Genomic DNA, 97,711 nt, shown 5'->3' on the forward strand with positions numbered 1-97,711 from the left:
TTTACCGTGGACAACGAATATCATTATACTGAAAAGGTCGTTACTTGTCAACACATAAGTGATAAAAAAATAATAATTTTTTATTTGACGAAACCTCCCCCGAAAAACAGGGGAGGTTTTGTGCTATTCCTGTTTGATTGCGGTCAGCGCGCTGATCTTAACGGCGCGGTTCGCGGGGTAGAATCCGGACACCAGACCGACCATAGTGGAGAAGAGAAGAGCCCCCAGTGCCAGCCATAGAGGAATGATGGAAATTCCTACTGCAGCTCCTCCTGTGGCTGGCACTGCCGCATTGCCGTTGCCCGCCGCCTGTGAAGCATACAGCGTATTAATGAACAAGGAGATAGCGTAGCTTTGTGCAATACCAATTACTCCGCCCATAAACCCAATGGCGCCCGCTTCTATCAGAAACATGGTGCGGATGTTTCGCACGACGCAGCCAAGCACTTTCATAATACCGATCTCGCGTGTTCTTTCATAAATCGACATAATCATCGTGTTTGTAATCCCCAGAGCGGCCACAAGAAGCGAGATTGCGCCCAAACCACCCAGAATCATCTGGATGGTTCTCATCTGCTCCTCGAGCGGCTTACGGACGCTCTCCATGCTGTAAGTGGAAAACCCCATGTCCTGAATCGCCTTTTCAGCGTCCGGGACAGCTTCAACGGAAGCAACCTTCACGCTTGCACTGTCATATCCGTCTTTTTTGTTGGGGTCTTTTTTTATATTGTTGAGCTTGTTGTATTTATCACGCAGCTGCTTTGCGAACGTAACGTCCATAAAAACGCAGTGGCTGGGGGAGGGGTTCTTGCCCCAGTCCTCCACCAGCGTGGCAGCACATTGCAGCTTGATTGGTTTGGTTTTTGCGGTTGAGTCCTCTGGAAGGTTGACCACAGCCTCAAACTTATCGGTTAGAGCAGAGACGTAAGGGTCGGGCATTTTTCCATTCTTGTCGGCCTGGGGAAAAATCATATTATTGCTGGATTTTTGACCGTCAATAAAATCGTATTCCGCATCTTTTCCGAAAAGGATGGTCGTTTCGGGTGCGCTTTCCGCCGGAAGTGTTCCATTTTCCGCCTGATACCCAAATTCTTTGAGGGCACTCATCGAAACGCCGTAGATCATACCCTGATAATTATATTTTCTGCTTTTAATCGTTACAACGGAGGGGTCAAGGTAAAAAACAGGAGTAACGGCTACAACATCCTTCATCGCTTTTACTTTTTCGAGTGTTTTGTCATCAAGCGCTGGTGAATCCGGAGTTTGCGATGAATTGTTGATCGTGATGACCGTCAGGTCGCCCATGTTTTGCATCATGGTTTCCATGGACTGCTTAATCCCAATGCCGAACGACAGCATAACGACAATGGCGCAGGTTCCAATGACAACGCCCATGACTGTCAACAGGGTTCTGACCTTGCGTTTGAACAGATTGCCAAGCGCCATCAAAAGCATGTCTTTCCACTTCATGACTTTTCCTCTTTTGCCGGATGATTGGCCTCTGTGGGAAGATCATCATAATCGTCGCTTTGCTCCAGCAGCTTCAGCTTCTTTGCTTTTCTTTTTTTATGTAGAATGACCAGCACGGCAATAACCACCGCCAGACCGCCGATTCCCGCCAGAATCATCCAGACAGGCGGGGAAGAGACGCCCGCGTTTGCTGGGACGGAAGGTTCCGAATCGATGCCTTCACCCGGCTGCATGGCTGGCATTACCTCACAGGAAAAATCCTTGACCAGATTTTTGATTTCTCCGTTTGCGTCTTCGTAGCTGAAGGTTGCCGTACCGGTCATGGTTCCCTCCTCCGTCGGGTTCAGCGACGCCTGAAAGGTGTCGCCAACACCGGAGTCTACATTGCCAATATAGGTGTTTGATTCACCCGTGGTAAAGTTTCCCTCCAATTTAACGGAAAGATTGAATATTTTGCTTTTGCCTTTATTTACATAATTAATATTGAGCTGTCCGGAATCGCCCAGTGAAATCGGCCCTTGCAGATCCGCTTCATTCGCTTCAAACCGGTCGGATTGCGTCAGCGGAATGGCGATGGTTTCTGTGGCGTCAATCGCTTCCCGCTTGCCGTCAAGAACGGCTTCATAATTGAATGCGATAGAGACACCGTAGGAATTCGGAGTGGCGTCCGCCTTGGGAATCAAAGCGATCTGTTCGGCGAAAACCGAATTTGGAGCGACCTTTGGTATATAAAAGGTATTGGAGGATTTTGCGGGGGTAAACGCACCCGCGACAGATTTGTCGTCATCCCCGGCCACGGAGGAGACGGTGATTTTCAGGTTTTCGATTTGTGTATTCGTACTGGTATTTTTAAAGTTCATGGCAAGGTTGAATTCTTTTCCGCCCATCACCGCTTTTCCGCCGTAATCGTAATTTTCAATGATAATCAGCGGCTTACTTGCGTTTGTAGTTTCGTCCTTGTCCGTTTTCGTTCCGGTAACGGGAATGAAGACTTTGGAAGTGACGGACTTTTCAATTTCATCTGCCGAAAGAATCAGGCTCACCGTGTAGTTGTTGGTTGTCATTTTTGACAGGCAGGTCATAGGATAGGAAATCGTAGTGGTTGTGCCCGTGTCCAGCGTGTTAATATACTGCGTGTCTGTAACACCGTTGATACTGATCCCATCGGCGGTGGAAGTGTCCAGTACGGCCATAATGTTGTCACAGACGACGCTGCCGGTATTTTTCAGCGTAAAGGTCAGGTTGAATTTTTCGCCTTCCTTGACCGGCGTATGGTCAAGCTGATAGGACTGTACGACCAGTTTTCCATCGTCCTCCGTGTCGCTGCCGGTACCGGTGGGGTCAAAAATCGTCTTCTGTGCTACATAAGTTTCGGATTTGTCATTATTATAATAGATAGTGAATTTCAGAGTGCCGGCGCCGTCGCCAATTCGTTTCATGTACAATTCCGGAATGGTAAGGCTATAGCTGGCATCATTGCCTTCATAATCTTCATCAACATCGGGATCAATTTCATCATTTTGTTCTGTACTGTTTTTATCATATTTAAATGTTTTTTTCTTTAGTGAAATAGCGTCATTGGAGCTTTCAACAGTAATCGTGATGGAGTCTTTATTTGAATATTCTGTAGGATGATAAAAATAAAAAATAGCCTGAAAAGGACTGCCCTTTGAGACGGTCAGTTTTTCGCTGTTCACCGTTGGCGACGGTTGAGCATAGGTTGCCGCCGAAGCGGGCAGACTGCCAAAGCAAAATGCTGTTATCAGCAATACGGACAGAATGAGAGAAACACGCCTTTTTCCTGTTCTTTTCATGAACTTAATTCCTCCTCGTTTACCCTGCTGTCAGAAATGGCAAGATTGCTTACGTCACTTAGCACACTGCCGTCATGAATCGTAATGATCCTGTCGGCATACTTTGCAATTTCACGGTCATGCGTAACAATAATCAGCGTTTCATGGTACTTTCTCGCCATGGAGACCATGATTTCCATGACTTCGCGGCTGGTTTTGCTGTCCAGATTGCCTGTGGGTTCGTCCGCAAATACAATTTTCGGCCGCGAGATAAACGCGCGCGCTATTCCGACCCGCTGCTGCTGCCCGCCGCTCATCTGGGTCGGTTTGTGCAGCAGACGGTCGCCTAAATGAACGATCTTCAACATATGTACCGCTCTTTTGACGCGCTCGGTTTTGCTCATCCCCTTGAACATAAGGGGGATTGCCACATTTTCGATTGCGGTCATCGTCGGCATCAGGTTATAGGACTGAAAGACGAAGCCGATGTTTTGCTGCCGGAACAGCGCCCATTGCTTTTCGGAAAAGTTTGTGACATTCTTCCCGTCAATGATGACGCTGCCTCTGGTTGCCTTTTCCAGTCCCGCCATAATATTCAGAAGAGTCGATTTTCCGGAACCGGACGTTCCCAGCACACAGCAGATTTCCTGAGCTTCAATCGCGATATTGATTCGGCTGAGCGCGACAATTTTTTCTTTGTCCACATGGTAAACCTTGCGTACATCCTTCAAACAAATCAGGCTCATACAGATTCTCCAAACTTAAATGAATATTAAGGATAAAGTAATATTTTGGTAATTTTTATTTTAATATAATTCCCGTGTGAAAACAACAAACAAATATGTAATCATTCTAATTTATAAATATAAAAGTGGTGCTTGCATATTTTCCCGTTTATGCTAAGATAAATATATAAACGGATGCGACAGCCGCCTGATCTGATGGAGGTGTTTTATTGAACCTGTATATCAAGCAAAAAATATTTTCCTTGAGGGATAAATACAATGTCTATGACGAACTTGGAGATCCTGTTTATGCGGTGGAGGGGGAACTTTTCACTTGGGGAGCGAAAATTCATCTGTGTGATTTAATGGGGAATGAGCTATACTATATACAGCAGAAGTTATTTAAATTTTTGCCTGAGTACGAAATTTATACGGGCAATCAGTTTTGTGCCAGGATAAAAAAAGAATTTACTTTCTTTACTCCAAGATTGAATGTACAAAGCAGCTACGGTGATTTTGAGATTACCGGCAGCTTTATGGAAATGGATTTTATAATTCAACGCAACGGGCAAGTCTTCGGTGAAATTCATAAGAAATGGCTTTCCTGGGCGGACACTTACTGCCTGACGGTAACAAATCCGGAGGATGCCGCTTTTTTTACCAGCTTGGTCATCGCAATCGACAACTGCATGCACAATGAATCCAACAAATAGTGGATTGCGGTTGGAATTCCGTGTAATCGCAAAAAAAAACGCGCCCACAAACTGTGAACGCGAATCATTGAAAAAGAAAAGAGTCCGAACGCGATGTGCGTCCAGACTCTTTCTGATGGCAGGGGCAGAAGGACTTGAACCCTCGGCACGTGGTTTTGGAGACCACTGCTCTACCAACTGAGCTATACCCCTGTATGTATTTGAATGTTTTCAGACTGCGGATATTATCTTATCATTTTCTGTTTTTCATGTCAATACAAATTTCACAACTAACTGTAACTTATGCAAAGTTAGCACATTGGGCTTGACATATTCGGGTGTGTTATGTATAATTATTTTTATGTAATATGACTTACTAATACCCCTGCCTTATGGCGGATGGGAGGGAAAAGATAAATGGCTGAAATTAGAATTAAAGACAACGAGTCCTTGGACAGCGCTCTGAGAAGGTTTAAGAAGCAGTGCGCAAGAGCCGGGGTTATTGCTGAGGTTCGCAAGAGAGAAGCATATGAAAAGCCTTCTGTTAAGCGTAAGAAAAAGTCCGAAGCAGCCCGCAAACGCAAGTTTAAGTAACAGTACAAAAATGATTCGGAAAAGCGGGCTTAATTGCCCGCTTTTTTAGCCTGATTTTATTTTCTCCGAAACGGAGGGTTTGTTATTGGCATTGTTCCTGCCTACTGTTGCTGTGGACAAAGTTACAGATATTACTCCAAAACTTATCCGTTCCATGAAAGCCCGGGCGCTGATCCTCGATGTGGACAACACCCTTGCCATTCACGGTTCTCCGGAGCCTTTTGAGGGTACCGTAGAATGGACTCGCCACATGCGTGAAAACGGCATCAGCATTATCATTATGTCAAACAATTTTAAAAGACGGGTGGAACCATTTGCCGCAAAATACGGCTTGCCTTGTTTGTCCCTTTCCTTAAAGCCGATTCCCCTTGGCTATTTTCGTGCAATCCGCAAAATGGGTGTAAAGCGCAGCGAAGTTGTAGTTGTGGGAGATCAGATTTTTACCGATGTAATCGGTTCCAATTTATCATTTATGAAATCGATTCTGCTCGTTCCGACGGGCAAAGAAAAATCATTTTCCTTCAAAATACGCCGCGGTTTGGAAAAGCCGATTCGCTACATAATAAAAGCGACAGGGCGCGGAAAGAAATACTTTGACTGAGATGGTGTTTAAATGAGCAGAAAAAAGGTTCTTGTCCTTCTTGGGCCAAACCTGAACATGGTCGGCGTCCGGGAAAAAGGCGTGTACGGGGACGAAACGGCCGAAAGTATTAATCTTCAGATTATTGAGAATGCTAAAAAGCTGGATTATGACTGTGACATTTATCAGTCCAACCATGAAGGGGATTTGATTGACAAAATCCACAGTGCGCGCGGGGTCTACCAAGGTGTGATTATCAACGCGGGCGCCCTTACGCATTACAGCTATTCGCTGCGAGACGCTATCGCCTGTGTCAGGATTCCGTTTGTGGAGACCCACATGAGCAACATATACGCACGCGAAGATTTTCGCCACAAAAGCGTGATTTCTGAAGTGTGCGCAGGTCAGATTTCCGGCTTCGGAAAAAACAGCTATTTTCTCGCGCTGGCGGCGTTAAAGGATTTAATGTAAGTTCCTATAAAAATATCTTGAAAATTTTCTGGAATTATTATAAGATAATAATCGGAAAAAATTATTGGAGGATAACACGATGATATCTGCAGGCGATTTTAGAAATGGCGTTACATTTGAGATGGATGGAAACGTCGTTTCCATTATTGAGTTCCAGCATGTGAAACCGGGAAAAGGCGCGGCTTTTGTCCGCACAAAAATCAGAAATGTGATTACCGGCAGCGTAGTGGAAAGAACTTTCAATCCAAACGATAAATACCCGACCGCTTATATTGAGCGTAAGGACATGCAATATCTTTATAACGACGGAGACCTCTATTATTTTATGGATCTGGAGACTTTTGAGCAGACTCCGATTAACCACAGTGTTCTTGGGGACAACTTCAAGTTTGTTCTTGAAAATATGACCTGCAAAGTGCTTTCCTATAAGGGAAACGTTTTCGGTGTTGAGCCGCCGAACTTTGTAGAACTGGTAATAACAAAAACTGATCCGGGCTTTAAGGGCAACACTGCTACCAATGCGTTGAAGCCTGCTACAGTTGAGACCGGTGCAGAGATCAATGTTCCTCTATTTATTGAGGAAGGCGAAAGAATCAGAATTGATACCCGTACCGGCGAATATATGGAGCGTGCATAACCAACACTATGCATGTTCAATGAATGATGTTTAAAGGAGGCAGAATTATGACAAACAAAGAGAAGGTTGCTTACATTCGCGGTCTGGCGGAAGGCCTTGAGCTTGATGAGAGTAAAAAAGAAGTGAAGGTCATTAACGCAATAGTCGATTTATTGGACGACATGGCGGCATCCGTTTCGGATATGCAGGACAGCTTTGATGACATGGCTGACCAGCTGGATGCTGTTGATGAGGATCTTGGTTCTTTGGAAGAGGATTTTTACGAGGATGAAGAGGAAGACGATGAGGACGACGACGGCGATTGTTACTATGAAGTAACTTGCCCGAATTGTCATGAAACCATATGCCTGTCCGAAGATATTATTGAGGATGGACAGATGGAGTGCCCGAATTGCGGCGAAACGCTGGAATTCGATATTGATGAAGATGAATGCGGCTGCGATTGCGACTGTGGCTGTGAAGACTGCGATCACGAATAAAAATTTAACAAATACAAATGAAAAGAGTACTGCCTTAGGTGGTGCTCTTTTTTGTTTTTGTATTGACAGATTTAGGTAAAATGTTTATAATGATAAAAAGTGTATCATATGAAACAGAAAGAGAACGTTTATGAAATTTGTTAAAAAACAAAACAAATACGGTCAGCTGCTGGCGCAAAGTTTTTTGTTCAATGGAATTGAACAGGATCTGGCGCAGGATGCTTTTCAAAGCAGTGAATGCAGCTGCATGGAATATGAAGCGGGGGAGAAAATATATACCAGAAGCAACTACAGAAAAAGTTTGGGCATCGTTTTTTCCGGTGTTGTGAAAGCGATGAAACCGGAAAATGAAAACCTCGTCATGAATACCTTTTATTCCGGAGGAATATTTGGGGTTGCCTGTCTTTTCAATAATTCCCGCCGGTACGTTTCTGAAATTACTGCGGTAAAAAGGAGTCGTGTTTTATTTTTGTCGCAGCAGCTGCTTCAGGATCTTTTTGAGAAAAACACCAAAATAGCGGAAAACTATATCAGCTATCTTTCCGACAGAATCTGTTTTCTGAACAGCCGGATTGATAATTTTACGGGCGGAACCGCTGTCTGCCGTCTGGCAACGTTCCTTCTTTCCCTGTCTGCACAGCATGAATACTCTCTTGTACTGGAGCTTCCCTGTACGCTGACGCAGCTTTCCAATACGCTGAATATCGGCCGTGCCTCACTGTACCGTGCTTTTGACGACTTAAGCAGTGCAGGGGTGGTCACCCGTGAAGGAAAAAAAGTGACGATCAATCAGATTGAACGGTTGAGAACCGGTCAGTTTGATGGTGAATAATATCATAAAATGAAGAGGGACAAAAATGAAACTGACGAAAAAAATACTCGCAATGGGATTAAGCGCCTGTATGGCTCTTTCTGTTTTGGCGGGATGCTCCGATTCTGCAGTATCTTCAGGTTCCAGTAAGGCTGAGCAAGTTTCCAGTGAAGCGGTATCAAGCGCGCAGCAGAGTGCTGCCGCTGAAAAAACGACCATTAAGATTGCGGCGCTTAAAGGCCCTACAGGGCTGGGCATGTTAAAGCTGATGAGCGATAATGACGCCAAGACTGCCGCTGAAAATTACGAATTTACCATTTTAAGTTCTCCTGACGAAATTGTGTCCAAGATTTCCAAAGGGGAGGTGGATGTGGCCGCCGTTCCAACCAATCTGGCAGCGACGCTGTATAACAAAACAGACGGAAAGGTTCAAATGGCCGCGGTCAACACGCTCGGCGTGCTCTCTCTGCTGACAAAAGGAGAAAACATTTCCAGCATTAAGGACCTGAAAGGCAAAACCATTTATGCTTCCGGTCAGGGTTCCGTACCGGAATATGCATTAAACTACATTTTGAAGCAAAATGGACTTGAAGTCGGTAAGGATGTTAAGGTAGAATATAAAGCGGAGCATGCGGAGCTTGCGGCGCTGATTCTTTCGGGAAAAGCAAAGATTGCTGTTCTGCCTGAGCCGTTTGTTACTCAGGTAACGACAAAAGATAAGGACGTTAAAGTTGCGCTGAATATAACGGATGAATGGGATAAGGCTGCGCAGGGCAAAAGTGTACTGACCATGGGATGTGTGATTGTCAGCAAGAACTTTGTTGAACAACATAAGGATGCTTTTGACGCTTTCCTCAGCGAGTATAAGGATTCCACTGATTTTACCAATACAAAGGTGGAGGAAGCGGCCGCTCTTTCCGAAAAATACGATATTATGCCGGCGGCGGTCGCCAAAAAGGCGATTCCGAACTGCAATATCGTTTATATTGACGGAAATGACATGAAGGCAAAGATCCCTGATTTTTTGAATGTTCTGTTCACAGCCAATCAGAAGTCCGTTGGAGGTAAATTACCAGGTGATGACTTCTACTACACAAAATAAAACAATCTTTCAAAATAAGGGATTCAGAAAAATTCTGGCTGCCGTGTTTTGGATCGGCCTATGGCAGCTGGCCTATTTAACAGTAAAACAGGAGATACTAATCGTATCTCCTGTTCGTGTCTTGCAAAGGCTTTTTGAGCTTTCACAAAGCACGGAGTTCTGGCTGACCGCCTTTTTATCCATGCTTCGTATTTTGGAAGGCTTTCTGCTCGGAGTGATTTTCGGATGCGTTTTGGCAGTTTTGACTTCTGTATCCCGGATGATGTACGAAATATTTTATCCGGTAATCAGCATCATCAAAGCAACTCCCGTTGCTTCTTTTATCATTCTTGCGCTGGTATGGATTCCTTCCCCTCATGTGCCGTCTTTTACATCCTTCTTGATGGTAACCCCGATTGTTTGGGCAAATGTGGTCAACGGTATCAAAAAGACAGACCGCAATCTGTTGCAGATGGCTGCTGTTTATCGTTTTGGATTGGCAAGGACGGTAAAACGTATTTATTTGCCTTCTGCTATGCCATATTTTACTGCGGCCTGTACAACGGGGATGGGGCTTGCGTGGAAAGCCGGAATTGCCGCAGAAGTACTTGCGGTTACTCCGCTGTCCATTGGCAGACAAATCTACAATTCGAAGATTTATATCGAAACGGATAATTTGTTCGCGTGGACTGTGGTTGTGATCGGCATGAGTGTTGTTTTGGAATTTCTGATGGTGCGGCTGATGAAAAAAGTGGGCGAAAAATACAATGTTGTGCAGTAATGGAGCAGTGTGCGAATTGAAAATTCAGAATCTTTCTAAAACATATAACGGAAAAACAGTGCTGGATCAGTTTTCCGTCGAATTTCCTTCAGCCGGAACCGTCTGTTTATTTGGACCGTCTGGATGTGGAAAAACGACGCTTTTAAACTGCATAGCCGGTTTGGAATCTTTTGATGCTGGTGCAATAGAAGGCGCCGGTGATATGAAAATTTCATATCTTTTTCAGGAAAATCGGTTGCTGCCGTGGGTTTCTGCCCATGAGAATGTTGCCGCAGTTCTTCACGGCAGTGCCAAAAACAATGCGGAGCAGGCTGAAAAATGGCTTGCATTGGTGGGCTTGGAGGGCGCGGGGAGTAAAAGGCCCTCGGAACTGAGCGGCGGAATGCGGCGAAGGGTTGCGCTTGCCCGCTCGCTTGCTTACGGAGGCAGCCTTTATCTTATGGATGAACCCTTTCAGGGCCTTGACGCCCAGTGCAGGGATGAAATGATTGCTCTTTTTCAGAAACAGGCTGCGGACGCTTTGAAAATTATAGTCACCCATGATTTTCAGGAAGCGCAAATGATGGCGGATGTGATTTATATTTTGGATGGCCCTCCGGTGAAAATTATGGACAAAATTGAAAAAAATCCGGCATAAATCTGCATATTGTAACAATGTTATTGCATTTCTTCATAAATTGCGTCTTTCATTCATGTAAGGTTTGTGCTATACTAATGCAGTTAAATTTGTTTGGTAGGAGTAATTTATTATATGAAGAATCAAAGAGCCACTTTTGGAAAATCATTTGCTCAAATCATAATAGATATTCTCTGCGTTTTTTTCAGCTACTGGATTGCGTTTATCCTGCGATATGATGGACATATTTTTCCCCGCAGTTATGACTGGGAGTCCTTTTCCACCTGGATTCCGTGGATTACCGCTATTTTTATTATCAGCTTTACTGTTTTTCGGTTCTATACCACCATGTGGCAGTTTGCAAGCCTTGATGAGCTTTTGACTATTTTTTATGGGACGACCTTTGCCGCATTGATAGTTACGATTATCGGCTTCACTCTTTCCTGGCCCGTGTTCCATGTACGGCGTTTCCCTTGGGGCGTTTACATTATCGGGTGGGTGTTTGCCATCTTTTTTGTTGGCGCATCCAGGTTCAGTTTCCGCCTGATTCGCAGACTGAAACGCAGAAATCAGATTAACAGAGAAGACGGAGAAGAATTTCACCGCGTTATGATTATCGGCGCGGGGGAGATGGGCTCCATGGTCATTAAGGACATGAAGACCGCGCCGGAAAGCAAAGGGATTCCCGTCATTGCCATTGATGACAACAAAAGCAAAAAGGGAACCAGAATTCACGGCGTTAAGGTTGTGGGCGGCAGAGAAAGCATCCCGAAAATGGCCGTGCGCTATAATATTGACCAGATCGTGCTTGCTATTGCGTCAGCCAGTAAAAAGGACAAGCAGGATATTCTGAGCATCTGTGCGAAAACAGGATGTCAGCTCAAAACAATTCCTGCTCTTTATGAAATTATTGAAGACAGTGCCGATCCCCTGAAGGTCAGAAATGTTGACATTGTCGACCTTCTTGGCAGAGATGAAATTAAACTGAATACAGCCGAAATCAGTGGCTACCTGAAAAACAAAACCGTACTGGTAACCGGTGGAGGCGGTTCGATCGGCAGTGAGTTGTGCCGTCAGATCGCTTATTTCAATCCCAAAAAGCTGATAATTTTTGATATTTATGAAAATAATGCCTATGATTTGCAAAATGAGCTTCTGATGCGCTTTAAGCATCTGAACCTTGAGGTTCTGATTGGTTCTGTGCGCGACAAGGCGAGAATTGAACATATTTTCTCCGTTTGTAAACCGGATGTCGTTTTTCACGCGGCTGCCCACAAGCATGTGCCTCTGATGGAGATGAGCCCCGGGGAAGCAGTGAAGAACAATGTGTTTGGTACGCTGAATGTGGCGCAGGCCTGTGATAAATTCGGTGTTAACCGTATGGTGTTGATTTCAACCGACAAAGCGGTGAATCCGACGAATATTATGGGCGCCACCAAACGGATCTGCGAACTGATTATTCAGTACAGCAGCCGCCACAGCAAGACCGATTATGTTGCCGTCCGTTTTGGAAATGTTTTGGGCAGTAACGGCAGCGTTATTCCGCTCTTTAAAAAGCAGATTGCCGCCGGAGGTCCGGTTACCGTTACTCATCCGGATATTATCCGATATTTTATGACGATTCCCGAAGCGGCACGTCTGGTAATTCAGGCGGGCGGCATGGCTCGCGGCGGAGAAATCTTTGTACTGGACATGGGACAGCCGGTGAAAATTGTGGATTTGGCAAAAAACCTGATTCGTCTTTCCGGTTTGCAGCCCGATGTTGATATTAAGATTCAGTATACGGGTCTGCGCCCTGGGGAGAAGCTTTATGAAGAACTTCTGCTGGACAGTGAAGGCGGCTGTCAGAAGACTTCCCACGAACTGATCTATATCGGTACTCCGATTCCGTTTAATGAGGATACGTTTATTAATCAGATTGAGAAGCTTAGGGATGTCGCCGGTTCCAACAATGTGGAAATGATGAATGTCGTTCATGAGCTTGTTCCTACTTATTCGGGTCACGCCGAAGAGACGGATGCTCTTGCAAATTGAATATACAAGGAAAAAGCCCTCGATCAGTTTTGAAATTGATCGAGGGCTTTCTTTTTTCGCTCTTATTTTTTAGTTCCGTCTATTCTGTCGTTTTTCCAGCATTTATAGCATAAACCGATATAGCTTTCGTTGCCGCCTATAAAAACCTGCTCGCCTTCTCGGATGATTTTGCCGTTGCAGATTCTTGCATTTACTTCTGCTTTGCGTCCGCAGGTACAAACGGATTTGATCTCCGTCAGCGAATCCGCAATTTCAAACAGACGCTTGCTTCCTTCAAACATATGTGTTTGGAAATCGGTTTTTAAACCGAAGCACAGAACAGGAACAAATTCAATGGCGATCTCTTTCAGCTGGTCAATCTGAGCTCCCGTTAAAAACTGTGCTTCATCTATAATCAAAACATCAAAATGGTTTTTCTGAAACCATTGATAGAGATCCACATTTTTATCAATTAAAATCCCGGTATCTTTTAGCCCAATTCGTGATTTTACAACGGTAAGGCCGTCTCGATTGTCTACAGATGGTTTTAATAGACCTACTCGGTACCCTTTTTCTTCATAGTTGAATTTTACCATTAGCGCCTGGGCTGTTTTGCTGCTGCCCATCGCACCATATTTGAAGTATAATTTCGGCATTTTTGTTCCTCCGATTTTTTTGGCAGTCTTTGTTTAGTATAGCATTCTTTATTCGTTTATAAAATACCAAAATGCGATAATGTTCACAGATTTCTTTTAAAATTTATACGATTGCAAATTATGTCTAAATAAATAAATTATTGCTGATTCATGTAAAGCATGTTATAATTTTCCAGAATGTATCTTTTAAGGCGGTGAACCATTTGAACAGACCTAAAATTCTGTATGTACAGTTTATGATGGTAGGAATTTCTATAATGGCACTCGCCTTTATTCTTTTCACATTTCGGGTGGAAGAAATCAAGCTGAATGATGGGGAAGTAAGAAGCTTTAATTCAGGATGGCTGTTTGTTAATTATAACGGTGATAGCCACAGTATCACTTTGCCTACCCATAATGTACCGGGAGCGGAAAAAAACAAGAGCAGCTTCATCACCAATCAGCTTCCTTTTGACATTGGAAACAATATGACGCTTTCTTTTTCGACCTATCACGCTAAGGTACGCGTTTTTGTCGGAAGTGAATTAATTTATCGGTTTGGATATGATACGCAGCTGTTGTTTGGAAAATCTCCGGCTTGTACAGCGTGGCATATCATTTCATTACCGGACGGTTCGCAGGGAAAATCGATTAAGATAGAAATTTGTTCTCCTTATGACAAATATGCCTCAACGTTTAATGACATCACCATTGGAACAAAAAGTGCCAACATTACAAATCTGATTCATCGATTTTTTTACAGCACTGTCGTCGGTTCGTTGGTCCTAACTTTCGGGATTACACTGCTTTTACTGTATTTTATTGCTCGAACGCGATTAAAGAATAATCTAGCTCTGCTGTACCAGAGCCTGTTTGCTATCAGTATTTCCATCTCTGCACTGACGGAGACTTCCGTTTTACAGTTTTTGACCGGAAATGTTCTTTTACTCGGATATATTATGTATTTTACTCTTATGCTTTGTATGATTCCATATCTGCTGTTTATAAAAACTGTGTATGCAAAGCACCATAAAAAGCTGTACGATATATTATGTGTGGGTGCCGCATTGAATTTCCTAATTTGCACTTTGATGCAGGTACTGAATATTCTGGATTTTCCGGAAACAGTATTTTTGACACATCTGATTATAGCAGCGTCGCTGATTTTATCGGTTTATACTGCACTGGAAAATTTGTTAAAATTCCACGACCGCACCGTTCTGCCATTTTTGATTGGTTTAGGGACGATGTTTGTTCTGTATATGGTTGATATGATGCGGTATTATATGGGTATTTATCAGGATGGAGCGCTGTTTTGCCGCTCGGGACTTCTGATTTTTGTTGTACTTCCTTCGATTGATACGGTTTCTCAGTATTTTTCAATGATCGAGCTGGGGATGGAAGCCAGAGTACTGAAACGTCTTGCTTATCTCGATACATTAACACAAAAAAAGAATCGAAATGCTTTTGAGATCGAAATGGAAGCTTTAAACTCACAAAGAAACCGTTCTCATGTGGCGATTGTAGCATTTGATGTGAATAATTTAAAGAGTGTCAATGACAATTATGGTCACAGATGCGGAGATGTGCTGATTTTATCTGCATCGGACGTAATTCAAAAAAGTTTTGACGGGTATGGAAATTGCTATCGAGTCGGTGGGGACGAATTTGTCGTTATTATTGAAGATTATGTTGCAAATCGCACCAAAGCGTGTTTGGATGACTTTGAGGTTCATTTGCGCGAGTATAATCAAAGAAATTCCAATGGGATTGAAATCGCTTATGGGTATGCTGTGTATGAGCCCTGCGACAAAAATTTATTGGAAACGCTGAATCGTGCGGATAAGCTGATGTATCAAAAAAAAGCGGCAGATGAAAAACCTTGCGAAATACTAGAAAATATAAAAGAAAATGCAAATAGAAGCCCCCTAGGCGCGCATATAATTGTGCCAAGGGGGCATTGTCATATGAAGTTTCTGATACTGAGCGGAAAGAGGCTGTTAACAGTATTGCGCTGTTTGGTTTGCGGCATCTTGGCTGTCTTCATAGCTGTTCAGGGCGTTACGGCGATCAGGACATTTTCCAGTCAGCGCCTGATTCCCATTTATTGCGTAAAAACACCTGAAAAAAAAGTCGCAATCTCATTCGATGCGGCCTGGGGAAACGAAGAGACACAGACATTAATTGATATTCTGGGAAAATACAACGTTAAAACGACTTTTTTTGTGGTGGGCGCATGGGTGGACAAATATCCGGAGTCTGTCAAAGCGCTTGCAGCTGCCGGGCACGAGGTTTGCAATCATTCCAATACGCATCCGCATATGCCAAAACTTGTGCAGAGTGAAATGACGGCACAAATAACGGAATGTAATGATAAAATTAAAAATTTAACCGGGACCAGCCCGATTTTGTTTCGAGCCCCATACGGTGATTATAACAATGCACTCATGGAAACAGTAAAATCAGTTAATATGTATTGTATTCAGTGGGATGTGGATAGCCTTGATTGGAAAAATCTAACTCCGAACGATATGGTTACTCGTGTGACTACTACGGTGAAACCCGGTTCGATCGTTTTGTTTCATAACGGAGCGAAAAATACGCCGTCTGCGCTTCCGAAAATTATTGAAGCGCTGCAGGGACAGGGCTATCAGATTGTTCCAGTCTCTCAGTTGATTTATAAAGAAGGCTACACAATCGATCATACCGGGATGCAGGTGCCGAATTCGACTGCCAATCAATAGCTTGTATGATCCTTAATTGAAAAAAATTCTGGAAAGCACCGGGTCGTATTATTGTTTAACCCGGTGCTTTGATTATCATTTATGTTGAAATATAATTACTATTATGAAATAAGCATTGACAGAGTATGAAATTTATGTTAATTTAAGAAATAGAGTTTATACACGTTGCAGGATAATGTGTATTGGCTTATATGCTTTTTCTTCAGTGAAGTTGCTCCAATATAAACGTCATTATTGGAGCAGCTTCTTTAATTTTATTGGTAAGAATGGCAATTATTAAAAGAATTAACATAAAAACATTTAGCGCTTTCAGAAAGACCTTCACATTAATGTTTGGCAGGAAGCATTGGACGGTTTTGACTTCATGACGTTTCCCTTCATCCTTTGTAACAGTGTCATAGGTTTTTTTCCAAATCACAACAGGACGAGCATTTGTTTTCATAATAAATCTCCTTTCCTAAGGCGAAGACACGGATGTGTACGGGTTACTAAGAATGTCCAATTTCTGTCACCTCCAATCCAAATTTGCGTGATAATAAAAATGACCAACTCAGTTTAGGAGTGGTCATAACTGGCCCCCCATAAATGAGACTACTGGCTAGCTGCCGTCAATATGGAGGAATATTATTTCTTTTTGGAATTTATCCGCCATTTGACGACGTTATTCCGATTCAATGGTAATCATAGCGAAAGGCTCCTGTTTGCACTTTATTACGATTATAGAATAATACGTTTTTTTACGGAAGTCAATACATAATATGGCGGCGCATTTAGGTGATATCTATGTTATTATAAAATAATGACGGTTTATTGGAATATTACGGTAGTAAAATATCTTACTCGGTAATAAAATTATGGGGTCATCTTAATTTTTTTCTTATTGTTCAATAATTATAACTAATGCTCTTTTAAGTTCCCGCTTTTAAGCGGTTTTTTTTATTGCAAAATTTTTTCTGATAATATCTGCTCTGAAGTAATATATTTTACTGTAAGGCAGGTGACAAAAACTGTGTATATAACTGTAAAGAAAAAACAAATTGAAATCGTGATGGCAGTTTTCATTTTCCTTTTGGCAGGCATTCTTACGCTTACCCATCGTCAGCAGGAAATTGCCGTTCAGACAGCCGCTGCCAATACCAATTGGGGACTTGGCTTTGGAGAAAGCGGCAAACAGCCTACCGGAAACGCTTCTGTGGATTTTTTAAAGCAGTACAGTGCCTATTACGTTGGTGCGGCAGATAAAAAAGTCATTTATTTGACTTTTGATGCCGGATATGAAAACGGATATACACCGGCAATACTGGACGCTTTAAAAAAACACAATGTAAAAGCAACTTTTTTTGTGGTTGGAAATTATCTGAACACCAGTCCCGATCTGGTAAAACGAATGATTGCGGAAGGACATATTGTCGGCAATCATACGAACACGCATCCCGACATGTCTAAAATATCCGATATGACCTCGTTTACAAAAGAGATAACAGCAGTGGAAAACAAGTTTAAGGAAATTACTGGACAGGATATGCAGAAATACTATCGGCCTCCGCAGGGCAAATACAGTGTCAATAACTTAAGGCAGGCAAACGAGCTGGGGTACAAGACCATTTTCTGGAGTCTTGCTTATGTGGACTGGTATCAGGATAAACAGCCTACAAAGGAGCAAGCCTTTCAAAAGCTGATTCCCCGTATTCATCCGGGAGCAATCGTGTTGCTGCACAGCACTTCAAAAACCAATTCAGAAATACTCGACGAATTACTGACTAAATGGGAATCTGCCGGGTATACGTTTGGAACATTGAATGATCTTGGCAAATAAGCACCACTGGTCCTGCCCGCTTGTTTTGCAATGATAGGAATGTTAAAATTAAATATCCATAATTTGCAGCGAAGTACCGGGGGGGCTGCATTGGAGTCGGTTTAAAAAAAGGAGAATAAAAATGGCGAAGATAACGGATATCAGAAAATGTGGAAGATTAATCAGCGTCTATAATAAAACGGTCATGGACGTAAACTTTAATCAGGAGTATTTCTCCATCTGGGTTCACGCCGCAGGGCAGGAATCCGGACTGGAGACATGTCCTTTAAACGTGCAGTTGAACGGGGAGATGGCGGAGAGGCTTAGAAACTACTTAAATGAATTTTTAAAAAAATAAATTAAGAATCGTTTCAGCCACATACTTTTTGAAGCAATCGTAAATAATGTTTGTACTGATTTACGGGAGTGAGGGTAAAAATGACAAACATTATATTGTGCGGAAAATCAACTGACACCTGTATTTCGTGTGCTTTGCTTCCTACTTTGGAAAAATACGGCGGGGTACAGTATTTCAGTGCAGATCATCTGGTCAGACTGGGGCAGGATAAAATAGAGTTTCTTCTTTATGACTGCGAAAAATTGCCGCAAATTGAACTTGAAAACGGAATTATTCTGTTTAAAAACAGTTTTCATTCTTCAGAGAAAAATTTGATTCCAGAAGGGTTTTTATCCATTCTGGAAATGAAAAATTCCAGTGCGGCAGAACTTCTAAACGGTACCGGCGCAGCGGCCATCACTTGTGGCACGAGTTCAAAAGATACGCTCAGTATTGCCGGGATAGATGAAACCAGCGCTGCACTGAGTCTTCAGCGCAGCGTGATGACCGTCGGCGGAAGAATGCTGGAACCTCATGATTTTACCGTCAGATTTCCTTCAAAGCTTAGTCCAACCCGCATTTTGGCGGTATGCGCTGTTTTGTTACTCTCTGGCATTGATTCTGCAAATGGCTATGAACTTTAATTTGCAAAAATTAGCATTCATAAAAACACTCCAGTTACGCAAAATAGGAAAGCAAACGCAAAACAAATCAAAGATCTGAACGAAATGAATTTTAAATTATTGAAGGAGTGTTTTGATTATGGCAAGCAACAAAAATGTAGTTCCTGAAGCTAGAGAAGCCCTCAACAAATTTAAGATGGAAGCCGCTTCTGAAGTCGGCGTTAACTTAAAGCAAGGCTATAACGGCGATTTGACATCCAGAGAAGCTGGTTCTGTCGGTGGCCAGATGGTCAAAAGCATGATAAAAAGTTACGAGCAGAACATGAAGTAAAAAAGTCCATTGTTGGAGCGTCATGCCGTTCGGTATGACGCTCCAACTTATATAGGAAAACCCGCATAGTCAAATCTATGCGGGTTTTATTTCAATCCACTTCAAACAGTTGCCGCGTGAAGCAGTATCCCAATGTTTTGCTGGTAGATGGTGTTAAACTGGGAAATAGGAATGGGATTTTGGCCCAGACCGACTTCAATGGTATAACCAGGTCGGCGGTAATCCTGAATAAACCAGTCCTTATATCCTGCGTAAGAGGCAATTCCAATCGTTTCATCCAATCGGTATCCGCTGATTGCGGCGAATTCTTCGCCGATCATCCGGCCTTCGGGTGGGGCCATATTCTTAAAATTCCAGTAAATAACCTGACCCTGAGTGTGGTAGGCAATCACCAGTCTGAAATCATGGGATTGGGTAAAATTGACGACCGTTTTCGTTTCCGGTTCCGAAACAGGGAAGGGTCCGGAATATCTGGTGGGACCGGGACCGGTAATACCGTATTCTGCTTCCGCTGCTTTCGATTCCTGCCAGGCAGCATTGTAATTATGGTTTAGATCTACACCGCGGTTGTTGGCCTGCCAATCTTGGGAGAAATCCGTACTCCCTTTATTCCATGCAATTAGATCCAGATAATACGGATTGTCGGGCTGAAGTCCGTTGAGCACCAGATCTATTCCATCCGGATTCACCATCGGCATGATGTAGATACTGCTCTGGCTCCAGATTTCTCTGGGATTGTATCCGTTTCCCAGAGTATGCTCCAGTGTATAGGCATATAAAAAGTTCTCTGTAAATTTCATCAGCAGTGGGGAAGTGATCCACTCCAGCGAATGGTGGGCGGCATTGTAAAAAACCTGATTTGGGCCGGTGCCAAGCTTTAGAAAGTACAAATTTCTGCCGAGAACGCTCATCCCGGCAATACCGACCTCTAAAAATGGATACCTTGCTTTTAATCCTCTGATATTTCGTTCTAAAATCTCATAAGTATAGTCAATGTTGGTATTTACCACATCCATCCCGTAAGGTACGACAATTTGCTGGCCAACGCTCAGGCTGGAAGCATCAAGACCCGGGTTTGCACCCAACAGCAGGGGAAGGGAGGTGTGGTAACGGCGCGCAATACTGTAAAAGGTATCTCCCGGTTTGATTCGGTAAAGATCATATCCCAGAAGGTACTTCTCCATAATGCTGTAAGTGGACGGGCCGATCACACCATCCGGCGAAAGACCGAAAGCACGCTGAAATTGTATGACTGCCCGGCGCATCTGCTGGCCGAAGTTCCCATCGATGGGGCCTGGGTTATAACCGATTTTCTGCAGCATTGCCTGAATTTCCATAACATCCGTTCCGGACATCCCTACTTGCAATGTTCTCATTATGGTTCACCTCAAAATACTGTTTTGTCAGCTTCTCTGTTGTTCATGGTATTAATGTATTGCAGCAAGTTGGTCTTTATGCTATATTTTCCATGGACGTTTTATCGGCTTGACACTGAGCCCAAGTGGTACAGTACACAAAAAGTAAACCAGAGCTTTGAAAGGAGTCAATCTAATGTTGAAAATAGGCTGTCATCTTTCCGTGGCAAAAGGCTTTTTGGCCATGGGAAAAGATGCTCTCAAAATACAGGCAAATACATTTCAGTTTTTTACGCGTAATCCCAGAGGCAGCAAGGCAAAGGAAATCAATCCTGAGGATGCTCGGGCGCTGCGAAAGCTTATGGAGGAAAACCAGTTTGCTCCGGTTCTGGCACATGCTCCCTATACGCTGAATGCTTGTTCCGCCGAGGAGAAAACAAGAATCTTTGCGGTTGAGACCATGGCGGATGATCTTAAGAGGATGGAGTACTTCCCGAATAATTATTATAATTTTCATCCCGGCGGTCATATGGGGCAGGGAACGGCAAAGGGGATAGAATTAATTGCGGCAATGCTCAATTCTATTTTAGGCCCGGAACAGCCGACAACTGTATTGTTGGAAACGATGGCCGGGAAAGGTACAGAAGTAGGCCGTACGTTTGAGGAACTGCGGTTGATACTGGACGGTGTGGAATTAAAAGAGAAAATGGGAGTCTGCCTGGATACCTGTCATGTGTTTGACGCCGGTTATGACATAGTAGATGGTCTGGATGACGTTCTGACTCATTTTGATAAAATAATCGGGCTTCCCCGTTTAAAGGCCATCCATCTGAATGACAGTCTGAATCCCAGGGGAAGCCATAAGGATCGCCATGCCAGAATTGGAGAGGGCCAGATCGGATTGGAAGCAATTACGCGTATCATCAACCATCCGGCCTTGCGGAATCTGCCATTTTATCTGGAAACACCGAATGATCTGGACGGCTACGCAAAAGAGATCAGTCTTCTTAGAAGCGTTTATCGGCAGGACTGACGGTCTAGGATGATTTGCACCTGATGTAATTCTTCTAGTTAGTGAGATTACTTGCCCTCTTTTTTTGATACCGGGCTGGCAAACAGGCCGATATGCGGGGGTCGGAAGGTAAATACGATGAAACTGAGGGTAAGCGCTGTCAAGAAAAGCAGGCTTGCCCAGTTTGTTTTGGAGCTGGCTTCGGCTGAGGTAATCTTTCTTCCGCTGTAAGTAAAGGCAACCATAACGCCCAAAATGAATGTAAGTATATCCATCCAAAGGAAATTTCTTCCCGCGATTCCCGTGTAGGCATAGAAAAATATAACAATGAACAGAAGCCCAAGCAGAATTCCAAATGATTTTGCCGCGATAAAGTTCTTGTACTCTTTTCCTACCATGAAATATTCGATGATGCTGAATAAAAGCATGGGGAAAAAGAGCATTTTTAAATGTTCCCAGACACTTTCATTCACCGGACTGAAAATACCGACAATTTTATTATTTCCAGACCACTCATAGACAAAATGAAGAATTGTGCCAAAAATAATAACAAATATGAAGCCGATTGTTTCCCAAACAAACAAATTTTGCATAGTATCCCTCCTTTTACTAAATTCTATGATGTCAGCCCGGAAATTAGGAGAAAAAACGAATAAAACTATCATTATCTTAATCTTCGCCCCCAAAAAGAAGATTGAATGCAGGGGCGTTCTCAATACAAACAGCGAATTGAGAAGCCTCCCCTGCATTTTTGCCGCATAATGAATATTTTCTGAAAGAAAAGCCAAAAATTGCACAAGAGATTGAAGGCCGCGGGAATAGAATTCAAGGTGCCGCGGACTGCTTAAGTGAAAAGTTCTTTAAAAACTAACGGGGGAGAAAGAATGAGAACTCCAGGGAAAATACATTTCAGAAACGAAAACATTTATGCGGTATGCATGATTGTTACGCTTTTCTGCATCGGTCAATCTTTTCATAACCGAGCACTTTCGGCAAAACTTCATACGGCATCTTCGACGGTGTCTTCACAATGTTTAACGACGGCTCCGCCATCGTCCAATGCTCCATTAAAGGATGCATCCAGTATTTCATCAAGCCAACCTGTGCAAAGTTCACAGGCGCAACCGAAGAAAAAGGAGCCGGAAAAAAAGGCCGAGTCAAAACCGCAGAAAGCAACTGAACAGATTCAGACTTCCAGATATTATGACGTTCCACTTTCAACAGAAATACAGGACACCATTTTCACGGAATGTAAAATAAAAAATGTTCCGGAAGATCTGGTGATTGCCCTGATCGGTGTAGAAAGTCACTATAATCCAAAATGCATCAGCAAGACAAACGATTATGGACTCATGCAGATTAATATCTGTCACAAGGAATCGCTGGAACGGAATTTGCAGGTTACAGACCTGTTGGACAGCAAGCAAAACATCAAAGCAGGCGTTTATATGCTTTCATGGATCGTCAATAAGTACAGCAATGTCAATCAGGCGCTGATGGTTTACAACAGCGGAGAATCAGGAGCTCAGAAGCTTTGGAAACAAGGGATCTATTCTACTTCCTATTCCCGAAAGGTGATTGCACAGATGGATAAAATCAAAATAGAGACATAACACTGCTTAGCAACCCGTTGGAAGTGTTGTTATATCTGTAATGTATGATTACTTTACACATTTTGGAATAAGAGATAAAGAAGCTTTAGCCCTTCACTGCAAAGGTTTATCAGTCCAGGATTATTAGGAAGTTTAAGGCGGTGAAATCAATCCATACATTTTGTCGATTATAGTACTATTGCAAAAGATTGTGTTGAATCTGTAAAGGTATTATACTATTCATTGGTGTTTTAGGATATTTAGGAAAGAAAGGTTCCATCCCATCTGCATAACATTTGCATTGGACGTTTATTGCTGGTATAGAATAAATTTTACCGGAATACAATCAATGGGGTGATGGTATGCTGCGAAAGATTCGGAGTATTTTATGGAAGGATGTATTTTTGTTTGTCGTTGGCGGAGACATTTACATAATAATGGAAATCTGTTACAGGGGATACTCCCACTGGAGCATGTTTGCTCTGGGTGGGGTGTGCTTTTTAGGTTTGGGTTATATCAACCGCTTTTTCTCATGGGATACACCGTTGGTTCTACAAATGCTGATTGGTATGCTGTTGATTACTACGCTGGAATTAATCACAGGAATGATTGTTAATGTTTGTTTTGGGTGGGGAGTCTGGGATTACTCACAGAAACCTTTTAACCTGTTCGGACAGATTTGTCTCTCTTCCAGCGTGGGTTGGTACTTTCTTTCGGCGGTGGGGATTATCCTGGACGATTATCTGCGTTGGTGGATTTTTGGGGAAGAACAGCCTCACTACTGTCTTTTCAGAAAAAAGGCGATCGTGAGCGGATAAGTTTCGCTCCGAGTACGGTCTGCGGAAGGTAACCGGCTTTTCTGAATGAAAAGCGACATTTTTTCTTAAAAAGTTTAGCTTTTGTATTGACACATCGGAGTCTATATGATAATATAGTTGAGTCGTCACGCGAGAGTGGCGGAATTGGCAGACGCGCATGGTTCAGGTCCATGTGAAAGCAATTTCATGGGGGTTCAAGTCCCCCCCCTCGCACCAAAGAAACAGACAAATTTCTTAAAGAAGTTTGTCTGTTTCTTTTTGCTTTTTAATCTGATTTGAACCGATATTATTCCAAAGTCGTCTGAGCCTGAATTTTAGCTGACTATAAAAGAATGTTGGTGTTTTAGCTGTCATGAATGTTTCTTTATCATTTTTCGTTGACTGTATCGGCTGTCAATGGTAATATGGAAAAAGCAAGTGGAGGAGTGTGCCAGTATGAATGAATATGTTATTGTATCGGATGCGACCTGCGACCTTCCGGCGGCTTTGACTGAGCAGCTTGAAATCCAAGTGATCCCAATGGAATTTACCATGAGTGGGAAAATTTATCAGCATTTTCCTGATGCGCGTGAAATGAGTTTTCATACCTTTTATGAGAGAACGAAAAACGGAGAAATGTCCGTCACTTCCCAAATCAACAGCATAACTTATGAAAAATATTTCTGCCCGATTCTTGAACAGGGAAAGGACATTTTGTATATCGCGTTTTCTTCTAACTTAAGCGGTACCTATCAGGCATCCCGTATTTCGGCAGCTGATCTGATGGAGCGGTACTCGGGCAGAAAGATTGTCTGCATTGACTCCAAAGCTGCTTCGGTGGGGGAGGGAATGCTTGCGTATTATGCCGTTCAAAAGAAACGGGAAGGACTCAGCCTGGAAGAATTAGTTAAGTGGGTAGAACTCAACCGTGACCGTATCTGCCATTGGTTTACCGTTGACGACTTGAATCATCTGAAACGCGGAGGAAGAGTTTCCGCGGTATCTGCGGTAGTTGGAACCGCTTTGGGAATAAAGCCCGTGCTTCATGTGGACAAGGAAGGACAGCTGATTCCAGTTGCCAACGTGAGGGGACGCAAGAAGTCTTTGGAGTCATTGGTTGACCGCATGGTGCAAACCTGCGTTCATCCGGAAGACCAAACCATTTTTATCGGTCATGGCGACGACATGGCGGCGGCCGAATTCTTAAAAACCCTTGTTTTGGAAAAATTCTCCGTTAAAGAGGTTATTATCAGTGATATGGGCCCTGTAATCGGAGCCCATACCGGATGCGGTATTGCCGCGCTTTTCTTCATCGGAACGGAAAAATAAATTTGCTGCCATCAGCAAAAACAGGCTCCCGGCTGTTTGGCCGGGAGCCTGTTTTATCAGTGATGAGTCAAGTATTAATGGAATATGGACAGAGTCAGGAACAGGGTGGACATCAGAGAAGAGACCAGAGAGACAACGGTGATTTGCGTGTTGATGGATGGGCCTGCGGTATCCTTAAATGGATCACCGACTGTGTCGCCTACCACCGCCGCTTTATGTGCATCAGAACCTTTGCCGCCGTTGTTTCCGGATTCTATGTATTTTTTGGAATTATCCCAAAGTCCGCCGGCATTGCTCATGAACAACGCCAGAAGCAGGCCGCTGATGATATTGCCGCAGAGATATCCGCCAATTGCCTGAACACCGCCGACAAATCCAACCAGCACAGTGATAATAATGGTAACAAGTCCGGCCGGGATCAATTCCTTCAAAGCACCGAAGGTGGCAATTTCAATACATTTGTCATATTCAGGAACAACGCCTTCCTTGCCTTCCTTCAGACCGAGGATTTCCCTGAACTGACGGTGAATTTCAGAAACCATTCTCTGTGCGTTGCGGTCTACGCCAAGCATCAGCATAGCGGAGAACACGGCGGGGATGGAGGCGCCGATCAGCAGTCCAAAGAAAACGATAGGATTCATGATATCAAACCCGGTGATTTGTTCCAGACCGAGCACAACAGCGGAATCATTTACCTGACTGATAAATGCACCGAGCAGTGCAATGACGGTTAAGCCCGCCGCACCAATGGCAAATCCTTTGGTAACCGCTTTAACGGTATTTCCCGCGCTGTCGAGCGAATCTGTAATTTCCAGAACATCGTCGCCCAGATCACCCATTTCCGCAAGTCCGCGCGCATTATCGACAATAGGGCCGTACGCGTCGTTGGAGATAATCATACCGACAATGGAAAGCATGCCGACGGCCGCCATTGCGATACCGTACATGGCATATCCGGGACCGATTGGATCACAGAGCTTGTAAGCTGCCAGTGCGGAAATTGCAATACCGATCATGGCAGGGAGCGTACTGAGAAATCCATAGGAGATACCGGAAAGGATAGTAAAGGCCGGACCAGTTTCAGAAGCTTTGGCTACATTATGTACCGGTTTCTTTGTATCGTCTGTAAAATAGTCGCTTGCAATACCGATGATGACGCCAACCAAAAGGCCGACTGCACTCGCGCCCCAAATGCGCCATTGGAAGTTGAACATCCAGGTGGCAAGCGCCGTCAAGACACCAAACAGTGCCGTTGTCACATAGGTGCTGCTGTTCAGCGCCTTAGTCGGGTTGCCGTGTTTGCCCATTCTGGCGGTTGCCACACCGATGATCGATGCCAGCAAACCAATAGCTGCGTAACAGAAAACCGTGCTTGTGTTTACGGTTCCGCCAGCCGCTTTATCCAGAGAAGCAGCAATGACAAGCGCAGCCGCCATAGAAGCTACATTGGAGTCAAACAGATCCGCGCCCATTCCGGCGACATCACCAACGTTATCGCCAACATTGTCCGCGATAACCGCAGGATTTCTAGGGTCGTCCTCCGGAATGCCAAGCTCGACTTTGCCTACCAGATCAGCACTGATGTCGGCTGTTTTTGTAAAAATACCGCCTCCTGCTTTCGCAAACAGGGCAAGGGAACTTGCTCCGAAGCTGAAGCCCAGCAGTGCGGTCGTATTGTTTGTAATCAGCATAACCAGCGTAACGCCAAGCAGGGTGCTGCCTACAACAGCCATACCCATAACGGCGCCGCCGCGGAAACCGGACATAAAGGATGGCTTAATGCCGTTTTGCGCTGCTTCTGCTGTTTTAACATTTGCAATGGTTGCAATCCGAATACCAATTACACCGGCAATTGCGGAAAAAACGGTACCGAACAGATATGCCAGCGCCATTACAATATTGTCAAGAACATTGCCCTTCCAAATTGGGGTAGGCAAAAACACAAGAATAAGGATAGCCGCAACACCTGCGAATTTTGCCAGAACCGTATATTCTTTGGTCAAAAAAGTGTTTGCGCCATTTTTAATCAAAGTACCGACTTCAGCAATGCGCTTGTTGGAAGACGGGCGGTTCTTGACCCATTGATACAGCCAGCCTGCGAAGAGAAAAGAAATTAATGAGACAATGATGGAAACCAACAGGAAAAACGTGACGGTGAATTGCATGATACCACTCCTTGTTAATAAAATGTTCATTATTTGCCATTATATCACGTTGAAATATGTAAATATATATTAAAATAGACGGATTTAAGCAAGAAATATTATGAAATATAGTCATTCTTCAGTGCCGCCTTAATAAAGCACAGTATTTAAACAGGAATTTCAATGATTTTTTATTGCAATTTCATGGTAGTTCAAGTATTATATTGTGGTGTGTTAAAGCGCCGGGAAACAGCCCGACACGCTGTGAGAGAAAATTTAGATACAGAGGATATGTTAAAATGGCTTCATCATCATCCCAGAGGCGTTCCATCGGACTTATGGCAGCGTGTGCCGGCCTGTGGAGCATAGCAGGTATTTTCATTAAAATGCTCCCGTGGAATGCATTGGTTATTGCGGGCTTTCGCAGCCTGATTGCGGCAGTTGTGGTTTTTGTATTTATGCGGGTGACCGGCCGCCGTATTAAGCTGAATTCAGCATCATTGCTGAGCGGAGTGTTTATAGCGGCCACTTTTTTCGCCTTTGTTTCGGCCAACAAAATGACCACGGCCGCCAATGCCATTGTGCTCCAGTTTACTTCTCCCGTTTTCATTATGATTATTTCCGCACTGGTCTTTCATCAGCGTTTCCATAGAACGGATTTGATTACCGTTGTGGTAACATTGTTTGGAATTTCGCTGTTTTTCTTTGATAAGCTCGGTACGGGGAAAATGATTGGAAATGGTATTGCGATCCTCGCGGGACTGTTTATGGCCGGAATGTATGTAATCACTGGGCGTACGGATGACGATTCGCGTATGAGCGGAATCCTATTTGGCCATTTGTTTACGGCGGTTGTCGGTGTTCCGCTGATCTTTGTTTTCCCGACTCCGATTTCATCCACTGCAATCGTAAGCGTTCTGGCGCTTGGCGTTATACAGCTTGGAATTCCATACATACTATACGGGCTGGCAGTGAAGGAATGTCCTCCGCTGGCGTGCTCTTTAGTTGGGGCGATAGAACCGCTGCTGAATCCGCTCTGGGTATTTATTTTTAACGGCGAGCAACCGGGAAAATTTGCTCTTTTGGGCGGAGGCATTGTGATTGCCGCCGTAACGGGATGGTGTGTATGGCGGGATCGTTTTGTTTCCGTAAATCAGAATCCGGTCAAAGATTAAACGAGTCCGTTTTTATTTTTTCTAACCACATGAATAAATCTTGTCAGGGTCAACGGCAGAAGCTGTTGGCCCTTTTTCAATTCTGTGATATAATAGCCGAAAAGGGTGACGGTACACTGATGATTGTCCCTTTGATTCTCCTTTTTTGCACCCGCCGGAGGAGATGGACAATTGTATGATACAGCGAATGCTTGAAGACAAAGTCAATAGAAGATTTTAGGAAAGCTGGAAATAAAATGAATCAGGAAACGGAAAAATTATATTATCAAAAAACCTATTCTAGAACCTTTTCCGCAAAGGTTCTGAGCTGCGAAAAACGGGGAGATCAGTTTTGTGTTGTGCTGGACAGAACGCTGTTTTACCCGGAAGGCGGCGGACAGCCTGCGGATATTGGGGTGCTGAATACTGTCAACGTTCTGGACGTCCATGAACATGGCGGCTGTATTGTTCATACGACGGACAAGCCTCTTTCCGTAGGGTCTGCAGTAACGGGCGGAATTAACTGGCCGCACCGTTTTTCGCTGATGCAGCAGCATTCGGGAGAACATATTGTTTCGGGAATCGTAAACCGTCTTTTCGGCCTTGACAATGTCGGTTTTCACATGGGCTCCAAGGCGGTGACCGTTGATTTTAACGGAGAACTCGGCCAGAACGATATTCTTTTGGTTGAAACTTTGGCCAATGAGGCCGTTTACCGGAATGTTGCCATAGAAGTATCTTATCCGGATGAAAAGGAACTTGCTGCGCTCAGATACCGCAGTAAAAAAGAACTGACGGGCGAAGTGCGCATTGTGACTATTCCCGGCTTCGATGTCTGTGCCTGCTGCGGTACGCATGTAGCAAAAACCGGAGAAATCGGAATCATTAAGCTCATATCCGCCCAACGCTATAAAGGCGGTACTCGCGTCGGCCTTTTGTGCGGAAAAAAAGCGGTGGAAGATTACAATGAAAAAGAGGCAAGTGTTGGTTCCGTTTCGGTTCTTTTATCCGCCAAACCCGATCAAATACAAGAAGCTGTGGAACATCTGCTGGAAGAAACAAACGCTCTGAGGCAGAAGCTCATTTCTCTGAAAAATCAAATTTTCGCCTCTAAATGCGAACAGGTACCGGAAGGGTCTGTCAATATCTGTATGTTTGAGCCGGATCTCGAACCGGCGGATCTGCGCGCATTCTGTTTGCTGCTTTGTGACCGCTGCAGCGGAATTGCCGCGGTTCTTTCCGGCGATGATGCAACGGGCTATCAATACGCAATGGCAAGTGTAAAAGAGGATGTTCGTACATTCGGTAAAGAACTGAATCACGCATTTCACGGCAGGGGAGGCGGCTCCAGGGAACTTGTGCAGGGCACTGTTTCAGGATTGCGGCAGGAGATTATGCAGTTTATAGAAAATTACAATTGTGGAGGAATTTAGATGTATCGTTTTAACAATGATTACAGCGAGGGCGCCCATCCCAGAATTTTGGAGGCGCTTGCAGAGGCAAGCCGAGAACAAAATGCCGTATATGGAAACGACCGTCACAGTCAGCACGCGGCGGAACTGATCCGGCAGCGAATTGGTCGTAATGATGTTGCAGTACATTTTCTAGAGGGCGGAACACAAACCAATCTGACGGCAATTTCTGCTTTTTTGCGTCCGTATCAGGCGGCTGTCGCCGCAGAGACGGGACATATCAACGTTCATGAGACCGGGGCGATAGAGGCTACCGGGCATAAGGTACTGACCGTACATACGGAAAATGGGCTGCTGACACCGGAAATGGTTCAGAAGGTTTTGGACGAGCATACGGATGAACATATGGTCAGCCCGAAACTGGTTTATGTCTCTGATTCCACGGAAATCGGTACGATTTACACAAAGACATCCCTTACGGCACTCAGCAAATTCTGTAAAGCAAATCAGCTTTATTTGTATTTGGACGGTGCACGGCTTGGCTCTGCGCTGACTTCAGAGGAAAACGATCTGACCCTACAGGATCTGGCCGACCTTACCGACGCTTTTTATATTGGTGGCACCAAAAACGGAGTATTGTTTGGGGAAGCGCTTGTCATTTGCAACCCTGAACTAAAAGCGGATTTTCGGTTTATGCAAAAGCAGAGGGGAGCCATCACTGCCAAGGGAATGGTCCTGGGCGTTCAGTTTGAAGTGCTTTTTCAGGATAATTTGTATTTTGACTTGGCGAGCCATGCAAATAGGATGGCTGATTTGATCCGCAGTGAAATTGAAGAGGCTGGTTTCTCATTTTTGTCACCGTCTCCGACCAATCAGATTTTTCCGATTCTCCCGAATTCATTGATTGAAAAACTGAAACAAAAATACGGTTTTGAATTTTGGGCAAAAATTGATGAATCCGCTTCGGCAATCCGGCTGGTAACATCCTGGGCAACCCCGGAATCGGAAGTGGAAGCTTTTATTAAAGATTTTCATGATTTTGTCCAATAAAACTCCAGTGATTTTATATTTCTTGTCCGGGTTTCTTTCTGTTTTTTAAAGATCTATCTAGTTTATGTAATAATATTTGATAAATTTGTAACACTTTTTAAGATAATCATTTTAATTGTGTTGCAAATCAAAGGATATTGTGATATATTTAACACATAACCCGTGTCCAGTAAAATATTACAAATTAAAGAACATGATGCTTCGCAATTCTTCTGAATTGCAAAAAAATGAATGGAGGAAATTCTATGTCAAGAAAAGTTGTATTAGCAGGCGCGTGCCGTACTGCCATCGGTAAGATGGGTGGCGCACTCTCCAATGTCCCGACTCAGACACTTGGAACGATTGTCATTAAAGAAGCTTTGAAGCGTGCAAATGTAGCACCGGAGCAGGTTGACGAAGTCATTATGGGCTGTGTGTATCAGGCCGGCCTAGGACAGAACGTTGCCCGTCAGTCCGCTGTTTATGCAGGAATTCCGGTATCCGTTCCGGCATTTACCCTGAACAACCTCTGCGGTTCTGCTCTGAAAACCATTAACGTTGCTGCCGCTCTCATTGAAACCGGCGAAGCCGACATCATTGTTGCCGGCGGTATGGAAAGCATGTCCGGTGCTCCGTATCTTCTTAAGAACGCCCGTTTCGGCTATCGCATGAACAATGGTGAGCTGCTTGATTCCATGATTCATGACGGTTTGGAAGACACCTTCAACCACTACCACATGGGCATCACTGCCGAAAATGTTGCCGAACAGTACGGCATTACCCGTGAGATGCAGGACGAATTTGCAGCCTTCAGCCAGCAGAAATGCGAAAAAGCACAGGCAGAAGGCAGATTTGACGAAGAAATTGTTCCGGTTCCGATTAAAGTGAAAAAGGAAACCGTTATGTTTGCAAAAGATGAAGGTCCCCGTGCAGGCGTAACAGCAGAAGGCATTTCCAAATTGAAACCCGCATTTAAGGCAGACGGTACTGTTACCGCCGCAAATGCTTCCGGTATTAATGACGGTGCTGCTGCAATTGTTCTGATGAGCGAAGAAAAAGCAAAAGAGCTCGGCGTAAAACCGTTGGCAACCTGGGTTGCCGGTGCTTCTGCCGGCGTTGATCCTTCCGTTATGGGTCTTGGCCCGATCTACAGCACCCGCAAAGCAATGGAAAAAGCCGGTCTCACTGTTGACGATATGGATCTGATCGAAGCGAATGAAGCTTTTGCCTCTCAGACCCTTGCTGTTGCACACGACCTGAAATTTGACCAGTCAAAGGTTAATGTAAACGGCGGAGCCATCGCACTGGGCCATCCGGTAGGATGCTCCGGATGCAGAATCCTTGTTACTCTTCTTTATGAAATGAAGCGCAGAAATTCCAAACTTGGCCTTGCTACCCTCTGCGTAGGCGGCGGCATGGGCGTTTCCACAATTGTTAAAATGGGCGATGACGAGTAATTTATAAACTGCAGAAAGAAAGGTTAGTGAATTATGAGTTACGTAAAATACGAACAAAAAGATTTTGTCGGTATGATTACCATTGACCGTGAAAAAGCGCTGAACGCTTTGAACAGTGAAGTACTGACAGATCTTGAGGCTGTGTTGGACAGCGTTTCTATCGATACCACCAGATGTCTGATTATTACCGGTGCCGGACAGAAATCCTTTGTTGCCGGAGCGGATATTGCTGAAATGAGCAGCAAAACAAGAGCAGAAGCGGAAGCCTTCAGTGCAAAGGGCAACGCTGTTTTCAGAAAAATTGAATCCTTCCCGATTCCGGTGATCGCTGCGGTAAACGGTTTTGCTCTCGGCGGCGGCTGTGAGCTTTCCCTGAGCTGTGATATCCGCATTGCTGCTGAAAATGCAGTCTTTGCGCAGCCGGAAGCCGGTCTTGGGATCACTGCCGGGTTCGGCGGAACGCAGCGCCTTGCCCGTACAATCGGCATTGGCAAAGCTAAAGAAATGCTCTACACCTGTGGAAAGGTCAAGGCTGAGGAAGCATTGAAGCTGGGTCTTGTCAACGCGGTTTATCCGACGGATCAGCTGATGGATGAGTGCCTGAAGCTCGCCGGTAGAATTGCGGGCAACGCTCCAATTGCTGTTCGTGCTACCAAGAAAGCAGTCAACGACGGCATTCAGGTTGACATTGATTCCGGTATTGCCATCGAGGCTGCACAGTTCGGTACCTGCTTTGAAACAGAGGATCAGAAAAACGCCATGACGGCTTTCTGCGAAAAGCGTAAACCGGATCCGTTTGTTAACAAATAATTTTAATTTGAAATATTAATCAGGAGGAATTAACATGAAAGTTGGTATTATAGGCGCAGGCACCATGGGCTCCGGAATTGCCCAGGCGTTTGCTCAGACCGACGGATATACGGTTAAGCTTTGCGATATTAATGAAGAGTTTGCCGCCGGCGGTAAGAAGAAGATTGCCAAAGGTTTTGAGAAGCTTGTAGCAAAGGGAAAGATGGATCAGGCAAAAGCGGACGAAATCCTCGCTAAAATCACAACGGGAACAAGAGAAATTGTTGCCGACTGCGATTTGGTTGTAGAAGCCGCTCTTGAAAGAATGGACCTGAAGAAGGAACTGTTCAAGGCACTGCAGGGCATCTGCAAGCCGGACGCGATTTTTGCGACCAACACGTCCTCTCTTTCCATTACCGAAATTTCCAACGGCCTTGACAGAGCTGTCGTTGGCATGCATTTCTTCAATCCCGCTCCGGTAATGAAGCTTGTCGAAGTAATCGCCGGTATTACTACTCCGGACGAGACAGTAGAGAAGATTAAGGCGATCTCCGTTGAAATCGGCAAAACTCCTGTACAGGTCAAGGAAGCTGCCGGCTTCGTTGTTAACAGAATCCTTGTTCCTATGATTAATGAAGCAGTTGGAATCTATGCTGACGGCACCGCTTCCGCTGAAGATATTGACACGGCAATGAAGCTGGGTGCCAATCATCCGATGGGCCCCTTGGCTCTGGGCGATTTGATCGGTCTGGATGTTGTTCTTGCTGTTATGGAAGTGCTTCAGTCCGAAACAGGCGACAGCAAATACCGTCCTCACCCCTTACTCAGAAAAATGGTCCGCGGCGGATTGCTTGGCAGAAAGACCGGTAAGGGCTTTTACGACTATACAAAATAAGCAGTTGTTGCAAATATAGATTTTGGAGGAACGAGTATGGATTTCGTACTTAGCAAAGAACACCAAATGATCCGCACTCTGTACAAAGAGTTTGCGGAAAATGAAATAAAACCTCTTGCCCAGGAGCTGGACGAAGAAGAGCGCTTCCCTGTAGAGACAGTTGAAAAACTGCACAAATACGGTTTTCTGGGAATTCCTTTCCCGAAGGAATACGGCGGCCAGGGCTGCGATACTCTTGCATATGTTATGTGCATTGAAGAAGTCGCTAAGGTCTGCGGCACTACAAGCGTTGTAATTTCCGGACATACTTCTTTGGGTGCTGCGCCGATTCTGAAATACGGCACACCGGAACAGATTGAAAAGTATTTTGTTCCGCTTGCAAAAGGCGATAAATTAGGCGCGTTTGCTCTGACTGAGCCAAACGCCGGTACTGACGCTTCCATGCAGCAGACAAAAGCTGTTCTGGACGGTGACCACTATGTACTGAACGGCAGCAAAATCTTTATTACAAACGCCGGTTATGCCGATACCTATATTATTATTGCAATGACTGACAAGAGCAAGGGAACAAAGGGCATTTCTGCGTTCATCGTAGAAAAAGACTTCCCGGGCTTCAGCGTTGGCAAGAAAGAAAAGAAAATGGGTATCCGCGGTTCTTCTACCTGCGAACTCATCTTTGAAAACTGCATCGTTCCGAAGGAAAACCTGCTCGGCAAAGAGGGCAAGGGCTTTGGAATTGCTATGAACACACTCGACGGCGGCCGTATTGGTATCGCTGCTCAGGCTTTAGGCCTTGCAGAAGGTGCTTACGAAGAAACCATTAAGTATGTGAAAGAAAGAAAGCAGTTTGGCAGACCTCTGGCCAAATTCCAGAACACACAGTTCCAGCTTGCAGATATGGCAACAAAGATCAAGGCGGCACAGATGCTTGTTTATCGTGCGGCGATGGCAAAGGACACACAGAAGGTTTATTCTGAAGAAGCTGCAATGGCAAAGCTTTTTGCCGCTGAAGTTGCAATGGAAGTTACAACGAAAGCAGTTCAGCTTCATGGCGGTTATGGTTACACGAGAGAATATCCAGTTGAGCGCATGATGCGTGATGCCAAAATCACCGAGATCTACGAAGGTACCAGCGAAGTTCAGCGCATGGTTATTTCTGGTAACGAACTCAAATAACGATAAAAGCCCAAAAGGAGTGACAATTTTTGAATATTGTAGTTTGCATAAAACAAGTTCCAAACACCAATGAAGTTAAATTGGATCCGGTAACCGGTACTCTGATCCGTGAAGGCGTTCCCAGCATCATCAATCCTGATGACAAGGCCGGCCTGGAAGCGGCTCTCCGCTTAAAAGATCAGCTGGGCGCACACGTTACCGTTTTGTCCATGGGTCCGCCGCAGGCTGACGCTGCTCTGCGCGAAGCTCTTGCGATGGGCGCGGACGAAGCAATTCTGGTAACAGACAGAGCTTTCGGGGGCGCTGACACTCTGGCAACTTCCACTACGATTGCCGCAGCTCTTAAGACCCTTTCCTTTGACCTGATTATTACAGGACGTCAGGCAATCGATGGCGACACCGCACAGGTTGGCCCTCAAATTGCCGAGCATCTTGGGATTCCGAATGTCAGCTATGCAGAAGAACTCAAAGTTGACGGAGATTCCATTACTGTAAAACGTCAGTATGAAGACAGATACCATATTCTCAAGGTGAAAATGCCCTGCCTGATTACTGCTTTGAGCGAATTGAATCAACCGCGCTACATGACCCCGGGCGGAATTTTTGATGCTTACAGAAGCAAGGAAGTCAAAACTCTTACCCGCGCAGATCTTGACGTGGATGACGCACAAATCGGATTAAAAGGCTCACCAACCAGAGTTGCACAGACATTTACAAAGAGCTTGAAGGCGGCGGGTCAGCTTGTAAACCTTGACCCACAGGAGTCGGCTGAGTATATGCTCGAGAAACTCAGAGAAAAATTCATTATATAGTTGAAAGTGGTGAGCAAAATGGATATTCAAGAATATAAGGGCGTATTTATTTTCGTACAGCAGGTCGACAACAAAATAGCCGGTGTTTCTTTTGAACTTCTCGGAAAAGCCAAAGAGCTTGCAAAAGACATGGAAACAGAAGTGACCGCTGTTTTGCTTGGTTATAATGTATCCGGCCTTTGCAAAGAGCTGGCCAGCCACGGTGCTGACAAAATCATCATGGTTGATAACAAAGCTCTTGAGGTTTATTCTACAGAACCGTATGCACACAGCATGTATCATGTCATTGAGAAATATAAGCCGGCAGTAGTCCTTTACGGCGCGACCGCAATTGGCCGTGACCTTGCTCCGCGCGTATCTGCCAGAGTAAAGACCGGTCTGACTGCTGACTGCACAAAGCTGGAAGTCGCAACCGACGGTACTAAGAACCTGATGATGACTCGTCCGGCGTTCGGCGGCAACATCATGGCAACTATTCTTTGCCCTGAAAACCGTCCGCAGATGGCTACCGTTCGTCCCGGCGTTATGCAGAAGATTAAGCCGATCGAAGGTGCAGAGGTTCCGGTTGAAAAGTATGATCTTGAAATTGGCGCGGATCATCAGAACGTTGAGATCGTTGATATCATCAAAAAGGTATCCAATAAAATGGATATTCAGGATGCGAAGATCCTTGTTTCCGGCGGCCGCGGCATGGGCTGCCCCGAGAATTTTGCCCTGCTCAAGGATTTGGCAGACGCACTTGGCGGCACCGTCAGCTCCTCCAGAGCATGTGTTGATGCCGGTTGGGTGGAAAAAGATATTCAAGTTGGCCAGACAGGTAAGACGGTTCGTCCGAACCTTTACATTGCCTGCGGTATTTCCGGTGCTATTCAGCACCTTGCCGGCATGGAAGAGTCCGACGTGATTATTGCAATCAACAAGGACGAAACCGCTCCGATCTTCGAAGTAGCCGACTACGGCGTTGTCGGAGATGTTACGAAAATTCTTCCTCTGTTTACAGAAGAAGTCAAAAAGGCAATGGCTGCCCGTAACGACTAATCAGCATTTCTAAAAAGACTCCGTGTTGCGCAGCACGGAGTCTTTTTTATTTGTATATATTGTGAGGTATGTATATAATAACAGCTCCCGGTTTTTGAACGGAACCAGTAAAAAAACAGACATTGAAAAAAAGCCTCTCATCGTAGGATAATTCAACTACGATGAGAGGCCAATTTTATGAAAAGAAAGTGGTTATTTTTTTAAACCCATTTTTTCTTTTTTGAAAATTCTTACGTCCATTTCTTTTAGATCAGGGGCAATAATCGGTTTCATCGGCATATGTGCCAACACATCTTTTTCCAAATCAATGCCGGGCGCAATTTCCGTCAGCATAACACCGTCTTTGGTGAGCTTAAATACGGCGCGCTCCGTAATGTACATAACGGGAAGATTGTTTTTGACAGCCGTTTTCACACTGAAAGTAATATGTTCCACGCTCTCACGGAATTTATTGACGCTGCCTTCCTGTAAAATATGCAGTTTTCCGTCTTTTACTTCCGTCTTCAGGCCGTTTGCCGTGAAGGTGCCGCAGAAAAATACCTGTTTGGAATTTTGGGAAATATCGATGAATCCGCCGCACCCGGGCAGCTTCGCTCCGAATTTGGACACATTTACATTGCCTTCCTTATCAGATTCGGCGAAACCCAAAAAGGCCTGATCCAGTCCGCCGCCCTGATAGAAATCGAACATAGAGGGCATAGAAATGATGGAATCAGGATTTAAACTGACGCCGAAGTCAATGCTGCTTTGTGGGTTGCCGCCAAAAATACCGGATTCCACAGTTAAGGCAAATTTGTTGGTGATGCCTTCTTCCAAAGCGACGGAAGAGATATATTCCGGGATACCGATGCCAAGGTTGACAACGCTGCCGTCCTTCAGTTCCATAGCCGCGCGGCGTGCAATGATTTTCTTGTTGTTCAGTGGGGCAGGGGTGAACTCGCTCGATCCAATACGGTGTTCACCGGAGAAACCGGGGTTATACTGAGTGCCGTAATTCTGCATATGATATTTCATATCGCTGACAACCACCACAGCGTCTACCAGAACACCGGGAATTTCAACCTTTTGCGGGTCCAGGGATCCTGCCTTTACAACGCGTTCAACCTGAACAATCACAGTGCCGCCGGAATTCTTGCAGGCCTGCGCGACCGCGAGTGTTTCCGTACGAACACCTTCGCGTTCTATGGAGATGTTCCCGTTTTCATCCGCGTAAGTACCACCCAGAATGGCGAAATCAACCGGGTGTGTCTTATAAAACAGATATTCTTTCCCGTCAATTTCCATCAGGCTGACCAAGTCTTCCGCTTCGCGTGTAAGGGGATTTAGCTTGCCGCCCAAACTGCGCGGGTCAACAAAAGTACCCAGACCAACCTGAGAGATCGTTCCAGGCTTGTGTGCCGCCGTGTCGCGGAACATATGCGTGGTAACGCCCTGAGGGAAGTCATATGCCAGAATTTTGTTGTCGATGACCAGTTTGCCGAGTTTCGGCGCCATCCCCCAGTGGCCGCCGATTCCCCGGCGCACCAAGCCCTCGTGGGCTAAATGGTTCAGCCCTTTGGTTTTTCCGTCGCCCTGCGCGGCGCAAAATAGCAGGGTAAGGTTATTCGGTTTTCCGGTCTCCAGAAACCGATTTTCGATTTCCATTGCAATTTCCTCAGCAACTGAGGCGCCCATGAATCCATTGGTTGCGAAATTAATATTATTTGGCACCAGATCGGCCGCTTGCCGTGCAGTCAATATCTTTACAGCCATACTTCAATCCTCCGAAAAAATACTTTGTTAATATTATATCATTTTCATAAAAAATTACAAGTTGCTTTATGCCGAAATATGTCTTTTTGTAGTGATTATCGTAAACGAATACAATATTTTGTAATACTGAAAAAAAGATTAACCCTATAAACATAGAATGTGTTAAAATTATCTTGATAAACAGAAAGCAGGTGAAATGTTCATGATACATAGCAGCGCCAAAATCAAACTTTTATTACTGTGGAAGCTGCTGAAGGAATATTCCGATGACGAACACCCGGTTTCCGCGGTTGAACTGTGCCGACTTCTTGAACAGGAAGGAATAGAAACGGAGCGGAAATCTATTTACCGCGATATTGATGTTTTGACGCACTTCGGAGTGGATATCGTTTATACACGTTCCCCGCGGCAGGGCTTTTTTATAGCCAAACGCGACTTCGAACTTGCCGAAGTCCGTCTGCTGATGGATGCTGTGCTGACGGCCCCGTTTATAACCAATAAAAAAACAGCCGAATTAACGGACAAGCTTTGTGGGCTTATCAGTTGTCATCAGGCTGAAGCGGTTTTGAAACAAATCTATGTGGATCAGCGAGTAAAATTCGAAAATGAAGAAATCTATTACAATATTGATACGATCAATCGTGCGATAGCTCAACACAAAAAGCTCTCATTCTCTTACCATCATCGAGTAATCGTCAATCACAAAGCACAGCTGGATGACGGCAGAGAATTTATAATCAGCCCATATACGCTTTTGTGGGCCAACGACAAATATTATCTGGCAGGAAATTACGAAAAATATGATACCGTAAGTAATTACCGGCTGGACCGGATGAAAAAAATTGCCCTGACATCTCAGGAAGCCCGTCCGTTCTATGAAGTCTGTGAGTATCGGGATCATTTTGATACCGCCGATTATTTAAGAAAAACATTCAATATGTTTAATGGGGAGCATGAATTCGTGGTCCTGAGGTGTTCCAACAGTCTGCTCGAAACGATTATTGACAAATTCGGCAGTGAAATCGAATTTTCCTGCCATGACAGCAACGCTTTTACAGTAAGAGCGTCCGTATGCGTCAGTGACGGCTTGATAGAGTGGCTGATGCAATACGGGGACAGAATCATGGTATTGTCACCGCAGACACTGAGAGACGAGATGCTCATGCGAATTGAAGCGGTGCATGACGTGTACGGAACTACGAAAAAAACATGTGTTCCACAAAAATTTTGATGCCGATTCCTGTCAGGACTACTCCGCCAAACAGCTCCGCTTTTGATGTTAGCAGCTTACCGAAATTTTTCCCAATGTAAACACCTGCCAGACAAAGAAAAAATGTAACGGCGCCGATGATTCCTACGGACAAAGCCATTGCCGCACCCGTTCTGGCACCCACTGCAGACGGAAGAATGATTCCGGTTGCCAGCGCATCAATACTCGTTGCGACCGAGAGTGTCATCAGTGTTTTAAAACTGATGTCGTTTTGCTTTTGACCGGCATTTCTTTCTTCCGGCTCTTTCGCTGACTCCACCATCATTCTGATTCCCAGGTAGGAAAGAAGAATGAAAGCGACCCAGTGGTCCACGGTACTGATGAAGCTTTCGCCCGCCTTCCCAACCAGCCAGCCAAGCATGGGCATAACCGCCTGAAAGAGTCCGAAACTGAGGGCAAGTTTTAACGAAAATTTCGGGGTTACCTTTCGAACGGTTGCTCCATTCGTAATACTAACCGCAAGTGCATCCATGGCAAGGCCTAAAGCAATGCCCACCAATGAAATAAAATCCATGGTTTTCCTCCGAATCTAAAAAAGACATGAATATTATCATACCTTTTTCTTGAGATAATGTCAATCAGCAAGGATAGACAAGTTTTCAGTTTAACGCGGTATTAATTTAATATCTTAAATCAATTGAGTTTCCATATAAGGCATGATAAAATATAGGTAATAACTTCGTTGAAAAGGAAAATGTGCTATGATTGCTGTGATTGATTACGGTGCCGGAAATCTGCAGAGCGTTGTAAAGGCTTTTCATTATATAGGCTGTGATGTTCATGTCACGGCAGATAAAGAAGAACTGAAAAATGCTTCTGCCGCTGTTTTGCCCGGGGTCGGTGCGTTTGGCGACGCGATGGGCTGTCTGAAAAAAAACGATTTTGTGAACCCGGTGCTGGATTTTATAGAGAGCGGAAAGCCATTTTTCGGTATTTGTTTGGGTTTGCAGCTCCTTTTTGAAGAAAGCGAAGAGACTCCCGGAATAAGCGGTCTGGGCGTTCTCAAAGGAAAAATTCTAAAAATCCCGGCAGAGACAGGGTTGAAAATTCCTCATATCGGATGGAATTCTCTTTCCGTAAAAGAGAACACAGGACTTTTTCAAAATCTGGAACCCGATCCCTATGTGTATTTTGTCCATTCTTTCTATCTGAAAGCGGAAAATTCGGAGGTCGTTTCCTCCACCGCCGAATACGGCGTTACCATTGACGCATCCGTTCAGCACGGCAATCTTTTTGCAACCCAGTTTCACCCGGAAAAAAGCGGGAAAACCGGTTTGCAGATGCTCAAAAATTTTGTTGCGCTTATTCCTTAAATTTTGTCCGGAGGTCAGAATTATGTATGCAAAACGGATTATACCCTGTCTGGATGTAAACGGCGGCCGGGTTGTAAAGGGAACTTCCTTTCTTAATCTGCGCGATGCAGGCGACCCGGTCGAAGCTGCCGTCGAGTACGACAGACAAGGGGCGGACGAGCTTGTGCTGCTGGATATCACCGCATCGTCTGAGGCTCGGGGTATTATGCTGAATATTGTCAGCAAGGTTGCCGATCAGATCTTTATCCCGTTTACGGTTGGCGGCGGAATCAGGACAGTGGATGATTTTACTGCTTTGCTGCGAGCAGGTGCAGATAAGGTTTCCGTCAATTCTGCCGCGCTGAATCGTCCTGCCATCATCAGTGAGGCCGCGGAAAAGTTCGGGAGCCAGTGCGTTGTGTGTGCCATTGACGCAAAACGAAGGGGAGAAAGCGGCTGGACTGTTTATCAGAACGGAGGCCGCATCGATACAGGAAAAGACGCCGTGGAATGGGCTGTGGAGGCAGCACGTCTGGGCGCGGGGGAGATCCTTCTGACCAGCATGGATTGCGACGGCGTAAAAAACGGTTATGACCTTGAATTGACTGCGGCAATTTCGCAGCTTGTAAATATTCCGGTGATTGCATCCGGCGGTGCGGGAAAGCTGGAGCATTTTTACGATGCATTTACCACGGGAAAAGCGGACGCGGTTCTGGCGGCTTCACTTTTCCATTTCGGGGAAATCACGATTCCGGAACTGAAAACGTATCTGTCGCAAAAGGGAATTTCCGTCAGACAGTAAATTTGAGGCTGAATTTGATTCAGCCTCATTTTTTATGGATAGAACCTCATCTTTTGGCATAAGAATTACTAATAAATTGGAGGTGCTGGAGATGAAGTTAAAAAAATTGTCGGCATGCTTCCTTGTGGTTCTGATGATAATCTCAGTTTTACCGGTGAAAGCGGCTGCACTGTCCGACACGGAGGTGAAAGCCCCTTCAGCCGTACTGATGGAGTCACAGACCGGAAAAATACTTTATGAAAAGAATTCGCATGAAAAGCGGCCCTGTGCATCCATTACCAAGGTGATGACCTTGGTTCTTGTAATGGAAGCGCTTGATTCCGGTAAGATCAAACTCACTGATATGGTGTCTGCAAGCGAACACGCGGCATCCATGGGCGGTTCAGACATTTGGCTGAAGCCGGGGGAGACCATGACGGTGGACGACATGCTGAAAGCGACGGTAGTCGCCAGTGCGAATGACGCTGCCGTGGCTTTGGCAGAGTATGTTTCCGGCAGTGAGGATGAGTTTTTACAGCAGATGAATCAGAAGGCAAAGGCTCTGGGCATGAAGGATACCGTTTTTAAAAACTGCAACGGCCTTGATGAAGACGGACACGTTACTTCCGCGTATGACGTAGCGCTGATGTCCCGTGAACTGATTAAACATACAAAAATCTTTGATTATACGAAAATCTGGATGGAAAATATCCGCGACGGCAAAACACAGCTTGTCAATACCAATAAACTGCTGAAATCCTATAAGGGAATTACCGGGCTCAAAACCGGTACGACTGGTAAAGCGGGCAGCTGTATGACGGCAACCGCGGAGCGTGATAATGTGAAACTGATTGCGGTCGTGTTGGGCGCAGCCAATACGAAGGACCGTTTTTCAGCCGCATCCGTTTTGCTGGACAACGGCTTTGCCAACTGGTCGGTAACCTCTCCTGCTGTTCCTCTGGAAGCCGTGGCACCGGTTCCGGTCTTGAACGGGATGACCGATCAGGTTGAGACAACCGCTGAAACGGACGGCAGCATTCTGGTTCCGAAAGGAAAAGCCGGAGAGATCAAATACAGCGTCGCTTTCCAACCGGAAATTACGGCGCCCGTAACAAAAGGTCAGGTTGTGGGGAAAATTACCTGCAAACTCGGGGATGAGGTAGTAAAAGAATACAATATTTGTGCAAAAAATTCCGTTTCGCAAATAACGTTTGCGTCGGCTTTTCGCCTTTTGGCAAAATATCTGCTAAAGATGCTTTGAATAGAAATTATGAAATAATTATAAAATATAGTGCTCCTCCTTGCAAATGATGCCAATATATTGTAATATAATCATATAGAAGGTATCATTTAGGAGGAAACTAAAATGTCTGTAAGACTGGATTTAAAACATCTTTCAAGTTTCGTCGGAAAAAATGAATATACGGCAATTGCTCCGCAGATTCGTCAGGCACATGAAGCGCTGCATTCCGGTAATTGCGTTGGCAATGATTTTATTGGCTGGGTAAACCTTCCTACGGATTATGATAAAGAGGAATTTTCCCGTATCAAGGCGGCTGCAGAAAAAATCAAATCGGATACCGATGTTTTTATTGTGATTGGCATCGGCGGTTCCTATCTTGGTTCACGCGCGGCAATCGAGTTTTTAAATTCTCAAAATTATAATTCACTGAAAAAGAATACTCCGGATATTTATTTTACCGGAAACAGTATCAGTTCTACCGCACTGAGTGAAATTTTGCAACTTTGCGAAGGCAGAGACGTTTCCATCAATATGATTTCCAAATCCGGAACTACCACAGAGCCGGCAATTGCTTTCCGTGTGCTTCGCAAACTTCTGGAAGAAAAATACGGAAAGGTAGAGGCTCGCAAGAGAATTTACTGTACAACCGACAAGGCTCGCGGAACCCTAAAACAGCTTGCAACCAAAGAAGGTTACGAAACCTTTGTAATTCCGGATGACGTAGGCGGCAGGTACTCTGTTCTCACAGCCGTCGGCCTGCTGCCCATCGCAGTCAGCGGGGCCGATATTGACGCTCTGATGTCCGGCGCGGCAAAGGCACAGAAGGAACTAAACAATTCTGATTTGGATTCCAACGCGTGCTATCAGTATGTGGCAGCCCGTAATCTTTTATATCGCAAAGGAAAAGACATAGAAGTTCTTGTCAGTTACGAACCCTGTTACACCATGATGTGTGAGTGGTGGAAGCAGCTCTTCGGTGAAAGTGAAGGAAAAGATAACAAAGGCCTTTTCCCGGCATCCGTTGTTTTTTCAACTGACCTGCATTCCATGGGACAATACATTCAGGACGGCAGACGGTCCTTGTTTGAAACGGTTGTTTTGTTTGACAAAGCAAAAACAGATTTATTTATAGAAACAGATCCGGAAAATGTTGACGGTTTAAACTTTCTGCAGGGAAAGAGTATGGCCTATATCAATGAAAAAGCATTTGAGGGAACTGTTTTGGCACACGCTGACGGTGGTGTGCCCAGCGTAGTGCTCCACGCACCCGACTTTTCAGAAGAAACGCTTGGTTACCTGATCTACTTCTTCGAAAAGGCCTGTGCTATTTCCGGAAGCCTGCTTGGCGTGAATCCTTTTAACCAGCCCGGAGTGGAAAGTTACAAGAAAAACATGTTTGCGCTTCTTGGCAAACCGGGTTACGAATCGGAAAAGGGTGCTTTGGAGGCGAGATTAAAGAACTAGTAGAAGCAGGAGTTTTCTCCGCTTTTGCGGAAATAATATAAATATAGGAGGAGTTTTCATGATAACTCTTATCGTTGGCAAAAAAGGTTCAGGAAAAACAAAAAAGTTAATCGAAAATGCAAATGAGGCTGCCCAAAAATCAAACGGCAATGTTGTAGTGATTGAAAAGGGTCTGAAACTGACCTACGATTTATCTCATCAGGTCAGGCTGATCGACAGCGACGCTTATGGTATTCAGGGTGCGGATGCACTTCTCGGCTTTATCAGCGGCATTTGTGCAGGCAACTATGACTTAACGGATATTTTTGTTGATTCCACCTTAAAGATAATTGGGCATGATATGAAAGCCCTTGTACAGTTTACTGAAAAAATGAATGCTCTTTCCACACAGGCCGATACCAGGATTTCACTTCTTGTTTCTGCAAGCAAGGAAGAACTTCCGGAGGAAATCAGTTCCTTCTCCGTCCAAATCTAAGAACAAATCTTTTCTTTCATTTGCTGCCGGGGCGTTTCGTCTTCGGCAGCTTCTTTATGGAATATGAATATATTGTAATTTTCTATTGACAAATCATCTATAAATCTATATAATAAGCTAATGTAGCGCTGAGGTGTAATTATGCTTCTTGATTTAAAAAAGATATTTTCCGACAGTGACGAAAGTTGTTCCTTTGATTACCTGTTGGACTTATCATCTACCGATATCAATGGCTATCATCCCTTTGCTTCACCTGTGAAGGTTCAGGGTACCGTGAAAAGTCAGGATAGCTTTGCACAGCTTAACGCTGAGGTTTCGTTTGAATTCTCCATTCCGTGCGACCGATGCATGAAGCAGATTAACAAATGTTATCATTATTCTTTTTCGCACACTTTGGTGTTGTCTTTGGAAAACGAAGACGATGTCAGCTATGTGGAGGTTCCCAATTATCAGTTGGATTTGGACGAGCTGATCCGAGCGGATATTTTGCTAGAGCTGCCGTCCAAGTATTTGTGCAGTGATGATTGCAAAGGCCTGTGTCCTTCTTGTGGGAAAAATTTGAATGATGGAACATGCAATTGTGATTTTCATCAGATTGATCCTCGTTTGGAGGCTCTTAAAAAACTAATAGATTAGTCTGAGTTTTATAAGGAGGTGCTGAAGATGGCGGTACCAAAGAGAAAAGTATCTAGTGCAAGACAGAATAAAAGACGTTCAAATGTTTGGAAGATGAGTGCTCCTGCTCTGGTGAAATGCCCTAAATGTGGTGAGTTTAAAACTCCGCACAGAGTTTGTGGCAGTTGTGGTTACTACAACGGCAGGGAAGTAATCAAAAAAGAAGCATAAGCTTTGTTTGATTTTCCGAAAATGTAGAGAAGGAGCAATCCTTCTCTTATTTTTTTATGAATCTTATTACAGCAGAGGAGTTATCATGTCAGTAAAAATTCTTTCGGTCGATCTGGACAGCCCCGCCGAAAAAATGAAGATATTGCCCGGGGAGACGCTGATTTCCATTAACGGCAATGAGATTAACGATGTTTTGGACTATCGCTTTTACGAAACCAGCAAAAGTCTGTCCGTTTTGCTGATGGACAGTGACCGGAACCCTCGTACGGTTTCTATTCGCAAGGGGGAATATGAGTCAATTGGGCTGGAATTCGAGACATACTTAATGGATGAGCAGCATTCCTGCCGCAACAAGTGCATTTTTTGCTTTATTGACCAGCTGCCGAAGGGGATGCGCAGCACGCTTTACTTTAAAGATGATGATTCCCGGCTGTCCTTTCTATTTGGGAATTATATTACGCTGACCAATATGAGTGAGCACGATGTCGATAGAATCATAGAAATGCATATCAGCCCTGTGAATATATCTGTCCATACCACCAATCCGGAGCTTCGGGTGAAGATGATGGGCAACCGCTTTGCCGGGGAGTCTCTGCGGATTCTGTACCGGCTTGCGGAGGCGGGCATTAAAATCAACACCCAGCTTGTTGTCTGCAAGGGAATTAACGACGGGGAAGAGCTGAAACGCAGCTTGACCGATCTTGGGAGACTTTATCCGGCAGTGCAGAGCATTGCCGCCGTTCCGGTGGGCCTGACCAGGTTCAGAGAGGGATTATTTCCGCTGGAATCGTTTGACAGGAGATCTGCGGAAGCGGCGGTTCAGATTCTGGAGGAATTCGGCGAACGCTTTTTAGATCAATACGGCGCAAGAATCTGCTATGCCGCGGATGAATTTTATCTGAAAGCGGGGCGTCCCATCCCGTCCGCCGAATTCTACGGCGATTTCGATCAGCTGGAGAACGGTGTGGGACTCATGGCGAATTTGAAGCAGGAATTCGAGAGTGCACTTGAGGACTTTCAGCCGCCCCGCAAGCCCCGGCGCGTTACGTTAATTACCGGGACAAGCGTTTATAATTTTCTTAATTCTTTACTTGACGAATTAAGAATAAAATGCAATAATTTAGCATGTAATCTGATACCAATTATTAATCATTATTTTGGGGATACCATAAATGTTACGGGGCTGATAACCGGTACCGATATCATACAGCAGTTAAAGGGGAAGGATTTGGGCGACGAGCTGATTGTGCCCGCCGTGATGCTTCGCCGTGAAGGAGATATTTTTTTGGATGATACTTCTCTTGACGATTTGAGCAAAGCCTTGAATGTGAAAGTAACCGTATCTGCCAATGACGGCTATGAGCTTTTGAATACAGTATTAGGAGTTGATGTTATTGGCTAAACCTGTAGTTGCCATTGTAGGCAGGCCAAATGTCGGGAAATCGACACTTTTTAATAAATTGATCGGGGAGCGTCTTTCCATTGTAGACGATACCCCGGGAGTTACCAGAGACCGAATATACGGGGAGTGTGAATGGCGTAACCGTAAGTTTTCCATCGTAGACACGGGAGGAATTGAGCCGGCTTCCGGTGATGTTATTTTATCCCAGATGCGGATGCAGGCTCAGCTTGCAATCGACGCGGCGGATGTAATTGTACTGGTCGCAGATATTCGTACGGGTGTTGTGGCGACGGATTCCGATATCGCGGCTATGCTGCTGAAAAGCGGCAGGCCTGTTGTTCTGTGTGTCAACAAATGTGATATGATCGGCGAACCTCCTGCGGAATTCTATGAGTTTTATAATTTGGGACTTGGTGACCCAGTAGCGGTTTCTTCTGTTCATGGTCACGGGACGGGCGACTTGCTTGACAGAATTGTAGAATATTTCCCTGCAGACGAAGAGGATGAAATCGACAGCGAAATCATTAAGGTTGCCATTATAGGCAAACCGAATGTTGGAAAATCTTCCCTTGTAAACAAGATTTCCGGTGAGGAAAGATGCATTGTTTCTGATATTGCCGGCACAACGCGCGACGCGATTGATACGACCATTGAAAATCAGCATGGACGTTTTACGCTGATTGATACCGCAGGGCTGCGCAAGAAGAGCAAGGTGGACGATTCCATTGAAAAATACAGCGTTATCCGCGCACAGATGGCCATAGAACGTGCCGATGTCTGTGTCATTATGATAGACGCTTCGGTCGGATTTACCGATCAGGATTCCAAAGTAGCCGGTCTGGCACATGAAGCCGGAAAAGGTTGCGTAATTGTCGTCAATAAGTGGGACATCATAGAAAAAGACGACCGGACCATGATAGAGTACCGCAGAAAACTGGAAGATGACTTTTCTTTTATGTCCTATGCACCTATGGTTTTTATTTCAGCAAAAACAGGCCAGAGGCTCGACCGTCTTTTCGACCTGATTAAGCATGCGGCAAATTCCAATTCCATGCGTATTGCTACGGGCATGCTTAACGATGTCCTGGCTCAGGCTGTGGCAAGAGTCCAGCCGCCGACTGACAAAGGAAGGAGGTTGAAGATATTCTACATGACACAGGCGACGGTCAAACCGCCTACCTTTGTATGCTTTGTTAATTCCGCACAGTTGTTCCATTTTTCATACCAACGGTATCTTGAAAACAGAATCCGTGAAACTTTTGGGCTAGAAGGTACCCCTATTCGGTTTATTGTGCGTGAGCGAGGAGATAAGTAAGGAGGAGTTACTGATGTTCAGTTATCTTAGAGATTTTGCACTGCCATCGGTTTTAGTAGCGCTTGTTTCATATCTGTTGGGAAGTATTAGCTCTTCTATCATTTTTACAAAAGCATTTGATAATAATTTGGATATCCGCACGATGGGCAGCGGAAACGCGGGAGCAACCAATGTTCTGCGATCCGTTGGTGTCAAAGCTGCGATTTTTACTTTTATTTTTGATTTTGCCAAAGGCGCAGTTTCTGTTATGATCGGCAGGGCGGTGTTTCAGTATGTTTGCACCCAAGCCGCAGCGCCGTTGATTGTCAATCCGCATGTTGTTGCACAGTACGGCGCCTATATTGCCGGTGTGGCCTGCGTTTTCGGACATATCTATCCGCTTTATTTCGGTTTTAAGGGCGGCAAGGGCGTATTGACCAGCGCCGCGATGATCGCATTGATCGACTGGCGTGTGTTCCTAATCGTTATTGGTGTGTTTCTGGCTTTGTTCCTGACCACTAAAATTGTTTCTCTGTCCTCCATTTGCGCGGCGGCGGCTTTCCCGGTTGCTACGTTTATCATTACCTTCTTCATTGATTTCCGGGGGAGTCAGGTGTCGGCCGGGCCGGTACCGATTTCCTATGTATGGGTGACGACCGCTATTGCATTTTGTATGGGATTCGTTCTGATTTATAAACACAGAACGAATATTGAAAGAATCAAGAACGGAACTGAAAAGAAAATTACGATTAATCACAGAACATAAAACACAGAGCCGCTATGATCCAAAGTTCATAGCGGCTCTGCTTTTAACGATTTTTTCGCAGAAAAAAGGAGCCCTTAAAGGCTCCTCTAAACATAATGTTTTGTTTTGATCAGACGGCTCGGGTTACCTTGCCGGAACGCAAGCAACGGGTGCAGGCGTAAATACGCTTAGGAGTACCGTTCACAACTGCTTTAACACGTTTAATATTGGGCTTCCAAGTTCTGTTCGCACGTCTGTGAGAGTGGGAGACTCTAATACCGAAAGCCATATCTTTGCCACAAACATCACATTTTGCCATGTGTCTGCACCTCCTTTAAAAGGACTGTTTATAGAATCACAACATTGGTATTCTATCAGATAATGAAAGTAATTGCAAGTCTTTTCGGGGCTTTTTTCATTATATTGTGTCAGAAAAATTAAATTTCATGATAAATCCCTACGATTTCCCCGCCTTGCTTGTTTTTTAGGCCTGAAAGTATTATAATAATATTTCATAAAGGAGACTAATATATGCTTTTTAACATGATAAGTGATGTTTTTTCAGGACAGCCGTTTGACATGGCTTCCGCGTTATCCCAAATATTGGCTACCCTGTTTATCATTTTCTGCATTTTGCCTCTTCATGAATTTGCGCACGGCTGGGTTGCCTACAAGCTTGGTGACAGAACCGCAAAATACAGTGGCAGATTAACATTAAATCCGCTTGCCAGTTTAGACCCAGTTGGCTCGCTGTTTCTGCTTTTGTTCGGTTTTGGCTGGGCAAAGCCGGTTCCGATTGACTCCCGGTACTTTAAGAATCCGAAACGTGACATGGCCATCACCGCTTTGGCGGGGCCTTTGTCCAATCTGCTGGCTTCTTTGGTGGGTGCCATCCTCTATCAGGGGCTGTGGATTGCACTCAAAACCAACGTTCCCGAGTTTATTCAAAGCTTTTTTATTGCCTATATTACGATCAATGTTGCGCTGGCAGTTTTTAATATGATTCCGCTGCCTCCGCTGGACGGTTCAAAAATTCTGGGCGCTTTTCTTTCCAATAAGGCGCTTTACAATTATTACAGATACCAGAATATTATCATCATGGTGGCATTCGTCGTTTTATTCAGCGGCATGCTCCGTGTTCCTCTTGCTGTTTTGCAGAGTGCCTGCTTAAATGTTGTTTTGTGGCTGGCAGAACTTCCGTTTAAATTGTTCGGCCTGTTATAAAAGTGGGGGATTATGGAAAAACTATCCTATCGATTTCCTGTATTTGAAGGGCCCCTTGATTTGCTGCTCTACTTGATTGCCAAAAACAAACTGAATATCTGTGAGATTCCGATTGCCGAGCTTTTAGATCAGTATACGGAGCATATACAGGCAATGAAGGAACAGGATATGGATATCGCAAGCGATTTTTTGGAAATGGCGGCACGGCTGGTTTACATGAAAACTGTCTATCTGCTTCCAAAGCATGAGGAGGCGGATGAACTCCGCAGGGAACTGAGCGGCCAGCTTTTGGAATATCAGGAATGCAAGCGTGTGGCACAAATTCTGGCTGAGCATTTCAGTTTTAATGCCTTTATTCGTGAACCTGCTGAGATTCAGGTTGATCCGACTTATCGACGCAGCCATACGCCTGCGGAAATCTTTAATGCTTACCGTAACGCGGTGGGAAGGGGCAAACGGATGATGCCGCCTCCGCCGGAAGCTTTCTCCCACATTGTCACCCATAAAACCGTAACGGTTTCTTCCCGGATTATCTATGTATTGCGCCGTCTCTGGCAGACGGACGGAATCAGATACGAGGATCTGTTTGAAGAAAAAAAAGACAAGTCCGATCTGGTTGCCACCTTTTTGGCAGTCCTTGAACTGGTAAAAGGAAAGCGAGTACGCGTTGAAGGCGGAAACTGCAGTGCGGTAATAAAATTAATCAATGGCGGTGTGAAAAATTGGAAATCAAGAAATTTCAGGGAGCAATAGAAGCGATTCTTTTCTCAAGCGGAGATCCGGTTTCCATTGACAGAATAGCGGATGTGCTGGAGCTGGACAAGTCTACCGCCGCGAAGATGCTTCAGAATTTAATGGATGAGTTTAACCGCGAGTACTCAGGAATCCATATCGTTAAACTCGAGGACCAATATCAAATGTGCTCTAATCCGCAATATGCCGAACCTGTTCGCCGGATTCTGGATATGCGCCGCAACACTCCTTTGTCACAGGCGGGTATGGAGGTTCTTGCCATTATTGCTTACAATCAGCCGGTCACAAAGGCGTTTGTTGAGCAGGTTCGCGGGGTGGATTGTTCCGGGGTACTGGGCAGTCTGACCGCAAAGGGCCTGATTGAGGAACGTGGTCGGCTGGAGCTTCCCGGCCGGCCTCTGCTGTACGGTACCACGCCGAATTTTTTACGGTGCCTGAATATTTCCTCACTTAATGAACTTCCGCCGCTGGAGAAATCACAGCAGTCTGAAGCAGAAACAGAGGAAATGACGGATGTTTCCGCCGGATAAATGGATAAACTGCAGGAGGCATTATGACTGCTTTGATGATCTTTATGGGAATTGCGCTGTTTCTTTTCGTCCTTCTGCTTTTTCCCGTCTCCGTTTCCGCCCGCTTTGAAGAGGAACTATCTATAAAAATCAAATATTTATTTTTCAGTTATAAAATTCCGGCAGATACCCCAAAAGCTGAAGATACGGGAAAATCTGGAAAGAAAAAAACAGGCGACAAAAGTGATGCATATTCAAAATTCAGGGACATAATAAAGCGAAAGGGTTTATCTGGTTTTTTGGACATCATCAGTGAATTTGCCTCTATTGCCACAGGTGCTGCTAAGAAGCTTTTTTCTCACGCCGTGATTCATGCTATTTCCGTTGATATTTCTGTTTCGGATGAGGACGCTGCTCAGACTGCTATTTACTACGGATGTACCTGTTCTGTGGTTTATCCTGCGATGGGGCTGCTTGTGAATCAGGTGAAATGCAAAGATTATCATATCCGTATTGCTCCCGACTTTAACGAGAAGGAGAGTCGGATTACATTTACCTGCAAAGTAAAAATAAAGTTGCTGTTTATACTTTCCTCCATGCTGCCTGCACTTTTGGAATCCCTGAAGATGCTGAAAAAAATAAAAATAAATCCGGTAAAAATAAAAAATTCAACAGATAAGGCGGTGCATTAAAAATGAGCGATCATCCTATTGAAGGCATGATGAATACAACTCTTGAAAAAATTAAACAAATGGTTGACATTAATTCCATTGTCGGTGACCCGATCACCGCACCGGATGGATCCATTATTATTCCGATCTCCAAAATCAGCTATGGGTTCGCTTCCGGCGGTTCGGACTTTCCAAGCAAAGTCCAGACAGAGAAAAACTTCTTTGGCGGCGGCACCGGCGCGGGCGTTTCCATCAATCCTGTGGCTTTCATTACGATTTGCAACGGTTCGGTGAAAATGCTGCAGATTGACCCCTACAACAATACCGCAGACCGAGTGATCGGGATGTTCCCGGACGTCGTCGATAAAATCAGCGGCCTCTTTAATAAAAAGGGAGATGGCAAAAGATCAACAAAAAACGGTGAAAACAAAAGCGGCGAAGACGTTTCACAAAGCAAAGATGTTAAACTGGAGGACCCGCAAATATAATTTTTCAATATTGAAGCAACCGCTTGCATATAAATTGATAGGCAGGTGGTTGTTTTGTTAAAAAAGAAAATATCTTTATGGTTATGTCTGTTATTTTTTTCTCTTTCCTTTCCGGTTTCCGTGTGGGCGGATGGCCAGCCGCAGGTTTCCGCAAAATCAGCGGTGTTGATGAACGCGGACGATGGGCAGATACTATACGCAAAGAACGAAAATGACAAACGGCCCATGGCAAGCACGACAAAAATCATGACGGCTCTGATTACGCTGGAAACCGCCGCGGTGGATAATAAAATTGTAACGATTACAGACAACATGGTTCGTGTGGAAGGTTCTTCCATGGGGCTGAAACCGGGAAACAAACTCAGTTTGAAGTCCTTGGCGGAAGGAATGCTGGTCGTATCGGGAAATGATGCGGCTAATTCTGCAGCGATTGCCATCAGCGGTTCGCTGGATGCTTTTGCAAGTTTGATGAATCAGCGCGCTCAGCAGCTCAATATGACGGATACCCATTTTGTAACACCGTCAGGGCTGGATAACGCCGATCATTATACTACTGCCAAAGACTTGGCAAAGTTGGCTAAGGCAGCAATGCAAAACCCTGATTTTGCTGCAATTGCTAGCAAAAAATCAGTTTCCGTGGAATATGTAAATCCCGTTCAAACGATCCGTTTTACGAATCACAATAAATTGCTGACTCTGTATGACGGCTGTATCGGAGTGAAAACCGGATTTACAAAGAAGTCCGGCAGATGTCTGGTTTCCTCGGCGGAACGCAATGGAATTTATTTGGTTGCGGTTACGCTGGACGCGCCGGATGACTGGAACGACCACCAAAAAATGCTGAATTACGGCTTTTCACAGTTGTCGCGTTATCCGGTGGATGACTCATCATTTATTTCTCAGATACCAGTTGTAGGCGGTACTTCCAATCAGGTTTCGGTGCAAGGTGGGTTGGGCAGAGATCTAATTGTCAATGCAGAGGAACTGCAAAACATAAAAAGAACTGTTGAGCTTCCTGCTTTTTTTTATGCGCCTGTACAGGAAGGGCAAACACTGGGCATAGTACGGTACACTTTAAATGGAGAAACGCTGGCCACAACGGAAATTACGGCTTCGGCAACGGTTTCCACAGCTGTCGTGCGTAAAAACTTATTTCAGATATTTTTAGATTGGATCAAAGATCTATTTATATAAAAAACATAAAAGGATGTATTATTGTATGGCAAAAGATGTTAGGCTGCAAAAAATGCTTGCGGACTGCGGGGTTGCTTCCAGAAGAAAAGCGGAAGAGATGATTTCCGCCGGGGAAGTAAAAGTAAATGGCGTAACGGCCAAAATCGGTGATAAGGTAGACACCAAGAAAGATAAAGTCAGTGTAAAAGGGACACTGCTTGATACCCATGTGAAATCAATTTATATTATGCTGCACAAGCCGCGCGGATTTATCACCACCATGAGTGATGAAATGGATCGCAAATGCGTGGCGGAACTTATCAAAGAAATTCCGGAGCGCATTTACCCGGTAGGTCGGCTGGACAGAGAATCTGAGGGATTGCTGCTGATGACAAATGACGGTGAATTTGCCAACGCGATGACCCATCCATCTCTGCATATTCCTAAAACTTACCGGGTAACGGTGCGCCCTTCTATTTCTGAAGATCAGCTGACCCAGATAGCGGTTGGCATTGTGATTGACGGCCGAAAAACCGCTCCGGCAAAAGTTAATGTGATTTCTCAGGAAGCCGGGCGTGTAGTACTGGAGATCGTCCTTTACGAAGGCAGGAACCGTCAGATCAGGAAAATGTGCGAGCAGCTTGGTCTGGAGGTAGCGCGTTTGAAGCGTATTGCAGTGGGCCCGGTAAAGCTTGGAATGCTTCAGCCCGGTGCATGGCGGCCGCTTACAACAGAAGAAATCAAAAAGCTGATTGCCGGGGCAAAAGCGGACAAGCAGAATACAGAAACGGGGAGTGAACCGGATGATATCCATTTTGGAATTAAAAGACAAAGAGAGAATCGCCCGAATTCTGCAAACCATTCCCGACGCAGAAAATAACGCTCAGATTCTTATCATGAGCGAAGGGGACAATGAGTTGGGCTATGTTGCCGTAGACATGCAGTCTTCTGTAATCCGTATGCTCAAAATGGAGATTTTCGGGTGCGAAAACTTAGCTATTCTGGATGATTACGGCCGTTTGTGTGCAGACAGCATGCTGAGAGCGGCGGCTTCTTATGGCGCGACGATCGGCGCCTACCGGATTGAATCCCGCATAGAAGCGCTTCAGGAGTTCTTTTCCGGGTGCGGTTTTATTCAGTCGACTCATAAATTCATAAGTCCTTTGTCGAATTTCATAAAGATCTGTCAAAATTAAACAAAATATCCAAGAAATACTTGCCAACTTCTTTGTAATATATTATACTTAATTTGATTTTTGTTAATTTTTCTGCAATCAAATTCAATATAAATGGAGGAATTAAAATGAGTAAGGTCGATCGTGCGGAACTGTTGCGCACTGCCCGCGACGCGGGGGAAAATACGACAGGCTATCGACGCATCAGCGCTTTATTTGACGTAGGCAGCTTTAACGAAATTGATTGCTTTGCCAAGTCAGGAGAAGACTATACGGAAGCTGTTGCCGGATATGGTACAATTGAGGGAATTCCCGTTTACGCCTTTTCGCAGAACAGTGATGTGGAAGGCGGAGCCATGTCAAGCGCACAGGCAGCAAAGATTAAAAAATTATATAATCTGGCTCTGAAAACCGGACTCCCCGTGATTGGAATTTATGATTCTATTGGAGGCCGTTTAAAGGAAGGCAGCGAGATGCTGGCTGCTTACGGCGATATTTTATTGAATGCAAATAATCTGTCGGGCGTTGTTCCTCAGATCTCACTCGTTTTGGGTCCCTGTGTGGGAGCATCGGCAATGATAGCAGCAAGCGCGGATATTGTCGTCATGTCGGACAAAGGTGAGTTGACCGTTGAGACCAATGGGGAACACGGTTCCGCCGAAGAAGCAGCACGGCAGGGAGTTTGTCACCTTGTTGCGGGAAGTGAACCGGAAGCGATCAATTCTGTTCGCAAGCTTGTTACCCTTCTTCCTTCCAACAACCTTTCAGGCGCACCTGTACTGGACATTCAGGGTTCCAGTGACACGGTTGCCCTGACGGATGATTCCGACATAAAATCGATTCTTACGGGAGTTTGCGATGATGACTCCTTCCTGGAGCTCAGTGAAAAGTTCGGCGAATCCGCCGTTACGGGACTGGCTGAAATTGATGGTTCAACAACAGGCGTCATTGCGCTGACCGGAGTACTGGATGCTGATGCTTGCTCAAAGGCTGCGCGTTTTGTACGATTCTGCGACGCCTTCTCTTTGCCGCTGGTCACCTTTGTAAATTCTGAAAAGTTTTCATCTCTGCGTGAGGCTTCCAAGCTGTCCAGCTGCTATTCGGAAGCGACAACCGGCAAAGTCACCGTGATTACAGGCGCCGCGTACGGTTCGGTTTACATTGCAGTTGCAGGCCGTGGAGCAAATGCCGATTATACAATGGCGTGGCCCAATGCTGTTGTTTCCCCGCTTGCGCCTGAAACTGCTGCCGTATTCCTTTGGAGTGATCGTCTGAAGGGTTCCGCCGACCCGGTGGAAGACCGTAAAAAGCTGATCGAAGAGTATCAAGAAACGGAAGCTTCCCCGTTCGGCGCTGCCGCCAAAGGCTTTGTGGAAGATGTCATTCTTCCGGAAGACACAAGACTCAGAATCATTGCGGCTCTTCAGATGATAACCGGCAAAAGAGTTTCCGGTCTTCCCAAAAAGCACAGCAACATTCAAATATAGTCACCGAATCGATCAATTTCAATTTATTTAGGAGGTCAATGATATGAAAAACCTTAAAATAACCGTAAACGGCACTGCTTATGATGTTCAGGTTGAAGAAGTAAACGGTACGGCCCCTGTTGCTGTATCACCCGCTCCGGCTACCGTTGCCGCTCCCGCTCCCTCAGCACCTGCCGCCCCGGCCGCAGCCCCGACTCCGGCTCCAGCTCCGGCTGCCGCTGCCGCTTCAAAGGAAGTTCCTGCAGGCGCTGAACTCATTTCTTCCCCAATGCCGGGCACCATTGTATCCGTCAATGTGACCGCCGGTCAAAACATAAAGAAGGGCGACGTCCTTGTGGTTTTAGAGGCCATGAAGATGGAAAACGAGATTATGGCTCCGCACGACGCTGCTGTTGCGGCGATTCATGTAAACAAAGGGGACAGTGTTGAATCCGGCACTCCTCTTGTTTCCCTCCAGTAAGGGGGCATCGTTATGGCTAAGAAAATTGGAATTACCGAAACGGTTCTGCGTGACGCTCATCAGTCCCTGATTGCTACCAGAATGCCGATTGAAGATATGCTTCCTATTCTTGAGAAACTTGACAAAGTTGGCTATTATTCCCTGGAATGCTGGGGCGGCGCCACTTTTGACGCCTGTCTTCGCTTTCTGAACGAAGACCCGTGGGAAAGATTAAGGACACTTCGCAAAAATTGCCCGAACACGAAACTCCAGATGCTTTTCAGAGGGCAGAATATGCTTGGTTATCGTCACTATGCCGATGATGTGCTGGAATATTTTGTTCAGCGTTCCGTTGCAAACGGGATTGACATTATCAGAATCTTTGACGCTCTGAATGATATTAAAAATCTTCAGGTAGCGATTAAGGCCGCTAAAAAAGAGGGCGCTCACGCACAGGTTGCTATTTCCTATACAACCGGTCCGATTTTTACGCATGAATATTATATTGATTATGCGAAGAGAATAGAGGAAACGGGAGCAGATTCCATTTGCATCAAGGATATGGCCGCCCTTTTGACCCCGTATGAAACTTATGATCTGGTCAAGGCCATTAAATCCGTTGTTAAAATCCCGGTTCAGCTTCATACGCATTACACATCCGGGCTTGCTTCCATGTGTGAACTGAAGGCGGTGGAGGCCGGCGTCGATATGCTCGACACTGCAATGTCGCCTATGGCTCTGGGAACATCCCATACACCCACCGAATCCATGGTAGCGGCGCTCAAGGGAACGGAATACGATACCGGACTGGATCTGGTTCTCCTCAACGAAATCAGAGAGTATTTCATGACTCTGAGAGCGAAATATATCAAGAGCGGTTTGCTGGATCCCAGCATGCTGGCCACCAATACAAAGGCTCTGATTTATCAGGTGCCGGGCGGCATGCTTTCCAATCTGCTTTCACAGCTGAAACAGGCCGGAAAAGCAGATAAACTGGAAGAAGTTCTGCAGGAAGTTCCCCGTGTCCGCAAGGATTCCGGTTACCCGCCGCTGGTTACGCCTACCTCACAGATCGTCGGCACACAGGCTGTTTACAACATCATTACCGGTGAGCGCTACAAAATGTGCACCAACGAATTCAAAGATCTGGTTGCCGGTAAATACGGTTCTACGCCTTTACCGGTTGATGACGAATTTGCAAAGAAGATTATCGGGGATGCACCGAGAATCACCTGCCGTCCGGCAGACCTTTTGCAGCCAGAGCTTGAATCTCTGCGTAAAGAATGTGCTCAGTGGACGGAGCAGGAAGAAGATGTTCTTTCCTATGCTCAGTTTCCGAAGGTCGCCGCCGACTTCTTTAAGAAGCGTGCGGAAAAAAAATACGGCATTGACGGCAAGCACGCCGATGCAGAAAAAATGGTTCACCCAGTCTAATAATTTCTTCATCAATTCAGCCCCAAATCTGGGGCTGAATTGTTTTGCTCTAGTTGACAATTCCTATAGAAAACTGATATTATTATTAATAATGCCCTTTGTTGACAATAGCACAAAAATTTTCGCGATAAATTTAAAGTGAATTGAGATGATACTGCGTGATTAAAAGCATGACGGGCTTTGGAAGATGGGAAGAAGTGATTAACGGCCGGGACATTATCATTGAAATAAAATCCGTTAATCACAGATACTTCGAATTTTCATCCAGAATCACCCGCGGATATGGTTTTTTGGATGAGAAATTGAAATCATACCTGCAAAGCAAAATTTCCAGAGGGAAAATTGATGTTTATGTATCTATAGAAACTATGGAGGATACTGATGCTCAGGTTTTGGTTAACCACTCTCTGGCGGCGGGATATGTAAATGCGCTTCGGGAGCTGGCACAGCGGTATAATCTGAGGGATGATGTTTCCGTAGGAACTGTTTCAAGGTATTCCGACATCTTTACTGTTCATAAAGCTCCTGAAGACGAAAAGATTATTTGGGAGTCCGTTTTGCAAGTTACCGATCAGGCTTTAAATGCGTTTCTGAAAATGAGAGAGACCGAGGGCGAACGGTTAAAAGCTGATGTTATGCAGCGTGCGGAAACTATTCTTCAAATTGTAGGAAAAATTGAAGAAAGATCTCCGCAGACTGTGAACGAATATCAGCAGAAGCTGACCCAGAAGTTGACGGAGATTTTAAGCGATACCAATATAGATGAACAGCGAATTTTGACCGAAACCGCTATTTTTGCCGACAAAATCGCCGTCTCTGAAGAAACCGTACGGCTTCGCAGCCATTTTGAACAGTTTTCCAATATGCTGAATTCCAATGAAGCGGTTGGCCGTAAACTGGATTTTATCGTTCAGGAAATGAACCGGGAGGCCAACACAATCGGTTCCAAATGCATTGATTCCCAAATCGCGTACATGGTTGTGGATATCAAAGCGGAAATTGAAAAAATTCGCGAACAGATACAAAATATTGAGTAACCATTGCCACGGCAATAGAAGGGGATATTTTTTATGAAGCTTATTAATATCGGATTTGGCAACATGGTTTCCGCCAACCGTCTCGTTGCAATTGTCAGCCCGGAGTCCGCTCCGATCAAACGCGTAATACAGGACGCGAAAGAACGCGGTACTTTGATTGACGCAACCTATGGCCGCCGTACCAGAGCGGTTATCATTACGGACAGCGACCATGTGATTTTGTCCGCCGTACAGCCGGAAACTGTCGCAAACAGGCTGAATGACCGCGAGGAAGACCTTACCGATGAGGAGCTTGAAGACGATGAAGAATAAGGGACTTCTGATTGTTTTTTCCGGCCCGTCAGGCGCGGGGAAAGATACGATCCTGAAGAAGCTGCTGGAAAAAGATCCGAATATCCGTTTATCCGTATCGGCTACCACCCGGTTGCCCCGTAAGGGCGAAGTGCACGGCACAGATTACTTTTTTGTTGATAAAAATGAATTTGTCAGAATGACTCAGCAGGACGAAATGATTGAAAGTGCTGAGTACTGCGGCAATTTTTACGGTACCCCCCGCAAACCGATTGATAATTGGCTTGCAAATGGGGATGATGTCATTTTGGAAATTGAAGTGCAGGGTGGGTCACAAATTAAAAACAAATGCCCCGACAGCATCAGCATCTTCATTCTTCCTCCGTCGTTTACAGAGCTGGAACAGCGTCTGAAAAACCGTAAGACAGAGAGTGAAGAAGCGGTACAAAAACGCCTTGCCGCCGCCCGCAATGAGATTCTGGAGGCAGTCCACTACGATTACGCTGTTATTAATGATACTGTTGACCACGCAGTCGACGAAATTATTCATATCATTTGTGCTGAAAAGCATAAAGTAAAGAGAGATAATCTTTTAATTGAAAGGATACTGAACCATGCTTAAACCATCTGCAGATTTGATTATAGGACCAGAACAGAGCCGTTATTCCCTTGTTGTTGCCGTTTCCAAAAGAGCAAGAGAAATTGCAGCCGATGCTGAGAACAGGGGAGAAATCCTGATTGAAAAACCGGTTGATATGGCTGTGCACGAATTAATGGAAAATAAATACGAGATCATCGAACCCGATAGCTGTTCAAAAGAATAATCCAACGAGGTACGAAATGTCCGATTTTACCATTGCAAAAGTAGCGGTAGAAAAAACCGTCTACCATTTTGACAAAGCTTTTGATTACCTGATTCCCTCTGAGCTTCTCGCGTCAGTCAAACCGGGCTGCCGGGTCGTGGTACCCTTTGGCGGCGCAAACAGTAAGCGACAGGGGATGGTTCTTTCCCTGACGAGTCAGGAAAGTGCTGGTAAATTGAAGTTCGTTTCAGGACTGTTGGACTCGGTTCCGCTCCTTTCACAGGAAGCCCTGCGTCTTGTTGTCTGGCTGAAAGAGCATTATTTCTGTACTTTGTATGATGCTGTCAAGCTGCTTTTGCCAACGGGAATCAATTTTAAAATCAGGACAGAATATTCCCTCGCCGCTCCGATGGATGCTATGGACTTGGAGGGCTTCAGCGAACTCGAAAAGCAAATGATACGTTATTTATCGCATGCCGGTGCCGGGGTTGACCGTGACAGGCTTCTAAAGGATATGGGTCTTTCCACCGATTCCGGAGTTCCGGAAAAGCTCTATAAAGCCAATGTTCTGCTCAAAAGCAGCGGAACCGTCCGGCAGGTAGGTGACGCAGCGCAAAAAATGGTACGGTTAACGGAGGAGCAGGAGATTCACAAACTGACCCCGAAACAGAAAAGCGTTTACAATATCCTTAGTGATGTTGGCAGTGCTTCTCAAAAAGAGCTTTGCTATTTTGCGGGTGTGACCCCTGTTGTAGTAAACGCGCTCGTATCAAAGGGTATTGCGCAGTACTACGATATGGAAATTTACCGGAATCCATACGATCATATTCAAGATTGCGGACCCGCGGAAAACATTGTCCTTTCAGAGGAGCAGCAGCAGGCATACACAAACGTATATCGGCAATATGCATCCGGAAGCGGTGGCGTTTCTTTGCTGTACGGGGTTACCGGCAGTGGAAAAACATCTGTTTTTACGAAGCTGATTGACACAGTCAGAGCCGACGGCCGCGGTGTGATTGTAATGGTGCCGGAAATTTCTCTGACTCCTCAGACCATCTCTTTATTTCATCAGCGCTACGGACGGGACGTTGCTGTTTTTCACAGCGGACTGACCCTTGGAGAGCGTATGGATGAATGGAAAAGAGTCCGGAACGGAGAAGCGCTGATTGCGGTTGGTACGCGCTCGGCAGTTTTCGCCCCATTTGAAAATCTGGGACTCATCATTTTGGACGAGGAACAGGAATACACCTATAAATCGGAATCATCCCCACGTTATCATGCGCGCGATGTTGCGAAGTTTCGCTGTGCTTATCATAAGGCACTTCTAATGCTGTCGTCGGCCACTCCTTCCATTGAAAGCTACTATCTTGCCCAGAACGGACGTTACAGCTTAAACGTGCTTTCCACCCGTTACGGTAACGCCGTACTTCCGGAAGTCTCGGTGGTAGACATGAATGCGGAAGTTGAAAGCGGAAATAATACGATTTTGAGTTCGGTTCTGCATCAGGCTTTGAATGAAAATCTGGAAAACGGGCGGCAGTCGATTATTTTACTGAATCGCAGGGGCTATAACACGTTTGTATCCTGCAAAGCCTGCGGGCATGTTATCACATGCCCAAACTGCAGCATCTCATTGACCTATCACTCGGCAAATCACCGTCTGATGTGTCATTACTGCGGTTATTCCATGCCCCTGAGCAAAGAGTGCCCTCAGTGTCATGAGGACAAAGTGCGCTGTACCGGTTACGGGACACAGCGAGCCGAAGAGCAGCTTCGGGAGCTTTTGCCTGACGCGCGTATTCTTAGGCTGGATACCGATTCGACGATGTCGCGGTTTGCCTATGAAAAAAAGCTTCGGCAGTTTGCCGACGGGGAGTACGACATCATCATCGGTACGCAGATGGTGGCAAAAGGGCTTGATTTTGAAAATGTCACGCTTGTCGGCGTGCTTTCGGCCGATCAGACCCTTTACAGTGACGATTTCAGAAGCTATGAACGCGCGTTCGACCTTCTGACACAGGTTGTCGGCCGTTCCGGCCGCGGTCAGTTTGCGGGGAAAGCGATTATTCAGACTTTTACTCCGGAAAATGACATCATTAAGCTTGCTGCCAGACAGGATTACCAGGAATACTATGAGGGGGAAATTGCCATCCGGAAAGCGATGCTTTATCCTCCTTTTTCAGATATTTGTGTTGTCGGTTTTGTAGGAGGTACGGAGGCGAAAGTGCAGGGCGCCAGCAAAGCCTTTTTGAATATGCTCAGGGCCCTTGCACAGAGCGATTACCCAGGGCAGCCCATGAGGGTGCTGAACCCCTCTCCGGCATTAATCGGGAAAGTGAGTAATAAATATAGATATAAACTGATTATTAAATGCCGCAATAATACAAAATTCAGGGAGATGGTTTCACGCCTCTTGATTCAGTTTGCGGGAACGCGTGAATTTTCTTCTGTAACGGTATTTGCGGATATAAACCCGGACAGTATTTTATAATTTGGAGGTATATTTATGGCGATAAGAAACATTATAAAAGAAGGAGATCCTTTTCTGAATAAGATTTCCCGCCCGGTTGAGAAGTTTGATGACAAGCTTTCCACCTTGCTTGACGATATGCAGGAAACCATGCACAGCGCCGACGGTGTCGGACTTGCCGCCCCGCAAGTTGGTATTTTAAGGAGAGCGGTTGTGATCGATATCGGCGAAGGCCCGGTCGAACTGATTAACCCGATTTTTCTGGAACAGAGCGGGGAACAGGAATGCCTGGAGGGCTGTTTGTCTGCTCCGGGGCAATACGGCATTACAAAGCGCCCGATGCATGTGAAAGTCCGCGCGCAAAACCGTAAAGGTGAGTTTTTTGAGATAGAGGGAGAGGAACTGCTTGCTACAGTTACCTGCCATGAAATTGACCATCTGGATGGTATTCTATTTAAATCGCATGTAATCCACATGCTGAGCGACGAAGAACTGGCGAAGTTAAAATAAATAATGCAGGTGATGTAATGCGTATTGTTTTTATGGGAACGCCGGAGTTTGCTGTTCCATGCCTTAGAAATTTAATCAACGCGGGGCATGAAGTCTGTGCTGTGTTTACGCAGCCGGACAAACCGAAGGGAAGGGGCTATACGCTTACGCCGCCTCCGGTTAAGGTGCTTGCGGCGGAACATAATATTGAGGTATTTCAGCCGAAAACCCTTCGGACTGCCGAAGCGGCCGAAGCAATTCAAAATCTGAAGCCCGATGTAATTGTTGTCGTCGCCTACGGAAAAATTCTTCCGAAAGAAGTTCTGGAGATTCCGCCTTACGGCTGCATCAATGTTCACGCGTCCCTTCTTCCGAAATATCGCGGAGCCGCTCCTATTCAGTGGTCCGTGATTAACGGGGATAAGGTTACGGGTGTTACAACGATGTTTATGGCCGAAGGGCTGGATACCGGTGATATGCTGTTGACCGCTCAGACGGAAATCGGGCCGGAAGAAACCGCTGGGGAACTGCATGATCGGCTTTCGCTGATGGGTGCAGATTTGATTGTCGAGACCCTTCGCAGAGTGGAAGACGGAACCATCAGGCGGATTCCTCAGAGTGAAGAAGGCACCTGCTATGCCTCCATGCTGACAAAAGAGCTGTCCCACATTGATTGGAATCAGTCTGCCGGTGCAATCCACAACTTGGTGCGGGGGCTTTCCCCGTGGCCGGTGGCAAGTACAATGTATCACGACAAGCTTTTAAAGATTCATAAAACAAAAACAGTGGACGGATATTCGGGGGTTCCCGGCAAGATTGTGGAAGCCGGCGATTCCTTTGTCGTATGTTGCGGAAAAAACACTGCTCTGGAACTTTTGCAGGTTCAGTACGAAGGCGGAAAAAGAATGAACGGCAAAGATTTTCTTCGCGGACATCCAACGGGTGAGAATTCAGCGGTAAAATAATCGGAGGTGTTAATGATGGGAATGGGACTCTATTATTTTGACTATACATATTTTGTGTTTATTGTGCCTGCACTGATTGTGACAATGATTGCACAGTTTCAGGTGAAATCCACTTTTGAAAAATATTCCCGTATCTCAACGGCAAAAAATATGACGGGTGCACAGGCGGCTTCCAGTGTTGCACAGTTTGGAGGGGCGCTCGGCGTACAGGTGCAGCGTATTTCCGGGAGTCTTACAGATCATTTTGATCCTCGGGACAATACGATCAGCCTGTCCGATCAGGTTTACGCTTCTACCTCTATTGCGGCACTCGGTGTAGCGGCTCATGAAGCGGGGCACGCAATTCAGCACGCACAGGGATACTTTCCAAACAAAATCCGTGCCATTCTTGTTCCGGTTACAAACTTTGGTTCACGGCTTGCGATTCCGCTTGTTATTATAGGGTTGATTCTGCCTGTTCAGTACAATTTCGTCGTAAATCTCGGAATTGCGCTTTACAGTTTTGCCGTGTTGTTCCAGCTTGCAACGCTTCCAGTGGAGTTCAACGCCAGTTTCCGGGCAATCCGTGCATTGGACGAGGCCGGTATTCTGTACCCCGATGAACTTGAGGGCGCGAAAAAAGTACTGCGTGCGGCTGCTATGACCTACTTGGCTGCAAGCTTTACCGCGATTATGTCCTTGCTCAGACTGCTTGTTCTTGCAGGAAACAGAAGGGGTAGAGATTAATGGACAATGCAAGAGCCGCAGCGCTGGCCGCTCTTTTGCATGTGGATGTAAACGAAGGCTACTCCAATATTGTTTTGGATAAAACCCTGATTTCCTTTTCTTTAGACCCGCGTGACAAAGCGTTAGCTTCCGCGATTTTTTACGGAGTTCTGGAGCGACGGATTACTCTGGATTACTATATCAGCCGGTTTTCCAAAATGCCGCTTAAAAAGCTGTCCCCGCAGGTACTGGAAATCCTGCGCATGGGCGCATATCAGATTCTGTATCTTGAAAAAATACCGAAGTCCGCGGCAGTCAACGAATCCGTTATTCTGGCAAAAGAAAACAATGCTGTAAAGGCGTCTGGCTTTATTAACGCAATTCTTCGGTCTCTGATTCGGAATATGGACAATTTACAGATGCCTGACGAGGGAAAGGACCCTAAAATAGCGTTGAGTATCCGGTATTCCTGCCCCGAATGGCTGATTTCTCTATGGCAGAAATCATACGGGCTGGATTGTACCCTTCATCTTCTGGAAAGTGCTTTTTCAAAGCCGCCGGTATTTGCAAGAACGAATAATATTTGTATTTCTGAGGAAAACTTGATTGAAAAGCTTAATGCAGAGGGTGTAAAGGCTGTTCCAATTACATGGTTGAATCAGGCTGTTGAACTGCAGCAGATCGGTGCGATTAGCCAGTCCGAAAGCTACCGTGAAGGCCTGTTTCACATACAGGATCTTTCTTCTCAGCTATGCTGCTTTTTGTTGCAGCCTCTTCCCGGACAGCGAATCATCGACGTATGTTCCGCGCCTGGCGGCAAAACTTTTACGATGGCTGAAATGATGGAAAACAAGGGTGAGCTGCTCGCTTTTGACAAATACAAAGGCAAGGTGAACCTGATCCGGCAGGGAGCACAGCGCTTAAAACTCACGGTTATCAGTGCCGCCGTACGGGATGCTTCCGCTGCGGAAGACGATCTGGCATCGGCGGATAAAGTTTTGTGCGACGTACCGTGTTCCGGGCTGGGCATTATTCGGCGAAAGCCCGAAATTAAGTATAAATTACCATCAGCTATTGACAGTTTGCCTGATTTGCAGTACCTTATTCTGTGTAAATCATCAAAACTGGTAAAGACGAATGGAACTTTATTTTATTCGACCTGCACTTTGAACCCAAACGAGAACGGCAAGGTGGCGGAAAGATTCCTTCGGAATAACCATGACTTTGAACCTTTGCCTCTCAATCTGCCCGATCAGATTTGCCGCATTGTCGAGGGGGAACCGGAAAATCAGCTGACACTGATGCCCCACGTTCACGGAACGGACGGCTTTTTTATCGCGGCTTTTCGAAGAAAACAGGAGTGGATGTCTTGAGTTTGCAGGATATAAAATCAATGACCCTCAATGAGATAAAAGCCGATTTTGCCGCTGACGGCCAACCGGCTTTTCGTGCTATACAGGTATATAGATGGCTGCACCGCGGCGTGGAAGATTTTGAACAAATGTCGGATCAATCGAAAGCATTTCGGCAGGATCTTGCGCAAAAATATTACATAGCGAATGCTGTGATAGAAAAAAGACTGGAGTCCCAGCTGGATGATACAGTAAAATATCTTTTTTGCTTAAACGACGGCGAATATGTCGAAGGCGTATTGATGGACTATCACCACGGGCACACGATCTGCATTTCCACACAGGTGGGCTGTAAAATGAACTGCGCGTTCTGCGCCACGGGGAAAAGCGGCTTTTCGCGCAACCTGACGGCTTCTGAAATGCTGGCACAGATTCAGGCTGCCCAGAAAGACGCCGGTATTCGGATTTCCAATGTAGTCATGATGGGAATGGGCGAACCGTTGGACAATTATCAAAATGTTCTTCGATTTCTGGAGCTGGTTTCTTCTGATGAGGGTATGAATATCGGCATGCGGCACATCTCCCTCTCCACCTGCGGCGTGGTAGATAAGATTTATGATCTGGCGGAAAAGAAACTGCAGCTTACTTTATCGGTTTCTCTTCACGCTCCAAATGACGAAATTCGCTCCAGAACTATGCCGGTGAATCATAGATGGGGTGTGGAGGAACTGATAAAAGCCTGTCGGTATTATGCCGATTTGACCGGCCGCCGGATTTCTTTCGAATATGCCATGATTCACGGGGTAAACGACAGCGATGCCTGTGCAAAGGAACTTGCGGGAAGACTCAGCGGAATTCTGAGTCACGTTAATCTGATCCCGGTCAATGATGTGAGCGGAGCCGGATTTAAAAAAAGTTCTGCCGACCGACTGCAAAAATTTAGCCGAATTCTTTCAGGTAAGGGAATTACCGTTACCGTTCGCAGGACGCTCGGCTCAGATATAAATGCTTCCTGCGGCCAGTTAAGGCGCAGGTACAAAGAGGAGGTGGCCAATGTTGAAAATATTCAGCAAAAGTGATGTTGGCCTTGTCAGACAAACCAATCAGGACGCCTGTAAAAGCGGCACCTTTTCCGAAAATTCCGCGTGGGCTGTTGTCTGTGACGGAATGGGCGGCGTAAACGGGGGCAATATTGCCAGTGAAATTGCCGTAGATAAAATTTCCGAAGGGATTGTTTCATCCTTTCAGGAAGAGATGACTGACGGTTCCGTTAAAGATCTGATGCTGACGGCGATTCACAGCGCCAATCTTGCCATTCATGACGAAGCAGCGAACCATATACAGCTGGCGGGGATGGGTACGACGGTAGTCGCGGTGATTGTTTCTGGCGGCATTGCTCATATTGCCCATGCCGGAGACAGCAGAGCGTATTTAATAACCCAAAATGACATTCGGCAGCTCACCACGGATCATTCCATGGTACAGGAAATGGTCAACAATGGGGATATTACGGAACAGCAGGCAAAAATTCATCCCCAGAAAAACATAATTACCCGTGCGCTGGGTGTGGAATCTTCCATTCAAATTGATTACAGTGAATATGAATTTTATTCCGGCAGCATGCTTCTCATTTGTACGGACGGCCTAACCAATTATATTGATGCCAAACAGATTTTTGAGCTGTCTAAAACCATGGATGCCGACAGTCTTACAGACAAGCTTGTGACGCTCGCAAAAGACTGCGGGGGCGGTGACAACATTACGGTTGTCATCATTGAAAACTACTGCTGACAGGAGTTGATTTTATGGATAAGTACACAGGCAAACGGCTCGACGGACGCTATGAAATACATGAACTGATCGGAACCGGCGGAATGGCGCTGGTTTACCGCGCGTATGACACGATTGATGACCGTACGGTTGCAATCAAAATACTCAAGGATGAGTTTTTGGGAAACGACGAGTTTATTCGGCGCTTTAAAAATGAGTCCAAGGCAATTGCAGTGTTATCCCACCCTAATATTGTAAAAGTCTACGATGTCAGCTTTGGTGACAGAATTCAGTATATTGTCGAAGAATACATTGACGGGATTACATTAAAAGAATATTTGGATCAGCAGAAGGAAATAAAATGGAAAGAAGCTATCCATTTTACCGTTCAGATTTTGCGCGCGCTTCAGCATGCGCATGAAAAAGGCATTGTTCACCGTGACATTAAGCCGCAGAACATTATGCTGTTGCAGGACGGCACCATTAAAGTGACCGATTTCGGGATTGCCCGCTTTTCCCGCAGTGAAACGCGTACAATGACGGATAAGGCAATCGGCTCCGTTCATTACATTGCGCCGGAACAGGCTAGGGGAGATCTGACCGATGAAAAGGCGGATATCTACTCCGTAGGCGTTATGCTTTACGAGATGATTACGGGGCGACTGCCGTTTGAAGCGGACAGTGCGGTTTCCGTTGCCATTATGCAGCTGCAGGCCGATCCAAAGCCCCCAAAAGAAATCAATCCTTCCGTGCCGGACGGCCTGGAGGAAATCACTCTGAAGGCAATGCAGAAAAACCCTACGCAGCGTTACCAGTCTGCAGCGGAAATGCTTCGCGATATTGAAGCTTTTCGGAGAAACCCCAGTATCAGTTTTCAGTACAAATATTTTATTGATGAGAAGCCAACCAAATATATTGACGCCATTAACACAGTAAAGGGAGCGGAACCTCCCGCCTACAATGATAATTATGAATATGAGGAAGAACCGGCCAGAACTCCTAAAAAGAAGAAGCGGTCTACTGCTTCCTTGATAATTGCCGGAATCGCTTCAGCGTTTCTCATTGTGGTAATCGGTTTTGGCATTGCCGCGCTGTTTCACAGCTGCAGCAGCGGAGTCGGAAACGTAGTCCTGCCGGATTTTGCGGGAAAAACCTTCGATGAGGTCAAGGCCGAAACAAAGGACAACGATCAGTACAAGAATCTGACCTTTGTTACTGAAACGAAAAATGATGCGACGCAAAAGACTGGGGTTGTTCTGAGTCAGAATCCGAAAGCCGGAACAACCGTAAAAGCCAATGCTGAAATTACACTTACCATTAACGCCGGCGGCAAACCGGTTTCCGTTCCGGATCTTTCCAACAAGACACAGGAAGAAGCGATTGCCGATCTGGAAAAGGTGAACCTGCTGTATGAGATTCTGCCGGTTGTAGATGACAAAACCGAAAAGGGTTATGTCAGAGACACCGACCCGATTGCCGGAACTCAGGTAACGGAGGGAACTAAGATTAAGGTTTACGTCAGTACCGGCAGCGAAGATGAAAAAGTCGCCGTTCCTGCCGTTATTGATAAAAATATAGAGGCTGCCAAAGCGGAAATTTCTTCGGCAGGCTTGACCGTCGGTGATATCACCACAAAGGATGACAGCAATAAAGCCAAGGACGTAGTTATTGAAACAAACCCGCTGCCCGGTGTACAGGTTGCAAAGGGAAGTACAGTGTCCATCGTTGTAAGTTCCGGTAAAAAGTCGGAAAAGGCCATTGATGTATTTGTTCAGCTGCCGAAAGAGGTTTCTCACGACATTAATCTGAAAGCCTATCTCGGTAACGAGCTAAAGACGGAAAAAACAGTCAATCCGTCCTATAATGACGTCTGCCAGCTCACTTTCAACGGAACAAGCGGCAAGCAGCAGCTGATTATTCAGCTGGACGGAAGCAAGTACAAAGTCTTTACGCTGGACTTTGACGCGGGAACTTCCGCAGAAAACGAAAGTTATCCATACAATAATGCCAGCAGCGGGGGCAGCAGTGAAATCCCAAGCGGCGGCATTACGCCTTCTGACTGATGAGTATGGATAAGATAAACGGTACCATTGTAAAAGGTATCGGCGGCTTCTACTATGTGGAGGCCGCCGATACGCTGTATGAGTGCAAAGCAAGAGGCGTTTTCCGGAAAAATAAAGTGACCCCTTTTGTCGGCGACCATGTCACTGTCAGTCTTGAAAAAGACGGGACATGCACCATTGAGGAAATTCTTCTTCGAAAGAACTCTTTGGTTCGTCCTCCGGTTGCAAACATTGACCAACTGATCATTGTTGTGTCGATCTGCGACCCTTCTCCCAGTACTTTGATTATCGATAAAACCATTGCTGCGGCTGAAGATAAGGGAATAGAACCTGTTATTGTTATTTCCAAAAGTGATTTAAAGGACTGTCAGTGGCTCATTGATATTTATCAGACAACAGGGATTCCGCTGCTTACCATCTCTTCGGCAACGGGAGAGGGAGTCGAAGAGGTAGTGAAGCTTTTGGATGGAAAAATCTCGGCCTTTACCGGAAATTCCGGGGTCGGAAAGTCTTCACTTCTAAACAGAATTGACTCACGTTTCCATCTTCAAACCGGAGAAATCAGCCAGAAGCTGGGCCGCGGCCGTCACACCACCAGACAGGTTGAATTTTTAAAGCTCGGAGAAAACACCTATGTCGCGGATACACCCGGCTTTTCTTCCATCAGCGTTGAACGGTATGATCTGGTGAAAAAAGAAAATCTTCAGTATTGCTTCCGGGAATTTGAGCCCTATCTGAATCAGTGTAAATTCGTATCCTGCTCACACACCTGTGAAAAGGGATGTGCGGTTTTGAAAGCAGTTGAGGAGGGTGTTATCAGCAAATCCCGTCATGAAAGCTATCTTGCTATGTACAATGAAGTTAAAGATCTGAAAGAATGGAATATGAAATGAAAAAATGTGTGATTATTGGTTCGGCGCCCTGCGAATACGGCTGTGTATTGGAAGAAATCGATCAGGATGATTCTTTTATTATCTGTGCTGACGGCGGTCTGGATGTGGCTCTGGAACATCATCTTACACCCAATCTGCTTATCGGCGACTTTGACTCTGTGAAAAATGAACTGCCGTACGGTCTGGAAGCAATTCGGCTGCACAGGGAAAAAGATGATACCGATATGATGGCGGCCATCAAGGAAGCAATCAAACGGGGATATCGTGATTTTACGCTTTTCGGTGCTTTGGGCGGACGGATCGATCATTCTTATTCGAATTTTTGCTCACTGCAGTACCTTACTTCGCAGGGCTGTAAAGGAGTGATTGTGGATAAAGACTGCAAGGTCTTTCTTCTTTCGGGCGGTAAGCTGACGTTAAGCGGCCTGAAAGGTAGGACCATTTCCGTTTTTCCTTTTGGCGTAGGATTCTGCACGGTAAGTTACGAAGGAATGAAATATCCACTCCGGGAAGCGTCCATTTCCTCTGGCAATCCAATTGGTGTCAGCAATGTCATCATGGAGGAGCAGGCGCAGATTTTTGTTCACAGTGGAAATGCCCTGATTTTTTTGCTGTCATAAGGGAACCAAAGAAACGATCGCTGAATATAATGTGATAAGACAGAAGAAATACAGTCTTATTCTTATATAATGGCGGTGAGCTGGATGTGGCAACGAAATAACTGCTGCACTGCTAAGTGTGCTGTCGCATTTGGGCTAGGGCTGGCTGCCTCTTGTTTTTGCCCAACGGGATTAATCCTGTTTATAGTAGCGACCATATTGGTCATATTGGGACTCACACTTTTAAGGTGTGGAACATAATGGGAGGTCTGTGAGATGAAAGTAGTCGTTTTGAAGAGTTCGAAATTTTTAGGATTTGTATTACGGAAGTTTTTTAACATAAAAAAAGAATATTAAAAATGGATGCCGGCTGCTGATGCAGCCGGTAATTTTTTATGCGAATGCGCATAAACCGTACAAGATTAGAATAACAATTAGGTAGAAACAGGAAAAGGAGAGAACCTTTATGGATTATATGCTTAACCGTGAGGCATTGGCCACCAGCGAAGTGATTTATGATGGCTGCCAGGAGCAGCCGGTGGATCTCGACATCAGCCTGCCTGACTACTGCCCCGATATACAAAGAATTCTAAAATGTCAGGTTTATCCGCACATTACCTCCAGAGGCATTACCGGGGACAGACTGGAGCTGGAGGGCAACTACACCGTAAAAATTCTCTATCTTGACTCCGGTGGCATGGCTGTACACTGCTATGAAAGCAACCAGTCATTCTCCGCGGCTATCACCTTGAAGCAAAGCGCCGACAACGCGCAGATCTTTGCATTCACAAGGGTGGAATATATCAACTGCCGTGCGACCAGTCCCCGTCGTCTGGACATACACGGTTCTTTTTCCGCATGCGCAAAAGTGATTGTACAGGCAGAAAACGAAGTGATTTCCAACATTGACGGTGAAGGGGTGGAAGAGCAGAAAAACACCCTGTCACTGAATAAGATGGTGGGCGCTTCTCAGCAGCAGTTCACCGTGGAAGAGGTGCTGGAACTTGGGCAGGGCAAACCTCCTGCGGATAATCTGATTCGCTCCGATGCGTTTGCCGTGCTTCAGGACTACACTCCTGTCGCAAACAAGCTGATGGTAAAAGGTGAAGTATGCATAAAATTCGTATATTCCACAGCCGATAACGAATCTGCGCTGGAAGTAATGGAATACGCGCTCCCGTTCAATGAAATGATTGACTGTGAGGGAGTAACCGAAAACTGTATTTTTAATATTCAGCTGAATGTGGTCGGAATAGAAGCACAGATCAAAAACGATTATTCCGGTGACCAGACTTACTTTGATGTTCAGGTCAAAGTATTTGCCAACGCGGCGGCGTACCAGAATACCGATGTCACGATGGTTACGGACGCTTATTCCAAGGAGTACGATCTGAATATCAGCTCCAAGCAGAAAAATATAGACAATGCTGTTGAATTTACCAGTGATACCGATATCCATAAGGGCTCTCTGGCACTGGAGGATATCCAGATCTCCAAAATTATTGATATCTGGAATGAAATGAGCACCGTTTCCGCCGATTCTGCCAACGGGCAGATCAATTATAAAGGCAAGTTTAACGTCTGTGTGCTTGCTCTTAACCCTGACAAGAAACCGATCTATTTTGAACGGTTGATGGATTTTGAGTATGCCCGTCCGTATCAGGCAAAAGCAGACAATATCAAATGCAATGCTTCCATGTATGTGGCAGGCATCAGCTACCGGATTACAGGCGGCGGAATTGATCTGAAGGTTGAACTGAGGCTGAGCGCAGCAGTGTACAGCCAATACAGCCTGAAACTGATTACCGATGTCGCAGCAGATGAAACCAAACCCAGGGCACAGGATAAATCCGCGGCATTAAGCATTTATTATGCCGATGCGGGAGAAAGTTTATGGAATATCGCCCGCGAATACTGCACCTCAGTCAATGCGATTAAACTGGAAAACGATTTAACCGGTGATTTCGTTGAGAACAGGGGGATGCTGCTGATTCCTATGTAAGGTTTCCTTGAGAGACATTCGCAATAAAATTAAATTTCTCTGCCTGAGGGGGAGGTAAAATGGAAGACCGCAATATTTACAGTGATATTTCTCAGCGTACGAACGGCGATATTTATATTGGGGTGGTCGGACCGGTAAGAACCGGAAAATCCACTTTTATTAAGAAATTCATGGATACCATCGTCGTTCCGAACATGGATTCCAGCTACAGGCGTGACCGTGCAATTGATGAAATGCCGCAGTCCGCCGCAGGACGTACCATCATGACGACGGAGCCGAAGTTTATTCCGGAGCAGGCCGTCAAAGTGAAGGTGGATGACAGTGCGACTTTTTCGGTACGCATGATTGACTGTGTTGGTTATATTGTCCCCAGCGCGCTTGGATACATAGAAAACGACCAGCCGCGTATGGTGATGACTCCATGGTATGACGAACCAATCCCCTTTAATATGGCTGCCGAAATCGGCACCAAAAAAGTCATTACGGAGCATTCGACCATTGGTCTGGTTGTTACGACGGACGGAAGTATCAGCGATATTCCGAGGGCGGAATATGAAGAGGCGGAGGAAAGGGTTGTCAAAGAGCTGAAGGAAATCAACAAACCTTTCATTGTTCTGCTGAACAGTACCGCGCCGGAGTCCAATTCTGCCATGTCGATGGCCGCACAGATGCAGGATAAATACAGAGTGCCTGTGGTTGCGGTCAACTGTCTTGAAATGGAAGAGAGACAAATCCGCGATATTCTTTCCAAGGTCCTGTTTGAATTTCCTGTCAAGGCCATTAAAGTCGATATGCCGCGCTGGCTTTCCAGCCTTGAAAAAAAGCACTGGCTGCGCTCGGCTGTTTTCGGTACGATTCAAAACTCAGCATCCAAAATTTCGCGTGTTCGCGAAGTTGGGACCATTATTAATGACATCAATCAGTGTGAGTATGTCAGTGGAGCAAAGACGGAGCTGATTGATCTGGGAACCGGAAACGCGCGTATTTCCGTAAGTCTACAGCCAAATTTGTTCTATAAGATTCTGGGCGAAAAAACCGGTATTGATATCCAGGACGAAGGCGGACTTTTGGACAGTATTCTCGGCCTGGCAAAAATCAGGGATCAATTCAATAAAATCAAAGACGCCTATCAGGATGTTCTGGATACCGGCTACGGAATTGTGATGCCGGACATTGAAGAGCTTACGCTTGACGAGCCGGAAATCATCAAACAGGGTGGAAAGTACGGGGTACGCTTAAAAGCAGCCGCGCCTTCCATCCATATGATGAGAACCAAGATCACAACGGAGCTGACACCGATTGTCGGTTCCGAACAGCAATCACAGGACTTGATTATGTATATGCTGAAAGAGTTTGAAGAAAGTCCTTCCAAAATCTGGGAGTCCAACATCTTCGGTAAGAGCCTGCATGAGCTTGTTAATGAGGGACTGCACAACAAGCTGTACAGAATGCCTACGGACGCACGGGATAAGGTGCGCGAGACCATTGAGCGGATTATCAATGAGGGCTGCAACGGCTTGATTTGCATTATCCTATAGTAAGCAATAAAAAATGCGATTCGGTTTGAAAATAAACCGAATCGCATTTTTTTATTGATAAATTTGCTACAAGCCTTTATAATAATAAAAGGCTATATTTTTACTACTCGTTAGAGAAAAGGGAGTGTAATGATGTTTACAATTGTCGAAAAACGTATTTTGAATGATTCTATGACTTTAATGGCGGTTGAAGCGCCATATATTGCAAAAAAGGCGAAAGCCGGTCAGTTCATTATCCTGCGGGTCAATGAATTCGGGGAGAGAATTCCTCTGACAGTAGCGGATTATGACCGTGAAAAGGGAACGATCACGATCATTTACCAGAAGGTTGGGAAGACTACCCTGATGCTGGATCAGCTGAATGTCGGCGACGCGATACTGGATTTCATTGGTCCTTTGGGAAAAGCAACCGAGCTGGAAGGCTATAAAAAAGTTGCGGTCATCGGCGGAGGCGCGGGCTGCGCGATTGCGTATCCGCAGGCAAAAGCACTGCACAACATGGGCGCAAAGGTGGATATGATTGCCGGATTCCGAAATAAAGATATTATTATTCTCGAGGACGAAATGAAGGCGGTAAGCGACCATTTGATTCTTACCACAGACGACGGTTCCAACGGAAACAAAGGTTTTGTTACCGACGCTCTGCGCAAAAATATTGAGGACGGGGCCAATTATGATCTGGTGATTGCAATCGGGCCGCTTGTCATGATGCGCGCTGTCTGCAACCTGACGAAAGAGTATCATATCAAAACGCTAATCAGCATGAACCCGATTATGATCGACGGAACCGGCATGTGCGGCGGATGCAGACTGACGGTCGGTGGAAAAACTAAATTCGCCTGTGTGGACGGGCCGGATTTTGACGGTCATGAAGTGGATTTTGACGAGGCGATCAAACGCTCTAGAACCTATTTTGACGCGGAAAAAGAAGCAACACACGAATACAACTGTCACTTAATGGAGGGTGCAAAAAATGCCTAATATGTCACCTGTAAAAACACCAATGCCCGAGCAGGAGCCCAATATTCGCAATAAAAACTTTGAAGAAGTTTCGCTTGGGTATACGGAAGAAATGGCAGTGGAAGAGGCCAAACGGTGCCTGAACTGCAAAACTAAGCCCTGTGTAAACGGATGCCCGGTCAGTGTCCGCATCCCTGAGTTTATCAGCTGTGTTGCTTCCGGCGACATGGAAAACGCTTACAAAATCATTAAGACCACCAATTCCCTACCTGCTGTCTGCGGCAGAGTCTGTCCGCAGGAGTCCCAGTGTGAGCACAACTGTGTGCGCGGCATTAAGGGGGAACCTGTGGGTATCGGCCGTCTGGAGCGCTATGTGGCAGACTGGCACATGAAGCACGGCGGGGCGGAAACGTTTGATGTTAAACCGAACGGGCATAAGGTGGCCGTAATCGGAGCCGGGCCCGCGGGCCTTACCTGCGCCGGAGATCTGGCTGCAATGGGATACTCCGTTACCGTGTATGAAGCGCTGCATACCGCGGGCGGCGTACTGATGTATGGCATTCCGCAGTTCAGACTGCCGAAGGAAATTGTACAGAAAGAAATCGACGGCCTGAAGGCAAAAGGCGTTGACATTCAGACGGATATGGTCATGGGCAAGGTGTTGTCCGTGGACGAGCTGTTTGATATGGGTTACGAAGCCATATTTATCGGAACCGGCGCCGGGCTGCCCAGCTTTATGAATATTCCCGGTGAAGAATTGGTCGGAACCTATTCTGCTAATGAATTCCTGACCAGAGTAAACCTGATGAAGGCGTATCTGGACGAATATGATACTCCTATTATTCGTCCGAAAAATGTCGCCGTTGTGGGCGGCGGCAATGTGGCGATGGACGCCGCGAGAACCGCCAAACGCCTGGGCGCGGAAAATGTCTATATTGTGTACCGCCGTGCCGAAGAGCAGATGCCCGCGCGAAAAGAAGAAATTCACCACGCGAAAGAAGAAGGCATCCTTTTCAATCTTTTGCGCAACCCCGTCGCTATTCACGGCGATGAAAACGGCAGAGTAAGATCCATTGAATGCATTGAAATGGAACTTGGCGAACCGGACGCATCCGGCAGACGTAAGCCTGTGCCGAAAGAGGGCTCTAATTTTGAAATCCCGGTCGACTGTGTGGTCATGGCAATCGGCAACTCGCCGAACCCGCTGATCCGTTCCACGACAGAAGGGCTGGAAGCAAACAAGAAGGGCTGCATCGTGGTTGACGAAGCAACCATGGCTACTACCCGTGAGGGCGTTTACGCGGCAGGAGATGCCGTCAGCGGCGCCGCAACCGTTATCTTGGCAATGGGCGGCGGTAAAGAAGCCGCGCGTTCCATCGACCAATACATTCAGTCTAAAACAAAATAAAAACCACCTGACGAACCGCCGTATTTTACGGCGGTTTTTTCATGCTCAGGGCATCTTCCGCCGTTATCGGACATATTATTATTAGGATTATAATGATGCAGGAGGAATAACAATGGATGATCGGTATGAAGATGAGCGGTATGACAAAGAGGACGATGACTATGAAGACGATGACGACGATTATGTAGAAGACCATTACGAAGATGTTTACAGCAGGGATTATAACAGAAATTATGAGAGAAATTATGGAAAAAAAGATGATGACAGACAGGATTCGAGAAGAAATAAAAAGGCAAAAATCATCAGCACTAGATTGCTGACAACGATCCAGATCACGGTTTGCTGTATCGTTCTTGCCATGGCGCTCTTTCTCAGAATCTTTGGCGGAAATGCGTATCAGGTAATCAAAAGCTGGTATTTTCAGAATATCAACAACTCCATTGTGCCAACGGAGGATATCGACCATGTAAAGCACACCGTAGTGGAGATACTGCCGTCCGTAACAGACTTTTTTACGAAGCCGCGCTCTCAGGCTTCTCAGGTGGAAAGTGCCGCTTCTCAGCCTGGAGTAAACTCTCAGGCGAATGGAAATTCACAAACCGCCGCAAGTTCACAGGCAAGCCCCGAATCTCAAACAGGCACCGTTTCTCAGGCTGGGGTAAATTCAACGGTTACCTCTCAGCCTCCGCCTAATCAGCCGTCGGGGACACCTTCTCAGCAGGTGAACAGCTGATGTCATTTTCCATTAAAAACTGCCGTGTGACCGTGAATTTTTTATTTGTGGCCGTACTGGCGGTTTTTTTCTTGTTTGACAGGAGCGGTATGGCTATTCTGGGCGTCACGTCGGCAAGCATACATGAGCTTGGGCATTTGGCGGTCATGGTTGCGTTTGGAGCGGTACCGTCACAGATCCGCTTTACCCCGTTCGGGATTGATATGATTAAATCTGCCGGAATCAACCGCTCTTACTGGCAGGACGCGATCATTTCGGTGGCTGGGCCGGGAACCAACCTAGCTGCCGCACTGATCTGTACCCTCGCTGATGAACGTTATTTTCATTTTTTTATCCTTGCCAACCTAGTACTGGCAGGGTTTAATTTGCTGCCTGTGGAGCCGCTGGACGGGGGGCAGGCACTTTATTCCATCCTTTGTATCCGGATGAATTCCACTTCGGCGGCCAGAGTGGTGTCTATTACGTCATTTGCTGTTTTGACGCCGCTGGCTGTGGTCGGATTTCTTTTCCTGTTCCGCGCCAACGGTAATTTTTATTTGTTTACGGTATGCGTTTATTTAATTTTTCTGCTTCTCCTCAAGAACGGAAGATATTATTGATTTGCATTATCCGCGTCCGGGCAGTATAATAATAAAACATATATTGTGCGGAGGATACGAATGGTCAATAAAAAGATAGAAAAACTGCTTGCAAACGTGCAAAAACCGGGGAGATACGTCGGCGGTGAGCTCAACTGCGTGATGAAACACGCGGATGAGGTCGATGTTCGTTTTGCATTTTGTTTTCCCGATATATACGAAGTGGGTATGTCACATCTGGGATTGAAAATTTTGTACAGTCAGCTGAACACGGTACCCTATGTCTGGTGTGAGCGTGTATTTGCCCCTTGGGTGGATATGGAGGAGGAAATGCGCAAAAACGGCGTACCTCTTTATGCACTGGAAAGCGGGGACAGTGTCTGTGACTTTGACATTATTGGATTTACTCTTCAGTACGAGCTCAGCTATACGAATATATTGAATATGCTGGATCTGGCCGGGGTACCGCTGAAGGCCAGCGACCGGCATTCCCTGTCCCAGCTTGTGGTGGCCGGCGGCCCCTGTGCCTGCAATCCGGAGCCTCTGGCGGACTTTTTTGATCTGTTTTTTATTGGAGAAGGGGAAGAGGTAGACCTGGAAGTGGTCGCTCTCTACCGGGAATATAAAAAACAGAATCGCTCCAAAGAGGAATTTTTGATTGCGGCTTCACGGATAGAGGGGGTCTATGTGCCTTCCTTGTATGATGTTTCCTACAATGAAGATCATACGGTTAAGTCGATTGTACCGAAGGCGGGAGCGCCCATGCCGGTACAAAAACGCATTATGATGGATGTGGACAAGTCCTACTTTCCTGATAAATTTGTGGTTCCCTACATTGAAATTGTTCACGACAGAACAGTGGCGGAAGTCCTGCGCGGCTGTATCCGCGGCTGCCGTTTTTGTCAGGCGGGCTTTTTATACCGCCCGTTCCGTGAAAAATCCGTGGACGTTATTGACCGGCAGTGCCATGACCTTTGCGACAATACGGGCTATGACGAAATTTCACTGTCTTCCCTGAGTACGAGCGACCACTCCAAGCTGAATGAACTGATCGACCAACTTCACACCTGGACAGAAAAGGAGAATACGGGGATTTCCCTCCCTTCTCTGCGGGTCGATAATTTTTCACCGGAACTGATGTCAAAAATCAAATCCGTTCGCCGCAGTGGTCTTACCTTCGCGCCGGAAGCGGGTACTCAGCGTCTGAGAGATGTTATCAATAAAAATGTCACGGAAGAAGAACTGATGAAAACCGTCAACACTGCGTTTAAGGGCGGCTGGACAACCATCAAGCTGTATTTTATGATCGGACTTCCTACGGAAACTTTGGACGACGTTGCGGGAATCGCGGAGCTGGGACAGAAGGTAGTGGATGCCTTTTACGAAAATCCAGACAAACCAAAAGGGAAAAGCGTAAAAGTTACTGTCAGTGCATCCTCCTTTGTTCCCAAACCGTTTACTCCTTTTCAGTGGGAACCGCAGGATACTATGGAAATGCTTCGTAAAAAGCAGCGGCATCTGGTCGGCTCGGTCAAAACCAGAAAGGTGGAGCCGAACTGGCACGAAGCGGATACCAGCTTATTGGAAGCCGTTTTTGCCCGCGGCGACCGGCGTTTGTGTGACGTCCTGTTGGAAGCGTTTCAAAGCGGGTGCAAAATGGACGGCTGGCAGAATTTCTTCTCTTTTTCAAAATGGATGGAAATTTTCAAGAAGTGCGGTATCGACCCGGCTTTTTATGCCAACCGCAGGAGAAGCTTCGACGAAGTGCTGCCGTGGGATCACCTTGATTACGGAATCCAAAAATCATTTCTGATAGAGGAATGCAAAAAAGCCTACTCAAACGCAACCACCCCCAACTGCCGGGAACAGTGTTCTTCCTGTGGCGCGGCTTGCTTCAAAGGAGGAATCTGTTATGAAAAACGTCAGAGTATGGTTTAAGAAAATCGGTACGGCAAGGTACATCTCGCATCTCGATTTGAACCGATGTATGCTGCGTGCGGTACACAAGGCGAAAATTCCGTTGTGGTATACTCAGGGATATAATCCCCATGCATTCATTACTTTTGCACTTCCGCTTTCGCTCGGTATCGGGGGAGAACGGGAAAGTATGGATATCAAACTAAATGACGACGAAATAACGCGTGAAGAATTAATTGCAAAGCTGAATGCCGCTTTGCCGGATGATATCCCTGTGTTTGACGCAACCGAGCCGGTGATGAAGCCGGGACAGATCGCGTACGCCTCTTATCTGATGAATCTGGAAACGAAGGAACAGAATCCGGAAGAAACAGCCGCCGCTATCAGGGAATTGTTCAGCAGGGAAACGGTGATGGTCCCCAAGCACACCAAAAACGGGATGATTGATCTGGATCTGAAGCCCTACCTGAATCTCACGGAAGTGGTGCCGAAAGAGGATGGGGTGGAAATCAGCACGGTGCTCCCAGCAGGAAGCAACATGAATGTGAACCCTGCGCTTTTATGCGACGCAATAAAAAAATATCTTCAAATGGACTTATACAGCGATATACAGAGAATTGATCTTTACAACGCAGATTTTAAAATATTTGAATAAAATGAAAATAATGATTGCACCTTTTTACTTATTATGGTATGATATATAGGCATTTGGAATCCGCTAATTTATTTTGGTGGGGTTTAATGCCCGGTTGTACCGCGACATTGAAGCGGACAGTCCTCTGCCACTGCGGCATGAATGTCTGAATTTTAAGGAGGAAATATCCATGGATGCATTAAAACTGATTGCGCAAGATTCCGTAAAAACAGAAGTCCCTGTATTTGAAGTTGGCGACACCGTAAGGGTCAACGTAAATATCAGAGAAGGCGAAAGAGAAAGAATTCAGGTTTTCGAGGGTACCGTTACTGCCCGTAAAGGCAGCGGCATTTCCGAAACTTTCACCGTCAGACGTCTTTCCTATGGCGTAGGCGTTGAAAGAGTTTTCCCGATTCACTCACCCAACGTAAAGAGTGTTGAAATCGTCCGTAAGGGCCGTGTACGCAGAGCAAAGCTCTACTATCTGCGTGACAGAGTCGGTAAGGCTGCCAAGGTTAAGGAACAGCTCAGATAAGGAATCAGATAGCGATTGAAAGGGACATGTAGGTGTCCCTTTTTTGCTATTGTAATATTTCAGGTTCAGAAGAGGTGACAGCTCCTTGAAAATTTGTCCTCCGGCGGAATTGCCTGATGGCGGCAAAGCGACTAACCGTGTAGTTTTAAGCTGTTATGAGTGGATGGAAGCGCTGATTCCGGCGCTGCTTGTGATTCTGGCGGTATTCGTCTTCTTTTTTCGGATTATTACAGTCAACGGATCTTCCATGCAGCCCAATTTTATGGACAGCTACAAGGTGCTGATGTCCTGTACCGACCGGAAATTCTCACTGGGCGACGTGGTAGTGGTTGACGCGCGTGGCACCTCACTTCATGAACTGATTATCAAAAGGGTCATTGCAACGGAAGGTCAGACGGTGGATATTGATTTTCATACGGGAACGGTTTCTGTCAACGGCGTTGCGCTGGATGAATCCGCTTACATAAAGAACGGCATTACCAAAAATCAATACGATCTCAGTTTCCCGCAGACTGTCCCAAAGGGACGTGTGTTTCTGCTGGGAGATAACCGAAAATTCTCCGATGACAGCCGTTCCAGCGATGTCGGTATGGTCGACAAACGCTATATTATCGGAAAAGTCAAAACAATTCTCATACCTTACGAAAAATTCGGAACCCTATGAACAAAGTTATTGAAAAAGGAGTTGTATTACTCTTGGATCCAAATGAAATTCAGACGGAAAGGGAGCCCGCTTCCTCAAAAACAGAAAAAAACAGCATAGCCAGCGCCTGCTTTGAGTGGATGGAAGCGCTGATCCCGGCGCTGATTGTTATCATGATTTTTTTCACCTTCGTATTCAGAGTAAATATCGTTGTAAACGGGCCCTCTATGGAGCCTAATTTAATGGACGGATATAAATTGTTTACTACCTGCGTTGAACCAACATTTACCCGGGGGGATATTGTTGTGATCGACGCCAAAGGAACTTCTTTGGACAGACGCATCGTAAAAAGAGTCATCGCTACGGAAGGCCAGACGGTGGATATTGATTTTCATACCGGCATTGTTTCCGTGGACGGCATGGAACTTGACGAGTCCGCTTATATTGAAAACGGTATTACCAAAGATGAGTACGACGTACCTTTTCCGCAGAAAGTTCCCGCCGGCCATGTTTTTGTTTTGGGGGACAACCGCACGGTTTCCGAAGACAGCCGTTTCAGTGAGGTCGGCATGATCGATCAGCGCTACGTTATTGGCAAAGTAAAATTCATCATTGTGCCATTCGAGAAATTCGGTCAATTATAAGGCGGTGCCTTTTGATATAAAGGAGTTGTTCCTCCATTGGATCACGAAAACAGCGTATCCGAGCAGGAAGTCCTTTCTGCTAAAAAAAGAAGTTTTGTCATCAACAGTTATGAGTGGATAGAAGCGCTTATTTTTTCCCTAATCTCCGTTATCATCATTTTTATGTTTTTATTCAGGGTGGTAAATGTGAGCGGACCTTCCATGCTTCCGACTCTGCGGTCCAATGACCGGGTGGTGCTGTCCAGCTTTTTCTACAAGCCTCGTCCCGGTGACGTTGTCGTCATTACCCATACGATAAAATTGCAGGAACCGATTATCAAAAGAGTAATCGCGCTGGAAAATCAAGTGGTAGACATTGATTACAAAACAGGTACCGTATTCGTGGATGGCGTAGCGTTGGATGAATCCGCTTACATTCAGAACGGGATTACAACGCAGCCTTCGGATTTTACCTACCCGCTCAAAGTTCCCGCCGGACATGTTTTCGTTCTTGGAGACAACCGTTCCGTATCCAATGACAGCCGGTTTTCCGATGTGGGAATGGTGGATGCGAGATATATTTTGGGAAAAGCAGAATTGATTGTTTTTCCGTTTAACAGATTTGGGAAAATAAAATAACATTGAAGATATAGGACGAATGAAAAAATGAGTGAAGCACAAACGATACAATGGTTTCCGGGTCATATGACCAAAACCAAACGGCAAATTGAAAAAAGCTTAAAACTGGTTGACGTGGCTGCGGAGATTATTGATGCCCGAATTCCTGTCAGCAGCCGGAATCCGGTTTTAAACGAATTGATCCAAAACAAGCCTCGCGTTATTTTAATGAATAAATGCGATATGGCCGACCCGATTCAGACTAATAGGTGGATTGACTTCTATAAGACGCAGGGCATTCCTGCTATTGCCATTGACTGCCGCACGGGCAGAGGGCTGAACGGCTTTATGCCTCTTGTAAAAAACGTGCTGAGCGACCGAATCGCCTCTTGGGAGGCAAAAGGGATGGTGGGCCGTCAGATCCGCGTAATGATCGTCGGAGTTCCCAACGTGGGAAAATCCTCGCTGATTAACCGTCTTGCTAAAAACAGCAAGGCAAATGTTGAGGACAGGCCGGGCGTGACCCGGTCCAACCAATGGTTTACCATTGGAAAGGGCTTTGAGCTTCTGGATACGCCGGGGGTGTTGTGGCCAAAATTTGAAGATAAGGCAGTAGGGGAAAGGCTTGCTTTTACCGGAGCAGTCAAAGATGAAGTGGTTGACACGGAGCACCTTGCATCCCGTCTGCTGGAGGTTCTGCGGGACAGCTATCCCAGCGAACTGAGAACTAGATACAAACTGGAAGGTACCGATATGACCGGTTTAAAAGGCTATGAAATGCTGGAACTGATCGGCAAAAAGCGTGGAATGCTGATTTCCGGCGGAGAGATTGATGTTGAGCGTGCATCCATTATGGTGCTGGATGAATTCCGAAGCGCCAAATTAGGCAGAATTACGCTGGAACAGGTTGGTAGATAAAGATGGACTGGTTTTCCTATGAAAATGTGGCGGCGGAAAAAGGATATCGGATGATCTGCGGCATTGATGAAGCCGGACGGGGCCCGCTGGCCGGCCCGGTGTTCGCTGCCGCTGTTATTTTACCCCCCGGCCGTATGATTGACGGTCTGAATGATTCCAAAAAACTCAGCGAAAAAAAACGGGAGGCCCTGTTTGATGTCATCAGAGAAACGGCGGTCAGCTGCGCCGTCGGTTTTGCAACGGAGCAGGAAATCGATGAGATCAATATTTTACAGGCGACCTTTCTGGCAATGAAGAGAGCGTGTGACGGGCTTTCCATCAGGCCGGATTTAGCGCTGGTGGACGGAAACCGGGTGCCGCCGCTCGGAGTGGAGGTACAGACCATCATCAAAGGAGATGCGCTTTCCGCAAGTATTGCAGCAGGCTCGATTCTTGCAAAGGTCAGCCGTGACCGGGTGATGGGTGAAATCGACAAAATTTATCCTGAATATCAGTTTGCAAAACATAAAGGCTACGGTACGGCTCTACATAGGGAACTTCTGAAACAGTACGGTCCAAGCCCGGTTCACCGAAGGACATTTTTAAAGAAAATTCTGGGTGAATCTCATGAATAACTCATCCGGAAAACTTGGGGAAGACCGCGCGGCCCAGCTGCTGGAGCAGAAAGGGTACCGCATTGTCGCACGCAATTTTCATTCCCGCTTCGGGGAAATTGACCTGATTGCAGAAAACAAGGAATACCTTGTTTTTGCCGAGGTCAAAACGCGCGACGAGCATTATTGTGTCAGCCCCTTGGAGGCGGTCACGGCGGGAAAACAGAAGAAAATTATCAAAACTGCCCTTTTGTATCTGCAGTCACACAAAACGGCACTGCAACCGCGCTTTGATGTAATCGGAATCGTTACAAGGGAGGAACCGTTTACCCTTCTTTCCGTTGAGCATATTGAAAATGCATTTTACGGGGGAAACTTTCATTGAGTTCGAAACACCGGTTGATTCAATATTATTTGATAATGCTTATCACTTTTTTGTTTCTCTTTAACGGGAAATATGATATGATAAAAAAACAGACAACGCAAAGGGGGAAAAACCTTGAATTATCACTCCACTAGAAACAGCGGCATCAGCGTATCCTCTGCTCAGGCGATTTCGCAGGGAATCAGCAAAGAGGGCGGCCTTTTTGTTCCTGAAAAGCTGCCTCATTTTTTATATTCAGATTTGCTGGAGCTGCAGCACTGCAGCTACACGGAGCGTGCAGTCCGTATTTTATCGGCTTTTCTTTCCGATTTTACCGCGGAAGAAATTACGGAATGTGTTAAGAGCGCCTATACCGGAGGGAAATTCGATCAGGACATGCCTGCGCCGATTTCCTATCTGCAGAACGGGAAAATGAACATGTACCTGCTCGAGCTGTGGCACGGCCCGACCTGTGCGTTTAAAGATATGGCACTGCAGCTTTTACCGCACCTTCTGACTAAATCACTGAAAAAAATTCAGTCCTCCAAAACCGCATTGATTTTGGTCGCTACTTCCGGCGACACGGGAAAAGCGGCGTTAGAAGGCTTTAAAGACGTGGACGGAACACGCATCCAGGTGTTCTACCCTGAAAATGGCGTCAGCCCCATGCAAAAGCGGCAGATGAATACGCAGGAAGGCAGCAATGTATCGGTCTGTGCGATTGAGGGGAATTTCGACGATGCTCAAACCGGTGTGAAAAAGATTTTTACCAATCCTGAAATCAGCCGTCTGCTTGAACAGAACGGCATTATGTTTTCCAGTGCGAATTCCATCAACTGGGGCAGACTGTTGCCGCAGATCGTCTATTATTTCTCCGCTTACTGCGACCTGATGGCAAACGGGGAAATCGACTATGAGGGCGAGAAAGTCAATATTGTGGTACCCACGGGTAATTTTGGAAATATTCTTGCCGCTTATTACGCAAAAAAAATGGGCTTGCCGGTAAAGAAACTGATTTGCGCGTCCAACGCCAACAATGTGCTGACCGACTTTCTGAACACGGGTGTTTACGACCGCAACAGGGATTTTCACACCACCATATCCCCCTCCATGGATATTTTGGTATCCAGCAATCTGGAGCGCCTGCTGTATGATTTAACCGGGAACAACAGTGAAAAAATAACCGGATGGATGAACGAACTTTCTTCGTCCGGCAGATATAAGGTGGACGAAGACATTCTGAGTCAGATTCATGAGCTTTTCTACGCAGGCTTCTGTGACGACGCTGCCACCAAAGAGACGATCAAAGAAATCTATCAGACAGAAAACTACCTATGCGACACTCATACCGCGGTTGCAGTGAACGTATATCATCAGTATGCGGAAGCGGAACAGGATGAGGAAACTCCGACCATTATTGTCTCTACTGCCAGCCCGTACAAATTTGCCGACAGTGTGTTAAATGCCGTTTCCAGCGAATACCGTGCTGACGCCTCTGAATTTGAGAAGGTTCAGGAGCTTTCCGCTGTTACCGGAACCCCGATTCCGACTCCGATTGCGGAACTGGAAGCAAAAAAAGTCAGGTTTGATACGATTTGCTCTAAAGATAAAATGGGCGAAGCTGTGCTGAAAACAGCTGGAATAAAGTATACTGTCTAAGAGAGGATCACATGTCACTATTTGCTATTGCAGACCTGCATCTGTCCATTGGCTCCGACAAGCCAATGGACGTCTTTGAGGGTTGGCGGGACTATACCGCCCGTCTTGAAAAAAACTGGCGCGCCGTGGTAGGCGAAGACGACACTGTTGTGATTGCCGGAGATATTTCATGGGCAATGAAGCTGGAAGAAACGGTAAAGGATTTTGAGTTTATCCATGCGCTTCCCGGCCGCAAACTGTTTCTGAAGGGTAATCATGATTACTGGTGGACGACGAAAAAGAAAATCGATGACTTTCTCAAGCTCCATGAGTTGGATTCCATCAGTATTATTCACAACAGTGCGGTTGCAGTCGGTGATATTGCGGTCTGTGGATCGCGCGGCTGGCTGTATAACTCTGAAACTGCCGAAGACATCAAGATTGTCAACCGGGAAGTCGGCCGCCTGAATACTTCCATCGACGAAGCGGAAAAGATGGGGAAAAAGCCGGTTGTGTTTTTGCACTACCCACCTGTCTATGACGGAGCCCAGTGCAAAGAGATTCTCGGCGTTCTGAAGTCGCGAGGAATTACGGAATGCTATTTTGGCCATATTCATGGGAGCCAGGCGTCACGCAGGGCGATCACCGGGGTTTATGACGGAATAAAAATGGTGCTGATTTCCTGTGACTACCTGAAATTTATGCCCGTTCTGGTGAAGTGAACAATTTTTGAATATTTTATCTTATATATAGAATATTTATTTTCCATGTGCTATAATAATTTAGATAATTTGCATTTTGCAGGAGGAAGTTAATAATGAGCTTAAAATCGTCCAATAAGGTTGATACAAACCGTTACCAGCTTGAGGTTGCAGTAGATGCTGCTATATTTGAAAAAGCGCTCGATCAGGCATTCCATAAAGAAAACAAGAAAATCGCTATTCCGGGCTTCCGTAAAGGAAAGGCTCCCCGTGCTTTCGTTGAGAAGTATTACGGCGAGCAGGTGTTTTATGAAGATGCGATTAATGCGGTTTATCCCGATGCGCTGGATGCGGCCGTCAACGAAGCAAAGCTCGAGATGATTGAAGATAAAATTGATTTTGACCTGGTTTCTGCCGGCAAGGAAGGTGTTGTTTTTAAAGCAACCATTACAACAAAGCCGGAAGTTGAAATTGAAGGATATAAGGGCTTAACCGCAGCCAAAAAACCGGTTAAGGTAACTGAAGAGAACATTGACGCAGAGATTAAAAAGGTTCAGGAACGCAATTCCAGAATGGTAACCGTAGAAGACAGAGCAGCCCAGAACGGCGACATCACTGTCATTGATTTTGACGGTTCTGTCGACGGGGTCGCCTTTGAAGGCGGCAAAGCGGAAAACTACAGCCTGACTCTTGGTGCCGGCCAGTTCATTCCGGGCTTTGAAGAGCAGATCGTCGGTCACAAAACCGGTGACGAATTTGACGTAAACGTAAAATTCCCGGCCGATTATCACGCAGAAGATCTGGCTGACAAAGACGCTGTCTTTAAGATCAAGCTGCACGAGATCAAAATGAAAGAGCTGCCGGAAGTTGACGACGACTTTGTAAAGGATGTCAGTGATTTTGACACTCTTGAAAAATATAAGGAAGACATTAAATCGAAGCTGACCGAAGCTGAGGAAAGAAAAGCGAAGGACGATGTTGAGAACCAGCTGATTGATAAACTGGTCGAAAATCTCAAAGCTGAAATTCCGCAGGCAATGTATGAAAATAAAATCAATGAGGATATCCGTGAATTTGGATACCGTCTGCAGTCCCAGGGATTGAATCTCGACACTTACCTGCAGTATACCGGTATGGACAAGGATTCTATCCGCAAGCAGTTCCAGCCGCAGGCAGAGCGTGCAGTAAAGGTGCGTCTGGCACTTGAAAAGATTGCTAAGCTGGAAGACATTCATCCGGCAGAGGAAGAAATCGAAGAAGAATTTGCAAAGCTTGCCAAGAGCTATGAGATCGATGTTGAAAAGGTCAAAACCTTTATTCCTAAAGAAGAACTGATTAAAGATATCTCAGTTGAAAAGGCCATCAATCTGGTTCGTGACAACGCTGTTGTAACCGAAGCGGAAGAAACAGATGAAACTGCAAAATCTGCTGAATAAGAAAAGTCCTTCCTGCCAATTATTAATTTATTGTTTAGTTTTATTGGAGGTACGCAATAATGAGTTTAGTCCCATATGTTATTGAGCAGACAAACAGAGGAGAACGTTCCTATGATATTTTTTCACGCCTGCTGAATGACAGAATCGTAATGCTTGCAGAAGAAGTAAACGATACCACATCCAGCCTGGTGGTTGCTCAGCTTTTATATCTTGAGGGGCAGGACCCGTCAAAGGATATCAGCCTTTATATTAACAGCCCGGGTGGTTCCGTAACCGCTGGTTTGGCCATTTACGATACAATGCAGTATATTAAATGCGACGTTTCCACTATCTGCATAGGTATGGCTGCCAGCATGGGTGCTTTCCTGCTTGCGGCCGGAGCCAAAGGCAAGCGGTTTGCTCTTCCCAACAGCGATATTATGATCCATCAGCCGAGCGGCGGTGCACAGGGTCAGGCAACCGATGTTATGATCCACGCCGACCACATTATTGCTACGAAAAAGAAGCTGAATGAAATTCTCGCTGAGAAAACCGGGCAGCCGATCGAGGTTATTGCGAAAGATACCGAACGCGATAATTTCATGACTGCGGAAGCTGCCGCAAAATATGGCCTGATTGATAAGGTCATTTACAATCGATAAGTTGAGGTTGGTGATTGAATAAATGCCAAATAATGACGATATCAAGGACAGGGGAATCTGCTGCTCATTCTGTGGGAAGCCACAGAATGAAGCGCGCCGCCTGATAGCAGGGCCCGGTGTATATATCTGTGATGAGTGCATCGAGCTGTGCATGTCGATCCTTGACGACGAAAAGAATTTATCCAACCGAAAATCCAGCTATAATGAATCTTCGGCCGAACTTCCCAAACCGCATGAAATCAAAAAGCAGCTTGACGAATATGTCATTGGACAGGAAAAAGCAAAAGTTGCGCTTTCGGTTGCGGTTTACAACCACTATAAGAGAATCTATTACGGCAAAGACGACGTTGAGCTGACGAAGAGCAATGTGTTATTGCTTGGTCCGACCGGTGTAGGAAAAACCTTGCTGGCGCAGACATTGGCGAAGATTTTGGATGTTCCGTTTGCAATAGCAGACGCCACCACACTCACGGAAGCCGGCTATGTCGGCGAAGACGTAGAAAATATTCTCCTTCGGCTGATACAGGCCGCGGACTTCGATATTGAAAAAGCCGAGCGCGGCATCATCTATATCGATGAAATTGACAAGATCGCCAGAAAGTCTGAAAATCCCTCCATCACGCGCGATGTCAGCGGTGAAGGAGTACAGCAGGCTTTGTTAAAGATTTTGGAGGGAACGGTTTCCAACGTTCCGCCTCAGGGGGGAAGAAAGCACCCCCAGCAGGAGTTTTTGCAGATTGACACATCCAATATTCTGTTTATCTGCGGCGGCGCTTTTGACGGCCTGAACAAGATTGTTCAGAAGCGTACCGCGTCTTCCGCGATGGGATTCGGTGCACAGGTTCAAAGCAAAGTAGAGCTGGATTCCACGGCCTGGATGCAGGATGTTGTCCCGCACGATCTGGTAAAATACGGACTGATTCCTGAATTAGTCGGTCGTTTACCCGTTATGACTGCTCTCAACGGACTGGATGAGGACGCTCTCGTCAGAATTTTGACTGAGCCGAAAAACTGCTTAATCAATCAATACAAAAAATTGTTCCAGCTCGATAAGGTTGAGTTGGAATTTGAGCCCGAAGCACTGAAAGCAATTGCCAAAAAAACCATTGACCGCCGTACGGGCGCAAGAGGGCTGAGATCCATCATGGAGGATTTGTTAACCAACCTCATGTATAAGGTTCCGTCTGACTACACCGTCGAAAGGGTAACTATTACCGCGGATACGGTGAACCAAGGCACGGAACCGGAGATTGTCACTAATCCCGACCGCAAACCGGTCAGAATTAAGATAACAGCTCCTAGAAAGCGCGGCCGTAAGGACACAGCATCATAATTATAGAAATCTTGGCTGTTGCATGTGGCAGACTTTTTGTTGTCCACTTGCAACAGCCTTTTCTGCTAAGGAGCAAGCTATGAGTACGAATCAAGAACTTATGAAAACTGAAAATATATCCATGCCTGTGCTTGCGCTCAGAGGGCTGGTTATTTTCCCCGGTATGCTGCTGCAATTTGATGTAGGGAGAAAAAAATCCATTCTGGCTCTTTCCAAAGCAATGGAAGAAAATCAGCAGATTTTTCTGGTTGCTCAGAAGGATTTAAATACCAATGAACCGGGCGGCGAGGATCTTTATAAAATGGGGATCGTGGCGAAGATAAAACAGGTGATTCGCCACACCGAGGAAGGAGTACGGCTTTTCGCGGAAGGAATGTACCGCGCAGAAATTTCTGCGGTTACCAGCGAAAGTCCGTTTATCCTTGCCAATGTCATTTCCAGCCAAACCAAAACATACAGGGAAACCCATAAGACCCAGGCATTAATCCGTTATACGCAAACGCTGTTTAAAGAGTATATTCAAAACTACAGCCGCATTCCTCCTGATATTATTATCGGAGTGGTGCAGAAAAAAAACTGCGGCGAACTTGCGGATTATATCACCTCCAACATTATGCTTGACTTTGAACAGAAGCAGGCGATTCTGGAAGAGCTCCATCCTGTGAAAAGGCTGGAGAAGCTGAATGAAATACTGAAAAATGAAATTCAGGTTCTTTCTATTGAAAGCCAGATCAGCGAAAAAGCAAAGGAACAGATCGACGAAAATCAGCGCGAGTATTTTCTGCGTGAGCAGATGAAGGCGATTTCCAACGAGCTTGGTGACGACGACAGCCCCCTGAGTGAGTCCGATGATCTGCGTGAGCGCATTGCAAAAATGAGGCTTCCTAAGCTTCAAAACGACAAACTGCTCAAGGAATGTGACCGGCTCTCCAAAATGCCTTACGGTTCTCACGAAGCAAGCGTGATTGTCAGCTATGTGGAAACCTGCCTGGAACTTCCATGGAGTACCGCGAGCCGCGAGCATATTGATCTTGTAAAGGCACAGAAGGTGCTTGACCACGATCATTTCGGACTGAAGAAAGTAAAAGAGCGGATCGTTGAAATTTTGGCGGTAAAGAAGCTTGCTCCGGACATTAAAGGACAGATTATCTGCCTGGTTGGCCCTCCGGGTGTTGGCAAGACCTCGATTGCCCGTTCCATTGCCAAGGCCATTGGACGCAACTATGTGCGTGTATCTCTTGGCGGAGTAAGAGATGAGTCCGACATTATGGGGCACAGAAAGACATATGTTGGCTCAATGCCCGGACGCATTATCTCTGCCATGAAACAGGCCGGTACAAACAATCCGCTGATACTGCTGGATGAAATTGATAAACTGGGAAATGATTTTCGCGGGGATCCTGCCTCCGCTTTACTGGAAGTACTGGATTCGGAGCAGAATTCCTCCTTCTTTGACCATTATATCGATATGCCGTTTGATCTGAGCAGGGTGATGTTCATTACAACCGCGAACGATTACAGTGCCATTCCGGAGCCTTTGCTGGACAGAATGGATGTCATTACTCTTGGAAGCTATACCCATGAAGAAAAATATAATATTGCTATGAAACATCTGATTCCAAAACAGTTCAAAAAGCACGGAATTAATTCCAAGATGCTGAAAGTAACTCCGGCCGCCGTTCATGAGCTGATTGACGGATATACAAGAGAAGCCGGCGTTCGTAATCTGGAGCGCCAGATCGCTGCTATTTGCAGAAAATGTGCCAAAAGGATTGTGGAAGACAACCAGGCAAGAATAACGGTAAAACCGGAAAATCTGGAGGAACTGTTAGGCCCCAAGAAATTTAAGAAGGATGAGCTTATTCAGTCGGATATGGTTGGGCTGGTTAACGGTCTTGCGTGGACCAGTGTGGGCGGCGAACTTCTGCCGATTGAAGTTGCGGTCATGGACGGCACGGGAAAAATCGAATTGACCGGCTCTCTGGGCGACGTGATGAAGGAGTCTGCCAGAACCGCCATCAGCTGTATTCGGACCCGCGCAGATTCCCTTGGCATCTGTCATGACTTTTACAGCAAATACGACATTCATATCCACGCGCCGGAAGGAGCGATTCCCAAAGACGGCCCTTCGGCCGGTACCGCAATGGCGACCGCGATTACCTCCGCTCTGACCAACATCCCGATTCGTCATGATGTTGCAATGACAGGGGAAATTACTTTACTCGGCAGAGTTCTTCCCATTGGCGGTTTAAAGGAAAAAACAATGGCTGCATATCGTTCCGGAATTAAGACAGTAATTATTCCGGCTGACAATGTTTCTGATTTAGCTGAAATTGATGCCGTGGTAAAAAACGCGGTGGATTTTCTGCCGGTTGAAAAAATCGATCAGGTGCTCGAGGCAGCTTTAACCAGAATACCCGAGCAGAAAGCCGAAAAAGGCACGGATTCACTTGTTCCAATGAGTGTTTCCAATCAACCGGCGATTCTAACGCCCGGTATTCCTCAGTAACGGGGTGAAAAATTGATTTTTGATAAAGCTTGTTTTGAATTCGCGGCAGGAAAACCGGATCAGTTGCCGGAATCCACTGTTCCGGAAATCGTTTTTTCCGGACGTTCCAATGTAGGAAAATCCTCGCTAATCAATAAACTGGTTAACCGAAAGGCGCTCGCCCGAGTTAGCGCAAAGCCCGGCAAAACCGGTACCATTAATTTTTACAATTTGCAGACCTGCAGGCTGGTAGATCTTCCGGGGTATGGCTACGCCAAAGTTTCTCAATCCGAGAAGCAGCGCTGGTCCGAACTGGTTGAGGGTTATTTTAACGCGCAGCGCAATGTTAGACTCGTCATCCAGATCATCGACATGAGGCACAGTCCTTCTGCCGATGATCTTCAGATGATAGAATATCTGATGAATTCAGGGATGCCTTTTCTGATTGCCGCAACCAAAAGCGATAAGCTGAACAAAACGGAGCGAATAAATCAGCTTCAGTTGTTTCAGGATCTGTTCAGTCAGGCCGAGGGGCTGAAACTGATTCCCTTTTCCTCGGTAAACGGGGAAGGAGTGGAAGAGATCCGGAGTATTATTTCTGAGATTTGCGATCATTCTTAAAAGCGAAACAATAAAATGCTGTGATGTGCCCATCCTAATTCACTTTACTTTTGGACTTTTGTGTGTTAGAATTTTATTCTAGTAATTGAATAAGGAGTGAAACCGTTTGAATTCGAAAATTAAAGATGAGAGTGTAGACTTTTTGTTTAAAGCGATTCTTTCTTTAAAGACGGTTGACGAATGTTACAATTTTTTTGAGGACCTATGCACAGTGCCGGAAATAAAGGCAATGTCACAGCGTCTGCTTGTGGCTCATATGCTGAGCACCAAACGGGTTTACAGCGACATTGTTGCCAAAACCGGCGCCTCCACAGCCACGATCAGCAGAGTCAACCGTTCGCTGAACTATGGCTGCGATGGCTATGATCTTGTGTTTAAGAGAATCGACCAAGACGAAAAAAGCAAATGAGCTATTCGTCGTTTGCCCTCTATTATGACAGCCTTACACAAAATGTCGGGTATCCGGCGCGAGCGGAATATTTGATTCATCTGCTGGACAGAATGAATCATAAAGCCGGACTGGCACTTGATCTTGCCTGCGGCACAGGAAGCTTTACCATTGAACTGGCAAAGCGTGGAATTGACATCTATGGGATAGACAGCTCCGAGTCCATGCTTTCCGTTGCAAAGCAAAAGGCGGCTGACAACGGGCTGGATATCTTTTTTTTGCACCAGCAGATGCAGAGTATCGACTTGTACGGTACTGTTGATACCGTGTTTTGTATGCTGGACAGCATCAATCATCTGACCCGTGAAAGCGATGTCATGAAAACATTTTCCCGCGTTTCGCTTTTTTTGAATCCGGGTGGATTTTTTGTCTTTGATATGAATACACTGTATAAGCATCGGTGTGTTCTGGGCAATCAGACTTTTGTTTACGACACCGACGATGTTTACTGTGTCTGGCAGAACTGTTTTGAAGAAAGAAACAGTATTGTCGGAATTACTCTGGACTTTTTTGGCAGGGATGGCGAAGTCTACCGCAGAAGCTCCGAACACTTTTATGAACGGGCCTATGATACGGAACTGATTGTTTCCATGCTGTCTAAAGCAGGGCTGGAAACAGTTGGTTTATTTCGTGAACTCAGTTTTGAAAAACCGGACGATCAAACGGAAAGAATTGTTGTTGTAGCAAGAAAAGGATAACAAGTTAAAGGAATTCTTAAATATGGACAGAATTATTAGATGCATCACTTCCGACGGAAGCATTATGGCGGCGGCAATCGATTCCACCTTTCTGGTGGCGACGGCACAGCAGATTCACGGTACCAGCCCGGTCGCAACCGCAGCTCTTGGCAGGCTGCTAACGGGCGCTTCCCTCATGGGTTCTATGCTGAAGAAAGAAAACGCCAGCATTACACTGAAAATTAACGGAAAAGGGCCTTTGGGGACTGTGGTGGCCATTGCGGACAGCCACGGCAACTGCCGGGGCTCTGTCGACAATCCCTCTTTACAATTGCCACTGAAGCCCAACGGCAAGCTGGACGTAGGAACCGCCGTAGGTACCGACGGGGTTCTTGGTGTAATACGCGATTTTGGCGAAGGCAGCCCCTATATCGGCCATGTTGAGATTAAATCCGGAGAAATTGCGGAGGATCTTACCAATTATTACGCTGTCAGCGAACAGATTCCCACAGTTTGTGCATTGGGGGTGCTTCTTGATAAAACGGACAGCCGGCAGCTTCTTGCGGGCGGAATGCTGATACAGGTATTACCCGGAGCGGATCAGACGGCCATAGACCGGCTTGAAAAAAATGTTAGCGAATTAAAACCGGTCACTACTATGCTGGCCGAGGGAATGTCCATTGAAGAAATGTGCAAAACAGCGCTGAAAGGCTTTGAAATGGAGATTCTGGATGAGTTTCAAATCGGCTATGTCTGCAATTGCAGCAAGGAACGTGTGGAGCGTGCTATTTCAACGCTGAAGCCCGAGGATATTTTATCGCTGGCCGATGAAACCGGCTTTGCTGAAGCAAAATGTCAGTACTGCGGTCACGCGTACCGGCTTTCTGAACAGGAACTGAAAAACCTGGCGGAAAAAGCTCAAAAAAATAATGCGAGTAAAATGAAAAAAATGTAATTTAAGTGTTGACAACTGGCACAATATATAGTATTATATAACACGTCGCTGGTGAACGCGATATAAGCAAACGGGAGCATAGCTCAGCTGGTTAGAGCACCTGCCTTACAAGCAGGGGGTCATAGGTTCGAGTCCTATTGTTCCCACCATTCAAGT

At 45.8% G+C, this 97,711-nt stretch carries 102 protein-coding genes and 3 tRNA genes; 92 read left to right on the top strand and 13 right to left on the bottom strand.

The annotated features are described in order from the left end of the window. Positions 1–123: 123 nt before the first annotated feature. From J5W02_RS14065 to J5W02_RS14075, 3 genes are read right to left on the bottom strand one after another with little or no spacing between them, the layout of a single operon-like run. Complete coding sequence (locus J5W02_RS14065; RefSeq protein ID WP_219966347.1) at positions 124–1,470, bottom strand: ABC transporter permease; 1,347 nt, start codon at positions 1,468–1,470, stop codon at positions 124–126. Continuing rightward, positions 1,467–3,284 (bottom strand): COG1361 family protein, encoded by a 1,818-nt coding sequence (locus J5W02_RS14070; RefSeq protein WP_219966348.1) that lies wholly within the window; start codon positions 3,282–3,284, stop codon positions 1,467–1,469. Before J5W02_RS14070 ends, J5W02_RS14065 begins: the two co-directional genes overlap by 4 nt. Continuing rightward, positions 3,281–4,009, bottom strand: a complete 729-nt coding sequence (locus tag J5W02_RS14075; protein WP_219966349.1) for an ABC transporter ATP-binding protein — start codon at positions 4,007–4,009, stop codon at positions 3,281–3,283. The genes J5W02_RS14070 and J5W02_RS14075 overlap by 4 nt, the downstream gene beginning before the upstream one ends. Before the next feature lie 209 nt (positions 4,010–4,218). Between J5W02_RS14075 and J5W02_RS14080 the strand changes: the two genes are divergently transcribed. After that, positions 4,219–4,701 carry an LURP-one-related/scramblase family protein gene (locus tag J5W02_RS14080; protein WP_219966350.1) on the top strand — a complete coding sequence of 161 codons (483 nt, stop codon included), beginning with the start codon at positions 4,219–4,221 and terminating at the stop codon, positions 4,699–4,701. 116 nt (positions 4,702–4,817) lie between these two features. Here J5W02_RS14080 and J5W02_RS14085 read toward each other — a convergent pair. Then, a tRNA-Trp gene (locus J5W02_RS14085) sits at positions 4,818–4,893 on the bottom strand. Positions 4,894–5,097: 204 nt separating this feature from the next. Here J5W02_RS14085 and rpsU point away from each other — a divergent pair. The 10 genes from rpsU to J5W02_RS14135 all read left to right on the top strand — a co-directional run bounded on the left by rpsU (position 5,098) and on the right by J5W02_RS14135 (position 12,764). Then, positions 5,098–5,274 (top strand): 30S ribosomal protein S21, encoded by a 177-nt coding sequence (gene rpsU / locus J5W02_RS14090; protein ID WP_009060718.1) that lies wholly within the window; start codon positions 5,098–5,100, stop codon positions 5,272–5,274. An 85-nt stretch (positions 5,275–5,359) separates the two neighbouring features. Continuing rightward, positions 5,360–5,875: a YqeG family HAD IIIA-type phosphatase gene (locus tag J5W02_RS14095; RefSeq protein WP_219966351.1), complete on the top strand. Its 516-nt coding sequence runs from the start codon at positions 5,360–5,362 to the stop codon at positions 5,873–5,875. Positions 5,876–5,887: 12 nt separating this feature from the next. Next, entirely contained in the window at positions 5,888–6,325 is a 438-nt protein-coding gene (aroQ, locus tag J5W02_RS14100) for a type II 3-dehydroquinate dehydratase (protein ID WP_219966352.1), read from the top strand. A 79-nt stretch (positions 6,326–6,404) separates the two neighbouring features. Continuing rightward, positions 6,405–6,962 carry an elongation factor P gene (efp, locus tag J5W02_RS14105; RefSeq protein WP_219966353.1) on the top strand — a complete coding sequence of 186 codons (558 nt, stop codon included), beginning with the start codon at positions 6,405–6,407 and terminating at the stop codon, positions 6,960–6,962. Between the two features lie 47 nt (positions 6,963–7,009). Next, positions 7,010–7,441, top strand: coding sequence for a CD1247 N-terminal domain-containing protein (locus tag J5W02_RS14110; protein ID WP_219966354.1), 432 nt, complete (start codon positions 7,010–7,012; stop codon positions 7,439–7,441). 130 nt (positions 7,442–7,571) lie between these two features. Then, positions 7,572–8,273, top strand: a complete 702-nt coding sequence (locus tag J5W02_RS14115) for a Crp/Fnr family transcriptional regulator (protein ID WP_219966355.1) — start codon at positions 7,572–7,574, stop codon at positions 8,271–8,273. 25 nt (positions 8,274–8,298) lie between these two features. Beyond that, positions 8,299–9,354 (top strand): ABC transporter substrate-binding protein, encoded by a 1,056-nt coding sequence (locus J5W02_RS14120; RefSeq protein WP_219966356.1) that lies wholly within the window; start codon positions 8,299–8,301, stop codon positions 9,352–9,354. Continuing rightward, positions 9,332–10,114, top strand: coding sequence for an ABC transporter permease (locus J5W02_RS14125; RefSeq protein WP_219966440.1), 783 nt, complete (start codon positions 9,332–9,334; stop codon positions 10,112–10,114). Before J5W02_RS14120 ends, J5W02_RS14125 begins: the two co-directional genes overlap by 23 nt. Next, positions 10,101–10,751, top strand: a complete 651-nt coding sequence (locus J5W02_RS14130; RefSeq protein ID WP_255575790.1) for an ABC transporter ATP-binding protein — start codon at positions 10,101–10,103, stop codon at positions 10,749–10,751. The genes J5W02_RS14125 and J5W02_RS14130 overlap by 14 nt, the downstream gene beginning before the upstream one ends. Before the next feature lie 114 nt (positions 10,752–10,865). Next, entirely contained in the window at positions 10,866–12,764 is a 1,899-nt protein-coding gene (locus tag J5W02_RS14135) for a nucleoside-diphosphate sugar epimerase/dehydratase (RefSeq protein WP_219966358.1), read from the top strand. Positions 12,765–12,826: 62 nt separating this feature from the next. On the opposite strand, the gene J5W02_RS14140 is transcribed toward J5W02_RS14135, so the two are convergent. Beyond that, positions 12,827–13,399, bottom strand: coding sequence for a thymidine kinase (locus J5W02_RS14140; RefSeq protein WP_219966359.1), 573 nt, complete (start codon positions 13,397–13,399; stop codon positions 12,827–12,829). Between the two features lie 203 nt (positions 13,400–13,602). Between J5W02_RS14140 and J5W02_RS14145 the strand changes: the two genes are divergently transcribed. Continuing rightward, positions 13,603–16,122 (top strand): polysaccharide deacetylase family protein, encoded by a 2,520-nt coding sequence (locus J5W02_RS14145; protein ID WP_219966360.1) that lies wholly within the window; start codon positions 13,603–13,605, stop codon positions 16,120–16,122. Positions 16,123–16,324: 202 nt separating this feature from the next. Here J5W02_RS14145 and J5W02_RS14150 read toward each other — a convergent pair whose 3' ends face one another. Further along, complete coding sequence (locus tag J5W02_RS14150; protein ID WP_219966361.1) at positions 16,325–16,564, bottom strand: hypothetical protein; 240 nt, start codon at positions 16,562–16,564, stop codon at positions 16,325–16,327. Between the two features lie 606 nt (positions 16,565–17,170). Here J5W02_RS14150 and pdaA point away from each other — a divergent pair. The 4 genes from pdaA (at position 17,171) to J5W02_RS14170 (ending at position 19,208) form a co-directional block, all read left to right on the top strand. Beyond that, on the top strand, positions 17,171–17,938 hold the full coding sequence (gene pdaA / locus J5W02_RS14155) for a delta-lactam-biosynthetic de-N-acetylase (protein WP_219966362.1): 768 nt from the start codon (positions 17,171–17,173) through the stop codon (positions 17,936–17,938). A 121-nt stretch (positions 17,939–18,059) separates the two neighbouring features. Then, a complete protein-coding gene (locus J5W02_RS14160; protein ID WP_219966363.1) occupies positions 18,060–18,275 on the top strand; it encodes a hypothetical protein in 216 nt (71 codons plus the stop codon). Positions 18,276–18,421: 146 nt separating this feature from the next. Further along, positions 18,422–18,898, top strand: a complete 477-nt coding sequence (locus J5W02_RS14165) for a hypothetical protein (protein ID WP_219966364.1) — start codon at positions 18,422–18,424, stop codon at positions 18,896–18,898. Between the two features lie 118 nt (positions 18,899–19,016). Continuing rightward, positions 19,017–19,208: an alpha/beta-type small acid-soluble spore protein gene (locus J5W02_RS14170; protein ID WP_219966365.1), complete on the top strand. Its 192-nt coding sequence runs from the start codon at positions 19,017–19,019 to the stop codon at positions 19,206–19,208. 101 nt (positions 19,209–19,309) lie between these two features. Here J5W02_RS14170 and J5W02_RS14175 read toward each other — a convergent pair whose 3' ends face one another. Beyond that, complete coding sequence (locus J5W02_RS14175) at positions 19,310–20,584, bottom strand: M14 family metallopeptidase (RefSeq protein ID WP_219966366.1); 1,275 nt, start codon at positions 20,582–20,584, stop codon at positions 19,310–19,312. Positions 20,585–20,759: 175 nt separating this feature from the next. On the opposite strand from J5W02_RS14175, the gene J5W02_RS14180 reads away from it, so the two are divergent. Further along, on the top strand, positions 20,760–21,596 hold the full coding sequence (locus tag J5W02_RS14180; RefSeq protein WP_219966367.1) for a deoxyribonuclease IV: 837 nt from the start codon (positions 20,760–20,762) through the stop codon (positions 21,594–21,596). Between the two features lie 47 nt (positions 21,597–21,643). Here J5W02_RS14180 and J5W02_RS14185 read toward each other — a convergent pair whose 3' ends face one another. Continuing rightward, entirely contained in the window at positions 21,644–22,363 is a 720-nt protein-coding gene (locus tag J5W02_RS14185) for a DUF6512 family protein (RefSeq protein ID WP_219966368.1), read from the bottom strand. 157 nt (positions 22,364–22,520) lie between these two features. Beyond that, positions 22,521–22,667, bottom strand: coding sequence for a hypothetical protein (locus tag J5W02_RS14190; protein WP_219966369.1), 147 nt, complete (start codon positions 22,665–22,667; stop codon positions 22,521–22,523). An 11-nt stretch (positions 22,668–22,678) separates the two neighbouring features. On the opposite strand from J5W02_RS14190, the gene J5W02_RS14195 reads away from it, so the two are divergent. The 4 genes from J5W02_RS14195 (at position 22,679) to J5W02_RS14210 (ending at position 25,293) form a co-directional block, all read left to right on the top strand. Then, positions 22,679–23,188 carry a transglycosylase SLT domain-containing protein gene (locus J5W02_RS14195; protein WP_219966370.1) on the top strand — a complete coding sequence of 170 codons (510 nt, stop codon included), beginning with the start codon at positions 22,679–22,681 and terminating at the stop codon, positions 23,186–23,188. Positions 23,189–23,529: 341 nt separating this feature from the next. Then, positions 23,530–23,985 (top strand): putative ABC transporter permease, encoded by a 456-nt coding sequence (locus tag J5W02_RS14200; RefSeq protein ID WP_219966371.1) that lies wholly within the window; start codon positions 23,530–23,532, stop codon positions 23,983–23,985. 129 nt (positions 23,986–24,114) lie between these two features. Continuing rightward, positions 24,115–24,201, top strand: a tRNA-Leu gene (locus tag J5W02_RS14205). Between the two features lie 219 nt (positions 24,202–24,420). Continuing rightward, positions 24,421–25,293, top strand: coding sequence for a DegV family protein (locus tag J5W02_RS14210; protein WP_219966372.1), 873 nt, complete (start codon positions 24,421–24,423; stop codon positions 25,291–25,293). A gap of 74 nt (positions 25,294–25,367) precedes the next feature. Here the strand turns inward: J5W02_RS14210 and J5W02_RS14215 are convergent, their stop codons facing one another. Continuing rightward, complete coding sequence (locus J5W02_RS14215; protein WP_219966373.1) at positions 25,368–27,458, bottom strand: sodium-translocating pyrophosphatase; 2,091 nt, start codon at positions 27,456–27,458, stop codon at positions 25,368–25,370. Positions 27,459–27,736: 278 nt separating this feature from the next. On the opposite strand from J5W02_RS14215, the gene J5W02_RS14220 reads away from it, so the two are divergent. From J5W02_RS14220 to J5W02_RS14260, 9 genes are all read left to right on the top strand, one after another. Continuing rightward, positions 27,737–28,612, top strand: a complete 876-nt coding sequence (locus J5W02_RS14220; RefSeq protein ID WP_219966374.1) for a DMT family transporter — start codon at positions 27,737–27,739, stop codon at positions 28,610–28,612. A gap of 191 nt (positions 28,613–28,803) precedes the next feature. After that, a complete protein-coding gene (locus J5W02_RS14225) occupies positions 28,804–30,024 on the top strand; it encodes an alanyl-tRNA editing protein (protein ID WP_255575792.1) in 1,221 nt (406 codons plus the stop codon). After that, complete coding sequence (locus J5W02_RS14230) at positions 30,025–31,053, top strand: threonine aldolase family protein (protein ID WP_219966376.1); 1,029 nt, start codon at positions 30,025–30,027, stop codon at positions 31,051–31,053. A 245-nt stretch (positions 31,054–31,298) separates the two neighbouring features. Beyond that, a complete protein-coding gene (locus J5W02_RS14235) occupies positions 31,299–32,489 on the top strand; it encodes an acetyl-CoA C-acetyltransferase (protein WP_219966377.1) in 1,191 nt (396 codons plus the stop codon). Between the two features lie 33 nt (positions 32,490–32,522). Further along, the gene (locus J5W02_RS14240) at positions 32,523–33,299 is read left to right on the top strand and encodes an enoyl-CoA hydratase-related protein (RefSeq protein WP_219966378.1); all 777 of its coding nucleotides are present in this window, start codon (positions 32,523–32,525) and stop codon (positions 33,297–33,299) included. Between the two features lie 34 nt (positions 33,300–33,333). Continuing rightward, complete coding sequence (locus J5W02_RS14245; RefSeq protein WP_219966379.1) at positions 33,334–34,173, top strand: 3-hydroxyacyl-CoA dehydrogenase NAD-binding domain-containing protein; 840 nt, start codon at positions 33,334–33,336, stop codon at positions 34,171–34,173. A gap of 36 nt (positions 34,174–34,209) precedes the next feature. Next, complete coding sequence (locus tag J5W02_RS14250) at positions 34,210–35,349, top strand: acyl-CoA dehydrogenase (RefSeq protein ID WP_219966380.1); 1,140 nt, start codon at positions 34,210–34,212, stop codon at positions 35,347–35,349. Positions 35,350–35,378: 29 nt separating this feature from the next. Continuing rightward, positions 35,379–36,161 carry an electron transfer flavoprotein subunit beta/FixA family protein gene (locus J5W02_RS14255; RefSeq protein WP_219966381.1) on the top strand — a complete coding sequence of 261 codons (783 nt, stop codon included), beginning with the start codon at positions 35,379–35,381 and terminating at the stop codon, positions 36,159–36,161. Positions 36,162–36,179: 18 nt separating this feature from the next. Continuing rightward, positions 36,180–37,199: an electron transfer flavoprotein subunit alpha/FixB family protein gene (locus J5W02_RS14260; protein ID WP_219966382.1), complete on the top strand. Its 1,020-nt coding sequence runs from the start codon at positions 36,180–36,182 to the stop codon at positions 37,197–37,199. 192 nt (positions 37,200–37,391) lie between these two features. Here the strand turns inward: J5W02_RS14260 and J5W02_RS14265 are convergent, their stop codons facing one another. Beyond that, entirely contained in the window at positions 37,392–38,951 is a 1,560-nt protein-coding gene (locus tag J5W02_RS14265) for an acyl CoA:acetate/3-ketoacid CoA transferase (protein WP_219966383.1), read from the bottom strand. A 202-nt stretch (positions 38,952–39,153) separates the two neighbouring features. On the opposite strand from J5W02_RS14265, the gene J5W02_RS14270 reads away from it, so the two are divergent. Then, positions 39,154–40,182, top strand: coding sequence for a helix-turn-helix transcriptional regulator (locus tag J5W02_RS14270; protein ID WP_219966384.1), 1,029 nt, complete (start codon positions 39,154–39,156; stop codon positions 40,180–40,182). On the opposite strand, the gene J5W02_RS14275 is transcribed toward J5W02_RS14270, so the two are convergent. Further along, on the bottom strand, positions 40,148–40,735 hold the full coding sequence (locus J5W02_RS14275; protein WP_219966385.1) for a manganese efflux pump MntP: 588 nt from the start codon (positions 40,733–40,735) through the stop codon (positions 40,148–40,150). The two genes, J5W02_RS14270 and J5W02_RS14275, sit on opposite strands and share 35 nt — an antisense overlap. Positions 40,736–40,922: 187 nt before the next feature. On the opposite strand from J5W02_RS14275, the gene hisH reads away from it, so the two are divergent. The 10 genes from hisH to plsY all read left to right on the top strand — a co-directional run bounded on the left by hisH (position 40,923) and on the right by plsY (position 49,784). Beyond that, a complete protein-coding gene (gene hisH / locus J5W02_RS14280; RefSeq protein ID WP_219966386.1) occupies positions 40,923–41,534 on the top strand; it encodes an imidazole glycerol phosphate synthase subunit HisH in 612 nt (203 codons plus the stop codon). A gap of 22 nt (positions 41,535–41,556) precedes the next feature. Continuing rightward, the gene (gene hisF / locus J5W02_RS14285) at positions 41,557–42,315 is read left to right on the top strand and encodes an imidazole glycerol phosphate synthase subunit HisF (protein WP_219966387.1); all 759 of its coding nucleotides are present in this window, start codon (positions 41,557–41,559) and stop codon (positions 42,313–42,315) included. A 91-nt stretch (positions 42,316–42,406) separates the two neighbouring features. Further along, a complete protein-coding gene (locus tag J5W02_RS14290) occupies positions 42,407–43,555 on the top strand; it encodes a D-alanyl-D-alanine carboxypeptidase family protein (RefSeq protein WP_219966388.1) in 1,149 nt (382 codons plus the stop codon). Between the two features lie 105 nt (positions 43,556–43,660). Continuing rightward, the gene (locus tag J5W02_RS14295; protein ID WP_219966389.1) at positions 43,661–45,001 is read left to right on the top strand and encodes a glucose-6-phosphate isomerase; all 1,341 of its coding nucleotides are present in this window, start codon (positions 43,661–43,663) and stop codon (positions 44,999–45,001) included. Between the two features lie 58 nt (positions 45,002–45,059). Beyond that, positions 45,060–45,476, top strand: coding sequence for a hypothetical protein (locus tag J5W02_RS14300; RefSeq protein WP_219966390.1), 417 nt, complete (start codon positions 45,060–45,062; stop codon positions 45,474–45,476). Between the two features lie 141 nt (positions 45,477–45,617). Then, a complete protein-coding gene (locus tag J5W02_RS14305) occupies positions 45,618–46,112 on the top strand; it encodes a YceD family protein (RefSeq protein ID WP_219966391.1) in 495 nt (164 codons plus the stop codon). Positions 46,113–46,139: 27 nt separating this feature from the next. Then, positions 46,140–46,322 (top strand): 50S ribosomal protein L32, encoded by a 183-nt coding sequence (gene rpmF / locus J5W02_RS14310; RefSeq protein WP_038324106.1) that lies wholly within the window; start codon positions 46,140–46,142, stop codon positions 46,320–46,322. 85 nt (positions 46,323–46,407) lie between these two features. Continuing rightward, positions 46,408–47,724 (top strand): DUF512 domain-containing protein, encoded by a 1,317-nt coding sequence (locus J5W02_RS14315; RefSeq protein WP_219966392.1) that lies wholly within the window; start codon positions 46,408–46,410, stop codon positions 47,722–47,724. Next, positions 47,717–49,039: a ribosome biogenesis GTPase Der gene (gene der / locus J5W02_RS14320; protein WP_219966393.1), complete on the top strand. Its 1,323-nt coding sequence runs from the start codon at positions 47,717–47,719 to the stop codon at positions 49,037–49,039. Before J5W02_RS14315 ends, der begins: the two co-directional genes overlap by 8 nt. A gap of 13 nt (positions 49,040–49,052) precedes the next feature. Next, the gene (plsY, locus tag J5W02_RS14325) at positions 49,053–49,784 is read left to right on the top strand and encodes a glycerol-3-phosphate 1-O-acyltransferase PlsY (RefSeq protein WP_219966394.1); all 732 of its coding nucleotides are present in this window, start codon (positions 49,053–49,055) and stop codon (positions 49,782–49,784) included. 109 nt (positions 49,785–49,893) lie between these two features. On the opposite strand, the gene rpmB is transcribed toward plsY, so the two are convergent. Next, on the bottom strand, positions 49,894–50,082 hold the full coding sequence (rpmB, locus tag J5W02_RS14330) for a 50S ribosomal protein L28 (protein WP_081928271.1): 189 nt from the start codon (positions 50,080–50,082) through the stop codon (positions 49,894–49,896). Positions 50,083–50,294: 212 nt separating this feature from the next. Here rpmB and J5W02_RS14335 point away from each other — a divergent pair, with 212 nt between their 5' ends. From J5W02_RS14335 to J5W02_RS14585, 51 genes are all read left to right on the top strand, one after another. Then, positions 50,295–50,987: a site-2 protease family protein gene (locus J5W02_RS14335; RefSeq protein WP_219966395.1), complete on the top strand. Its 693-nt coding sequence runs from the start codon at positions 50,295–50,297 to the stop codon at positions 50,985–50,987. A 12-nt stretch (positions 50,988–50,999) separates the two neighbouring features. After that, a complete protein-coding gene (locus tag J5W02_RS14340) occupies positions 51,000–51,740 on the top strand; it encodes a segregation and condensation protein A (RefSeq protein WP_219966396.1) in 741 nt (246 codons plus the stop codon). Then, complete coding sequence (gene scpB, locus J5W02_RS14345; RefSeq protein ID WP_219966397.1) at positions 51,710–52,270, top strand: SMC-Scp complex subunit ScpB; 561 nt, start codon at positions 51,710–51,712, stop codon at positions 52,268–52,270. Before J5W02_RS14340 ends, scpB begins: the two co-directional genes overlap by 31 nt. A 23-nt stretch (positions 52,271–52,293) precedes the next feature. Continuing rightward, positions 52,294–52,941: a DUF2953 domain-containing protein gene (locus J5W02_RS14350; RefSeq protein WP_219966398.1), complete on the top strand. Its 648-nt coding sequence runs from the start codon at positions 52,294–52,296 to the stop codon at positions 52,939–52,941. 2 nt (positions 52,942–52,943) lie between these two features. After that, positions 52,944–53,408: a GerW family sporulation protein gene (ytfJ, locus tag J5W02_RS14355; RefSeq protein ID WP_219966399.1), complete on the top strand. Its 465-nt coding sequence runs from the start codon at positions 52,944–52,946 to the stop codon at positions 53,406–53,408. A gap of 45 nt (positions 53,409–53,453) precedes the next feature. Then, positions 53,454–54,602, top strand: a complete 1,149-nt coding sequence (locus tag J5W02_RS14360) for a D-alanyl-D-alanine carboxypeptidase family protein (RefSeq protein ID WP_407928390.1) — start codon at positions 53,454–53,456, stop codon at positions 54,600–54,602. 25 nt (positions 54,603–54,627) lie between these two features. Continuing rightward, positions 54,628–55,461 (top strand): pseudouridine synthase, encoded by an 834-nt coding sequence (locus tag J5W02_RS14365; protein ID WP_219966401.1) that lies wholly within the window; start codon positions 54,628–54,630, stop codon positions 55,459–55,461. After that, the gene (locus tag J5W02_RS14370; RefSeq protein WP_219966402.1) at positions 55,397–55,777 is read left to right on the top strand and encodes a hypothetical protein; all 381 of its coding nucleotides are present in this window, start codon (positions 55,397–55,399) and stop codon (positions 55,775–55,777) included. Before J5W02_RS14365 ends, J5W02_RS14370 begins: the two co-directional genes overlap by 65 nt. Before the next feature lie 107 nt (positions 55,778–55,884). Then, a complete protein-coding gene (locus J5W02_RS14375; RefSeq protein WP_219966403.1) occupies positions 55,885–57,243 on the top strand; it encodes an acyl-CoA carboxylase subunit beta in 1,359 nt (452 codons plus the stop codon). A 43-nt stretch (positions 57,244–57,286) separates the two neighbouring features. Then, positions 57,287–57,703 carry a biotin/lipoyl-containing protein gene (locus tag J5W02_RS14380; RefSeq protein ID WP_219966404.1) on the top strand — a complete coding sequence of 139 codons (417 nt, stop codon included), beginning with the start codon at positions 57,287–57,289 and terminating at the stop codon, positions 57,701–57,703. A 12-nt stretch (positions 57,704–57,715) separates the two neighbouring features. Continuing rightward, complete coding sequence (locus J5W02_RS14385) at positions 57,716–59,116, top strand: oxaloacetate decarboxylase subunit alpha (RefSeq protein ID WP_219966405.1); 1,401 nt, start codon at positions 57,716–57,718, stop codon at positions 59,114–59,116. A 158-nt stretch (positions 59,117–59,274) separates the two neighbouring features. Further along, positions 59,275–60,153: a YicC/YloC family endoribonuclease gene (locus tag J5W02_RS14390; protein WP_219966406.1), complete on the top strand. Its 879-nt coding sequence runs from the start codon at positions 59,275–59,277 to the stop codon at positions 60,151–60,153. Positions 60,154–60,186: 33 nt separating this feature from the next. Next, positions 60,187–60,465, top strand: coding sequence for an extracellular matrix/biofilm regulator RemA (gene remA / locus J5W02_RS14395; RefSeq protein ID WP_219966407.1), 279 nt, complete (start codon positions 60,187–60,189; stop codon positions 60,463–60,465). Then, the gene (gmk, locus tag J5W02_RS14400; protein ID WP_219966408.1) at positions 60,455–61,066 is read left to right on the top strand and encodes a guanylate kinase; all 612 of its coding nucleotides are present in this window, start codon (positions 60,455–60,457) and stop codon (positions 61,064–61,066) included. Before remA ends, gmk begins: the two co-directional genes overlap by 11 nt. Then, positions 61,059–61,268 (top strand): DNA-directed RNA polymerase subunit omega, encoded by a 210-nt coding sequence (locus tag J5W02_RS14405; RefSeq protein ID WP_219966409.1) that lies wholly within the window; start codon positions 61,059–61,061, stop codon positions 61,266–61,268. The genes gmk and J5W02_RS14405 overlap by 8 nt, the downstream gene beginning before the upstream one ends. A gap of 16 nt (positions 61,269–61,284) precedes the next feature. Continuing rightward, the gene (gene priA, locus J5W02_RS14410; protein ID WP_219966410.1) at positions 61,285–63,738 is read left to right on the top strand and encodes a replication restart helicase PriA; all 2,454 of its coding nucleotides are present in this window, start codon (positions 61,285–61,287) and stop codon (positions 63,736–63,738) included. Between the two features lie 15 nt (positions 63,739–63,753). Then, entirely contained in the window at positions 63,754–64,227 is a 474-nt protein-coding gene (gene def, locus J5W02_RS14415; RefSeq protein WP_219966411.1) for a peptide deformylase, read from the top strand. A 17-nt stretch (positions 64,228–64,244) separates the two neighbouring features. Beyond that, complete coding sequence (gene fmt / locus J5W02_RS14420; protein WP_219966412.1) at positions 64,245–65,171, top strand: methionyl-tRNA formyltransferase; 927 nt, start codon at positions 64,245–64,247, stop codon at positions 65,169–65,171. 21 nt (positions 65,172–65,192) lie between these two features. Then, positions 65,193–65,897: a zinc metallopeptidase gene (locus tag J5W02_RS14425; protein ID WP_219966441.1), complete on the top strand. Its 705-nt coding sequence runs from the start codon at positions 65,193–65,195 to the stop codon at positions 65,895–65,897. Further along, positions 65,897–67,249: a 16S rRNA (cytosine(967)-C(5))-methyltransferase RsmB gene (gene rsmB, locus J5W02_RS14430; protein ID WP_219966413.1), complete on the top strand. Its 1,353-nt coding sequence runs from the start codon at positions 65,897–65,899 to the stop codon at positions 67,247–67,249. Before J5W02_RS14425 ends, rsmB begins: the two co-directional genes overlap by 1 nt. Before the next feature lie 20 nt (positions 67,250–67,269). Beyond that, on the top strand, positions 67,270–68,307 hold the full coding sequence (gene rlmN / locus J5W02_RS14435; protein ID WP_219966442.1) for a 23S rRNA (adenine(2503)-C(2))-methyltransferase RlmN: 1,038 nt from the start codon (positions 67,270–67,272) through the stop codon (positions 68,305–68,307). Next, positions 68,282–69,019 (top strand): Stp1/IreP family PP2C-type Ser/Thr phosphatase, encoded by a 738-nt coding sequence (locus J5W02_RS14440; RefSeq protein WP_255575794.1) that lies wholly within the window; start codon positions 68,282–68,284, stop codon positions 69,017–69,019. The genes rlmN and J5W02_RS14440 overlap by 26 nt, the downstream gene beginning before the upstream one ends. A gap of 14 nt (positions 69,020–69,033) precedes the next feature. After that, on the top strand, positions 69,034–71,061 hold the full coding sequence (pknB, locus tag J5W02_RS14445; protein WP_219966414.1) for a Stk1 family PASTA domain-containing Ser/Thr kinase: 2,028 nt from the start codon (positions 69,034–69,036) through the stop codon (positions 71,059–71,061). A gap of 5 nt (positions 71,062–71,066) precedes the next feature. Next, positions 71,067–71,954 carry a ribosome small subunit-dependent GTPase A gene (gene rsgA / locus J5W02_RS14450; RefSeq protein ID WP_330659767.1) on the top strand — a complete coding sequence of 296 codons (888 nt, stop codon included), beginning with the start codon at positions 71,067–71,069 and terminating at the stop codon, positions 71,952–71,954. Next, positions 71,951–72,574 (top strand): thiamine diphosphokinase, encoded by a 624-nt coding sequence (locus J5W02_RS14455; protein WP_219966416.1) that lies wholly within the window; start codon positions 71,951–71,953, stop codon positions 72,572–72,574. The genes rsgA and J5W02_RS14455 overlap by 4 nt, the downstream gene beginning before the upstream one ends. 445 nt (positions 72,575–73,019) lie before the next feature. Further along, positions 73,020–74,555 (top strand): DUF3794 and LysM peptidoglycan-binding domain-containing protein, encoded by a 1,536-nt coding sequence (locus J5W02_RS14460; RefSeq protein WP_219966417.1) that lies wholly within the window; start codon positions 73,020–73,022, stop codon positions 74,553–74,555. Positions 74,556–74,614: 59 nt separating this feature from the next. Continuing rightward, on the top strand, positions 74,615–76,093 hold the full coding sequence (gene spoIVA, locus J5W02_RS14465) for a stage IV sporulation protein A (protein WP_219966418.1): 1,479 nt from the start codon (positions 74,615–74,617) through the stop codon (positions 76,091–76,093). Positions 76,094–76,225: 132 nt separating this feature from the next. Continuing rightward, complete coding sequence (locus J5W02_RS14470; protein WP_219966444.1) at positions 76,226–77,074, top strand: sulfide/dihydroorotate dehydrogenase-like FAD/NAD-binding protein; 849 nt, start codon at positions 76,226–76,228, stop codon at positions 77,072–77,074. Further along, positions 77,067–78,461: an NADPH-dependent glutamate synthase gene (gltA, locus tag J5W02_RS14475; RefSeq protein ID WP_219966419.1), complete on the top strand. Its 1,395-nt coding sequence runs from the start codon at positions 77,067–77,069 to the stop codon at positions 78,459–78,461. Before J5W02_RS14470 ends, gltA begins: the two co-directional genes overlap by 8 nt. Positions 78,462–78,573: 112 nt before the next feature. After that, the gene (locus J5W02_RS14480) at positions 78,574–79,194 is read left to right on the top strand and encodes a hypothetical protein (protein WP_219966420.1); all 621 of its coding nucleotides are present in this window, start codon (positions 78,574–78,576) and stop codon (positions 79,192–79,194) included. Then, on the top strand, positions 79,194–79,793 hold the full coding sequence (locus J5W02_RS14485; RefSeq protein WP_219966421.1) for a metalloprotease: 600 nt from the start codon (positions 79,194–79,196) through the stop codon (positions 79,791–79,793). The genes J5W02_RS14480 and J5W02_RS14485 overlap by 1 nt, the downstream gene beginning before the upstream one ends. 60 nt (positions 79,794–79,853) lie before the next feature. After that, complete coding sequence (locus J5W02_RS14490; protein WP_219966422.1) at positions 79,854–81,710, top strand: TIGR03960 family B12-binding radical SAM protein; 1,857 nt, start codon at positions 79,854–79,856, stop codon at positions 81,708–81,710. Beyond that, a complete protein-coding gene (locus J5W02_RS14495) occupies positions 81,685–82,344 on the top strand; it encodes a TIGR03936 family radical SAM-associated protein (RefSeq protein ID WP_219966423.1) in 660 nt (219 codons plus the stop codon). The genes J5W02_RS14490 and J5W02_RS14495 overlap by 26 nt, the downstream gene beginning before the upstream one ends. Before the next feature lie 169 nt (positions 82,345–82,513). Then, positions 82,514–82,858 carry a 50S ribosomal protein L19 gene (gene rplS, locus J5W02_RS14500; protein ID WP_219966424.1) on the top strand — a complete coding sequence of 115 codons (345 nt, stop codon included), beginning with the start codon at positions 82,514–82,516 and terminating at the stop codon, positions 82,856–82,858. Between the two features lie 85 nt (positions 82,859–82,943). After that, complete coding sequence (gene lepB, locus J5W02_RS14505) at positions 82,944–83,522, top strand: signal peptidase I (RefSeq protein ID WP_255575795.1); 579 nt, start codon at positions 82,944–82,946, stop codon at positions 83,520–83,522. Positions 83,523–83,554: 32 nt separating this feature from the next. Continuing rightward, positions 83,555–84,145, top strand: a complete 591-nt coding sequence (gene lepB / locus J5W02_RS14510) for a signal peptidase I (protein WP_255575796.1) — start codon at positions 83,555–83,557, stop codon at positions 84,143–84,145. A 36-nt stretch (positions 84,146–84,181) separates the two neighbouring features. Further along, positions 84,182–84,763, top strand: coding sequence for a signal peptidase I (gene lepB / locus J5W02_RS14515; protein WP_219966426.1), 582 nt, complete (start codon positions 84,182–84,184; stop codon positions 84,761–84,763). 27 nt (positions 84,764–84,790) lie between these two features. Further along, on the top strand, positions 84,791–85,660 hold the full coding sequence (ylqF, locus tag J5W02_RS14520) for a ribosome biogenesis GTPase YlqF (RefSeq protein WP_219966427.1): 870 nt from the start codon (positions 84,791–84,793) through the stop codon (positions 85,658–85,660). A 2-nt stretch (positions 85,661–85,662) separates the two neighbouring features. Then, on the top strand, positions 85,663–86,274 hold the full coding sequence (locus J5W02_RS14525; RefSeq protein WP_219966428.1) for a ribonuclease HII: 612 nt from the start codon (positions 85,663–85,665) through the stop codon (positions 86,272–86,274). After that, on the top strand, positions 86,267–86,638 hold the full coding sequence (locus J5W02_RS14530) for a YraN family protein (RefSeq protein ID WP_219966429.1): 372 nt from the start codon (positions 86,267–86,269) through the stop codon (positions 86,636–86,638). Before J5W02_RS14525 ends, J5W02_RS14530 begins: the two co-directional genes overlap by 8 nt. Before the next feature lie 114 nt (positions 86,639–86,752). Continuing rightward, positions 86,753–88,276: a threonine synthase gene (gene thrC, locus J5W02_RS14535; protein WP_219966430.1), complete on the top strand. Its 1,524-nt coding sequence runs from the start codon at positions 86,753–86,755 to the stop codon at positions 88,274–88,276. 11 nt (positions 88,277–88,287) lie between these two features. Beyond that, on the top strand, positions 88,288–88,977 hold the full coding sequence (locus tag J5W02_RS14540; protein ID WP_219966431.1) for a metallophosphoesterase: 690 nt from the start codon (positions 88,288–88,290) through the stop codon (positions 88,975–88,977). A gap of 95 nt (positions 88,978–89,072) precedes the next feature. Then, positions 89,073–90,392: a trigger factor gene (tig, locus tag J5W02_RS14545; protein WP_219966432.1), complete on the top strand. Its 1,320-nt coding sequence runs from the start codon at positions 89,073–89,075 to the stop codon at positions 90,390–90,392. A gap of 59 nt (positions 90,393–90,451) precedes the next feature. Continuing rightward, positions 90,452–91,033 carry an ATP-dependent Clp endopeptidase proteolytic subunit ClpP gene (clpP, locus tag J5W02_RS14550; RefSeq protein WP_219966433.1) on the top strand — a complete coding sequence of 194 codons (582 nt, stop codon included), beginning with the start codon at positions 90,452–90,454 and terminating at the stop codon, positions 91,031–91,033. A 22-nt stretch (positions 91,034–91,055) separates the two neighbouring features. Further along, positions 91,056–92,366: an ATP-dependent Clp protease ATP-binding subunit ClpX gene (gene clpX / locus J5W02_RS14555; protein ID WP_219966434.1), complete on the top strand. Its 1,311-nt coding sequence runs from the start codon at positions 91,056–91,058 to the stop codon at positions 92,364–92,366. Positions 92,367–92,445: 79 nt separating this feature from the next. Continuing rightward, positions 92,446–94,875, top strand: a complete 2,430-nt coding sequence (gene lon / locus J5W02_RS14560) for an endopeptidase La (RefSeq protein ID WP_219966435.1) — start codon at positions 92,446–92,448, stop codon at positions 94,873–94,875. 12 nt (positions 94,876–94,887) lie between these two features. Continuing rightward, positions 94,888–95,475 (top strand): ribosome biogenesis GTP-binding protein YihA/YsxC, encoded by a 588-nt coding sequence (gene yihA / locus J5W02_RS14565; protein ID WP_219966436.1) that lies wholly within the window; start codon positions 94,888–94,890, stop codon positions 95,473–95,475. Positions 95,476–95,581: 106 nt separating this feature from the next. Then, positions 95,582–95,884 carry a YerC/YecD family TrpR-related protein gene (locus J5W02_RS14570; RefSeq protein WP_219966437.1) on the top strand — a complete coding sequence of 101 codons (303 nt, stop codon included), beginning with the start codon at positions 95,582–95,584 and terminating at the stop codon, positions 95,882–95,884. Then, a complete protein-coding gene (locus J5W02_RS14575; protein WP_219966438.1) occupies positions 95,881–96,621 on the top strand; it encodes a class I SAM-dependent DNA methyltransferase in 741 nt (246 codons plus the stop codon). The genes J5W02_RS14570 and J5W02_RS14575 overlap by 4 nt, the downstream gene beginning before the upstream one ends. 22 nt (positions 96,622–96,643) lie before the next feature. Then, positions 96,644–97,555 (top strand): Hsp33 family molecular chaperone HslO, encoded by a 912-nt coding sequence (hslO, locus tag J5W02_RS14580; protein WP_219966439.1) that lies wholly within the window; start codon positions 96,644–96,646, stop codon positions 97,553–97,555. 72 nt (positions 97,556–97,627) lie between these two features. Then, positions 97,628–97,704 (top strand) — tRNA-Val (locus J5W02_RS14585). The last annotated feature ends 7 nt before the right edge of the window (positions 97,705–97,711 follow it).

Source organism: Caproiciproducens faecalis, from assembly GCF_019448085.1.
Classification (GTDB): Bacteria; Bacillota; Clostridia; order Oscillospirales; family Acutalibacteraceae; genus Caproiciproducens; species Caproiciproducens faecalis.

Bases quoted from the DNA above. Each gene is read 5' to 3' on its own strand.
- J5W02_RS14300 (WP_219966390.1), top strand. From the start codon at position 45,060: ATGATAACTCTTATCGTTGGCAAAAAAGGTTCAGGAAAAACAAAAAAG.
- J5W02_RS14405 (WP_219966409.1), top strand. From the start codon at position 61,059: ATGCTTAAACCATCTGCAGATTTGATTATAGGACCAGAACAGAGCCGT.
- remA (WP_219966407.1), top strand. From the start codon at position 60,187: ATGAAGCTTATTAATATCGGATTTGGCAACATGGTTTCCGCCAACCGT.
- priA (WP_219966410.1), top strand. From the start codon at position 61,285: ATGTCCGATTTTACCATTGCAAAAGTAGCGGTAGAAAAAACCGTCTAC.
- rpmB (WP_081928271.1), bottom strand. From the start codon at position 50,082: ATGGCAAAATGTGATGTTTGTGGCAAAGATATGGCTTTCGGTATTAGA.
- pdaA (WP_219966362.1), top strand. From the start codon at position 17,171: ATGGCAGTTTTCATTTTCCTTTTGGCAGGCATTCTTACGCTTACCCAT.
- J5W02_RS14190 (WP_219966369.1), bottom strand. From the start codon at position 22,667: ATGAAATACTGGATGCATCCTTTAATGGAGCATTGGACGATGGCGGAG.
- J5W02_RS14270 (WP_219966384.1), top strand. From the start codon at position 39,154: ATGATACATAGCAGCGCCAAAATCAAACTTTTATTACTGTGGAAGCTG.
- J5W02_RS14130 (WP_255575790.1), top strand. From the start codon at position 10,101: ATGTTGTGCAGTAATGGAGCAGTGTGCGAATTGAAAATTCAGAATCTT.
- J5W02_RS14485 (WP_219966421.1), top strand. From the start codon at position 79,194: ATGTCATTTTCCATTAAAAACTGCCGTGTGACCGTGAATTTTTTATTT.
- J5W02_RS14170 (WP_219966365.1), top strand. From the start codon at position 19,017: ATGGCAAGCAACAAAAATGTAGTTCCTGAAGCTAGAGAAGCCCTCAAC.
- J5W02_RS14175 (WP_219966366.1), bottom strand. From the start codon at position 20,584: ATGAGAACATTGCAAGTAGGGATGTCCGGAACGGATGTTATGGAAATT.
- J5W02_RS14260 (WP_219966382.1), top strand. From the start codon at position 36,180: ATGGATATTCAAGAATATAAGGGCGTATTTATTTTCGTACAGCAGGTC.
- J5W02_RS14295 (WP_219966389.1), top strand. From the start codon at position 43,661: ATGTCTGTAAGACTGGATTTAAAACATCTTTCAAGTTTCGTCGGAAAA.
- J5W02_RS14495 (WP_219966423.1), top strand. From the start codon at position 81,685: ATGAAAAACGTCAGAGTATGGTTTAAGAAAATCGGTACGGCAAGGTAC.
- J5W02_RS14220 (WP_219966374.1), top strand. From the start codon at position 27,737: ATGGCTTCATCATCATCCCAGAGGCGTTCCATCGGACTTATGGCAGCG.
- J5W02_RS14065 (WP_219966347.1), bottom strand. From the start codon at position 1,470: ATGAAGTGGAAAGACATGCTTTTGATGGCGCTTGGCAATCTGTTCAAA.
- J5W02_RS14235 (WP_219966377.1), top strand. From the start codon at position 31,299: ATGTCAAGAAAAGTTGTATTAGCAGGCGCGTGCCGTACTGCCATCGGT.
- J5W02_RS14120 (WP_219966356.1), top strand. From the start codon at position 8,299: ATGAAACTGACGAAAAAAATACTCGCAATGGGATTAAGCGCCTGTATG.
- J5W02_RS14455 (WP_219966416.1), top strand. From the start codon at position 71,951: ATGAAAAAATGTGTGATTATTGGTTCGGCGCCCTGCGAATACGGCTGT.
- rpsU (WP_009060718.1), top strand. From the start codon at position 5,098: ATGGCTGAAATTAGAATTAAAGACAACGAGTCCTTGGACAGCGCTCTG.
- clpX (WP_219966434.1), top strand. From the start codon at position 91,056: ATGCCAAATAATGACGATATCAAGGACAGGGGAATCTGCTGCTCATTC.
- J5W02_RS14480 (WP_219966420.1), top strand. From the start codon at position 78,574: ATGGATGATCGGTATGAAGATGAGCGGTATGACAAAGAGGACGATGAC.
- J5W02_RS14160 (WP_219966363.1), top strand. From the start codon at position 18,060: ATGGCGAAGATAACGGATATCAGAAAATGTGGAAGATTAATCAGCGTC.
- J5W02_RS14200 (WP_219966371.1), top strand. From the start codon at position 23,530: ATGCTGCGAAAGATTCGGAGTATTTTATGGAAGGATGTATTTTTGTTT.
- J5W02_RS14305 (WP_219966391.1), top strand. From the start codon at position 45,618: ATGCTTCTTGATTTAAAAAAGATATTTTCCGACAGTGACGAAAGTTGT.
- rlmN (WP_219966442.1), top strand. From the start codon at position 67,270: ATGACCCTCAATGAGATAAAAGCCGATTTTGCCGCTGACGGCCAACCG.
- J5W02_RS14245 (WP_219966379.1), top strand. From the start codon at position 33,334: ATGAAAGTTGGTATTATAGGCGCAGGCACCATGGGCTCCGGAATTGCC.
- J5W02_RS14290 (WP_219966388.1), top strand. From the start codon at position 42,407: ATGAAGTTAAAAAAATTGTCGGCATGCTTCCTTGTGGTTCTGATGATA.
- J5W02_RS14150 (WP_219966361.1), bottom strand. From the start codon at position 16,564: ATGAAAACAAATGCTCGTCCTGTTGTGATTTGGAAAAAAACCTATGAC.
- J5W02_RS14575 (WP_219966438.1), top strand. From the start codon at position 95,881: ATGAGCTATTCGTCGTTTGCCCTCTATTATGACAGCCTTACACAAAAT.
- J5W02_RS14215 (WP_219966373.1), bottom strand. From the start codon at position 27,458: ATGCAATTCACCGTCACGTTTTTCCTGTTGGTTTCCATCATTGTCTCA.
- fmt (WP_219966412.1), top strand. From the start codon at position 64,245: ATGCGTATTGTTTTTATGGGAACGCCGGAGTTTGCTGTTCCATGCCTT.
- tig (WP_219966432.1), top strand. From the start codon at position 89,073: ATGAGCTTAAAATCGTCCAATAAGGTTGATACAAACCGTTACCAGCTT.
- J5W02_RS14275 (WP_219966385.1), bottom strand. From the start codon at position 40,735: ATGGATTTTATTTCATTGGTGGGCATTGCTTTAGGCCTTGCCATGGAT.
- J5W02_RS14350 (WP_219966398.1), top strand. From the start codon at position 52,294: ATGACTGCTTTGATGATCTTTATGGGAATTGCGCTGTTTCTTTTCGTC.
- J5W02_RS14180 (WP_219966367.1), top strand. From the start codon at position 20,760: ATGTTGAAAATAGGCTGTCATCTTTCCGTGGCAAAAGGCTTTTTGGCC.
- J5W02_RS14210 (WP_219966372.1), top strand. From the start codon at position 24,421: ATGAATGAATATGTTATTGTATCGGATGCGACCTGCGACCTTCCGGCG.
- aroQ (WP_219966352.1), top strand. From the start codon at position 5,888: ATGAGCAGAAAAAAGGTTCTTGTCCTTCTTGGGCCAAACCTGAACATG.
- J5W02_RS14375 (WP_219966403.1), top strand. From the start codon at position 55,885: ATGAGTAAGGTCGATCGTGCGGAACTGTTGCGCACTGCCCGCGACGCG.
- gltA (WP_219966419.1), top strand. From the start codon at position 77,067: ATGCCTAATATGTCACCTGTAAAAACACCAATGCCCGAGCAGGAGCCC.
- def (WP_219966411.1), top strand. From the start codon at position 63,754: ATGGCGATAAGAAACATTATAAAAGAAGGAGATCCTTTTCTGAATAAG.
- efp (WP_219966353.1), top strand. From the start codon at position 6,405: ATGATATCTGCAGGCGATTTTAGAAATGGCGTTACATTTGAGATGGAT.
- lon (WP_219966435.1), top strand. From the start codon at position 92,446: ATGAGTACGAATCAAGAACTTATGAAAACTGAAAATATATCCATGCCT.
- J5W02_RS14075 (WP_219966349.1), bottom strand. From the start codon at position 4,009: ATGAGCCTGATTTGTTTGAAGGATGTACGCAAGGTTTACCATGTGGAC.
- J5W02_RS14125 (WP_219966440.1), top strand. From the start codon at position 9,332: ATGACTTCTACTACACAAAATAAAACAATCTTTCAAAATAAGGGATTC.
- plsY (WP_219966394.1), top strand. From the start codon at position 49,053: ATGTTCAGTTATCTTAGAGATTTTGCACTGCCATCGGTTTTAGTAGCG.
- spoIVA (WP_219966418.1), top strand. From the start codon at position 74,615: ATGGAAGACCGCAATATTTACAGTGATATTTCTCAGCGTACGAACGGC.
- J5W02_RS14135 (WP_219966358.1), top strand. From the start codon at position 10,866: ATGAAGAATCAAAGAGCCACTTTTGGAAAATCATTTGCTCAAATCATA.
- J5W02_RS14380 (WP_219966404.1), top strand. From the start codon at position 57,287: ATGAAAAACCTTAAAATAACCGTAAACGGCACTGCTTATGATGTTCAG.
- J5W02_RS14425 (WP_219966441.1), top strand. From the start codon at position 65,193: ATGGGACTCTATTATTTTGACTATACATATTTTGTGTTTATTGTGCCT.
- ylqF (WP_219966427.1), top strand. From the start codon at position 84,791: ATGAGTGAAGCACAAACGATACAATGGTTTCCGGGTCATATGACCAAA.
- J5W02_RS14240 (WP_219966378.1), top strand. From the start codon at position 32,523: ATGAGTTACGTAAAATACGAACAAAAAGATTTTGTCGGTATGATTACC.
- J5W02_RS14470 (WP_219966444.1), top strand. From the start codon at position 76,226: ATGTTTACAATTGTCGAAAAACGTATTTTGAATGATTCTATGACTTTA.
- J5W02_RS14115 (WP_219966355.1), top strand. From the start codon at position 7,572: ATGAAATTTGTTAAAAAACAAAACAAATACGGTCAGCTGCTGGCGCAA.
- J5W02_RS14540 (WP_219966431.1), top strand. From the start codon at position 88,288: ATGTCACTATTTGCTATTGCAGACCTGCATCTGTCCATTGGCTCCGAC.
- rplS (WP_219966424.1), top strand. From the start codon at position 82,514: ATGGATGCATTAAAACTGATTGCGCAAGATTCCGTAAAAACAGAAGTC.
- J5W02_RS14265 (WP_219966383.1), bottom strand. From the start codon at position 38,951: ATGGCTGTAAAGATATTGACTGCACGGCAAGCGGCCGATCTGGTGCCA.
- J5W02_RS14490 (WP_219966422.1), top strand. From the start codon at position 79,854: ATGGTCAATAAAAAGATAGAAAAACTGCTTGCAAACGTGCAAAAACCG.
- ytfJ (WP_219966399.1), top strand. From the start codon at position 52,944: ATGAGCGATCATCCTATTGAAGGCATGATGAATACAACTCTTGAAAAA.
- J5W02_RS14230 (WP_219966376.1), top strand. From the start codon at position 30,025: ATGTATCGTTTTAACAATGATTACAGCGAGGGCGCCCATCCCAGAATT.
- hisH (WP_219966386.1), top strand. From the start codon at position 40,923: ATGATTGCTGTGATTGATTACGGTGCCGGAAATCTGCAGAGCGTTGTA.
- J5W02_RS14110 (WP_219966354.1), top strand. From the start codon at position 7,010: ATGACAAACAAAGAGAAGGTTGCTTACATTCGCGGTCTGGCGGAAGGC.
- hslO (WP_219966439.1), top strand. From the start codon at position 96,644: ATGGACAGAATTATTAGATGCATCACTTCCGACGGAAGCATTATGGCG.
- rsmB (WP_219966413.1), top strand. From the start codon at position 65,897: ATGGACAATGCAAGAGCCGCAGCGCTGGCCGCTCTTTTGCATGTGGAT.
- J5W02_RS14070 (WP_219966348.1), bottom strand. From the start codon at position 3,284: ATGAAAAGAACAGGAAAAAGGCGTGTTTCTCTCATTCTGTCCGTATTG.
- J5W02_RS14440 (WP_255575794.1), top strand. From the start codon at position 68,282: ATGTTGAAAATATTCAGCAAAAGTGATGTTGGCCTTGTCAGACAAACC.
- J5W02_RS14140 (WP_219966359.1), bottom strand. From the start codon at position 13,399: ATGCCGAAATTATACTTCAAATATGGTGCGATGGGCAGCAGCAAAACA.
- hisF (WP_219966387.1), top strand. From the start codon at position 41,557: ATGTATGCAAAACGGATTATACCCTGTCTGGATGTAAACGGCGGCCGG.
- pknB (WP_219966414.1), top strand. From the start codon at position 69,034: ATGGATAAGTACACAGGCAAACGGCTCGACGGACGCTATGAAATACAT.
- J5W02_RS14530 (WP_219966429.1), top strand. From the start codon at position 86,267: ATGAATAACTCATCCGGAAAACTTGGGGAAGACCGCGCGGCCCAGCTG.
- J5W02_RS14340 (WP_219966396.1), top strand. From the start codon at position 51,000: ATGGAAAAACTATCCTATCGATTTCCTGTATTTGAAGGGCCCCTTGAT.
- rpmF (WP_038324106.1), top strand. From the start codon at position 46,140: ATGGCGGTACCAAAGAGAAAAGTATCTAGTGCAAGACAGAATAAAAGA.
- gmk (WP_219966408.1), top strand. From the start codon at position 60,455: ATGAAGAATAAGGGACTTCTGATTGTTTTTTCCGGCCCGTCAGGCGCG.
- J5W02_RS14385 (WP_219966405.1), top strand. From the start codon at position 57,716: ATGGCTAAGAAAATTGGAATTACCGAAACGGTTCTGCGTGACGCTCAT.
- rsgA (WP_330659767.1), top strand. From the start codon at position 71,067: ATGGATAAGATAAACGGTACCATTGTAAAAGGTATCGGCGGCTTCTAC.
- J5W02_RS14525 (WP_219966428.1), top strand. From the start codon at position 85,663: ATGGACTGGTTTTCCTATGAAAATGTGGCGGCGGAAAAAGGATATCGG.
- J5W02_RS14250 (WP_219966380.1), top strand. From the start codon at position 34,210: ATGGATTTCGTACTTAGCAAAGAACACCAAATGATCCGCACTCTGTAC.
- J5W02_RS14365 (WP_219966401.1), top strand. From the start codon at position 54,628: ATGGCAAAAGATGTTAGGCTGCAAAAAATGCTTGCGGACTGCGGGGTT.
- J5W02_RS14315 (WP_219966392.1), top strand. From the start codon at position 46,408: ATGTCAGTAAAAATTCTTTCGGTCGATCTGGACAGCCCCGCCGAAAAA.
- J5W02_RS14460 (WP_219966417.1), top strand. From the start codon at position 73,020: ATGGATTATATGCTTAACCGTGAGGCATTGGCCACCAGCGAAGTGATT.
- clpP (WP_219966433.1), top strand. From the start codon at position 90,452: ATGAGTTTAGTCCCATATGTTATTGAGCAGACAAACAGAGGAGAACGT.
- J5W02_RS14335 (WP_219966395.1), top strand. From the start codon at position 50,295: ATGCTTTTTAACATGATAAGTGATGTTTTTTCAGGACAGCCGTTTGAC.